Source organism: Streptomyces sp. NPDC037242, assembly GCF_055604165.1.
Genome location: NZ_JBVJUY010000004.1, coordinates 8,473 through 117,482, shown reverse-complemented (window position 1 = coordinate 117,482; position 109,010 = coordinate 8,473). Strand labels below are relative to the sequence as shown.

Annotated in this window: 112 protein-coding genes, 1 tRNA gene and 1 riboswitch (1 of these 114 running past the window's edge); of the genes, 49 read left to right on the top strand and 64 right to left on the bottom strand. The window is 71.9% G+C overall.

What is annotated here, in order from left to right:
• The 3 genes from ACZ7GJ_RS07360 to ACZ7GJ_RS07350 all read left to right on the top strand — a co-directional run.
• Positions 1-1,248, top strand: the 3' portion of a protein-coding gene (locus ACZ7GJ_RS07360) for a PTS transporter subunit EIIC (RefSeq protein WP_470750184.1). Its footprint begins 231 nt before the window's first position; the window shows 1,248 of its 1,479 coding nt (coding positions 232-1,479); the start codon falls outside the window, past its left edge; the stop codon is at positions 1,246-1,248.
• A 94-nt stretch (positions 1,249-1,342) separates the two neighbouring features.
• The gene (locus ACZ7GJ_RS07355) at positions 1,343-1,924 is read left to right on the top strand and encodes a dihydrofolate reductase family protein (protein WP_470750183.1); all 582 of its coding nucleotides are present in this window, start codon (positions 1,343-1,345) and stop codon (positions 1,922-1,924) included.
• A gap of 253 nt (positions 1,925-2,177) precedes the next feature.
• Entirely contained in the window at positions 2,178-2,771 is a 594-nt protein-coding gene (locus ACZ7GJ_RS07350; RefSeq protein WP_470750182.1) for a peptidase inhibitor family I36 protein, read from the top strand.
• A 58-nt stretch (positions 2,772-2,829) separates the two neighbouring features.
• On the opposite strand, the gene ACZ7GJ_RS07345 is transcribed toward ACZ7GJ_RS07350, so the two are convergent.
• The 7 genes from ACZ7GJ_RS07345 to thrC all read right to left on the bottom strand — a co-directional run bounded on the left by ACZ7GJ_RS07345 (position 2,830) and on the right by thrC (position 10,391).
• Positions 2,830-4,281, bottom strand: a complete 1,452-nt coding sequence (locus tag ACZ7GJ_RS07345; RefSeq protein ID WP_470750181.1) for an alanine/glycine:cation symporter family protein — start codon at positions 4,279-4,281, stop codon at positions 2,830-2,832.
• A gap of 120 nt (positions 4,282-4,401) precedes the next feature.
• Positions 4,402-5,142, bottom strand: coding sequence for a LamG domain-containing protein (locus ACZ7GJ_RS07340; protein ID WP_470750180.1), 741 nt, complete (start codon positions 5,140-5,142; stop codon positions 4,402-4,404).
• A gap of 69 nt (positions 5,143-5,211) precedes the next feature.
• A complete protein-coding gene (locus ACZ7GJ_RS07335) occupies positions 5,212-5,823 on the bottom strand; it encodes a phosphoribosylanthranilate isomerase (RefSeq protein WP_470750179.1) in 612 nt (203 codons plus the stop codon).
• Positions 5,824-6,239: 416 nt separating this feature from the next.
• Positions 6,240-7,862, bottom strand: coding sequence for a chaperonin GroEL (groL, locus tag ACZ7GJ_RS07330; protein ID WP_470750178.1), 1,623 nt, complete (start codon positions 7,860-7,862; stop codon positions 6,240-6,242).
• Positions 7,863-8,188: 326 nt separating this feature from the next.
• Positions 8,189-8,395, bottom strand: a complete 207-nt coding sequence (locus tag ACZ7GJ_RS07325; RefSeq protein ID WP_030009783.1) for a cold-shock protein — start codon at positions 8,393-8,395, stop codon at positions 8,189-8,191.
• 409 nt (positions 8,396-8,804) lie between these two features.
• Positions 8,805-9,080, bottom strand: a complete 276-nt coding sequence (locus tag ACZ7GJ_RS07320) for a MoaD/ThiS family protein (protein ID WP_470750177.1) — start codon at positions 9,078-9,080, stop codon at positions 8,805-8,807.
• 36 nt (positions 9,081-9,116) lie between these two features.
• Complete coding sequence (gene thrC / locus ACZ7GJ_RS07315; protein ID WP_470750176.1) at positions 9,117-10,391, bottom strand: threonine synthase; 1,275 nt, start codon at positions 10,389-10,391, stop codon at positions 9,117-9,119.
• A gap of 17 nt (positions 10,392-10,408) precedes the next feature.
• A riboswitch (SAM riboswitch) is annotated at positions 10,409-10,565 on the bottom strand.
• A 186-nt stretch (positions 10,566-10,751) separates the two neighbouring features.
• Here thrC and ACZ7GJ_RS07310 point away from each other — a divergent pair.
• Positions 10,752-11,702 carry a glucosyl-3-phosphoglycerate synthase gene (locus ACZ7GJ_RS07310; RefSeq protein WP_470750337.1) on the top strand — a complete coding sequence of 317 codons (951 nt, stop codon included), beginning with the start codon at positions 10,752-10,754 and terminating at the stop codon, positions 11,700-11,702.
• Positions 11,703-11,765: 63 nt separating this feature from the next.
• On the top strand, positions 11,766-13,127 hold the full coding sequence (locus ACZ7GJ_RS07305; protein ID WP_470750175.1) for an alpha,alpha-trehalose-phosphate synthase (UDP-forming): 1,362 nt from the start codon (positions 11,766-11,768) through the stop codon (positions 13,125-13,127).
• Positions 13,128-13,314: 187 nt separating this feature from the next.
• On the opposite strand, the gene otsB is transcribed toward ACZ7GJ_RS07305, so the two are convergent.
• The 3 genes from otsB to ACZ7GJ_RS07290 all read right to left on the bottom strand — a co-directional run bounded on the left by otsB (position 13,315) and on the right by ACZ7GJ_RS07290 (position 15,831).
• Positions 13,315-14,169 carry a trehalose-phosphatase gene (gene otsB, locus ACZ7GJ_RS07300; RefSeq protein WP_470750174.1) on the bottom strand — a complete coding sequence of 285 codons (855 nt, stop codon included), beginning with the start codon at positions 14,167-14,169 and terminating at the stop codon, positions 13,315-13,317.
• A gap of 74 nt (positions 14,170-14,243) precedes the next feature.
• Positions 14,244-14,480, bottom strand: coding sequence for a DUF3263 domain-containing protein (locus ACZ7GJ_RS07295; protein WP_385221931.1), 237 nt, complete (start codon positions 14,478-14,480; stop codon positions 14,244-14,246).
• 46 nt (positions 14,481-14,526) lie between these two features.
• Positions 14,527-15,831, bottom strand: a complete 1,305-nt coding sequence (locus tag ACZ7GJ_RS07290) for an extracellular solute-binding protein (RefSeq protein WP_470750173.1) — start codon at positions 15,829-15,831, stop codon at positions 14,527-14,529.
• 247 nt (positions 15,832-16,078) lie between these two features.
• Here ACZ7GJ_RS07290 and ACZ7GJ_RS07285 point away from each other — a divergent pair, with 247 nt between their 5' ends.
• From ACZ7GJ_RS07285 to ACZ7GJ_RS07275, 3 genes are all read left to right on the top strand, one after another.
• Positions 16,079-17,020 (top strand): ROK family protein, encoded by a 942-nt coding sequence (locus ACZ7GJ_RS07285; protein WP_470750172.1) that lies wholly within the window; start codon positions 16,079-16,081, stop codon positions 17,018-17,020.
• Positions 17,020-18,171, top strand: coding sequence for an N-acetylglucosamine-6-phosphate deacetylase (gene nagA / locus ACZ7GJ_RS07280; RefSeq protein ID WP_470750171.1), 1,152 nt, complete (start codon positions 17,020-17,022; stop codon positions 18,169-18,171). Before ACZ7GJ_RS07285 ends, nagA begins: the two co-directional genes overlap by 1 nt.
• Positions 18,172-18,328: 157 nt before the next feature.
• Positions 18,329-19,249, top strand: coding sequence for a 1-phosphofructokinase family hexose kinase (locus tag ACZ7GJ_RS07275; RefSeq protein ID WP_470750170.1), 921 nt, complete (start codon positions 18,329-18,331; stop codon positions 19,247-19,249).
• A gap of 6 nt (positions 19,250-19,255) precedes the next feature.
• On the opposite strand, the gene ACZ7GJ_RS07270 is transcribed toward ACZ7GJ_RS07275, so the two are convergent.
• Both ACZ7GJ_RS07270 and cdgB read right to left on the bottom strand, forming a co-directional pair.
• A complete protein-coding gene (locus tag ACZ7GJ_RS07270) occupies positions 19,256-20,299 on the bottom strand; it encodes a CBM35 domain-containing protein (protein WP_470750169.1) in 1,044 nt (347 codons plus the stop codon).
• 68 nt (positions 20,300-20,367) lie between these two features.
• Entirely contained in the window at positions 20,368-22,143 is a 1,776-nt protein-coding gene (gene cdgB, locus ACZ7GJ_RS07265) for a diguanylate cyclase CdgB (RefSeq protein WP_470750168.1), read from the bottom strand.
• Between the two features lie 352 nt (positions 22,144-22,495).
• Between cdgB and ACZ7GJ_RS07260 the strand changes: the two genes are divergently transcribed.
• On the top strand, positions 22,496-22,981 hold the full coding sequence (locus ACZ7GJ_RS07260) for a flavin reductase family protein (protein WP_470750336.1): 486 nt from the start codon (positions 22,496-22,498) through the stop codon (positions 22,979-22,981).
• Between the two features lie 41 nt (positions 22,982-23,022).
• Here the strand turns inward: ACZ7GJ_RS07260 and arfB are convergent, their stop codons facing one another.
• Positions 23,023-23,457 carry an alternative ribosome rescue aminoacyl-tRNA hydrolase ArfB gene (arfB, locus tag ACZ7GJ_RS07255; RefSeq protein WP_470750335.1) on the bottom strand — a complete coding sequence of 145 codons (435 nt, stop codon included), beginning with the start codon at positions 23,455-23,457 and terminating at the stop codon, positions 23,023-23,025.
• Between the two features lie 137 nt (positions 23,458-23,594).
• Between arfB and ACZ7GJ_RS07250 the strand changes: the two genes are divergently transcribed.
• Together ACZ7GJ_RS07250 and ACZ7GJ_RS07245 are read left to right on the top strand one after the other, a co-directional pair.
• Entirely contained in the window at positions 23,595-24,170 is a 576-nt protein-coding gene (locus ACZ7GJ_RS07250) for a TerD family protein (protein ID WP_365925208.1), read from the top strand.
• Between the two features lie 101 nt (positions 24,171-24,271).
• The gene (locus ACZ7GJ_RS07245; protein WP_470750167.1) at positions 24,272-24,799 is read left to right on the top strand and encodes a GNAT family N-acetyltransferase; all 528 of its coding nucleotides are present in this window, start codon (positions 24,272-24,274) and stop codon (positions 24,797-24,799) included.
• A 10-nt stretch (positions 24,800-24,809) separates the two neighbouring features.
• Here the strand turns inward: ACZ7GJ_RS07245 and ACZ7GJ_RS07240 are convergent, their stop codons facing one another.
• The gene (locus tag ACZ7GJ_RS07240; protein ID WP_470750166.1) at positions 24,810-26,255 is read right to left on the bottom strand and encodes a M1 family metallopeptidase; all 1,446 of its coding nucleotides are present in this window, start codon (positions 26,253-26,255) and stop codon (positions 24,810-24,812) included.
• An 80-nt stretch (positions 26,256-26,335) separates the two neighbouring features.
• A complete protein-coding gene (locus ACZ7GJ_RS07235; RefSeq protein WP_470750165.1) occupies positions 26,336-26,899 on the bottom strand; it encodes a GlcG/HbpS family heme-binding protein in 564 nt (187 codons plus the stop codon).
• 350 nt (positions 26,900-27,249) lie between these two features.
• Between ACZ7GJ_RS07235 and ACZ7GJ_RS07230 the strand changes: the two genes are divergently transcribed.
• From ACZ7GJ_RS07230 to ACZ7GJ_RS07215, 4 genes are all read left to right on the top strand, one after another.
• Complete coding sequence (locus ACZ7GJ_RS07230) at positions 27,250-28,374, top strand: sensor histidine kinase (RefSeq protein WP_470750334.1); 1,125 nt, start codon at positions 27,250-27,252, stop codon at positions 28,372-28,374.
• Positions 28,371-28,994, top strand: coding sequence for a response regulator (locus ACZ7GJ_RS07225; protein WP_393819702.1), 624 nt, complete (start codon positions 28,371-28,373; stop codon positions 28,992-28,994). The genes ACZ7GJ_RS07230 and ACZ7GJ_RS07225 overlap by 4 nt, the downstream gene beginning before the upstream one ends.
• A gap of 346 nt (positions 28,995-29,340) precedes the next feature.
• Positions 29,341-30,768 carry a M4 family metallopeptidase gene (locus ACZ7GJ_RS07220; RefSeq protein ID WP_470750164.1) on the top strand — a complete coding sequence of 476 codons (1,428 nt, stop codon included), beginning with the start codon at positions 29,341-29,343 and terminating at the stop codon, positions 30,766-30,768.
• 70 nt (positions 30,769-30,838) lie between these two features.
• Positions 30,839-31,342, top strand: coding sequence for a hypothetical protein (locus tag ACZ7GJ_RS07215; RefSeq protein ID WP_470750163.1), 504 nt, complete (start codon positions 30,839-30,841; stop codon positions 31,340-31,342).
• Positions 31,343-31,422: 80 nt separating this feature from the next.
• On the opposite strand, the gene ACZ7GJ_RS07210 is transcribed toward ACZ7GJ_RS07215, so the two are convergent.
• Positions 31,423-32,097 (bottom strand): pentapeptide repeat-containing protein, encoded by a 675-nt coding sequence (locus tag ACZ7GJ_RS07210; RefSeq protein WP_470750162.1) that lies wholly within the window; start codon positions 32,095-32,097, stop codon positions 31,423-31,425.
• Positions 32,098-32,209: 112 nt separating this feature from the next.
• Here ACZ7GJ_RS07210 and ACZ7GJ_RS07205 point away from each other — a divergent pair, with 112 nt between their 5' ends.
• Positions 32,210-33,202: a zinc-binding dehydrogenase gene (locus ACZ7GJ_RS07205; RefSeq protein WP_470750333.1), complete on the top strand. Its 993-nt coding sequence runs from the start codon at positions 32,210-32,212 to the stop codon at positions 33,200-33,202.
• Positions 33,203-33,211: 9 nt separating this feature from the next.
• Here ACZ7GJ_RS07205 and ACZ7GJ_RS07200 read toward each other — a convergent pair whose 3' ends face one another.
• The 3 genes from ACZ7GJ_RS07200 to ACZ7GJ_RS07190 form a co-directional block, all read right to left on the bottom strand.
• On the bottom strand, positions 33,212-33,685 hold the full coding sequence (locus tag ACZ7GJ_RS07200) for a GNAT family N-acetyltransferase (RefSeq protein WP_470750161.1): 474 nt from the start codon (positions 33,683-33,685) through the stop codon (positions 33,212-33,214).
• Between the two features lie 31 nt (positions 33,686-33,716).
• Positions 33,717-34,628 carry an aminoglycoside phosphotransferase family protein gene (locus tag ACZ7GJ_RS07195; protein WP_470750160.1) on the bottom strand — a complete coding sequence of 304 codons (912 nt, stop codon included), beginning with the start codon at positions 34,626-34,628 and terminating at the stop codon, positions 33,717-33,719.
• A gap of 83 nt (positions 34,629-34,711) precedes the next feature.
• Positions 34,712-35,434, bottom strand: coding sequence for a DsbA family protein (locus ACZ7GJ_RS07190; protein ID WP_470750159.1), 723 nt, complete (start codon positions 35,432-35,434; stop codon positions 34,712-34,714).
• 156 nt (positions 35,435-35,590) lie between these two features.
• On the opposite strand from ACZ7GJ_RS07190, the gene ACZ7GJ_RS07185 reads away from it, so the two are divergent.
• Positions 35,591-36,970: an NAD(P)/FAD-dependent oxidoreductase gene (locus tag ACZ7GJ_RS07185; RefSeq protein ID WP_470750158.1), complete on the top strand. Its 1,380-nt coding sequence runs from the start codon at positions 35,591-35,593 to the stop codon at positions 36,968-36,970.
• 88 nt (positions 36,971-37,058) lie between these two features.
• Here ACZ7GJ_RS07185 and ACZ7GJ_RS07180 read toward each other — a convergent pair.
• Positions 37,059-37,133, bottom strand: a tRNA-Thr gene (locus tag ACZ7GJ_RS07180).
• A 227-nt stretch (positions 37,134-37,360) separates the two neighbouring features.
• On the opposite strand from ACZ7GJ_RS07180, the gene ACZ7GJ_RS07175 reads away from it, so the two are divergent.
• The 3 genes from ACZ7GJ_RS07175 (at position 37,361) to ACZ7GJ_RS07165 (ending at position 39,911) form a co-directional block, all read left to right on the top strand.
• A complete protein-coding gene (locus ACZ7GJ_RS07175) occupies positions 37,361-38,449 on the top strand; it encodes an ABC transporter ATP-binding protein (RefSeq protein WP_365924885.1) in 1,089 nt (362 codons plus the stop codon).
• Between the two features lie 221 nt (positions 38,450-38,670).
• Complete coding sequence (locus tag ACZ7GJ_RS07170) at positions 38,671-39,084, top strand: hypothetical protein (RefSeq protein WP_470750157.1); 414 nt, start codon at positions 38,671-38,673, stop codon at positions 39,082-39,084.
• A gap of 23 nt (positions 39,085-39,107) precedes the next feature.
• Positions 39,108-39,911, top strand: a complete 804-nt coding sequence (locus ACZ7GJ_RS07165; protein WP_470750156.1) for a nucleotidyltransferase family protein — start codon at positions 39,108-39,110, stop codon at positions 39,909-39,911.
• 99 nt (positions 39,912-40,010) lie between these two features.
• On the opposite strand, the gene ACZ7GJ_RS07160 is transcribed toward ACZ7GJ_RS07165, so the two are convergent.
• A complete protein-coding gene (locus ACZ7GJ_RS07160; RefSeq protein ID WP_470750155.1) occupies positions 40,011-41,537 on the bottom strand; it encodes a DoxX family membrane protein in 1,527 nt (508 codons plus the stop codon).
• 219 nt (positions 41,538-41,756) lie between these two features.
• On the opposite strand from ACZ7GJ_RS07160, the gene ACZ7GJ_RS07155 reads away from it, so the two are divergent.
• Together ACZ7GJ_RS07155 and ACZ7GJ_RS07150 are read left to right on the top strand one after the other, a co-directional pair.
• Positions 41,757-43,193, top strand: a complete 1,437-nt coding sequence (locus tag ACZ7GJ_RS07155) for a hypothetical protein (RefSeq protein WP_470750154.1) — start codon at positions 41,757-41,759, stop codon at positions 43,191-43,193.
• A gap of 46 nt (positions 43,194-43,239) precedes the next feature.
• Positions 43,240-43,875 (top strand): NUDIX hydrolase, encoded by a 636-nt coding sequence (locus ACZ7GJ_RS07150; RefSeq protein ID WP_470750153.1) that lies wholly within the window; start codon positions 43,240-43,242, stop codon positions 43,873-43,875.
• Positions 43,876-43,938: 63 nt separating this feature from the next.
• Here the strand turns inward: ACZ7GJ_RS07150 and rlmB are convergent, their stop codons facing one another.
• The 5 genes from rlmB to ACZ7GJ_RS07125 all read right to left on the bottom strand — a co-directional run bounded on the left by rlmB (position 43,939) and on the right by ACZ7GJ_RS07125 (position 48,500).
• The gene (rlmB, locus tag ACZ7GJ_RS07145) at positions 43,939-44,910 is read right to left on the bottom strand and encodes a 23S rRNA (guanosine(2251)-2'-O)-methyltransferase RlmB (RefSeq protein WP_470750152.1); all 972 of its coding nucleotides are present in this window, start codon (positions 44,908-44,910) and stop codon (positions 43,939-43,941) included.
• Positions 44,911-45,012: 102 nt separating this feature from the next.
• The gene (gene cysS / locus ACZ7GJ_RS07140; RefSeq protein ID WP_470750151.1) at positions 45,013-46,413 is read right to left on the bottom strand and encodes a cysteine--tRNA ligase; all 1,401 of its coding nucleotides are present in this window, start codon (positions 46,411-46,413) and stop codon (positions 45,013-45,015) included.
• 82 nt (positions 46,414-46,495) lie between these two features.
• On the bottom strand, positions 46,496-47,011 hold the full coding sequence (gene ispF / locus ACZ7GJ_RS07135; protein ID WP_470750150.1) for a 2-C-methyl-D-erythritol 2,4-cyclodiphosphate synthase: 516 nt from the start codon (positions 47,009-47,011) through the stop codon (positions 46,496-46,498).
• On the bottom strand, positions 47,001-47,747 hold the full coding sequence (gene ispD, locus ACZ7GJ_RS07130) for a 2-C-methyl-D-erythritol 4-phosphate cytidylyltransferase (RefSeq protein ID WP_470750149.1): 747 nt from the start codon (positions 47,745-47,747) through the stop codon (positions 47,001-47,003). The genes ispF and ispD overlap by 11 nt, the downstream gene beginning before the upstream one ends.
• Positions 47,748-48,017: 270 nt before the next feature.
• A complete protein-coding gene (locus ACZ7GJ_RS07125) occupies positions 48,018-48,500 on the bottom strand; it encodes a CarD family transcriptional regulator (protein ID WP_003953493.1) in 483 nt (160 codons plus the stop codon).
• 602 nt (positions 48,501-49,102) lie between these two features.
• Here ACZ7GJ_RS07125 and ACZ7GJ_RS07120 point away from each other — a divergent pair.
• Positions 49,103-49,789, top strand: a complete 687-nt coding sequence (locus tag ACZ7GJ_RS07120) for a DUF461 domain-containing protein (protein WP_470750148.1) — start codon at positions 49,103-49,105, stop codon at positions 49,787-49,789.
• 90 nt (positions 49,790-49,879) lie between these two features.
• On the opposite strand, the gene phoP is transcribed toward ACZ7GJ_RS07120, so the two are convergent.
• A complete protein-coding gene (gene phoP, locus ACZ7GJ_RS07115) occupies positions 49,880-50,551 on the bottom strand; it encodes a two-component system response regulator PhoP (protein ID WP_466527820.1) in 672 nt (223 codons plus the stop codon).
• Between the two features lie 5 nt (positions 50,552-50,556).
• Positions 50,557-51,801: a two-component system sensor histidine kinase PhoR gene (phoR, locus tag ACZ7GJ_RS07110; protein ID WP_470750147.1), complete on the bottom strand. Its 1,245-nt coding sequence runs from the start codon at positions 51,799-51,801 to the stop codon at positions 50,557-50,559.
• Positions 51,802-52,034: 233 nt separating this feature from the next.
• Here phoR and phoU point away from each other — a divergent pair, with 233 nt between their 5' ends.
• Together phoU and ACZ7GJ_RS07100 are read left to right on the top strand one after the other, a co-directional pair.
• Complete coding sequence (phoU, locus tag ACZ7GJ_RS07105) at positions 52,035-52,712, top strand: phosphate signaling complex protein PhoU (RefSeq protein ID WP_365924909.1); 678 nt, start codon at positions 52,035-52,037, stop codon at positions 52,710-52,712.
• A 119-nt stretch (positions 52,713-52,831) separates the two neighbouring features.
• Positions 52,832-52,978: a hypothetical protein gene (locus ACZ7GJ_RS07100; RefSeq protein ID WP_470750146.1), complete on the top strand. Its 147-nt coding sequence runs from the start codon at positions 52,832-52,834 to the stop codon at positions 52,976-52,978.
• A gap of 90 nt (positions 52,979-53,068) precedes the next feature.
• On the opposite strand, the gene ACZ7GJ_RS07095 is transcribed toward ACZ7GJ_RS07100, so the two are convergent.
• Complete coding sequence (locus tag ACZ7GJ_RS07095; protein WP_365924912.1) at positions 53,069-53,827, bottom strand: phosphoglyceromutase; 759 nt, start codon at positions 53,825-53,827, stop codon at positions 53,069-53,071.
• A gap of 151 nt (positions 53,828-53,978) precedes the next feature.
• Between ACZ7GJ_RS07095 and ACZ7GJ_RS07090 the strand changes: the two genes are divergently transcribed.
• A complete protein-coding gene (locus ACZ7GJ_RS07090) occupies positions 53,979-55,247 on the top strand; it encodes an MDR family MFS transporter (protein ID WP_470750145.1) in 1,269 nt (422 codons plus the stop codon).
• Between the two features lie 178 nt (positions 55,248-55,425).
• Here the strand turns inward: ACZ7GJ_RS07090 and ACZ7GJ_RS07085 are convergent, their stop codons facing one another.
• A complete protein-coding gene (locus tag ACZ7GJ_RS07085) occupies positions 55,426-55,923 on the bottom strand; it encodes a type III secretion system chaperone family protein (RefSeq protein WP_470750144.1) in 498 nt (165 codons plus the stop codon).
• Positions 55,916-57,298, bottom strand: coding sequence for a D-inositol-3-phosphate glycosyltransferase (gene mshA, locus ACZ7GJ_RS07080; protein WP_470750143.1), 1,383 nt, complete (start codon positions 57,296-57,298; stop codon positions 55,916-55,918). Before mshA ends, ACZ7GJ_RS07085 begins: the two co-directional genes overlap by 8 nt.
• 198 nt (positions 57,299-57,496) lie before the next feature.
• Between mshA and ACZ7GJ_RS07075 the strand changes: the two genes are divergently transcribed.
• The 3 genes from ACZ7GJ_RS07075 to ACZ7GJ_RS07065 all read left to right on the top strand — a co-directional run bounded on the left by ACZ7GJ_RS07075 (position 57,497) and on the right by ACZ7GJ_RS07065 (position 61,200).
• Complete coding sequence (locus tag ACZ7GJ_RS07075) at positions 57,497-58,306, top strand: class I SAM-dependent methyltransferase (RefSeq protein ID WP_470750142.1); 810 nt, start codon at positions 57,497-57,499, stop codon at positions 58,304-58,306.
• A 258-nt stretch (positions 58,307-58,564) separates the two neighbouring features.
• On the top strand, positions 58,565-59,623 hold the full coding sequence (locus ACZ7GJ_RS07070; RefSeq protein ID WP_470750141.1) for a C40 family peptidase: 1,059 nt from the start codon (positions 58,565-58,567) through the stop codon (positions 59,621-59,623).
• Between the two features lie 269 nt (positions 59,624-59,892).
• Entirely contained in the window at positions 59,893-61,200 is a 1,308-nt protein-coding gene (locus tag ACZ7GJ_RS07065) for a PP2C family protein-serine/threonine phosphatase (RefSeq protein WP_470750140.1), read from the top strand.
• 40 nt (positions 61,201-61,240) lie between these two features.
• Here ACZ7GJ_RS07065 and ACZ7GJ_RS07060 read toward each other — a convergent pair whose 3' ends face one another.
• The 7 genes from ACZ7GJ_RS07060 to ACZ7GJ_RS07030 all read right to left on the bottom strand — a co-directional run bounded on the left by ACZ7GJ_RS07060 (position 61,241) and on the right by ACZ7GJ_RS07030 (position 66,447).
• Entirely contained in the window at positions 61,241-61,579 is a 339-nt protein-coding gene (locus ACZ7GJ_RS07060; RefSeq protein ID WP_470750139.1) for a DUF2516 family protein, read from the bottom strand.
• Positions 61,580-61,695: 116 nt separating this feature from the next.
• Positions 61,696-62,244, bottom strand: a complete 549-nt coding sequence (locus ACZ7GJ_RS07055; protein WP_470750138.1) for a hypothetical protein — start codon at positions 62,242-62,244, stop codon at positions 61,696-61,698.
• A gap of 25 nt (positions 62,245-62,269) precedes the next feature.
• Positions 62,270-62,695: a helix-turn-helix domain-containing protein gene (locus ACZ7GJ_RS07050; RefSeq protein WP_470750137.1), complete on the bottom strand. Its 426-nt coding sequence runs from the start codon at positions 62,693-62,695 to the stop codon at positions 62,270-62,272.
• Positions 62,696-62,746: 51 nt separating this feature from the next.
• The gene (locus tag ACZ7GJ_RS07045; protein WP_470750332.1) at positions 62,747-63,514 is read right to left on the bottom strand and encodes a putative protein N(5)-glutamine methyltransferase; all 768 of its coding nucleotides are present in this window, start codon (positions 63,512-63,514) and stop codon (positions 62,747-62,749) included.
• Between the two features lie 59 nt (positions 63,515-63,573).
• Entirely contained in the window at positions 63,574-64,473 is a 900-nt protein-coding gene (locus tag ACZ7GJ_RS07040) for a sigma-70 family RNA polymerase sigma factor (RefSeq protein ID WP_470750136.1), read from the bottom strand.
• Between the two features lie 89 nt (positions 64,474-64,562).
• Positions 64,563-65,807, bottom strand: coding sequence for a GNAT family N-acetyltransferase (locus ACZ7GJ_RS07035; RefSeq protein ID WP_470750135.1), 1,245 nt, complete (start codon positions 65,805-65,807; stop codon positions 64,563-64,565).
• 67 nt (positions 65,808-65,874) lie between these two features.
• Complete coding sequence (locus tag ACZ7GJ_RS07030; RefSeq protein WP_470750134.1) at positions 65,875-66,447, bottom strand: RsiG family protein; 573 nt, start codon at positions 66,445-66,447, stop codon at positions 65,875-65,877.
• 132 nt (positions 66,448-66,579) lie between these two features.
• Here ACZ7GJ_RS07030 and dtd point away from each other — a divergent pair, with 132 nt between their 5' ends.
• Complete coding sequence (dtd, locus tag ACZ7GJ_RS07025; RefSeq protein WP_470750133.1) at positions 66,580-67,005, top strand: D-aminoacyl-tRNA deacylase; 426 nt, start codon at positions 66,580-66,582, stop codon at positions 67,003-67,005.
• Positions 67,006-67,181: 176 nt separating this feature from the next.
• On the opposite strand, the gene ygfZ is transcribed toward dtd, so the two are convergent.
• The 13 genes from ygfZ to ACZ7GJ_RS06960 form a co-directional block, all read right to left on the bottom strand.
• The gene (ygfZ, locus tag ACZ7GJ_RS07020) at positions 67,182-68,147 is read right to left on the bottom strand and encodes a CAF17-like 4Fe-4S cluster assembly/insertion protein YgfZ (protein WP_470750132.1); all 966 of its coding nucleotides are present in this window, start codon (positions 68,145-68,147) and stop codon (positions 67,182-67,184) included.
• A gap of 18 nt (positions 68,148-68,165) precedes the next feature.
• Positions 68,166-68,651, bottom strand: coding sequence for a Fur family transcriptional regulator (locus ACZ7GJ_RS07015; protein WP_365924941.1), 486 nt, complete (start codon positions 68,649-68,651; stop codon positions 68,166-68,168).
• A 78-nt stretch (positions 68,652-68,729) separates the two neighbouring features.
• The gene (locus ACZ7GJ_RS07010) at positions 68,730-69,302 is read right to left on the bottom strand and encodes a heme-binding beta-barrel domain-containing protein (RefSeq protein WP_470750131.1); all 573 of its coding nucleotides are present in this window, start codon (positions 69,300-69,302) and stop codon (positions 68,730-68,732) included.
• 269 nt (positions 69,303-69,571) lie between these two features.
• Entirely contained in the window at positions 69,572-70,555 is a 984-nt protein-coding gene (locus ACZ7GJ_RS07005) for a hypothetical protein (protein WP_470750130.1), read from the bottom strand.
• On the bottom strand, positions 70,552-71,433 hold the full coding sequence (locus ACZ7GJ_RS07000) for a hypothetical protein (RefSeq protein ID WP_470750129.1): 882 nt from the start codon (positions 71,431-71,433) through the stop codon (positions 70,552-70,554). Before ACZ7GJ_RS07000 ends, ACZ7GJ_RS07005 begins: the two co-directional genes overlap by 4 nt.
• Positions 71,430-72,215 carry a hypothetical protein gene (locus tag ACZ7GJ_RS06995; protein WP_470750128.1) on the bottom strand — a complete coding sequence of 262 codons (786 nt, stop codon included), beginning with the start codon at positions 72,213-72,215 and terminating at the stop codon, positions 71,430-71,432. The genes ACZ7GJ_RS07000 and ACZ7GJ_RS06995 overlap by 4 nt, the downstream gene beginning before the upstream one ends.
• A gap of 151 nt (positions 72,216-72,366) precedes the next feature.
• Positions 72,367-72,630, bottom strand: a complete 264-nt coding sequence (locus ACZ7GJ_RS06990) for a DUF3099 domain-containing protein (RefSeq protein WP_470750127.1) — start codon at positions 72,628-72,630, stop codon at positions 72,367-72,369.
• Positions 72,631-72,757: 127 nt separating this feature from the next.
• The gene (locus ACZ7GJ_RS06985; RefSeq protein ID WP_470750126.1) at positions 72,758-73,048 is read right to left on the bottom strand and encodes a DUF1416 domain-containing protein; all 291 of its coding nucleotides are present in this window, start codon (positions 73,046-73,048) and stop codon (positions 72,758-72,760) included.
• A gap of 54 nt (positions 73,049-73,102) precedes the next feature.
• A complete protein-coding gene (locus ACZ7GJ_RS06980) occupies positions 73,103-73,948 on the bottom strand; it encodes a sulfurtransferase (protein ID WP_365924955.1) in 846 nt (281 codons plus the stop codon).
• A 173-nt stretch (positions 73,949-74,121) separates the two neighbouring features.
• Positions 74,122-74,205: a putative leader peptide gene (locus ACZ7GJ_RS06975; RefSeq protein ID WP_470750331.1), complete on the bottom strand. Its 84-nt coding sequence runs from the start codon at positions 74,203-74,205 to the stop codon at positions 74,122-74,124.
• Positions 74,206-74,370: 165 nt separating this feature from the next.
• Positions 74,371-75,084 (bottom strand): LmeA family phospholipid-binding protein, encoded by a 714-nt coding sequence (locus tag ACZ7GJ_RS06970; protein WP_470750125.1) that lies wholly within the window; start codon positions 75,082-75,084, stop codon positions 74,371-74,373.
• An 83-nt stretch (positions 75,085-75,167) separates the two neighbouring features.
• On the bottom strand, positions 75,168-76,553 hold the full coding sequence (locus ACZ7GJ_RS06965) for a hypothetical protein (RefSeq protein ID WP_470750124.1): 1,386 nt from the start codon (positions 76,551-76,553) through the stop codon (positions 75,168-75,170).
• Positions 76,554-76,563: 10 nt separating this feature from the next.
• Complete coding sequence (locus ACZ7GJ_RS06960; RefSeq protein ID WP_365924962.1) at positions 76,564-76,818, bottom strand: MoaD/ThiS family protein; 255 nt, start codon at positions 76,816-76,818, stop codon at positions 76,564-76,566.
• Positions 76,819-77,265: 447 nt separating this feature from the next.
• Between ACZ7GJ_RS06960 and ACZ7GJ_RS06955 the strand changes: the two genes are divergently transcribed.
• The 5 genes from ACZ7GJ_RS06955 to ACZ7GJ_RS06935 all read left to right on the top strand — a co-directional run bounded on the left by ACZ7GJ_RS06955 (position 77,266) and on the right by ACZ7GJ_RS06935 (position 82,688).
• Positions 77,266-78,081, top strand: a complete 816-nt coding sequence (locus tag ACZ7GJ_RS06955; RefSeq protein WP_365924965.1) for a response regulator transcription factor — start codon at positions 77,266-77,268, stop codon at positions 78,079-78,081.
• Between the two features lie 24 nt (positions 78,082-78,105).
• Positions 78,106-79,128 carry a LacI family DNA-binding transcriptional regulator gene (locus ACZ7GJ_RS06950; RefSeq protein WP_470750123.1) on the top strand — a complete coding sequence of 341 codons (1,023 nt, stop codon included), beginning with the start codon at positions 78,106-78,108 and terminating at the stop codon, positions 79,126-79,128.
• 113 nt (positions 79,129-79,241) lie between these two features.
• A complete protein-coding gene (locus ACZ7GJ_RS06945; RefSeq protein WP_470750122.1) occupies positions 79,242-80,417 on the top strand; it encodes a S1C family serine protease in 1,176 nt (391 codons plus the stop codon).
• 97 nt (positions 80,418-80,514) lie between these two features.
• On the top strand, positions 80,515-81,249 hold the full coding sequence (locus tag ACZ7GJ_RS06940) for a response regulator transcription factor (protein ID WP_470750121.1): 735 nt from the start codon (positions 80,515-80,517) through the stop codon (positions 81,247-81,249).
• Entirely contained in the window at positions 81,246-82,688 is a 1,443-nt protein-coding gene (locus ACZ7GJ_RS06935) for a sensor histidine kinase (RefSeq protein ID WP_470750120.1), read from the top strand. Before ACZ7GJ_RS06940 ends, ACZ7GJ_RS06935 begins: the two co-directional genes overlap by 4 nt.
• On the opposite strand, the gene ACZ7GJ_RS06930 is transcribed toward ACZ7GJ_RS06935, so the two are convergent.
• Together ACZ7GJ_RS06930 and ACZ7GJ_RS06925 are read right to left on the bottom strand one after the other, a co-directional pair.
• Positions 82,668-83,558, bottom strand: a complete 891-nt coding sequence (locus ACZ7GJ_RS06930; RefSeq protein WP_470750119.1) for a phosphatidylinositol-specific phospholipase C — start codon at positions 83,556-83,558, stop codon at positions 82,668-82,670. The genes ACZ7GJ_RS06935 and ACZ7GJ_RS06930 overlap by 21 nt on opposite strands.
• Positions 83,559-83,636: 78 nt before the next feature.
• Positions 83,637-84,206 carry a TetR/AcrR family transcriptional regulator gene (locus tag ACZ7GJ_RS06925; RefSeq protein ID WP_470750118.1) on the bottom strand — a complete coding sequence of 190 codons (570 nt, stop codon included), beginning with the start codon at positions 84,204-84,206 and terminating at the stop codon, positions 83,637-83,639.
• A 121-nt stretch (positions 84,207-84,327) separates the two neighbouring features.
• Here ACZ7GJ_RS06925 and ACZ7GJ_RS06920 point away from each other — a divergent pair, with 121 nt between their 5' ends.
• Positions 84,328-85,110: an alpha/beta fold hydrolase gene (locus ACZ7GJ_RS06920; protein ID WP_470750117.1), complete on the top strand. Its 783-nt coding sequence runs from the start codon at positions 84,328-84,330 to the stop codon at positions 85,108-85,110.
• Positions 85,111-85,185: 75 nt separating this feature from the next.
• Here ACZ7GJ_RS06920 and ACZ7GJ_RS06915 read toward each other — a convergent pair whose 3' ends face one another.
• Positions 85,186-87,000, bottom strand: a complete 1,815-nt coding sequence (locus ACZ7GJ_RS06915) for a bifunctional metallophosphatase/5'-nucleotidase (protein WP_470750116.1) — start codon at positions 86,998-87,000, stop codon at positions 85,186-85,188.
• Positions 87,001-87,176: 176 nt separating this feature from the next.
• Between ACZ7GJ_RS06915 and mshD the strand changes: the two genes are divergently transcribed.
• The 7 genes from mshD (at position 87,177) to pstB (ending at position 95,971) form a co-directional block, all read left to right on the top strand.
• Entirely contained in the window at positions 87,177-88,109 is a 933-nt protein-coding gene (gene mshD / locus ACZ7GJ_RS06910) for a mycothiol synthase (RefSeq protein ID WP_470750115.1), read from the top strand.
• Positions 88,110-88,301: 192 nt separating this feature from the next.
• A complete protein-coding gene (locus ACZ7GJ_RS06905; protein ID WP_470750114.1) occupies positions 88,302-90,578 on the top strand; it encodes an RNA degradosome polyphosphate kinase in 2,277 nt (758 codons plus the stop codon).
• 4 nt (positions 90,579-90,582) lie between these two features.
• A complete protein-coding gene (locus ACZ7GJ_RS06900; RefSeq protein ID WP_470750113.1) occupies positions 90,583-91,527 on the top strand; it encodes a CHAD domain-containing protein in 945 nt (314 codons plus the stop codon).
• Positions 91,528-91,827: 300 nt separating this feature from the next.
• Complete coding sequence (pstS, locus tag ACZ7GJ_RS06895; protein ID WP_470750112.1) at positions 91,828-92,961, top strand: phosphate ABC transporter substrate-binding protein PstS; 1,134 nt, start codon at positions 91,828-91,830, stop codon at positions 92,959-92,961.
• Positions 92,962-93,093: 132 nt separating this feature from the next.
• Positions 93,094-94,083 carry a phosphate ABC transporter permease subunit PstC gene (gene pstC, locus ACZ7GJ_RS06890; protein ID WP_393819303.1) on the top strand — a complete coding sequence of 330 codons (990 nt, stop codon included), beginning with the start codon at positions 93,094-93,096 and terminating at the stop codon, positions 94,081-94,083.
• Entirely contained in the window at positions 94,083-95,165 is a 1,083-nt protein-coding gene (pstA, locus tag ACZ7GJ_RS06885; RefSeq protein WP_470750111.1) for a phosphate ABC transporter permease PstA, read from the top strand. Before pstC ends, pstA begins: the two co-directional genes overlap by 1 nt.
• A 29-nt stretch (positions 95,166-95,194) precedes the next feature.
• Positions 95,195-95,971: a phosphate ABC transporter ATP-binding protein PstB gene (gene pstB, locus ACZ7GJ_RS06880; protein ID WP_470750110.1), complete on the top strand. Its 777-nt coding sequence runs from the start codon at positions 95,195-95,197 to the stop codon at positions 95,969-95,971.
• A gap of 116 nt (positions 95,972-96,087) precedes the next feature.
• Here the strand turns inward: pstB and ACZ7GJ_RS06875 are convergent, their stop codons facing one another.
• On the bottom strand, positions 96,088-97,086 hold the full coding sequence (locus ACZ7GJ_RS06875; RefSeq protein ID WP_470750109.1) for an inorganic phosphate transporter: 999 nt from the start codon (positions 97,084-97,086) through the stop codon (positions 96,088-96,090).
• A gap of 5 nt (positions 97,087-97,091) precedes the next feature.
• Entirely contained in the window at positions 97,092-97,712 is a 621-nt protein-coding gene (locus ACZ7GJ_RS06870; protein WP_365924998.1) for a DUF47 domain-containing protein, read from the bottom strand.
• Positions 97,713-97,916: 204 nt separating this feature from the next.
• Here ACZ7GJ_RS06870 and ACZ7GJ_RS06865 point away from each other — a divergent pair, with 204 nt between their 5' ends.
• A complete protein-coding gene (locus ACZ7GJ_RS06865; RefSeq protein WP_365925000.1) occupies positions 97,917-98,255 on the top strand; it encodes a metal-sensitive transcriptional regulator in 339 nt (112 codons plus the stop codon).
• Between the two features lie 25 nt (positions 98,256-98,280).
• Here the strand turns inward: ACZ7GJ_RS06865 and ACZ7GJ_RS06860 are convergent, their stop codons facing one another.
• Positions 98,281-98,427: a hypothetical protein gene (locus tag ACZ7GJ_RS06860; protein ID WP_365925044.1), complete on the bottom strand. Its 147-nt coding sequence runs from the start codon at positions 98,425-98,427 to the stop codon at positions 98,281-98,283.
• Positions 98,428-98,574: 147 nt separating this feature from the next.
• A complete protein-coding gene (locus ACZ7GJ_RS06855) occupies positions 98,575-99,405 on the bottom strand; it encodes an SCO4651 family lipoprotein (RefSeq protein ID WP_470750108.1) in 831 nt (276 codons plus the stop codon).
• 152 nt (positions 99,406-99,557) lie between these two features.
• Between ACZ7GJ_RS06855 and ACZ7GJ_RS06850 the strand changes: the two genes are divergently transcribed.
• Both ACZ7GJ_RS06850 and ACZ7GJ_RS06845 read left to right on the top strand, forming a co-directional pair.
• A complete protein-coding gene (locus tag ACZ7GJ_RS06850) occupies positions 99,558-99,776 on the top strand; it encodes a hypothetical protein (protein ID WP_470750107.1) in 219 nt (72 codons plus the stop codon).
• Positions 99,777-99,868: 92 nt separating this feature from the next.
• Entirely contained in the window at positions 99,869-100,084 is a 216-nt protein-coding gene (locus ACZ7GJ_RS06845) for a hypothetical protein (protein WP_470750106.1), read from the top strand.
• Between the two features lie 114 nt (positions 100,085-100,198).
• Here the strand turns inward: ACZ7GJ_RS06845 and ACZ7GJ_RS06840 are convergent, their stop codons facing one another.
• The 5 genes from ACZ7GJ_RS06840 to ACZ7GJ_RS06820 form a co-directional block, all read right to left on the bottom strand.
• Positions 100,199-100,918 (bottom strand): phosphatase PAP2 family protein, encoded by a 720-nt coding sequence (locus ACZ7GJ_RS06840; protein ID WP_470750105.1) that lies wholly within the window; start codon positions 100,916-100,918, stop codon positions 100,199-100,201.
• Positions 100,919-101,125: 207 nt separating this feature from the next.
• Positions 101,126-102,106 carry a C40 family peptidase gene (locus tag ACZ7GJ_RS06835; RefSeq protein ID WP_470750104.1) on the bottom strand — a complete coding sequence of 327 codons (981 nt, stop codon included), beginning with the start codon at positions 102,104-102,106 and terminating at the stop codon, positions 101,126-101,128.
• Between the two features lie 128 nt (positions 102,107-102,234).
• A complete protein-coding gene (locus tag ACZ7GJ_RS06830) occupies positions 102,235-103,911 on the bottom strand; it encodes a serine/threonine-protein kinase (protein ID WP_470750103.1) in 1,677 nt (558 codons plus the stop codon).
• Positions 103,912-103,960: 49 nt separating this feature from the next.
• Positions 103,961-104,752, bottom strand: coding sequence for a thioesterase family protein (locus tag ACZ7GJ_RS06825; RefSeq protein ID WP_470750102.1), 792 nt, complete (start codon positions 104,750-104,752; stop codon positions 103,961-103,963).
• Positions 104,753-104,837: 85 nt separating this feature from the next.
• On the bottom strand, positions 104,838-105,446 hold the full coding sequence (locus ACZ7GJ_RS06820; protein WP_470750101.1) for a LysE family translocator: 609 nt from the start codon (positions 105,444-105,446) through the stop codon (positions 104,838-104,840).
• A 63-nt stretch (positions 105,447-105,509) separates the two neighbouring features.
• On the opposite strand from ACZ7GJ_RS06820, the gene ACZ7GJ_RS06815 reads away from it, so the two are divergent.
• Both ACZ7GJ_RS06815 and ACZ7GJ_RS06810 read left to right on the top strand, forming a co-directional pair.
• The gene (locus ACZ7GJ_RS06815; protein ID WP_470750100.1) at positions 105,510-106,067 is read left to right on the top strand and encodes a GNAT family N-acetyltransferase; all 558 of its coding nucleotides are present in this window, start codon (positions 105,510-105,512) and stop codon (positions 106,065-106,067) included.
• A gap of 10 nt (positions 106,068-106,077) precedes the next feature.
• The gene (locus tag ACZ7GJ_RS06810) at positions 106,078-106,908 is read left to right on the top strand and encodes a pentapeptide repeat-containing protein (protein ID WP_470750099.1); all 831 of its coding nucleotides are present in this window, start codon (positions 106,078-106,080) and stop codon (positions 106,906-106,908) included.
• 357 nt (positions 106,909-107,265) lie between these two features.
• Here ACZ7GJ_RS06810 and ACZ7GJ_RS06805 read toward each other — a convergent pair whose 3' ends face one another.
• Positions 107,266-108,420, bottom strand: a complete 1,155-nt coding sequence (locus tag ACZ7GJ_RS06805; RefSeq protein ID WP_470750098.1) for an alpha/beta fold hydrolase — start codon at positions 108,418-108,420, stop codon at positions 107,266-107,268.
• Positions 108,421-108,638: 218 nt separating this feature from the next.
• Between ACZ7GJ_RS06805 and ACZ7GJ_RS06800 the strand changes: the two genes are divergently transcribed.
• Complete coding sequence (locus tag ACZ7GJ_RS06800; RefSeq protein WP_470750097.1) at positions 108,639-108,926, top strand: hypothetical protein; 288 nt, start codon at positions 108,639-108,641, stop codon at positions 108,924-108,926.
• The last annotated feature ends 84 nt before the right edge of the window (positions 108,927-109,010 follow it).

The following is a 109,010-nucleotide window of genomic DNA, read 5'->3' as shown; positions in this document are numbered from 1 at the left end:
GAGTTCGAGGCGCTGGTCGAGGAGGGCCGCTCGGCAGCGCCCGCGCACGCCGTCACCGCGGACGAGCTCAAAGACCGGGGCGCTGCGCTGAAGGAGGCCCAGAAGGAGCGCAACTCCACCCCCTTCAAGCTGTTCCTGCGCCGCATCGCGAACATCTTCGTCCCGCTGATCCCGGCGCTCATCGGCTGCGGCGTCATCGCCGGCCTGAACGGCGTGCTGACCAACATGGGCTGGCTGCCGGCGGTGGTCCCCGCGCTCGCCGCGATGGCCTCCGGCTTCATGTCGCTGATCGCGGTGTTCGTCGGCTACAACACGGCGAAGGAGTTCGGCGGTACGGCGATCCTCGGCGGCGCCGTCGCCGCGATCATCGTCTTCCCGGGCGTCGCGAAGATCACCGCCTTCGGCATGGAGCTGAAGCCCGGCCAGGGGGGCGTACTGGGCGCGCTCGGAGCCGCCCTGCTCGCCGTGTACGTGGAGAAGTGGTGCCGCCGCTGGGTCCCGGAGGCCCTGGACGTCCTGATCACCCCCACCCTCACGGTCCTGGTCTCGGGCCTGGTCACCATCTTCGGCCTCATGTTCATCGCCGGTGAGGCCTCCACCGCCATCGGTACGTTCGCCAACTGGCTCCTCGCCACCGGCGGCGCCTTCGCCGGGCTGATCCTGGGCGGCCTCTTCCTGCCGCTGGTCATGCTCGGCCTGCACCAGGCCCTGATCCCGATCCACACCACCCTCATCGAGCAGTCCGGGTACACGGTCCTGCTCCCCATCCTCGCCATGGCGGGCGCGGGCCAGGTCGGTGCGGCCATCGCGGTCTACTACCGCCTCCCGCGCAACCGCTCCCTGCGCACCACCATCAAGTCCGCGCTCCCGGTGGGCTTCCTCGGCGTCGGCGAACCCCTGATCTACGGCGTCTCGCTGCCGCTGGGCCGTCCCTTCGTCACCGCCTGCGTGGGCGGCGCCGCGGGCGGTGCCTTCGTCGGGCTCTTCAACCAGCTCGGTGTCGCCTTCGGCTCCACGGCCATCGGGCCCTCGGGCTGGGCCCTCTTCCCGCTGCTCGACGGCAAGGCGGGCATGGGCCCCACCATCGCGATCTACGCGGGCGGCCTCGCGGTCGGCTACCTGGTGGGCTTCGTGGCGACGTACTTCTTCGGCTTCACGCGGGAGATGCTGACGGAGCTCAACACCGACCCGGACCCCACGCCGACGACCCCCGCCACCGAGCCCTCGCCGGAACCGGCCCTCGCGTAGCCGGCCACCGGATGTCGAGAACGGGGCGGCCCGTTCGACGTAGAGATGACAGCGCGCCCCGGGGCGCGGGAGACCGGCCGGACAGGACACCGCCATGCGCACCAACGGCAAGCTCATCCACTTCGTGCACCAGTCCCTCGACGGATTCATCGAGGGCCCCGACGGCGAGTTCGACTGGCCGCTGATGGGACCGGAGCTCTCCGCCTACGCCCAGCAGCTGACCGGCGGCGACAAGGTGTTCCTGTACGGACGCGTGGTCTGGGAGATGATGGCGGGCTACTGGCCGCAGGCGGAGCAGCACTCGACGCACGAGCACGACCTGGCCTTCGCCCCGATCTGGCGCGCGGCGCCCAAGATCGTGGTCTCCCGCACCCTGGAGAAGGCCGACTGGAACACCCGGGTGATCGGCGAGAACGTGGTCGGGGAGCTGACCGCGCTCAAGGAGTCCGGCGTGACGTTGCTGCTGTTCGGCGGGTCCGCGCTGGCCTCCCACCTCACCGCGCACGGCCTGATCGACGAGTACCGGATCTTCGTCCACCCCGTGGTCCTGGGCGGCGGCAAGCCGGTGTTCCAGGGCCAGGCCCAGGCCCAGGCCCACCGCTTCGGCCTGGAACTCGTCGAGTCCCGGACCTTCGACTCCCAGGTGGTGCTCCTGCGACACCGACGGACCCGCTGACCCATGCCGCCGGCATGAGCCGATCGGGGCGCCGGCGGCACCTTGGCTCATTGACGCCGTGGACGGCGGGCTTCCTCCGCCCGCGGGACGGGACTTCGCGCCGCGGGCACACCGCGGCCAGGCCCGACGCGCGCGGAGCGGGTCAAGAGGGCCTCTGTCCGGTACGGACCTGGATGGGCCGCGAATCGTGCCATAGCGTGGCGTCGCCCCACAAAAACCGGGGCTTTCGTGACGAGAAGGGAACACGATTCCTATGCGCACGAGCACGAGGTTCGCCGTGGCCCTGGCGGCCGGCACCCTCGCCGTCTTCGGCCTCTCCGGCACCTCCTCCGCCCAGTCCACCCTCGACTCCACCATCGCCACCCAGGCCGACCAGGCCGGTCTGAGCAGCAGCGAAGTGGCCGACCTGCAGAAGCAGATCGACAAGCAGCTGGCCCTGACCCCGGGTGGCAAGCGGATCAGCCTCAACCAGGCCTCTTGGCGCGACGGGAAGGCCGTCATGACCTGGCCGCTGCCCGGAGAGACGAAGGCGCGGGCCGTGAACGAGCCCGCCGCTGCCCTCGGTTCGCCGAACTGCAACTACGCCTGGACCTGCCTCTACCAGCACTCCAACTTCGACGGCCGCCGACTGACGTGGTCGGACTGCAACTTCGAGAACCTCGCCAACTGGGGGTTCAACGACCAGACCTCGTCCTGGCACAACAACCAGACCAGGGGGACGGTGACCACCGTCTACAACTGGACCGGCAGTTCCTGGGAGCAGCTGTGGTCCGCGGCCGCCCCGTCGTCGAGCTCCTACGTCGGCAACTGGGCCAACGACAGGGCGGACGGCCTGTGGGTCTGCTGACCCGCACCCCCACCCGTAGCAGTACCCGCACCCGTAGCAGTACCCGTAACGCGCACCACTAGCCCAGCCCCGCCGGGGCCCGGACCGTCGTACGGACCGGGTCCCAGCACTGGACGCCCCTCAGGTCCGGCATCCGGTCGCGGGTGAACACCGGCTCCAGGCCCGCGCGGCGCTGCCCGAGGTAGTCGTCCAGCAGCCGGAAGGCGATGGCCGACAGCGGCAGGATCGCCAGCAGGTTGACCAGGGCCATGAAGCCCATGAACACGTCGGCCACGTTCCAGACCACCGACACCGAGCCCAGGGAGCCGAGGACGACCGCCGACAGGACCAGCACCCGGTAGCCGGGCAGGACCCACCGCCTGCGGGTGATGAACTGGATGTTCGTCTCGCCGTAGTAGTAGTTCCCGATCATGCTGCTGAAGGCGAGCATGAAGACGACCACCGTCAGGACGTGGCCCGCCCAGCCGCCCAGCGTGTCGCTCAGCGCGGTCTGCGTGAGGTCCGCGCCCTGCCGGCCCGAGAGCTCCGGGTTGGTCACCAGGACGATGAAGGCCGTCATCGTGCAGACGAGCATCGTGTCGAAGAAGACGCCCAGGGACTGTACGAGGCCCTGCTTGACCGGGTGCGAGACCTCGGCCGCCGCGCCCGCGTTCGGAGCCGAGCCGAGGCCGGCCTCGTTGGAGAACATGCCGCGCCGGATGCCCTGCTGGATCGCCGCGCCGACGCCGCCGGCCGCCAGCTCGCGCAGCCCGAAGGCGCCGCCGACGATGTCGGCGAGGACCCGCGGGAACTCCGTGATGTTGAGGAGGACCACCGCCGCGCCCAGCAGCAGGTAGATCACGGCCATCACCGGGACCAGCACGGTCGTCACGGACGAGATCCGCCTGACCCCGCCGAAGACCGCCAGGCCGAGGAGGGCCGCGAGCAGGAGGCCGGTCACCGGGCCGAACCAGGCCGTGTCGGTCTCCGGCAGCGAGCCCGTGGCCACCGCCGAGATGGTGTTGGCCTGCACCGCGTTGAAGACGAGGCCGAAGGTGACGGTGATGGTCACCGCGAAGAGCACGCCGAGCCAGCGTTTACCGAGCGCGCGCTGCATGTAGTACGCCGGACCGCCCCGGTACGCGCCGGTCGCACCCCGCACCTTGTAGAGCTGGGCGAGGGTCGACTCCACGAAGGCGGAGGCCGCGCCGATCAGCGCCATCATCCACATCCAGAAGACGGCGCCCGCGCCGCCCAGGGTGATGGCGGTGGCGACGCCGGCGATGTTGCCGGTGCCGACGCGCGCGGCCGCGGAGATGGTGAAGGCCCCGAAGGACGAGACCTGCTTGCGGCCGTCGGCGCGCGGCGGGGTCTTCTCCTTCACCACCCGGAACATCTCGGGCAGCAGGCGCAGCTGCACTGCCCTGGACCGGACCGTGAAGTACAGGCCGGCACCGACCACCAGCGGTATCAGCAGGTAGGTCCAGAGGTGATCGTTCACGGTGACGATCAGCGAGTCCAGGGTGTCCATGGATCGAAGTCTCCCCGGGGCCGAAGGCCCTCCGACAGGGACCTTGGTCCGCTGGGCGCGGGCCCGAAGGCCCGCCGGACGCGCCTTTCGGCCCCGCCCCCGACCGGCACGCCCCCCGGGCTACCTCCGGTACACCTGGAGCCGTGACACCTCGTACGACATCTCGGTGAGCGCCGGCCCCGGCGCCGGGTGGTACCTCCCGGCCGACACCGACAGGTTGACGATGAGGTACGCGCGCCAGCTGCGGCCCACGCCCCGGCCGTCGCTGTACACGCGGGCGCCGTTGACCCACCAGACGACCGAGCTCCGCCCGAACTCGACCTTCAGGTCGACCCACGCCCCCGGGCGGACCGTGGCGTCGCGGTGGTAACGGTGCGCCTCCCGGACGTGGTTGGACAGTTCCAGCAGGTCGGGGTTGTCGGGGTGGTACTCGAAGACGTCGATCTCCTGGCCGCCGTCCAGCCAGGTCCAGATCGCGGGCCAGGCCCCCTGTTCCACCGGAAGCCGGACGCGGGCCTCCAGCACGTCGCCGGTCCGCACCATGAAGCCCTCGTCGCTGCCCTCGGTGGTGAGCAGCCCGGTGTCCCAGTCGCCGTCGGGGCGGCGCGTCGCCCGGAAGACGCCGCCCCGGCTGTAGGCGGGGTCGGAGACGAGGTGGTCCAGCTTGTTGTCGCCCGGGTTGACCGGGCCGCCGTCGGGATACGCCCAGGAGCGGCCGGCGATCCACTGGGCGGTCGAGGCGAAGTCGGCGGTGAAGACGGGGGCGCGGCGCGGGGTGAACACCGGCACCCCGCCACCGCCCCCGCCTGGAGCGAGGCGGCGCGTCAGGCGCCGCAGCCATCCGAACATGTCCGAGTCCATACGGTTTGAGTGCCCGCAGATCCTCGGGCCACACACCCGTTCTCGCTCAGAGTAATCACATGACTACCTTCAGAGATGTGCACCGCCCCGTGCGGCCTCGATGAAGGCCCGGATCAGTTCGGGGGACTTGACCCCGCGCTCGCGCTCGACGCCGGAGGAGACGTCCACGCCCCACGCCCCGGTCGTCGCGATCGCCTCCCGCACATTGCCCGGGTTCAGCCCGCCGGCGAGCAGCCAGTGCCCCTCGGGCGCGGTGAAGTCCGCCGATCCCCAGTTCCACGGCTTACCGGAGCCCGGGTCGGGCGCGTCGAGCAGCAGCAGGTCCTCCCCGTACTCACCGCAGCGCTTGACGTGCTCGGCGGTGGCCCGCAGCAGCGTGCGCCCCTCGGCCCGCAGCTCCGCGAAGTCCTCGGGCCCCTCCTCGCCGTGGAGTTGCACGCCCCGTACGCCGCTCTCCTCGGCGAACCGCCGCACCTCGGCGACCGACTGCCCGCGGAACACCCCGACGGTCAGCACCCCGCCCGGCACCCGTGCGGCCAGCTCCCGCGCGGTGGCCGCGTCGACCGTACGCGGACTGCCGGGCGCGAAGACGAACCCGACGGCATCGGCCCCGGCCTCCACTGCCACGTCGACGTCCCGCGCGGTCTTCAGGCCACAGATCTTCACGAAGAGATCACTCATGCCCCCAGTCAACCAAAGCCCCCCGCCCGGCGGTGATCCGTCTCGGCACCCGGGCGCGACCACCCCTGCGCCACTAGCCTGGAACGAGCATCACAGCCAGTGCGCAGCACGCCACGCGGAGGACCACGGTGACGATCGTGATCGAAGGGGCCACCCCGATAGAGCAGGCGGCACCGTCCACGTTCGAGACACTCCTGCGCACCGCTCGGAGATCACCTGTTTCTGGGACCCTTCTCCGCACGGGTACCGCTCCCGCAGGACGGTGTCCTTCGGTGAGCCGCTGCCCGTCCCGGAGCCCTTCGGGTTCGAGCTGGACACCACCGGCTTCTAGCGGGACGCGGAAACGCCCGAGGGCGGCACCCCCCGTGTCGGGGAGTGCCGCCCTCGGTCGAGAACAGCCGATCAGCCAGGGCCGATCAGAAGTCCATGTCACCGCCCGGCATGCCGCCCGGCGCGCCGGCGCCGGCCTTCTCGGGCTTGTCGGCGATGACGGCCTCGGTGGTGAGGAAGAGGGCCGCGATCGACGCCGCGTTCTGCAGCGCGGAGCGGGTGACCTTCGCCGGGTCGATGATGCCCTCGGCGATCATGTCGACGTACTCGCCGGTCGCGGCGTTGAGGCCGTGGCCGATCGGGAGGTTGCGCACCTTCTCGACGACGACGCCGCCCTCAAGGCCACCGTTGACGGCGATCTGCTTGAGCGGGGCCTCCAGGGCCAGGCGCACGGCGTTGGCGCCGGTCGCCTCGTCGCCCGTGAGCTCAAGCTTCTCGAAGACCGCGGAGGCCTGGAGCAGGGCCACGCCGCCACCGGCGACGATGCCCTCCTCGACGGCCGCCTTCGCGTTGCGAACGGCGTCCTCGATGCGGTGCTTGCGCTCCTTGAGCTCGACCTCGGTCGCGGCGCCGGCCTTGATGACGGCCACGCCGCCGGCCAGCTTCGCGAGGCGCTCCTGGAGCTTCTCGCGGTCGTAGTCCGAGTCGGAGTTCTCGATCTCGGCGCGGATCTGGTTCACGCGACCGGCGACCTGGTCGCTGTCACCGGCACCGTCGACGATGGTGGTCTCGTCCTTGGTGATGACGACCTTGCGGGCGCGGCCGAGCAGGTCCAGGCCCGCGTTCTCGAGCTTGAGGCCGACCTCCTCGGAGATGACCGTGCCACCGGTGAGGATGGCGATGTCGCCGAGCATGGCCTTGCGGCGGTCGCCGAAGCCCGGGGCCTTGACGGCGACGGACTTGAAGGTGCCGCGGATCTTGTTGACGACCAGGGTCGACAGGGCCTCGCCCTCGACGTCCTCGGCGATGATCAGCAGCGGCTTGCCGGACTGCATGACCTTCTCGAGGAGCGGCAGCAGGTCCTTGACCGAGCCGATCTTCGAGTTGACGATCAGGATGTACGGGTCGTCGAGGGACGACTCCATGCGCTCCATGTCGGTGGCGAAGTACGCCGAGATGTAGCCCTTGTCGAAGCGCATGCCCTCGGTGAGCTCGAGCTCCAGACCGAAGGTCTGCGACTCCTCGACGGTGATGACGCCTTCCTTGCCGACCTTGTCCATGGCCTCGGCGATGAGCTCGCCGATCTGGGTGTCGGCGGCGGAGATGGAGGCCGTGGAAGCGATCTGCTCCTTGGTCTCGACATCCTTCGCCTGCTCCAGCAGGGCGCCGGAGACGGCCTCGACGGCCTTCTCGATGCCGCGCTTGAGGGCCATCGGGTTCGCACCGGCGGCCACGTTGCGCAGGCCCTCGCGGACGAGCGCCTGGGCGAGGACGGTGGCGGTGGTCGTACCGTCGCCGGCGACGTCGTCCGTCTTCTTGGCGACTTCCTTGACCAGCTCGGCGCCGATCTTCTCGTACGGGTCCTCGAGCTCGATCTCCTTGGCGATGGAGACACCATCGTTGGTGATCGTGGGGGCGCCCCACTTCTTCTCAAGGACGACGTTGCGACCCTTGGGGCCAAGGGTGACCTTGACGGCGTCGGCGAGCTGGTTCATGCCTCGCTCGAGACCGCGCCGGGCCTCCTCGTCGAACGCAATGATCTTGGCCATCTGAAGTGGTCCTCCCGGACAGCGGTGGATTGCTCCCGGACCGCGCCCGCGCCCGCGACGGACGGCCTGCGTGCCCGGCGGTTCCTTCCCGCCGGACCCTGCGGGCCTCACCGACCCGGTCCTCGTCTTAGTAGCACTCTCACCTGGAGAGTGCTAACGCCAATGATTAGCACTCGACCCCCCCGAGTGCAAGCGGCTTCGTGCAACGCCCGGCCGGGAGGCAGGCGGCGCAAGGGCTGTCCGGGCAGTACACGCGAGGGACCCACACCCCTTGTCCGGGATGTGGGCCCCTCATGTGTACGCGTGGGCGGTCGATCGCGCCTGGGCTAGCCGAGTGCGAGCTTGACCATGTCCGCCTGCGGACCCTTCTGGCCCTGCGAGATCTCGAACTCGACCCGCTGACCCTCTTCAAGGGTGCGGTACCCGTCCATCTGGATGGCGCTGTAGTGGACGAACACATCCGCACCACCGTCGACCGCGATGAAGCCGTAGCCCTTCTCCGCGTTGAACCACTTGACGGTGCCCTGAGCCATGCCTAACTCCCCTATTACTGGCCCTTGCGCAGGACCGCACTTCGCGGTCCCGGGTCAGAACTTGCGCCGGAACGCCTCGACCGGGGCTGAATGTATCCGCACCGCTGCTGTCTGCAACAGGTCAATCCGACGAGAATTCTGGACACGGGGAAAGATTGAAATAGAGTGAAAAGCTGGCATCTTCCCGGGCAACTCGGACCCGGCATAGCCCCGCAAACACCCCATACGGCACTTGCATGTTGACTCAATGTCAACCCTCACGCGACCCGCTCATATGCGGCGGGCAAGAACAGCGGAGGGGACTTCCCCAACCCTACCGCGCCCAACCAAGCAGAATTGCCCCCTCCGCTTATTAGCGGAGGGGGCAATTCTAGGTTTTACGTGTCAGCCGGGTTCCGGCCGACCGGGATCAGCCGCCCGCGACGGCCGGAATGATCGAGATGCCGGCGCCTTCCGGCGTCGCCGTCTGCAGCCCGCCCTCAAAGCGCACGTCGTCGTCGTTGACGTAGACGTTCACGAAGCGGCGCAGCTTGCCCTGGTCGTCCAGGACGCGCGCGGCGATGCCCGGGTGGCTCTTCTCCAGGGACTCGATGACCTCGGCGAGGGTCGCGCCGTCGGCGGGGACCTCGGCCTTGCCGCCGGTGTAGGTGCGCAGGATGGTGGGGATGCGGACGTTGACGCTCATGGCGCTTCTGCCTTTCCGGTGTGCAGGGAGAGAGGATCAGACCAGGCCGGCGGCGCGGAACGCGTCCAGGCTCGGGCGGATGGTGGCGGTCTGGCCGCTGTCCGCGGCCACCGCCTCCAGGGTCTTGAGGCCGTCGCCGGTGTTCAGGACCACGGTGGTGAGCGCCGGGTCGAGCTGCCCGTTCTCGATGAGCTTCTTCGTCACGCCGACGGTCACGCCGCCCGCGGTCTCGGCGAAGATGCCCTCGGTCTGCGCCAGGATCTTGATGGCCTCGACGACCTGCTCGTCGTTGACGTCCTCGACGTAGCCGCCGGTACGGCGGGCGATGTCCAGGACGTACGGGCCGTCCGCCGGGTTGCCGATGGCCAGCGACTTGGCGATGGTGTTCGGCTTCTGCGGGCGGACCACCTCGTGACCGGCCTTGAAGGCGGTGGACACCGGGGAGCAGCCCTCGGCCTGGGCACCGAAGATCTTGTACGGCTTGTCCTCGACCAGGCCGAGCTTGATCAGCTCCTGGAGGCCCTTGTCGATCTTCGTCAGCTGCGAGCCGGACGCGATCGGGATCACGATCTGGTCGGGCAGCTGCCAGCCGAGCTGCTCGCAGATCTCGTACGCCAGGGTCTTGGAGCCCTCGCCGTAGTACGGGCGCAGGTTGACGTTGACGAAGCCCCAGCCCTCGCCCAGCGGGTCACCGATGAGCTCCGAGCAGAAGCGGTTGACGTCGTCGTAGTTGCCCTCGATGCCGACCAGGTCGCCGCCGTACACACCGGCCATGACGACCTTGCCCTGCTCCAGGTCGTGCGGGATGAACACGCACGAGCGGAATCCGGCCCGGGCGGCCGCGGCGCCGACGGCGCCGGCCAGGTTGCCCGTGGAGGAGCAGGACAGGGTGGTGAAGCCGAAGGCGCGGGCGGCCTCGACGGCGATGGCCACGACGCGGTCCTTGAAGGAGTGCGTCGGGTTGCCGGAGTCGTCCTTGACGTAGAGCTTGCCGGTGACGCCGAGCTCCTTGGCCAGGTTGGCCGCGTCCACGAGCTTGGTGAAGCCGGGGTTCAGGCTCGGCTTGGAGGCCACGTCCGCGGGGACGGGCAGCAGCGGCGCGTAGCGCCAGATGTTCTGGGGGCCGGCCTCGATCGCCGCGCGCAGCGCCTCGGGGTCACCGAGGGGGAGGTCGTAGGCGACTTCCAGCGGTCCGAAACACTCGGCGCAGGCGAAGATCGGACCGAGCTCGAAGCGGGTTCCGCACTCGCGGCAGGAAAGGCCGGTGGCAGGTCCGAGATCGACAGAGGTGGCAACAGTCTGTGCAGCCATGATGGCGAGGCCCTTTCTCCTCATCTTCCCCATGGCGCACTTCGCCATGAGACGGAATTGGCACCTTCCCTAGCCGGGGACCTCGCGGGAGTGCGCAAATACGCATCGCGAGAACCGACTGGAGGGTTGCCGGGGCTTCAACGGGCCGTGTCCCTCTGCCCCTCTGGATGAGCGGTATGGCACCGGCACACGCGTTCCATGGCGCGCCGGTGCGTTTGTACGCGGGGACCCCCGGCATGCGGTGGACCTTCGCGTTGTTCAAGACTGTAACCGAAGGTCCGGGCGGTTGAGACAGCCGTCCGAACCGCGAGATGGATCACATTTCGGTCGAAACCACGGATGAACCAAGGAGTGCAGAAGGTGCTGGAAGAGGTGGAGCGCTGGCTGGCAGACCGCTCCTGGTCCGCCGCCGACCGACCGCTCGACCAGCTGCTTTCCGCCAAGCGGGCAGCGGGGACCACGGTCAGCGTGGTGCTGCCCGCGCTCGACGAGGAGGCGACGGTCGGCGACATCGTCGAGGTGATCCGGCGCGATCTGATCGAGGGACTGCCCGTCCCCCTGGTGGACGAGCTCGTCGTGATCGACTCGGGCTCCACCGACCGCACCGCGGAGGTCGCCGCGAAGGCCGGCGCCCGGGTGGTGCACCGCGACGAGATCCTGCCGCGGATCCCGCCCCTGCACGGCAAGGGCGAGGTGCTGTGGCGCTCGCTGCTGGCCACCACCGGCGACATCGTGTGCTTCGTCGACGCCGACCTGCGCGACTTCTCCGCCGCCTTCGTGTCCGGGATCGTGGGGCCGCTGCTGACCGATCCGGACGTGCAGTTCGTCAAGGCGATGTACGACCGCCCGCTCGGCGACGCCCCCGGCCAGGGCGGGCGGGTCACCGAGCTGGTGGCGCGCCCGCTGCTCAACCTGCACTGGCCGAGACTCGCCGGCTTCGTCCAGCCCCTGGGCGGTGAGTACGCCGTACGCCGCTCCCTGCTGGAGCGGCTGCCCTTCCCCGTGGGGTACGGCGTCGAGCTGGGCCTGCTGGTGGACGCGCTGCACACGGTCGGGCTCGACGCGCTGGCCCAGGTGGACGTGGGGGTGCGCCTGCACCGCCACCAGGACGGCCAGGCGCTGGGCCGGATGGCCGCGGCGATCTACCGCACCGCCCAGCTGCGGCTCTCGCGCGGGCACCTCGTACGGCCGGAGCTGACGCAGTTCGAGCGCGGCCCGGACGGCTTCGTCCCGCACACGTACGCGGTGGACACCGAGGAGCGGCCGCCGATGCGCGACATCGAGGAGTACGCGCGCCGTCGTGTGGCGTAACCGGGGAAAGCGCCCGGGAGGAACTGACGTTTGAGCGGGCACGGGCCGGGCTAGGTTCGCCGCATGGCTTCTCAGGTACTCGTCGCCGCCAACCGCGGCCCGCTCTCGTACGCCCTCGCCGCCGACGGCACGCTCAGTGCCCGGCGCGGCGGGGGCGGACTCGTCTCCGGCCTCTCGGCGGCCCTGGCCGAGCAGCCGGAGGCGCTGTGGATCTGCGCCGCGCTGTCGGACGCGGACCGGGAGGCGGTGCGCAGAGGCGTGGCCGAGCCGGGGGTCCGGATGCTGGACGTCGATCCCGCGGTGTACGACGACGCGTACAACGGCATCGCGAACTCGGTGCTGTGGTTCACCCACCACCACCTCTACGACGTCCCGCGCGAGCCGGTCTTCGACGCGGAGTTCCGGCGGCAGTGGGCGTCGTACGTGCAGTACAACCAGGCCTTCGCCGAGGCTCTGGCGCAGGAGGCGGCGCAGGGGGCCTGCGTGCTGGTGCAGGACTACCACCTGGCGCTGGTGCCGGGTGCGCTGCGCGAGCTGCGGCCGGACCTGCGGATCGGGCACTTCACGCACACGCCGTGGGCGTCGCGGGACTTCCTGGGCATGCTCCCGGACGACGTCCGGGAGCAGTTGCTGCGGGGGATGCTCGGTGCGGACCGGCTGGGGTTCCACACCTCGCAGTGGGCGGACAACTTCCTGAGCTGCTGCCCGCCCGGGCAGCGGACGGAGGTGTCCGCGTACCCGCTGGGCGTGGACGCGGACGAGCTGCGGGCGCTGGCGCACCGGCCGGAGGTGGACGACAAGCTGGCCGGGCTGCGGGCGGAGGTCGGGGACGTGAAGACGATCGTGCGGGTGGACCGGACCGAGCTGTCGAAGAACATCCTGCGCGGCCTGCTGGCGTACCGGGAGCTGCTGACGGTCCGCCCCGAGTGGCGCGGGCGGGTGGTGCACCTGGCCTCCGCGTACCCGTCTCGGCAGGACCTGGCGGTGTACCGGGCGTACACGGAGTCGGTCGCGGAGCTGGCCGCGGAGATCAACGCGGAGTTCGGTACGGCGGACTGGCAGCCGGTGCTGGTGTCGGTGCAGGACGACTTCGCGCGCTCGCTGGCGGCGTACCGGATGGCGGACGTGGCGCTGGTGAACCCGGTGCGGGACGGGATGAACCTGGTGGCGAAGGAGATCCCGGTGGTGTCGGAAGCGGGTTGCGTACTGGTGCTGTCGACCGGGGCGGGGGCGTACGAGGAGCTCCGCGAGGACGCGCTGACGGTGAACCCGTACGACGTGACGCAGACGGCGGAGGCCTTGCACGCGGCGCTGTCCATGCCGGCGGCGGAGCGCGCCGAGCGCACGAAGCGCCTCGCCGCGGCCGCCGTTGGGCTCCCGCCGGGCCAGTGGTTCGCCGTGCAGCTGGCCGACCTCCGCGCCTGACGGCGGCGCCGCGTCCGGGTCCGCGTCCGGGTCCGGGTCCGGATCCGGATCCGCCGGGCGGAACCCGGGCCCCGGGCCCCCGCGGGCTCCGCCCGGACCCGCGCCTCAAACGCCGGCGGGGCTGGATCTGGGGTGAGGCCGCCTTTTGGCGCGCCCGTCGGGCAATCGCAGCGCCGCCCGGCAAGAATCAGCCCCGCCGGGCAACGGCAGCGGCCAGGCTGGACAGGAAGGCGACGACCTCGGCCGGGCCGGAGAGGACGAGGTCGGCGCGGGCGGCCAGCTCCGGGACCTCCGCCGAGCCGCTGCACACCAGCAGCCCCGGCATGCCGTCGGTCCGGAGCTTCTCCACCGCCGAGTACGCCGCGAGGTCGCCCAGGTCGTCGCCGGCGTACAGCACGGCCTCCGCGCCCGTCTCGGCCAGGTACTCCGACAGCGCCACGCCCTTGTCCATGCCCGGCGGCCTCAGCTCCAGGACGGCACGGCCCGGCTCGACCATCAGCCCGTGCCGCGCGGCGAGTTCGGCCAGGGGTTCGCGCAGGGCCTCGAAGGCCGCGGACGGGTCGGCCGCCCGCCGGGTGTGGACCGCGAGCGCCCGGCCCTTCTCCTCGATCCAGGTCCCGCGCCACGCGCCGATCGCATCGAGGAAGCCCGGCAGCTCGGCCCGTACGGCCGCCACCCCGGGGTGCTCGGCCGGCGCGTGCACGATCCCGGACACGGCGTCCCACCGCTCGGCCCCGTAGTGGCCCAGCACCACCAGGTGTTCCAGGCCGGGGACGCCCGCGAAGCCCCCGTAGCGGACCGCGACCCCGGCGGGCCGTCCGGTGACCACGGCCACCGACGCGACCTCGGGGGCCAGCGCGGCGAGTGCGGGGACGGCGCCGGGGTGGGCGCGCGCCTGGTCCGGGTCCGGGACGATCTCGGCGAGTGTGCCGTCGAAGTCGAGGGCGACCACGGAGCGCCGTGGCACCCGGAGCAGGGCTTGGAGTCCCTCGCGTCCGGCAGCGGTGACGGGCATCGGCAGGTCGTGCGGATGGCTCCCCATACGCACGACCCTAACGGCCGAGCGGGGCGACGGCTACGGCGCGGACCACGTCCGCGGCGAGCGCCCCCGACCCGTCATCTCCGGGCCCGCTGGGCCTCGCGGATCCGCCGCAGCCGGTTCACCGTGCCCGGCGCGTGCTCCAGGGCCCGGGGGTCGTCCATCAGCGCGTTGAGCAGCTGGTAGTACCGGACCGGGGCCATCCCCAGCCCTTCCCGTATGGCCCGCTCCTTGGCCCCGGGCCCCGGCCAGGTGCGGCCCTCGTAGGCGAGCACGGCCGCTTCCTCAGCGGTCAGCCGCCCCTCGTCCGTCATACGGCCAGATTAACGCCGCCCGCTGACACCCACGCTTCAGCGGGGGTCAGCGGGGGTCGGCGGCCCGCGCCGCGCCCGCGATGTCCTCCAGGACCTTCGACGGCTGTCCGCCCGGCTGCACGCTCTTGCCGATGTTCTGCTTGACGTCCTCGCTCACGGCCGCCCAGGACTTCTTGCCGACCGGGTACAGCCGTGCGCTGGGCAGTGCCTGGAGGAAGGTCTTGAGCTGCGTCTGCGAGGCGCCGCCGGCGGCGGCGTCCATCGCCCGGTAGCCGCTCGTGGTGACGGGCAGCAGGTCGTACTTGCCGGTGAAGGCCGTCACGTTCTTGGCCTCGTAGAGGTAGTCCAGGAACTTCCCGGACTCCGTGCGGTGTCCGTTCTTGAACGCCATCACCCAGTCGGCGACGCCCATCGTCGAGTGCTCGGTCCCGTCGATGGTCGGCATGGCGGTCATGCCGAACTTCACGCCCTTCTCCCCGGCCTGCTTCAGCAGCGTCGGGTGCCCGTTGAGCATGCCGGCCTCGCCCCGCGTGAAGGCGTCGAAGGCGGCCTGCCGGTCCAGCTTCCCGGGCTCGACGGCGCCGGTCAGGCCCTGCCCGACCAGCTTGTCGCGCAGGAACTCGAAGGTCTTGACGTTCTCCGGGGAGTCGATCGCGTACGACTCCTCGTTGTCGGTGTAGCCGCCGCCTCCCGCGAGCAGCCACATCATCGTCTCGGCCTGTGCCTCCTCGCGGCCCAGCGGCAGCGCGAAGGGGGTCTGCACGCCGGCGGCCTTGAGCTTCTTGGCGGCCGCTTCGAGGTCCGCCCAGCTCTTGGGCTGCCAGCCGGTCTTGGCGTCCTTGGGTATGACGCCGGCGTCCGTCAGCAGCTTCTCGTTGTAGAAGAGCAGCCGGGTGCTGGCGACGAAGGGCAGCCCGTACTGGACGCGCTTGACCTTGCCCGCGTCGGCGAGCGGTGCCAGGAAGTCGGCTTCCGTCTGCACGGAGAGCAGTTCGTCGGCGGTGTACAGCTTGCCGTCGGCGGCGTAGTCGGCGTAGGCGCCGATCTGCGCGATGTCGGGGGCCTTGCCGGCCTTGACCATCTCGGCGACCTTGGCGTCGACCTCCGACCAGGAGTAGACGCTGACCTCGACGTTGATGCCCGGATGCGCCTTCTCGAAGGACTCCGAGAGTTCCTTCCAGTAGGCGGCGGAGGAGTTCTGCGGATTGTCCCCGTAGTCGGCCGCCACGACCCGCAGGGTCACCTCGTTGTCACCGGTGAGGCTCGACAGGGCCCCGCAGCCCGTCAGCGTCACAGCGGTCAGACACAGTGCGGTGCCGGACACGGCCAGGCTCAGGTAACGGCCCTTCACAGTTCTCTTGCCACCCCTTGTTGTACGTACGATCCACGTAAGGTCTACACCACTTTGGCGGCTCCGCCACATCCGGACGGCGCCCCTCCCCTGCCTCTCCCCCGCCTCCCCCCTGCCTCTTCACGCCCTCTCCTCCGCTTCTGCCCAGGGCAGCGCCAGGGCCTTGGCCCCGATTTTGTATGGCGACTCAACAATCCCTCCTCAGTGGACTAGACCTTTCCCCTTCCAGCACGCGAGACTGTCACCCGTGAAACCCGTTGAACACGTCATCGCCCTCGATGTGGGCGGCACTGGGATGAAGGCCGCCCTCGTCGCCGCCGACGGCTCCCTGCTCCACGAGGCGCGCCGCGCCACCGGTCGTGAGCGGGGCGCCGAAGCCGTCGTCGAGACGATCCAGGACTTCGCCGCCGAGCTCCTCGACCTCGGCCGGGAGCGCTACGGAACGGCCGCCTCGGCCGCCGGGGTCGCCGTCCCCGGCATCGTCGACGCCGAGAACGGGATCGCCGTCTACGCGGCGAACCTGGGCTGGCGCGACGTACCGATGCGCGAACTGCTCAGCAGACGCCTGGGCGGAATCCCGGTCGCCCTCGGCCACGACGTGCGCACCGGCGGACTCGCCGAAGGCCGCATCGGCGCGGGCCGCGGCGCCGACCGCTTCCTCTTCGTCCCGCTCGGCACCGGCATCGCCGGCGCCATCGGCATCGCCGGCCGCATCGAGGCGGGCGCCCACGGCTACGCGGGCGAGATCGGCCACATCGTGGTCCGCCCCGGCGGCCCCGCCTGCGGCTGCGGCCAGCGCGGCTGCCTGGAGACCCTCGCCTCCGCCTCCGCCGTCAGCCGCGCCTGGGCGAGCGCCTCCGGCGACCCCGAGGCCGACGCCGCGGACTGCGCCAAGGCCGTCGAGTCCGGCGACGAGCGCGCCCGCGAGGTCTGGCTGACCGCCATCGGCGCACTCGCCGACGGGCTGGTCACCGCGATCACCCTGCTGGACCCGCGCACGCTGATCATCGGTGGCGGGCTCGCCGAGGCCGGGGAAACCTTGTTCACACCACTACGGAAGGCCGTGGAGGAGCGCGTGACGTTCCAGCGGCTGCCCCACATCGTTCCGGCGGCCCTCGGGGACACCGCCGGTTGCCTGGGCGCAGGGCTGCTCGCCTGGGACCTACTCGCCACGGAGGTACCTGCCTGATGTCCGGAAGCGCTCACAGCACCGTCCTGTCCGGCGCCGACGTGGTGCTGCCCACCGGGACCGTGGCGGGCGGCCGCGTCATCGTCGACGGCGACCGCATCGCCGGCAGCGCCCGCGAGGACGCGCGCGTCGTCGATCTCTCCGGGCACTGGATCGTCCCCGGCTTCGTGGACATGCACAACCACGGCGGCGGCGGCGCGTCCTTCACCTCCGGCACCGCCGAGGAGGTCCTCAAGGGCGTACGGACCCACCGCGAGCACGGCACCACCACCCTGGTCGCGTCCACCGTCACCGGCGAACTCGACGAACTGGCCCGCCGCGCCGGACTGCTGGCCGAACTGACCCAGCAGGGCGAGATCGCGGGCATCCACTTCGAGGGGCCGTTCATCAACGCCTGCCGCAAGGGCGCGCACAAGGAGGACCTGCTCCGCGACCCCGACCCGGCCGAGGTCCGCAAGCTGGTCGACGCCTCGCACGGCACCGCCCGGATGTTCACCCTCGCCACCGAGCTGCCGGGTGGCCTGGACTCCGTACGACTGCTGGCGGAGCACGGGGTGATCGCCGCGATCGGGCACACGGACTCCACCTACGACCAGACGCGCCAGGCCATCGACGCGGGCGCGACCGTGGCCACCCACCTCTACAACGCGATGCCGGGCATGGAGCACCGCGCCCCGGGCCCCATCGCGGCGCTGCTGGAGGACGAGCGGGTCACCGTCGAGCTGATCAACGACGGCACGCACCTGCACCCGGCCATGCTGGAGCTGGCCTTCCGCCACGCGGGCGCGCACCGGGTGGCGCTGATCACCGACGCGATGGACGCGGCCGGCTTCGGCGACGGGATCTACCACCTCGGTCCGCTGGAGGTCGAGGTCAAGGAGGGCGTGGCCCGCCTGGTCGAGGGCGGCTCGATCGCCGGCTCCACCCTGACCCTGGACACCGCCTTCAAGCGGTCGGTGACCCTGGACAGGCTCCCCGTCGAGTCCGTGGTCCAGGCGATCTCCGTCAACCCCGCCAAGCTGCTGGGCCTGTACGACCAGGTCGGCTCGCTGGAACCCGGCAAGTACGCGGACCTGGTGGTCCTGGACTCCGCCTTCGACGTCAGGGGCGTCATGCGGCACGGCGAATGGATCGTCAACCCGCTGGGCTGAACACCGGCCTGACGGCGGGTCCGGCAACGTCCGGCAACGTCCGGCAGCAGATCTGACGGCCAAGCGGCTGGACGCACGAGGGCGGTCGGCCCGGAGGACTGGGCCGACCGCCTTTGGTTTGGCATGATCCCGGCAGCAACAGACCCGGGGGTGGCCCATGATCCTGACCGTGACGCTCAACACCGCACTCGACGTCACCTACCGCGTGCCCAGGCTGCACCCGCACGCCTCGCACCGCGTCACCGACGTCGCCGAACGCCCCGGCGGCAAGGGCCTCAACGTCGCCCGGGTACTGGCGGCGCTCGGCCACGAGGTGACGGCGACGGGCTTCGCCGGCGGCCGCACGGGCGCGGTCGTACGCGAGCTGCTCGCCGACTGCCCCGGGGTGTCGGACGCCCTGGTCCCCTGCGCGGGCACCACCCGGCGCACCCTGGCCGTGGTCGACGAGGGCTCGGGCGACACCACGCAGTTCAACGAGCCGGGCCCGCTGATCGGTTCCGCCGAGTGGTCCGCGTTCCTCGCCCGGTACGAGGAACTGGTCGCGGACGCCCGCGCGGTGGCCCTGTGCGGCAGCCTGCCCCCGGGCGTGCCGGTCGGCGCGTACGCCGTCCTCGTACGGGCGGCCCGCGCGGCCGGCGTCCCCGTCCTCCTCGACACCAGCGGCGAGCCCCTGCGCCGCGGGGTCGCCGCCCGCCCGGAGATGATCAAGCCGAACTCCGCCGAGCTGGCCGAGCTGACCGGCTCCCGGGACCCGCTGCCCGCCACCCGCGACGCCCGGCGCCGGGGCGCCCACGCGGTGGTCACCTCGCTCGGCCCGGACGGGCTGCTCGCCGCCACCGCCCAGGGCACCTGGCAGGCCGCCCCGCCGCGCGCCCTGTCCGGCAACCCCACGGGCGCCGGCGACTCCGCGGTCGCGGGCCTGCTCTCGGCCCTCGCCGAGGGCCTGGACTGGCCGGCCCGGCTGGTGCGCGCGGTCGCCCTCTCGGCGGCCACCGTGCACGCCCCGGCGGCGGGAGAGTTCGACCCCCGCACCTACGAGGAGGTACGGGGGTCGGTGAAGGTCACGCCGGTGGGCTGAGCCTGGTCAGCCCTGCTCCAGCCACAGCTGGTCGAGGGCGACCTCGCACTGGTTGCCCGCCTCGCAGGACACCTTGACGTTGTTCGTGCCCTTCTTCAGGGTCACGATCGAGTAGGTGTTGGTCCAGCCCTTGTCCCACTCGCCGGGCTTGGCGTTGCTGAAGTTCTTCATGTTGATCGGGCGGGACTGCACCTCGCCGTTGACGGTCAGCGTGGTGCTGGCGTCCTTGCCCGGCACCCCGTAGATCATCTTCAGCTTGTACGAGCCCGCCTTGGCGACGTCCACGGTCCAGGTGACCGCCGCGCCGGGCTGGTTGAAGTTGCCGACGTACTGGCCGCCCGCGCTCTTCGCCCCCGGCACCACGTTCATCAGGATCGCGCCGCCCGACAGGGCCATGCCGGCGCCCGAGGCGTCGGCCTTCGGCAGCGGCGCCTCCGAGGCCGACGGGGAACCGCTCGGCTGCGGGCTGGCGGAGTTCTGCGGCGGGGCGGACTGGTTCTGCCCGTTCGCGCTGCTGTCGCCCTCGCCCTTGTCCTTGTCGCCGAAGGCCAGGGCCGCGCCGATGCCGATCACGACCGCGCCGACCACCGCGACCGCCGCGATCAGCAGACCCCTGCGGCTGGAACCGCCGCCGCCGTGGCCGCCCCCCGGGGCAACCATCTGCTGGGTGTAGTGCGACGGGGGCTGCGGGGGCTGCTGCTGCGGCGGAACCCCGTAGCCGCCCGCCTGGAGCGCCTCGGGGGCCTGGTACTGCGCCTGGTAGGGGGCGGGCTGCTGCGCGCCGCCGCCCTGCTGCTGGGGAACGGGGCCGCGCTGGCCGCCGTAGGTCCGCTCGCCGACCGTGCGCACCTGGTGGTGCGAGGTGCGGGGGACGCCGGGCTGCGCGCCGGGGTGACCTCCGACCGCGGAGCCGGGGTAGCCGTATCCACCGCCCTGGGCGGGCGGGGTGGCACCGGCGGCCTGGCCGTCCGCGTAGAGGTAGCCGAACGGATCGTCGTCCTCGGGCTGGTTCGCCCCACCGTCCGGGTTGTTGTTCGCGGGCGTCGTCATCGCAGGTCACTCCTTTCGACCCACGGGAGCCTACCCCGAACACGTGCGCCCACGGGCGGCCGATCGCCTCAGCCGGCCCGGCGGTGCGCCTTGGAACGGGACCTTTTCTCGATATACATCCGCTGGTCGGCCGAGCGCAGCACCTCGTCCGCCGACATGCCGCAGCTGGCCCAGCCGATGCCGAAACTGGCCCCCACGCGGACCGCGCGGCCGTCCACCCTGATGGGCGGGATGATCGCGTTGCGCAGCCGGACGGCGAGATCGGCGGCGTCCGCCGCGCCCAGCCCGTCGGCCAGCACGACGAACTCGTCACCACCCAGCCGGGCGACGGTGTCACCGTCCCTGACGCCGGTCGTCAGCCGCCGGGCCACCTCGATCAGGACCGCGTCGCCCGTGTGGTGCCCGAACCGGTCGTTGATCGACTTGAAGCCGTCGAGGTCGCAGAAGAGCACCGCGAGCCCCTTCGTGCCGTCGTCGACGTCCGTCGCGGGGGCCACCGTGTGCACGTGGTGGTCGTACGCCCCCGCCCCGCCGGGGCCCGGCGCCAGCGGGCCGGGGCCGCCGGGCGCGCCGGGGCCTGCGGGGTACTCCAAGGCGTCGGATCCGGCGAAGCGGTCGGGGCCGTCGGGTTGAAAGCCGTGCTCACCGGCACCACCCCCCGCCTCGTACCCGGGCGCGTGCCCGGGCGCGTAGCCGCCCGCGTGGGCGCCCTCGCGGCCCTCGTAGGCCGCGTCCAGCGCCTCCACGGCGGTGGCCCGCACGGACTGCGGGCGGCGGCACAGCCGGGCCCCGAGCCGGGCGCGCAGCTCGGCGCTGTTGGGCAGACCGGTCAGCGAGTCGTGGCTGGCCCGGTGCGCGAGCTGCAGCTCGTGCCGCTTGCGCTCCTCGATGTCCTCGACGTGCGTGAGCAGGAAGCGCGGCCCGTCGGCGGCGTCCGCGACGACGGAGTTGCGCAGCGAGACCCATACATACGTGCCGTCGCGCCGCCCCAGGCGCAGCTCGGCGCGGCCGCCCTCGGCGGAGGTGCGCAGCAGGGTGCCGATGTCCTCGGGGTGGACGAGGTCGGAGAAGGAGTACCGGCGCAGCACGGAGGCGGGGCGGCCCAGCAGCCGGCACAGCGCGTCGTTGGTGCGCAGCAGCCGGCCGTGCTGGTCGCCGCCCATCTCGGCGATGGCCATGCCGCTGGGCGCGTACTCGAAGGCCTGCCGGAACGACTCCTCGCTGGCGCGCAGCGCCTGCTGCTCGCGCTCCAGCCGGACGAGGGCGCGCTGCATGTTTGCGCGGAGCCTGGCGTTGCTGATCGCAATCGCTGCCTGGAAAGCGTACATCTGGAGCGCTTCGCGCCCCCAGGCTCCGGGACGGCGTCCATTGCGCGGTCTGTCCACAGAAATGACACCCAGCAGTTCCCCGCCGGACGCGTACATCGGGGCGTAGAGCCGGTCCTCGGGGTGCCACTCGTCCTGGAAGCGCGGTTCGGGGCCGTCCGTGTGCCACTGGGGGACGTCGTCCTCCATGAGGATCCAGCCCTCGGTGTGCGGGATGAAGCGCAGGCCGTCCCAGTTCTCACCCATCGTCAGACGGCGTTCCCAGGAGTTGCGCGAGCCGACGCGACCGGTGATGAGGGCCTCTGCGGCGGGGTCGCCCGCGAAGGCGGCGACCACCAGATCACCGTCGGGGCGTACGAGGTTGACACAGGCGAGTTCGTAGCCGAGGCCCACGACGATGCCGTCCACGACTGTCTGCAGAGTGTCCGCCAGGCTCCTGGCCGTGTTGAGCTCGGCCACCACCCGGTGCAGCTGCCGCAGGGTCGCAAGACGGACGTACGGCTCCGACTCGGTCTCCATTGCTCGCTCTCCCCGAGACCTCGACAGCAACTCCAGGTTTGTCATCGGCGTTTCGTTGCGGTGTCCCGTCCACTGAATCACAGTGAGCTGTGCGGCAGGTACACAGGGTCAACAAATCTTGCTCTCTGTGACTCAAGTCACATGAGATGACTAACCTTCTGGTGTTTCCGGGAGCAAACGATACGCCTCGGCCTAGGTCGGGGGGTGGGGACACGGCTCGGGCCAGGGCCCGATGTGCGGCGAGGGAGGCCGAGATTAGCGTTTCCCTGTGCCCAAGACGAGCCCCGCAACGACGCTTCCCGCCCCGACCCCGCATCCTGAGGGGGTGAGCAACGACGAGTTCCGGGCCGCCATGTCCCGACTGGCGGCGGGCGTGTGCCTGATCACCGCGCACGAGTCCCCGCTGACGGCCGACGGGCCGCGGGGCGAGGACGTCGGAATGACGGCGACCGCGTTCCTGTCGGTGTCCCTGGAACCGCCGCTGGTCCTGGTGAGCCTGCGCGAGGGCTCCCGGATGGACGACCTGCTCGCCGAGCAGCCGCTGTGGGCCGTGTCGGTCCTCGCCGACCACCAGCTCCAGGTCGCGGGCCGCTTCGCGATGAAGGGCCGCATCAGCGACCGCCTGCTCTTCGCCGACCTCCCCTACGAGCGGGGCGCGATCTCCGGCGCACCGCTGCTGACCGACGCGCTGGCCACCCTGGAATGCCGTACGGAGAACCGCGTCGAGGCGGGCGACCACACCCTGGTCATCGGCCGCGTCCTCGGCGCCGCACTGCCCTCGCCGGACTCCCCGCCCCTGACGTACTTCCGGGGGCGCTACCGGCACCTCGCGCCGTAGGCCGGGTCGGGTCGGGGCGGGTCGGGCCGGGGTGCGTCGGGCTACCAGTCCCGGCCGGTGCGGCCCCGCTTGGTCTCGGCGCGGGCCTTCTTCTCGCGCAGGCGCCGCTCATTGATCCCCCGGGGGATCTTCGTCGCCCGGCGCGCCCTGGGCGGCGGCGCGGTCGCCTCCGCCAGCAGCGAAGCCATCCGCACCAGCGCCATCTCCCGGTTGCGCAGCTGCGACCGGTGCTCGGAGGCCCGTACGGTCACCACCCCGTCCACCAGCTTCGCCGCGAGGCGCTCCAGCGCGCGCTCCTTCCACACCTCCGGCAGCGCCTTCGTCGCGCCGAGGTCGAAGAGCAGCTCCGCGCGCGAGTCGGAGGTGTTGACGTGCTGGCCGCCGGGTCCCGAGGAACGCGAAAAGCGCCAGGCGAGCTCGCCCTCGGGGAGCACGACCGAACCGCGGATGACATAGGGACCAGGCATGCCCCCTATGATCCGTCCCCGCGGGGGCCCCGTCACGCGCATTTCCGGAGCCGATGGAACCTACGGCCCCCTCCCGGCGTTATGGGGTTCAGCGGTAACTTGGCCACATCTCGCGGTCATGCGACTAGGAAGGGACACCAGTCACCATGGCAGTAAGCCTCTCCAAGGGCGGAAACGTCTCGCTCACCAAGGAGGCCCCGGGCCTCACGGCCGTCACCGTCGGCCTCGGCTGGGACGTCCGTACGACGACCGGTGTCGACTTCGACCTCGACGCTTCCGCCATCGCGGTCAATGCCATGGGCAAGGTCGTCTCCGACAGCCACTTCGTCTTCTTCAACAACAAGGCGACCCCCGACCAGACCATCGTCCACACCGGCGACAACCGCACGGGCGAGGGCGCGGGCGACGACGAGGCCATCAACGTCAACCTCGCCGGCCTCCCGGCCGACGTCGACAAGATCGTCTTCCCGGTCTCCATCTACGACGCCGAGACCCGCAGCCAGAACTTCGGCCAGGTCCGCAACGCGTACATCCGCGTCGTGAACCAGGCCGGCGGCGCCGAGATCGCCCGCTACGACCTCTCCGAGGACGCGGCGACCGAGACCGCCATGGTCTTCGGCGAGCTCTACCGCAACGGCGCCGAGTGGAAGTTCCGCGCCGTCGGCCAGGGCTACGCCTCGGGCCTGACGGGCATCGCGCAGGACTTCGGCGTCAACGTCTGATCCGGCACCCGCGTCGGCGCCCGGGCACGACCGGCTGACGACACCGCAGCTGAAGCCCCCTCCCGGCCGTCCGGGGAGGGGGCTTCGCTACCGTTCGGTAGGTGATCCTCGAACAGCTCACCCCCGTGGACGGCGCCCTACCGGGCCCGGTCCTCACCGAAATCGCCGCGCTCTACTCGACCAACCACGCCTTCTTCGAGCTGAGCGGCGACTTCCCCGACCCCGACCGCATCACGGTCGAACAGGTCGCGGCCGCCCTCGCCGACGAGATCGCCCAGGACGGCGCCGAGGTGCTCCTCGCCCGCTCGGCCGGCCGCCTCGTCGGCCTCGCCGCCACCCTCGCGCACCACCCCGACCCGCAGGCCGGCGACCCCGACCCGTGGATCGGCCTGCTGCTCATCGACGCCACCGCGCACCGCGAGGGCTACGGCCGCGCCGTGGCCACCCTGGTCGAGGACCGCTTCCGCGCCGCGGGCCGCACCGGGGTACGGCTCGCCGTACTGGACAACAACCCCAGGGGCCTCGCCTTCTGGCAGGCCCAGGGCTACGTCACCCTGCGCCGGGCCGCCGACCGCGAACGGGGCCGCGCCTGCACGGTGCTGCGCAAGGACCTCCATCCGCCGGCGTAGGCACCGTGCTCTAGGCCTTCGGGCGGTCCTCGCCGTACAGCCACACGTCCCAGATCCGGCTCAGGTCCCGGCCCGTCTTCTCCTGCGCGTACACCGTGAAGTCGGCCGTGTCCACGTTCCCGTGCCGGTGGTCCGCGACCCAGCCGCGCACCAGGGCGAAGAACTTCTCGTCGCCCACCTCCTGGCGGATCCGCTGCAGGACCATCGCACCGCGGTAGTACACGGGCGGATCGGAGATGTGCTCCGGGCCCGGCGGCGCGGCGGGCGGGAAGGCGTCCCAACCGGGGCGGGCGTGGGAGTCGACCGAGGTGTCACCGGCGAGGAAGGCCTCGGCGCGGCGCTGCGCGGTGATGCCGCCGTGGTCCTCGTCCCACAGCCACTCGGCGTAGGTCGCGAAGCCCTCGTTGAGCCACATGTCCTTCCAGGACGCGGGCGACACCGAGTTCCCGAACCACTGGTGCGCGATCTCGTGGACGAGGGTCTCCTCGTCGGGCGCGCCCGGGTAGACGGGTTTGGTCTGCGTCTCCAGCGCGTAGCCGAGGGTCTCCTGGGGCAGCACGATCGCACCGACGGTCGAGAAGGGGTACGGGCCGAAGCGGCGGCCGCCCCACTCCACCACCTCCGGCAGCCGCGCGAGCACCGGCGCCGCGGCCGCCGACTCCTCGGGCGCCACCGCGTTGTAGACGGGCACGCCCGACGCGGTCCGGCCGGTCGTCACCTTGAACTTCCCGACGGCGGCGGTCGCCAGGTAGCTCGCCATCGGCTCGGGGCTGTGCCAGGTGAACTCCGTACGCCCGTCGTCGGTGTCGGAGCGGGAGCGCAACTCGCCGTTGGAGACCGCCTCGTAGCCCTTGGGGACGGTGAGCGTGATGTCGTACGCGGCCTTGTCGCTCGGGTGGTGGTTGCCGGGGAACCAGCTCATCGACCCGACCGGCTCGCCCACCGCGACCGCGAACGCGCCGTCCTGCGAGGTGATCCAGCCCTCCTCGGAGGCGTCCGCGTCGATGATCGCCTTCGGCTTGCCGCCGTAGTCGATCTCCGTACGGAACACCTCGCCCTTCTTCAGGTCCTCGGCCGGGCGCACGGTCAGCTCGTTCCCCGTCCGGTTGAACCGGGCCCCGGCGCCCTGGACCCGTACGCCCTCGACCTTCAGGCCGCTGAGGTCCAGGTTGAAGGAGCTGAGCCCCTGCTCGGCGCGGGCGGTGATGACGGCCGTGGCGTCCAACTGCCCGTCATCGGGGTCGTAGTCGAGGTCCAGCTCGTAGTGCTCGACCTGGTAGCCGCCGTTGCCGGCCTTGGGGAAGTACGGGTCTCGCAGCCCCGACGCGCCCGGCCGGCCCTGCACGGTGCCACCCGTACACGCCGTGGTGAGGGCGAGCAGGGCGGCGAGGGCGGGGCCCGCGAGGCGGGAGAAACTGGAGGGACGGGAGGTACGGGAGAAAGCGCGGCGTTCCACCCTCCCGATCCTAAGCGGGCAGCCTCCGCAGACGGCGGGACCGGCCGCCGGGGGACCCCCGACGACCGGTTCCGGAACTGCTACTTGTCGAGGGCCTCGACACCGGCCTTGGCGTACTTCTCGTCCAGGTCGCCGCTCGGGGCGCCGGCCACGCCGATGCCCGCGACCGGGGCGCCCTTGAGCTGCACCGGGGTGCCGCCGCCCAGGAAGAGGGTGCCGGGGATGTCCTTCAGGTTCGGGGCCTGGGCGAGGCGGCCCACGAGCACCGAGGTCGGGGCGTTCCACGACACGGCCGTGAAGGCCTTGCGCTCCGCCGACTCGTAGGACTGCGGGCCCGCGCCGTCGCCGCGCAGCGTGACGATGGTGTTGCCGTTGCGGTCCACGACCGCGACCGTCACCTTCTGGTTCTCCTTCTCGGCGGCCTGCAGCGCGGCCTGCGCGGCGCGGGTGGCGGCGTCGATGGTCAGGTGCGTCGTGGTGGTGAAGTTCTTGTCGTTGTCCTTCTTCGCCGGGGCGGCCTGCTGTGCGGACGCGGCCTGCCCGGCGGTCGCCGGCGCGGCGGTGGCGCTGACGGCGCCGAAGGTCCCGGCGCCGAGCGCGACGACGAGGGCGGTACCGGTGAGAACGCGGGTGCGGGTCTTCATGTCTGCTGCTCCTGAGTGCGTCGGCCGAGTGGGCCGACTCGTCTTGGGTGGCTCGGCTTGGGTGGCTCGTCCTGTGTGGCTCGCCTGCTGTCCTGCTCTGCTCCAAGCCTGTGGCCGCATCCCCCTCCCACCCGTCCCCGTACCGGCTCGCGACGGCCAGCGCACCGGATGACCCGGGGGTCATCCGATCGGTTGATGCGGGTCCGCTCCACGGGGGTATTGGCTGGTCACGGCCGTGGCAGCAGCCCGGCGACGGCGCAGCGGGCGACAATGGACGCACGCCCCCACCCCAGGAGCCCCCGGTGAGCCACCCCGCGCGAAATCCAGACACCCGGGTGCTGGCAGCGGTCATGCACACCGCGTTCTTCCTGCTCCTCGGTGCTTCCGTGGCCCGCTTCCTGCTCCGCCACCCCGGCGAGCCGCGCACCCCGTGGATCATCGCCCTCAGCATCACCCTGGCGCTGCTGTACGTACTCGGCCCCGCGCTCGGCGCCGCGCCCACCCTGCGGCGGCTCCTGTGGCTCGGCCTGGTGGTCGCCGCCTGGGTGGTGCTGGTCGTGCTCGCGCCCAGCTTCGCCTGGTGCGCCGTACCGCTCTTCTACACGGCCCTGCGGACCCTGCCCCCGCGGGCGGCGATCGTCCTGGTCGCACTGCTCACGGTGTTCGTGGTGGCGGCCCAGCTCAAGCTGTCGAAGGCCTTCGACCCGAACCTCCTCGTGGCCCCGCCCGCGGTCGCCGCGCTCGCCACGGCCGTCTTCGTCCACATGGAACGCCAGGCCCAGGCCCAGCGGGCCCTGATCGACGACCTGATCCGCACCCGCCGGGAGCTGGCCGCCACCGAACGCCGCGAGGGCACCCTCGCCGAGCGCCAGCGGCTGTCCATGGAGATCCACGACACACTCGCCCAGCACCTGTCCAGCCAGCAGATGCTGCTCCAGGCCGCCGACCGCACCTGGGACACCGACCCGGGCACGGCCCGCGCGCACGTCCGCACCGCCACCGACATCGCGGCCCGCGGCCTGGCGGAGGCCCGCCGGCTGGTCCACGACCTGGCACCGCGCGAACTCGCGGGCGGCGCCCGCCTCGCGGACGCCCTGCGCGCGCTCGACGCGGGCCCGGGCATCGAGGTCCGCTTCCATCTGGAGGGCGCCCCGGTCCCGCTCCCGGACCGCGCGGAATCCGCGCTGCTGCGCATCGCCCAGGGCGCGCTGGCCAACGTCCGCGAGCACTCCGGAGCCCGGACGGCGGCCCTCACCCTCAGCTACCTGGGCGACCAGGTGGTGCTGGACATCGCGGACGACGGCCGCGGCTTCCACGAGCCCCGGGCCGCCACCGGGGAGCGCGGCCACGGCCTCCCGGCGATGCGCGCCCGCGTGCGCCAGCTGGGCGGCACCCTGACCATCGAATCCACCGCGGGAGAGGGCACCGTACTCTCGGCCGCGATCCCCCTGGACCCCCTGGAGCCCACCGGATGACGACGATCCTCCTCTGCGACGACCACGTGGTGGTGCGCGCCGGACTGCTGGCCCTGCTCGGCAGCGAACCGGACATCGAGGTCCTCGGCGAGGCCGGCAGCGGCGAGGAGGCGGTCGCCCTGGCCGCCAAACTCCGCCCCGACGTGGTCCTGATGGACCTCCAGCTGGGCGAGGGCATCGACGGCGTGGAGGCCACGCGCCGCATCACGGCGCTACCCGACCCCCCGCACGTGCTGGTCCTGACCACCTACGACACCGACGCGGACATCACCCGGGCCATCGGCGCGGGTGCGACCGGCTACCTGCTGAAGGCGGAGCGCCCCGAGGAGCTCTTCGCCGCGATCCACTCGGCGGCGGCGGGCCGCACCACGCTCTCCGCGCCGGTGGCCAGCCGCGTGATGGCCCACATGCGCGGCACCCGCCCGACCCTGACGGACCGTGAACTCGACATCCTGGGCCAACTGGCCCGCGGCCTCGGCAACCGCGACATCGCCCGCGCGCTGTTCATCAGCGAAGCCACGGTCAAGACCCACCTGGGCCGGATCTACGACAAGCTCGGCGTCGACACCCGCGCGGGCGCAGTGGCGGTGGCCAAGGAGCAACGCCTCCTCCCGTCCTGATCGGCGCACGATCCAGCCCCGCCGGCGTTTGAGGCACCGACCCAGCCCCACCGTCATCAGCGCACGATCCAGCCCCGCCGGCGTTTGAGGCGCGGGGTCCGGGGCGGAGCCCCGGGGAACGGCGGAAGGGTGGGGCGGGGAGCAGCTCCGCGCAGCGGCACCGACACGGCACCACCGGCACAGCCACCGGCACGGGCACCGCACGGCGGGATCCGGACAGCCGTGGCCGTTCTTCGGACAACCCCGCCGGGGTTCCTGTCAGTTCTTGTCGCAGACCTGCCAAACCAGCACCCCCCGGTGCCAGGCTCACTCGCGCCGCCACCCCGGCCACCGCGAAGGAGCCCGCGTGACCCACCCCACCCGCCTCGCCGTACTCCTCGGCACCGCCGCCGCCCTCACCGCCACCGCGGTCACGGCCAACGCAGCCACCCCCGGCCCGGCCACCGCACCGCAAACCCGCCTCGTGGTCCGCGCCACCGCGACCGACCCCGACGGCACCACCCACACCCGCTACGACCGCACGTACGCCGGCCTGCCCGTCCTCGGCGGCGACATCGTCGTCCACCAGCGCCCCGACGGCACCCGCACCACCACCGGCAACGACACCCCCATCACCCTCCCCCTCCCCAAGGCCACGACCGCACCCGGCGGGGCCACCCGCCAGGTCGTCTGGGCCGCCTCGGCCCCCGCCACCCTCGCCTGGGAGACCACCACCCGTACGACCCACCCCGACGGCACTCCGAGCGAGCTCCACACCGTCACGGACGCCCGTACCGGCGACACCCTCGCCACGTACGACACGGTCGCCGCCGGCACCGGCCACAGCCAGCACGCCGGGACCGTCCCGCTCACCACCCACTTCACCGGAAGCCTCTACCAGCTCCGCGACACCACCCGCGGAAACCAGCGCACCCTCGACGCCATGAACCAGCCCGGCGGCGGCACCCTCTTCACCGACCCCGACGACACCTGGGGCAACGGCACCCCCTCCAACCGCCAGACCGCCGGCGTCGACGCGCACTACGCCACCGCTGTGACCTGGGACTTCTACAAGGGAGTGTTCGGCCGCAACGGCATCCGGGGCGACGGCGTGGGCGTCATCTCCCGCGTCCACTACGGCAGCAACTACCCCAACGCCTTCTGGGACGGCACCTGCGGCTGCGCCAACTACGGCGACGACCCCGCCACCGGCAAGACCCTCGCCACCCTCGACATCGTCGGCCACGAACTCACCCACGGCGTGACCGCCAGCACCGCGAACCTCATGCTCACCGGCGAATCCGGCGCCCTCAACGAGGGCACCTCCGACATCCTCGGCACCGCCGCCGAGTTCTCCGCCGAGAACGCCACCGACGTGGGCGACTACCGCATCGGCGAGATGGTCTTCACCGGCGGCCTGCGCACCATGGACCGGCCCAGCCTCGACGGCCACTCCCGCGACTACTGGTCCCGCGACATCGGCGGCATCGACCCCCACGACGCCTCCGGCCCCGCCCGGCACTTCTTCTACCTCCTCGCCGAGGGCAGCGGCCCCAAGGTGATCAACAAGATCTCCTACGACTCCCCCACCTACGACGGCTCCAAGCTGCTCGGCATCGGCCGCGACGCGGCCACCCGCATCTGGTACCGGGCACTGACCCTCTACATGACCTCCACCACCAACTACGCCGGCGCCCGCCGCGCCACCCTCCAGGCCGCAGGCGACCTCTACGGCCCGTCCTCCGTCGAGGCCGGCCGCGTCGCCGCCGCCTGGACCGCCGTCAACGTCCGCTGACCCCGGCGCCCCCGCCCCGCCGGGGTGGGGGCGCGCCCGGCCCGCCCGTACCCGTGACACCATCGGGTACGTGCTCGACATCGGCTACTCCCTCTCCCGGCGCTTCCCGGACCCCCCGCAGACCGACTACCGCTCGGCGGACGTCCGGTCGCTGCGCCACGACCTGTTCTGCGGGGACGTCTACCTCGCCGACACCGACAAGGACCGGGAAGTCTCCACAGCCTGGGGATGGGTGCCCGTACTGGACTTCGCCTGGGCGCTGTGCGACATCGTCGAGCAGCTCGACCAGGACCCCCGCGGCAGCCGCTCCTCGAACCGCCAGTACGCCGAACTCGACTTCACCGAGTCCAGCGACCGCATGCTCTTCGAGCGCCGCTTCGGCTGGGTCGACATCGAGGCCGACTGGATGCCGCCGGAGGAGGACCCGCTGACCTTCAGCCACCGCCTGCTGCGCCGCGAAGCCCGCGACTTCCTGCACGACCTGATCGCCGACCTCGTGGACATGCACGACGGCCTCGCCGACAACCCCGTCATCTGGACCCTCCAGTCCCGCTTCCCCCGGGTCCCGGCCTAGGGGGTGTCCGACGGATGTCCGCGGCGTCGCGACGCCCGCCAGACACCCCCTGGGGCTGTCTGGGGTTACGGCGGCTACGGCTACGCCAGGACCCGGAGTCCCAGCTGCGCCGCCAGGGCCGGGGCGAGGTCGAAGAGCTGGCCCGGGCTGATCACCGCGCCGGACAGCGCCTCCACCCCGCGCGCGATGCCCAGCTCCGCCGCGCCGCGCAGGTCCACCTCCGACATCCGCGCCCCCGAGAACTCCGCGTCCCGCAGCACACAGTCCCGGAACTCCACCCGCTCCAGCACCGCGCCCCCGAAGTCCGGCTCCACCAGCACGCAGCCCTCGAAGACCACGTCCTTGAGCCGCGCCTCGCGCAGGTTCAGGTAGTCGATCTTGCCCCCGCGCACGAGCACCCGCTCCAGCGCCGCCCCGTGCAACTGCACCCCGCCCAGCCGGGCCTCCAGCAGCTCCACGTCCCGCAGCGAAGCCCCCGCCAGGTCGGTCCCGACCCCCCGCACGCCCTCCAGTACCGAGTCCATGAACCGCGCCTTGGCCAGCCCCGCCTCGTCCAGCGCGCAGCGCCGTACCGCGCAGTCCATGAACCGGGCGCCGATCCCCTCCTGTCCCGCCAGGTCCAGGTCCGCGAACTCCAGCCCGTCGTAGTCGCCGTCGGGCTCCAGCACGCCGCCGTCCCACACCTCGAGCACCGGCAGCCGCACCTCCGGCCGCCGAGCCGCCTTCACCGTCTGCTGCCGCCCGTTTCGCACCATTCCCCCATCGTGGCCCACCCCACTGACAGAGCCCCGCATCCCGCACCCTGCCCGCCCTTGACCTCAACCACGCTTCAGGCCGGAGCCTGGCCGCATGGACACCACGAAGAGCATGCGCGCCGTCCGTCTCCACGCCTTCGGCCCCGCCGAAAACCTCGTCCACGAGACCGCCGACACCCCCGTCCCCGGCCCCGGCCAGGTCCGCATCGCCGTCGCCGCCGCCGGCGTCCACCTCCTCGACACCGCACTGCGCCAGGGCATCCAGGGGCCCGCCCCCGCCCTGCCGCAGCTCCCCACCATCCCCGGCCGCGAGGTCGCCGGCACCGTCGACGCCCTCGGCCCCGGCACCGACCCCGCCTGGCTCGGCCGCCCGGTCGTCACCCACCTCGGCTTCGCCCCCGGCGGCTACGCCGAGTACGCCGTCGCCGCCGCCGACCGCCTGCACCCCATACCGCCCGGCCTCGACCCCGCCCAGGCCGTCGCCATGATCGGCACCGGCCGCACCACCCTCGGCATCCTCCAGTTCACCGATCTCGGACCGGACTCCGTGGCCCTCGTCACCGCAGCCGCCGGGGGCATCGGCACGCTGGTCGTCCAGTACGCCAAGAACGCCGGAGCCACCGTCATCGCCCTCGCCGGCGGCCCCGCCAAAGCCGCCCTCGCCACCGCCAACGGCGCCGACCTCGCCCTCGACTACACCCGCCCCGACTGGCCCGAAGCCGTCCGCGCCGCACACCCCCGGGGCGCCACGCACCTCTTCGACTCCGTCGGCGGCACGACCGCCCGCACCGCCCTCGACCTGCTCGCCCCCGGAGCCGACCACGTCGTCTTCGGCTGGTCCGGCGGCCCCGTCCCGCTCACCGAAGCCGACCGCGCCGACCTCACCGCCCGCGGCGTCACCACCATCGACGTCCTCGGCCCCGCCATGCTCCAGCGCGTCGGCGGCCCCGACCCCCTGCGCACCCTCGAAACCCGCGCCCTGGCCGAAGCCGCCGCGGGCCGCCTGCGCCCCGCCCTCCAGCGCTACCCCCTGGCCGAAGCCGCGACCGCCCACCACGCCCTGGAATCCCGAGCCACCACCGGCAAGGTCGTCCTCGAACCCTGAACCCGGCGGCTACGCCGAGGCCAGGGTCTTCAGGGGGGCGTCCGTCAGGCGGTAGACCGTCCACTCGTCCTGCGGGCGGGCGCCCAGGGACTCGTAGAACGCGATCGTCGGGGCGTTCCAGTTCAGCACCGACCACTCCAGCCGCTCGTACCCGCGCTCCACACAGATCCGCGCCAGCTCCGCGAGCAGCGCCTTGCCGTGGCCGCCCCCGCGCACGCCCGGGCGGACGTACAGGTCCTCCAGGTAGATGCCGTGCACCCCGCGCCACGTCGAGAAGTTGAGGAACCACACCGAGAAGCCGACGACCTCCCCCTCCTCGGACTCCGCGATGTGCGCGAACGCCGCGGGCCGCTCCCCGAAGAGCGCCTCCCGCAACTGCTCCTGCGTGGCCCGCGCTTCGTGCGGCACCTTCTCGTACTCGGCCAGCTCGCGGATCATGGACTGGATGGCGGGAACGTCTTCGACGACAGCGCTACGGATCATGCCCCGAGCGTACGACCGCCCGCCCACCCCCTCATCCCAATAGCAGCTGCGCCACCGCGACCTCGCGCTCCGGCAGTTCCTCCTGCCCCTGCTCGCCGTCCTCCAGCTCCCACAGGCAGTTCTGCAGCACCCGCCCCAGCGTCCACGCCCGCGCCCGGTCCCGGTCGCCGTCCAGACCCACCGCCTCCGTCAGCAGGTCGAACCGCCACCGCACCTCGTCCACCGCGAAGTTGTTGACCAGCGCCGGCAGCAGCTCGAACCCCGGATCGCCCGCGAGCGGCTTCGGGTCGATCGCCAGCCACGGCTCCCGCCCGCCCGCCAGCACGTTGTCGAAGTGCAGGTCCCAGTGCAGCAGCCGGTTCCCGGGCTCCCCCGCCACCTCCGCCACCGCCGCCGCGCAGTCCGACAGCAGCCGCCGCTCCCCCTCGTCCGCCAACAGCCCGAGGGCCTGCGGTACGCGCTCCAGCATCCCGGCCGCGATCCCCCCGAGCCCGCGCAGCCCGCCCGGAGCCGGCGCCGACGTCAGCCGGACCAGCAGCTCCCCGATCACCCGCACCGCCGCCCGCGAGTCCCGTACCGCCAGAGCCGACAGGTGCCGGCCCTCGTCCAGCCGCTCCAGCAGCAGCGTCCCCGTCGGCCCGTCGTGCTCCAGCAGCTCCACGCAGCCCCGCCCGCCCCACGCGCGCAGCGCGAGCGGCTCCCCCGCACTCTCCTCGTCCAGCGCCCCCAGCTTCAGCACCGCCGCCGTACCGTCCGCCCGCACCACCGGCAGCACCAGAGCCGTCATCCCGTGCATCACCGGCCCCGTCCGCCGCAGCGCCCACCGCTCCAGGAACTCCTCCGCCCGCGCCGGCAGCGCCGCGATGAACTCCCGCCCGGCAGCGCCGTTGTACTCCAGCTGCGCCCGTACCAGCTCGTCCGGAACGTCCTCGATGTCGATCACGCCCCGAGCCTACGACCGCCCGCCCCGGCACTAGGGGGGTGTCTGGCGGGCGTCGCGACGCCGCGGACATCCGTCAGCCCCCCCTAGGCAGCGCCGACCCCCGCCGCCTTCAGCGTCGCCGTGAACGCCCCCGCGTCGAACATCGAGCCGTCCTTCGCCCCCACCGGGCTCCCGTCCACCAGCACCAGCGGCGTACCCTGCGCCCCGGTCGCCTCGAAGCCCTTCTCGGCCTCGGCGACCCACTCCTCGTACGTCTCCTGCGACACCGCCTTGTCGAAGGCCTCGCCCCGCAACCCCGGCACCCGGTCCGCGATCCTGAGCAGGTGCTCGTCGGTGAACCGGCCCCTCGGCTGACTCGCGAACACCGCCGCGTTGTACTCCGCGAACTTCCCCGCGTCGACCGAGGCCCGCAGCGCGTTGACGGCCTTCACCGAGCCGCTCGCCCCACCCTGGTCCAGGAACGAAGCCAGCAGGTACTCGACCTTCACCCTGCCCTCGCCCGCCAGCTTCAGCAGCGCCTCGCCACCGGCCCCCTCGAACTTCGCGCAGGCGCCGCACCGCGGATCCACCAGCACCTGCGCCGTGTGCGGCGCGTCCGGCTGCCCGACCACGACCTTCGCCCCGTCCACCTTCGCCGGCAGCTTCGCCAGCCGGTCCGCGATCGGGCTGGTCCGCACCTCGGCCGTGGCGTCGGCGGCGGCCGACTTCGCCTCCCCGCCCGCCCCGCAACCGACGACGGCCCCGCCCAGCAGCGCGGCCGCCGCCACCGCCGCGACCGCGTGCCCTGCCCTACGTATGCGCACCATTCCCGAACCTCTCACCCAAAACAGAACAAAATGCCCCGCCCCACCCTAAGGACCGGATCGCCCCGCCCGCATCGGCCATCCGGCCACCCTTCCCACCCCGAAACCCGACACCACGCCGCTGGACACCCCTCCGAAACCGGGTGTAGCAACTCCCCCATGACGATCAACGGCGGCATTTCCTTCTGGTACGCGACGGACAAGACCGCCGACCACCCGCCCCGCGCCCCCCTCACCGGCGACTCCACCGCCGACGTCGTCATCGTCGGCGGCGGCTACACCGGCCTGTGGACGGCCTACTACCTCAAGCGCTCCGCCCCCGACCTCCGCGTCACCGTCCTGGAGCAGAAGTTCTGCGGCTACGGCGCCTCCGGACGCAACGGCGGCTGGCTCTACAACGGCATCGCCGGCCGCGACCGCTACGCCCGCCTCCACGGCCACCAGGCCGCCCAGCGCCTCCAGCGGGCCATGAACGACACGGTCACCGAGGTCATCGACGTAGCGGCCAAGGAGGGCATCGACGCCGACATCCGCCGCGGCGGAGTCCTCGAAGTCGCCCGCACCCCCGCCCAGCTCACCCGCCTCAAGGCCTTCCACGCCGCCGAGCTCGCCTTCGGCGAGAGCGACCGCGAGCTCTACGACGCCCCCACCACCCGCGCCCGCATCGACATCGCCGACGCGGTCGGCTCCAGCTGGACCCCGCACGGCGCCCGCATCCACCCCCTCAAACTGGTCAAGGGTCTGGCGGCCGCCTGCGAGGGCCTCGGCGTGGTCATCCACGAATCCACACCCGTCACCGAGATCGCGCCCCGCCGCGCCGTCACCCCGTACGGGACGGTCCGCGCACCCCACGTCCTGCGCTGCACCGAAGGTTTCACCGCCGCCCTCAAGGGCCAGAAGCGCTCCTGGCTCCCCATGAACTCGTCCATGATCGTGACGGCTCCCCTGCCCGCCTCGACCTGGGCCCAACTGGGCTGGTCGGACGCCGCCACCCTCGGCGACATGGCCCACGCCTACATGTACGCCCAGCGCACCGCGGACGACCGCATCGCCCTCGGCGGCCGCGGGGTCCCGTACCGCTACGGCTCGCGCACCGACAACGACGGCCGCACCCAGCCCGCCACGATCGAGGCCCTGACCGACCTCCTGACCTCCTTCTTCCCGGTCCTCGCCGGTACGGAGATCACCCACGCCTGGTCCGGCGTCCTCGGCGTACCCCGCGACTGGTGCGCCACCGTCACCCTCGACCGCGCCACGGGCCTCGGCTGGGCCGGCGGCTACGTCGGCTCCGGCGTCGCCACCGCCAACCTCGCCGCCCGCACCCTGCGCGACCTGGTCCTCGAAGACACCACGGAGCTGACCGACCTCCCCTGGGTCAACCACCGCGTCCGCCGCTGGGAGCCGGAGCCGCTGCGCTGGCTCGGCGTCCAGGCCCTGTACGCCGCCTACCGCGAGGCCGACCGCCGCGAGGCCGCCACCCACACCCCGACGACGACCCCCCTGGCCCGCCTGGCGGACCGCGTCTCGGGCCGCCACTGACAACGAAGCGGAAGGCTCCGGGTGATCACCCGGAGCCTTCCGCCGCTGCATGGATCCTCATGGCCAACAACCCGCTGACCTGGGACGGAGCCCCCTGTCGGATTCGAACCGACGACCTACGCATTACAAGTGCGTTGCTCTGGCCGGACTGAGCTAAGGAGGCACAACACCACCCGCAAACCCACTGCGCGTGGAGCCGCCATCACTCTACACAGCACGCGATTCCCCGAGCCATCACGTTAAAGGGCACCCCCCTCGGCATTTGCCGTGCCTGCGGGGGCTGACAGACGGCGGCCCGGCGGGTAGCGTCGGGCGGAGTCCGGTTGACTGGACTAGACCTTCCACTCGGATCGTCCGGCACGTTCCTGCCGGTAGAAGGGATTCACCACCATGGCTTCTGTCACTTTCGACAAGGCGACCCGTCTGTACCCCGGCGGCGACAAGCCCGCCGTCGACCAGCTGGAGCTGGAGATCGAGGACGGCGAGTTCCTCGTCCTCGTCGGCCCCTCCGGCTGCGGCAAGTCCACCTCGCTGCGCATGCTCGCCGGCCTGGAGGACGTCAACGGCGGCGCCATCCGCATCGGCGACCGCGACGTCACGCACCTGCCGCCCAAGGACCGGGACATCGCGATGGTGTTCCAGAACTACGCGCTCTACCCGCACATGTCCGTCGCCGACAACATGGGCTTCGCGCTCAAGATCGCCGGCGAGGACAAGGCCACCATCCGCAAGAAGGTGGAGGACGCGGCGAAGATGCTCGACCTCACCCAGTACCTCGACCGCAAGCCCAAGGCCCTCTCCGGCGGCCAGCGCCAGCGCGTCGCCATGGGCCGCGCGATCGTGCGCAAGCCGCAGGTCTTCCTGATGGACGAGCCGCTGTCGAACCTCGACGCCAAGCTCCGCGTGTCCACGCGCACCCAGATCGCCGCGCTCCAGCGCGACCTCGGCATCACCACCGTGTACGTCACCCACGACCAGGTCGAGGCCATGACCATGGGCGACCGCGTGGCCGTGCTCAAGGACGGGCTGCTGCAGCAGGTCGACACCCCGCGCAACATGTACGACCGTCCCGCGAACCTCTTCGTCGCCGGCTTCATCGGCTCCCCGGCCATGAACCTGGTCGAGGTCCCGATCACCGACGGCGGCGTGAAGTTCGGCGACAGCGTGGTCCCGGTGTCGCGCGAGGCGCTGTCGGCCGCCGCCGACGCGGGCGACCGCACCGTGACCGTGGGCGTGCGCCCCGAGCACTTCGACATCGGCGACACGGGCGGTCTGACGATCACCGTGAACGTCGTCGAGGAGCTGGGCGCCGACGGGTACGTCTACGGCTCCGCGGCCTCCGCCGAGGGTTCGCAGGACATCGTGGTCCGCGTGGGCGGCCGCCAGGTGCCCGAGAAGGGCTCGACCCTGCACGTGGTCCCGCGCGCCGGTGAGATCCACGTCTTCTCGACCTCCTCCGGGGCCCGCCTGTCCGGCTGATCCCCGGCGGATCTCCGGCCGGTGCCCGGCCGGTGCCCGAACGACCTCGGGCATCGACGCGAAGGGGCGCTCCCTCAAGGGGCGCCCCTTCGGCGTGAGTTACGCAGATCGGGCCATTCGGCCCCTCTCGTCAACCCTTAATTCGAAAAGCCACGTCGAACCATCCCCCGACCGGGTGACTAAATGTCGCCAAATCTTCACCGAGCGCTACTCTCGCCCTCGTGACCCACACTGCCCGCCGTATCGGCCGTTCCCTCGCCCTGGTCCTGCCCGTCGTCCTGGTCCTGTCCGGGACCCTCGCGGTCACCATGGTCCCCTGGGCGGACAATTCCCCCTCCCAGATCCTGACCGCCTCCGCCGAGGACGTCTCCGTCCCCGCGAAGCCGCGCGCCGCACAGGACGTGGTCCGCGACCAGCTGCTCAGTGAGCTCCAGCGGGGAGAGCAGCCGGGTGACGTCCTCACCCACCTCCAGCAGGAGGTGGACCGGCGGCCGTCGCTCGCCGAGCACTGTGTGGGCATCGCACGGGCCCTGGGCCGGGCGGCAGTTGACGCGTACGGGCCGACGAAGGCCCAGTCCTTCGCCCGTCCGGTGTGCGACACCTCGTACGCCTCGGGTGTCGCCTCCATGGGCTGACCCGCCTCCCTACGCTGGCCGGCATGACCGACGCCGATCCCGCGCCCCCCGCGACCTCCGCAACTCCCGCGCCCTCCGCATCCGGATCCGCCTCCCCCGCAGCCGCGTTCCCGGCCTCCCCCGCCCAGGCAGTCGTCCTGGCGGGGGGCCAGGGTTCGCGGCTGCGGCCGTACACGGACGACCGTCCGAAGCCGATGGTGGAGATCCCGGGTACGGGGACGCCGATCATCGGGCACCAGCTGGCATGGCTGGCCGCCGAGGGGGTGACCGACGCCGTGGTGTCGTGCGGGCACCTCGCGGAGGTGCTCCAGGAGTGGCTGGCGCGGGCCCCGTTGCCGCTGCGCGTGACGACGGTGGTGGAGGGGGAGCCCCTGGGTCGCGGCGGCGGGCTCAAGTACGCCGCGCGGCACCTGCCGTACCCGCAGCGGCCCTGGTTCGCGACGAACGGGGACGTGTGGACGCGCTTCCCGCTGCGCGAGATGGCCGATTTCCATGCGGAGCGGGGCGCGACGGCGACGCTGGCGCTGGCCCGGCCGCGGATTCCGTGGGGGGTGGTGGAGACCGATGAGTACGGGCACGTACTGGACTTCATCGAGGCGCCGCCCTCGCCCTATCTGATCAATGCCGGCGTGTACGTCTTCGGCGCCGAATTCGCGTCCCTGCTCCCGGATTTGGGGGACCACGAGCGTACGACCTTCCCCCGGCTGGCGCGGGAGCGGCGGCTGGCGGGCTTCCCACTGCCCCAGGGGGCCTACTGGCGGGCTATCGACACGGCGAAGGACCTGACCGAGGCCGCACGGGAGTTGGCGGCGCACAGGGCCTCCTGAGGCTTCGGGCGGGAGTCCGCACAGGCCTCCGGATACGCGGACGGGCCCGGCACGCTGGTGGCGTACCGGGCCCGGACGGGAGGGGCGGAAGGCGGGGCTTCAGCCGAGGAGGCCGCCGACCAGGCCGGGCTTCTTCGTCGGCGTGCCCCCGCCGGTGGTGCTCGAAGAGGCGGGCGGCTGCTGGGGGGTGGACTGGCGCGGGGTGCTGCGGGGGCTCTGGCCGCCGCTGGTGCCGCGGGTGGCGGTGGGGGACTCGGCGCCGGTCCCGGCGGTCTCGCGGGAGGTCGAGCCGCTGGTGCTCTTGCCGGTGGCCTTCGCGGCCGGCGAGGAGGCTCCGGCGGAGGGCTGGGCGGCGGGCTTGGAGGCGGGCGGCTGCGAGGGCTGCTGCCGGGCGGGGGTGGGCGGCAGCGGCCGGCCGGGGAGGTAGTTGCTCGGGTCCTGTCCGGGGCCGGGGACGGTGACGACGGTGGTGGAGCGGACGGCGCCGCCGAGGAGCGAGCCGACGAGCAGGGTCAGACCGCAGACGACGGTGGCCATGACGGCCCCGCGGCGCAGGACGCGCCGGCGCAGCCGCCAGATCTCGGAGCGGGGGCCGAGGGTGCGCCAGGCCTCGCCGGCGAGGCGTCCGTCGAGGGAGTAGACGGGGGCCCCGGCGATGATCAGCGGGCTCCAGGCGGCCAGGTAGATGATGTCGGGGGCGTCGTAGGCGGGGACGGTCTTCCAGCTCACGGTCATGAGCAGGGCGGCGGACAGCAGTGCGCCGAAGCAGGCGGCGAAGCGCTGCCAGAGGCCGAGGACGGTCAGGACGCCGACGGCGACCTGGAGGAAGGCGACGGTCAGGCCGGCCCCGACGGGGTGGGCGAGGGCGAAGTCGCGCAGCGGCTCGGCGAGCGCCCAGGGGTGCAGGGTGTGCAGCCAGGTGACCATGGAGCCGCGCTCGCCGCCGTCGAAGTAGACGGGGTCGCACAGCTTGCCCATGCCGGCGTAGATGGAGATGAAGCCGAGGAAGACGCGCAGCGGGAGCAGCACGACGCCGAGGTTCATGCGGCGGCCGGGGTAGTAGGAGGCCTGGCCGCGCGCTTCGGACGCGGCGCGCCGGGACTCCGTACCGGCTCCCCCGCCCCCGCCCGGGTGCGCGGCTTCGTACGGGAGGTCCCGTACGGCGGCCAGGCGGCGGGTCTCGTCGGGGTCGCCGTAGGTCCGCTGGCCGATGACGGTCGGCGTGGCGAGGGTGTCGTCGGCGAGGTCGTGCACGAGGTCGATGCGCGGGATGACCTGCGTGTCCCCGCCGTCGAACTCCTCATGGCCCCTGCTGTTGTCACGTACGGCCTGGAGCAGGCCGCCCGTCGCGGCGGCGTCGCCCGGGGCGGACTTGCCGCTCCAGACGACGGGGCGGCGGCGGCCGGCTCCGGCTCCGGCTCCGACGGCGGCTGCCGCGAGCGCTCCGCCGAGGGCGGGTACGCGCGCGGGGGCGCCTGCGGGCTTGGGACGCGCGCTCGGGCTCGGTGCGAGCCGCACGCGGAAGCTGGCGTGGTTGACGATGACCTGTGCGGGGTCGCACGGCACCTTGACCATGCTCAGCGCGGGCTGGTCGTCGAACCCTGGCGTTCTGGTGTCCACACTCATCTAACCGAGTGATGGGTGTTTAGGACACTGCCTTGACATCAAGGATGTGTCCGAGACCCGTCAAGATCCAGCCATCTCCCCCCGGCAGAAAGGTTGTTCGGGCGGCCTGTCGGTAGCTGATGTGAGAATCAAGGCAGTTGAAGCAAGAGGGGGACACCGGGGATGACCGACCGCGCGCACAACCAGCTCGTCTTTGGCGATCTCACGGACTATCCCGTGATGTCGCAGGCTCTCGACAACCAGTGGCTGCCCGCGGATCTCGCCGGATCCCGGCAGCGGGCGAGCGCACAGGCCGGACCCTCGACCGAGGCCGTGGCGGCCGGGGCGGCGGAGCTGCGGCGCTCGCTGGCGAACAGCGGGACCCTGGTCGTCAACCGGGCGTTCTTGCTCAACAACGAAGCCCTGTACGCGAATTACCTGCCGACGGCCGAACCGACCGAGCGGGCCGCCTTCGCCCAGTTGCTCAACCGTCGGGCGCTGGTGCCGTACCTGTACATGGAGCGGGAGGCCGCGGCCGAATTCAGCTGGGGGCACGACCGGACCGTGAGCTCGGCCTGGCAGCGGATGGTGACGGACGAGTCGGACCCCGGGCTGGTGCGCTTCGACTGGGACGACGAGACCAACCGCGAGCGGGCCGGGCAGGTGGGCAACTTCTTCTCGCGCGAGCTGTCCGGACTGCGGCGGCTGCCGGCGCCGGTGCTGGCCGAGAACCTGGGCATCCCGCTGGAACAGGCGCAGGCCATGCGCGAGGGCATCCTGAAGGACCTGTACTTCTGGGCGGGCGAGCAGGACAACGACCGGGACATCACGCGGCAGGCGGTCTACGAGCGGTTCCTGACCCGGCCGGGCACCCAGCCGCACGAGAACCTGCTGCGCGAGGGCGACCACATCGTGCCCGCGAAGCAGCTGATCGACCTGCTGTACAGCCTGGGCGTGCCGAAGGCGAGCGGGCTGATCTCGCTGACCCCGCCCGACTCGCCCCCGCGTTCGACGCTCCAGGAGCTGCGGGAGGACAGCCGGCCGGCCGCCGACGATCCCGAGAGGATCGGGCTGCTGCTGCGGGACCTGTTCGCCGACGACCTGCACCGGGCGGTGGACGGGCCCAATTCGTACGCCGGGCTGTCGCTGGCCGACATCGTGCGGCTGCGGCGCGAGGAGGAGTGGCGCTCGTACATCGACGCCCTGGACGGGTTCGTCCGCGGCGGGTTCCGGGACGGGCGGCTGCCCTCGCCGGAGGAGTTCGCCGCGCACACGCGGGACGTGGCGCGGTTCCATGCGCGGATGCTGCGTACGGCGCGCAAGACGAGCGCCTCGCGCGGCGGGTTCACCCGGGAGATCAGCACGGTCCTGATCCTGGAGTCGTCCGGGATCGCGCTGCAGGTGGGCGCGGGCGAGGACGTGTCGCTGCTGGCGGGGTCGCTGCAACTGCTGACGGCGGCCGCCGGGGTGCTGACCGTACGCCTGCAGTTCCGGGACAAGGGCCGCAAGGGTTCCGGGCTGCGCGGCGGCCTCGGGCACAGCGTGACCCTGCCGTCGCTGCGGCTCGGCAGCCTGCGCAACGACTGGCAGACCATCCTGCGGGTATATGGCGGCCAGGTGGCGGTGAGCGCCGACACCGGCCGCAGGCGCTCGGCCGACCAGCAGGCGGCCGTGTAGTCCCGGCGTGCCACGGCGGGCGGACTTCGAACCACACGGGGAGAGCATGAGCGGGACGGGCGGAGTCGAGGGGTACGAGCGCCTGCGCGCGCAGCGGCCGGAGCTGTTCCGCAACGACCCGGAGGGGATCGAGATCCTGACCGACCCGGGGGCGGTCGCGGCGGCGGGCGGGGTCCTCTACCAGGACCGGTACCTGACGCTGCTGCGCGACCCGGTGCGGTTCCCGGACGGCCGGGAGGGGACGTACCTGCGGGCGCTGAGCGCGACCGCCGAGCCCGGGTCGGTGGTGCTGCCGCTGCTCGGCGGCCGGGTGGTGCTGATCGAGCACTACCGGCACGCGCCGCGCTCGTGGCAGTGGGAGATCCCGCGCGGCGCCGGCACCCGCGGCCTGACGGGCGAGCGGAACGCCGCGAAGGAGCTGCACGAGGAGGTGGGCGCCGAGGCGCTGGAGCTGATCCCGCTCGGAGTGGTGCACCCGGACAGCGGGATGATCGGGGACAGCGTGCGGCTCTTCGCGGCGCACATCGACTCGGTGGGGGCGCTGGCGACCGGCGAGGGCATCCGCGGGACGCTCGTGGTGACCTTCGCGGAGGCGGAGGCGATGGTCGCGGACGGCCGGATCACCGACGCGTTCACGATGGTCGCGCTGCTGCGGGCCCGGCTGGCGGGCCTGGCGGACTGAGAGCCGGGGCCGGATCGCCGGCGGGGCCCTGGTGGGCGGCCCGCCGGCGTCCGGCTACGGGTGTCAGGTGCGCGGGGCCCCGGCGCGGCGGCGGGCCGCCTCGTAGAGCACGACGCCCGCGGCGACACCGGCGTTCAGCGACTCGGCGCCGCCCGGCATCGGGATGCGGACGAGGTAGTCGCAGTTCTCGCCGACGAGGCGGCCGAGGCCCTTGCCCTCGGAGCCGATGACGATGACGACGGGACCGGCCAGCGCCTCCAGCTCGTGGACCTCGTGCGTGCCCTCGGCGGCGAGGCCGACGATGGTCATGCCTTCCTTCTTGTAGTCCTGGATCGCGCGGGTCAGGTTGGTGACGCGCGAGACCGGGGTACGGGCGGCAGTGCCCGCCGAGGACTTCCAGGCGCCGGCGGTCATGCTGGCGGCGCGGCGCTCGGGGACGACCACGCCGTGGCCGCCGAAGGCGGAGACGGAGCGGATGATCGCGCCCAGGTTGCGCGGGTCGGTGATGCCGTCGAGGGCGACGATGAGGGGGTCCTCGCCGTTGTCGTACGCGGCGGCGGTGAGCTCGTCCGGGAGCGCGTACTCGTACGGCGGGACCTGGAGGACCATGCCCTGGTGGTTGAGCCCGTTCGTCAGCCGGTCGAGCTCGGGGCGCGGGGCTTCCATCAGGTTGATGTTGCCGCGCTCGGCCGCGAGCTGGAGGGCTTCGCGGACGCGCTCGTCGTTGTCGATGAACTGCTGGACGTACAGCGTGGTGGCGGGGACGCCGTCGCGCAGCGCCTCGAAGACCGGGTTGCGGCCGACGACCATCTCGCTGGTGCCCTTGGGGCCGCCGCGGCGCGGGGCCGGGCGGCGCTTGGCGGCCTGGCGGGCCATGGCGTTGGCGATGCGGTTCGCCTTGTGCTTCTTGCGGTCCTCGGCCTTGGGCGTGGGGCCCTTGCCTTCCAGGCCCTTGCGCCGCTGGCCACCGCTGCCGACCGTCGCGCCCTTCTTGTTGGACGTGCGGCGGTTCCTGCGCTGGCTGTTCCCGGCCATGACCTCTACCTGTTTTCGTTTGGTGCTGCGATATGTACGTATGAAGAGTGTGCCGCCCTCAAGGCCGGGCGGCACAGTCGGACTGCTCCGGGTGCCGGGGGCTCAGCGGGGGCCGAGCGTCCAGCGCGGCCCCGACGGGCTGTCCTCGATGACCAGACCCGACTGCTGGAGCTGGTCGCGGATGGCGTCGGCGGTCGCCCAGTCCTTGCGGGCGCGGGCGGACTCGCGCTGCTCCAGGACGAGGCGTACGAGGGTGTCGACGGCGCCGTGGAGGTCCTCGCCGCGGTCGGCCTCGCCGGCCCAGTGGGGGTCGAGGGGGTCGAGTCCGAGGACGCCCAGCATGGCCCGTACCTCCGACAGGCGGGCGATGGCCTCTTCCTTGTCGTCGGCGGCGAGCGCGCTGTTGCCCTGGCGGACGGTGGTGTGGACGATGGCGAGCGCCTGCGGGACGCCGAGGTCGTCGTCCATGGCCTCGGCGAAGGCGGGCGGTACCTCGGCGGCCGGCTCGACGGTCTTGCCGGCCTTCTCGATGACGCGCTGGACGAAGCCCTCGATGCGCGCGAAGGCCGACTCGGCCTCGCGCAGCGACTCCTCGCTGTACTCGATCATCGAGCGGTAGTGCGGGGTGCCGAGGTAGTAGCGCAGGACGATGGGGCGCCACTGCTTGACCATCTCGGAGACGAGGACCGAGTTGCCGAGCGACTTGGACATCTTCTCGCCGGACATGGTGACCCAGGCGTTGTGGAGCCAGTAGTTCGCGAAGTCGTCGCCGAAGGCCTTGGCCTGGACGATCTCGTTCTCGTGGTGCGGGAAGATCAGGTCCAGCCCGCCGCCGTGGATGTCGAAGGCGCTGCCCAGGTACTTGTGGGCCATGGCGGAGCACTCCAGGTGCCAGCCGGGACGGCCGCGGCCCCACGGGGTGTCCCAGTCGGGCTCGCCGGGCTTGGAGGCCTTCCACATGGCGAAGTCGCGCGGGTCGCGCTTGCCGGTGATGCCCTCCTCGGAGGGCTGGCGCAGGTCGTCGATGTTCTGGTTCGACAGCTGGAGGTAGTCCGGGTACGAGCGCACGTCGAAGTAGACGCTGCCGTCGGCCTCGTAGGCGTGGCCGCGCTCGATGAGGGTGCGCATCATCTCGATCATCTCGGGGACGTGACCGGTGGCGCGGGGCTCGTACGTGGGCGGCAGGCAGCCCAGCGCGTTGTAGCCGTCGTTGAAGGCGCGCTCGTTCTCGTAACCGATGGACCACCAGGGGCGGCCCTGTTCGGCGCCCTTCGCGATGATCTTGTCGTCGATGTCCGTGACGTTGCGGATGAAGGTGACGTCCTGGCCGCGGTAGGCGAACCAGCGGCGCAGGATGTCGAAGTTCAGGTACGAGCGGACGTGCCCGATGTGCGGTGCGGCCTGCACGGTGGCGCCACAGAGGTAGATCGAGACACAGCCCGGCGTGAGCGGGACGAAATCGCGGATCTGCCGGGCGCTGGTGTCGTACAGGCGAATAGTCACGGCATCCAGGGTAGTGGGCCTCCGGCAGTGCCCCGCGACCCTTTCGGGACGCGGGGTGCGATTGTTTTCCGAGCGGTTGCGCTCAGGCGGGGTTCGTCCGGTACACCAGGGCGGTGGCGATGGCCGCGAGGCCTTCGGCGCGGCCCGTGAGGCCGAGTCCGTCGGTGGTGGTCCCGGAGACGGAGACGGGGGCGCCCGCGGCCGCGGCGAGCGCCTTCTGCGCCTCCTCGCGCCGCTTGCCGATCTTGGGGCGTACGCCGATCACCTGGATCGCGATGTTGCCGATCTCGAAGCCCTCGGCCCGTACGATCCGGGCGGCCTCGGCCAGCAGGGTGACACCGGCGGCGCCGGACCACTCGGGGCGGGAGGTGCCGAAGTGCGCGCCGAGGTCGCCGACACCGGCGGCGGAGAACAGCGCGTCGCAGGCGGCGTGCGCGGCGACGTCGCCGTCGGAGTGCCCGGCGAGCCCGTCCTCCCCCTCCCACAGCAGCCCGGCGCACCACAGCTCGCGGCCGGTCTCGAAGGCGTGCACGTCGGTGCCGATGCCGACCTGCGGAATCAGCGGGGCCTGCGGCGGAGCGGCGGAGCTAGTACGCATCGGTGGCCCTCCTGCGGGCGAGTACGGCCTCGGCGAGGACCAGGTCGAGCGGGCGGGTGACCTTGAAGGCCTCTTCGTGGCCGGGAACCACCATGACGGTGATGCCGAGCTGTTCCACCATTCCGGCGTCGTCGGTGGCGCCGTCGCCGTTGACGGCGACCTTCTCGTGCGCGCGCACCAGGGTCGCGCGGTCGAAGCCCTGCGGGGTCTGGACGGCGCGCAGCCGGGCCCGCTCGGGCGTGGCGACCACCGGTTCGGGCTCGCCGGGCCTGGCGGGCTCGACCTCCTTGACGGTGTCGGCCAGCGGCAGCCCCGGCACCACGGCCGGGGCGCCGTCGCGTACGGCTTCGACGACGGAGTCGACGGTGTCCACGGGGACGAGCGGGCGGGCCGCGTCGTGGACGAGTACGGAGGTGACGTCCGCCGGGAGGGCGTCCAGGCCGGCGCGCACGGACTCCTGGCGGGTCTCCCCGCCGGGGACGACCAGGATCTCGGTGCGGTCGGGCAGGGCGTGCTCGTCCAAGAGGTGGCGCACCTCGGCGGCCCCGTCGGACGGGGCGACGACGACCACGAGGGACACGGCCCGGGAACGGGCCATGGCGCGGACGGCGTGGATGAGCATGGGGGTGCCGCCCAGGGTGCGCAGGGCCTTGGGGGCGCCGGGACCGAGGCGTACCCCGCGGCCGGCGGCCGGGATCACCGCGGCGGTGCGGTGGAGGCGCGATTCGTCAGACATCAGTAGCTCCGAGCCAGGTTTGTGACTTCGGCCGACATGGGTATGGCCTGAAGGGTGCCGGGTGCGACGCCCTCGCCCCTTCCGTGACGACCGGTCGAGTCGGCTGCCCGGACCCGGCACGCCAGTGGTGGGTGCGAAAAGTGCGGAAAAAGTTTTTGGGTACAGACATGCCGCAGCGCCCGGCAACAGCCCTCTCGTGGAGGAGAGGGCTTGTCATCGGGCACCGCGGCACAACTGCATTTACACCGTGCGACTGAACGGCCTCTCGCGTCAGGACGCGAGCACCTCGTCGAGGAGGGCCTCGGCCTTGTCCTCGTTGGTGTTCTCGGCGAGCGCGAGCTCGCTCACCAGGATCTGGCGCGCCTTCGCGAGCATGCGCTTCTCACCCGCGGACAGCCCGCGCTCACGCTCACGACGCCACAGGTCACGCACCACTTCGGCGACCTTGATGACATCGCCAGAAGCGAGCTTCTCCAGATTTGCCTTGTAGCGCCGGGACCAGTTCGTCGGCTCTTCTGCATACGGTGCACGAAGCACCTCGAAGACCCGGTCCAGCCCGTCCTGGCCGACTACGTCGCGAACGCCGACGAACTCCGCATTGTCCGCAGGCACACGAACCGTCAGGTCGCCCTGGGCGACCTTGAGCACCAAGTAGGTCTTGTCCACGCCTTTGATCTGGCGAGTTTCGATGGCCTCGATCAGCGCGGCCCCGTGATGGGGATAGACCACGGTGTCGCCAACCTTGAACGTCATGTGACAGGTACCCCTTCCGTGGCTATCCAGGGTAACACGAGAACCGACTGTTATGAATGGCGTTTTCGCAGGTCAGGGCACATCTCGGGGCTTGACAACAGCAACACGAACGTGCTGCGGAGGGCTCCGGGAAGGGGGTATTCGCAGGTCGGAGGCGCTGCGCGGACCACCCGAAACGACCGCGCCGCGGCCGGCGGACTGCCGCGCCAACGTGACGTACGTCCCGATTTGCCGGTTTCGAAGCCGGAAAACCGAACTACTCCGTTCGACTGGCGACCACCCGTACGGAGCGGGTTCCGGCCCAATCCTGAATTGATCACGGGGCGGCGTTCGAAGGAATCCGGGAATTGATCACCCGGCGGCCCGCGCACGATATGCGAGCGGCACATGAACGGCACGCGGAATGCAAGATCGGGTAGCCGCGGCACGGCCGCCCGTGTGCTGCGGAGGGTCGGGTGCGGGGGCGGGGCGGCGGCTCGGTAACCTAAGCGCGCTGACACACCCTTAGGGCGGCTTTACCTCGGCCGTTCCAGGGGGCACTCCCAGCGGAAGCTGGGGGAGTCCATCCTTCCGTCCCGTACGTCCAAGGAGTTGCCGCCGCCGTGAGCCGCAGCCTTCGACGCGGTGCCCTCGCCGCCACCGCCGTCGTGTTCTCGATCGCCTCGTTGGCCGCATGCGGTGCGGGCAAGGACGCTCAGACCCTCCAGATCAAGCCGGACAACGCCGCCGTCACCAAGGGCGACATCAAGGTCCAGAACGCGCTCGTGGTCACCCAGGCCAAGCTGGACGCGAAGGGCCCGGCCGCCGTGACGGCGACGCTCTTCAACGCCGGCACCAAGGAGCAGACGCTCGACGCCATCACCCTCCCGGGTGGCAAGGGCAAGGTCGTGCTGAAGCCCGCCGCCGGGGCGAGCAAGGTCATCGTGCCGGCCGGCGGGTCCGTGGTGCTCGGCGGCAAGGGCAACGCCTCCGCCGTGATCGAGTCCGGCCGCGAGGCCGTCGAGGACGGCAACGCGCAGAAGGTCGTCTTCCAGCTGAGCTCCACGGGCGACGTGGAGCTGGAGGCCTTCGTCGTCCCCGCCTCCGGCATGTACTCCGGCTTCGGCCCGACCGAGGCGCCCCCGGCCGCCGGCGCCACCCCGTCGGGCAGCCCCTCGGGCACGCCGTCGGGTTCGCCCTCCGGCTCGCCGTCGGGCACGCCGTCCGGCTCCGCTTCGGGTGCGGGCAGCCACGCCGGGTCCCCCTCGGGCAGCCCGTCCGGCTCGGCCTCCACGGGCACCGGCCACTGAGGCACGCAGCAGCGTAAGAACGTATGAGGAAGGGCCCCCATCCGCACCGCGGGTGGGGGCCCTTCCTCGTGCCGGTCGGGCTGCGGCGGTCTACGGCTCGAACTTGTAGCCGAGGCCGCGGACCGTGACCAGGTAGCGCGGCGCGCCCGGGTCGGGCTCGATCTTGGCGCGCAGGCGCTTGACGTGGACGTCGAGGGTCTTGGTGTCACCGACGTAGTCGGCGCCCCAGACCCGGTCGATCAGCTGCATGCGGGTCAGTACGCGGCCCGCGTTGCGCAGCAGCATCTCCAGCAGGTCGAACTCCTTCAGCGGGAGGTCCACCTTGGCCCCGGCGACGGTGACCACGTGGCGGTCGACGTCCATCCGTACGGGCCCGGCCTCCAGGGCCGCCGGGGTGACCTCCTCCGGCTCGCCGCGGCGGCGCAGGACCGCGCGGATGCGGGCGACCAGCTCCCGCGAGGAGAAGGGCTTCGTGACGTAGTCGTCGGCTCCTATCTCCAGCCCGACGACCTTGTCGATCTCGCTGTCCTTGGCGGTCACCATGATGACGGGGACGTTGGAGCGGCCGCGCAGCTGCCGGCAGACCTCCGTACCGGGCAGACCGGGGAGCATCAGGTCGAGGAGGACGAGGTCGGCGCCGTTGCGCTCGAACTCGTCGAGCCCGTCGGGCCCGGTCGCCGCGATGGCGACCTCGAAGCCCTCCTTGCGGAGCATGTAGGACAGGGCGTCGCTGAAGGATTCCTCATCCTCGACGACGAGCACTCGGGTCACGGAAGGACCTCCGGGGCAGGAATGGCTGGTGCTGTTTCTGTTTCAAGCAGGGGGGCGGAGGGTGCTGAGGCCGTCGCCGGGGCCGGCGCGGCGGCTTCGGGGAGTCGCAGGGTGAACGTGGAGCCCTGACCCTCCGAGCTCCATACCGACACCTCCCCGCCGTGCGAAGCAGCTACGTGCTTCACGATCGCAAGGCCCAGGCCGGTTCCTCCCGTGGCACGGGAGCGGGCCGGATCCACGCGGTAGAAGCGCTCGAAGATGCGCTCGCGGTCCTTTTCCGGGATGCCGATGCCCTGGTCGGTCACGGCGATCTCGATCAAGTCTCCACCCGGCGCGGTGACCCGGCGAGCGGCGATGCCGACGCGGGTACGGGCCGGGCTGTAGTTGACTGCGTTCTCGACCAGGTTTCCGAGGGCGGCGGCGAGCTGTCCCCGGTTGCCCCATACCCGCAGGTCGGCGGTGCCGCCGGCGGCCATGGTGATCTGCTTCGCCGACGCCGTGTGGCGGCAGCGGTCGACGGCCTCCGCGACGAGCGTGTCCACTCGCACGGGCTCGGCGTCCTCCAGGGGGTCGTCGTTCTGCACCCGGGAGAGGTCGATCAGCTCCTGTACGAGGCTGATCAGGCGGGCGGCCTCGATCTGCATGCGGCCGGCGAAGCGGGTGACCGCCTCGGGGTCGTCGGAGGCGTCCATGACGGCCTCCGACAGCAGGGAGATCGCGCCGACCGGGGTCTTCAGCTCGTGGGACACGTTGGCGACGAAGTCGCGCCGTACGGCCTCGATGCGGCGGGCCTCGGTGAGGTCCTCGACCAGGAGGAGCACCAGGCGGGAGCCGAGCGGGGCGACGCGCGCCGAGACCGCGAGGGCCTCGCCGCGGCCGGTGCCGCGCCGGGGCAGGTCCAGCTCGACCTGGCGTATCTCCCCGTCGCGGCGGGTGTCGCGGGCCATGTGGAGCATCGGCTCCACGGCCAGCTTGCCGCCGCGCACCAGGCCGAGGGCGTACGCCGCCGAGCTGGCCTTGACCACCGCGTCGCCCTCGTCGAGCACGACGGCGGAGGAGCGCAGTACGGAGAGGACGGTGTCCACGCCGGGCGGGAGCACCGCATTGATGTCGGGGCGCATGGAGCTCCGGGTGGGGCGGGCCTGGTCGCGCTCGCTCCAGCGGAACGCCAGCATCGCGATGACGCCGGTGCAAAGACCGGCGATCGCTGCAGCTGCGGCGACCGCCGCGTTCACGTCCATGCATCCAGGTTAAGCAGGCGCGACGACACTTCCACAGCCGTTCGGGTGGCACCTCGAACAGTCGTCGCCCAGAGTTCACCCTGGGGACGGGGTTGATTCACTTGGGATGCCGGAGTCGGTCTCGTTCGCGGGTCAACGTGTCAACGTGGGGCAAGAGGCCGCCCCGGCGCCCGGCCCCCGGGCAGTAGCGCAGCAGCGCGGTAGTTGCAGTGGTCAAGAGAGGGACACGAGACATGCGGGACGCGTATCACGAGGAACTGGACTCGATCGGAGAAGGCCTGGTCGAGATGGCCCGGCTCGTCGGATCCGCGATCGGGCGGGCCACGACGTCCATGCTCGACGCCGATCTGAAGCTCGCCGAGAGCGTCATCGCCGCCGACCAGAAGGTCGACGACCTGCAGCACGACCTGGAGGCGCGGGCCATCGCCCTGCTGGCCCGGCAGCAGCCGGTCGCCACGGACCTGCGCATCGTGGTCACCTCGCTGCGCATGAGCGCCGACCTGGAGCGCTCCGGCGACCTCGCGCAGCACGTGGCGAAGCTGGCCCGGCTGCGCTTCCCGGACACGGCGGTGCCGCGCGACCTGCACGCGACCATCCTGGAGATGGGGCAGCTGGCGCAGCGCCTGATGGCGAAGGCCGCCGAGGTCATCATCACGAAGGACGTCGACCTGGCACTCCAGCTGGAGCAGGACGACGACGAGATGGACCAGCTGCACCGCACGCTGTTCCAGCACCTGATGGACGACCGCTGGAAGCACGGCATCGAGACGGCCGTCGACGTGACGCTGCTGGGCCGCTACTACGAGCGCTTCGCGGACCACGCGGTGTCGGTGGCCAAGCGCGTCGTCTACCTGGTGACGGGCGAGCACGCCGACGAGCTCCAGGCGCCGACGCAGGTCGAGGGCGCCTGACGGGCCGCACCGGCGCGTCTGCCCCAATGCGCCGTTGACGCGCCGGTGCGGCTGGGCATGAATGAGGGCGAGGGCGGTCCGTCGTACCGGGTCGTGTACGCCGCCCGCGAGGAGGAACCATGCCCGATTCCCCCGTACCCATCACCCCCGAGCACGAGGCGCAGCAGCCGGAGCCGCTGCGCCTCCCGCTGCTCGCCGCCTGCGGCTGCGGCTCGGGCTGCGGCTGCGGCTGCCAGTCCGGCGCCCCCTGCCAGTGCGGCGGCTGACCCCGCCCGCGCCCGGCCCGACGCACGCGAAGGGCCCCGCCCGATTCCCTCGGCCGGGGCCCTCCGCACGCTACGGCGCGTGTCGAACGGTTACTTCTTGCCCTGGTTCTTGACCGCCTCGATCGCGGCCGCGGCGGCTGTCGGGTCGAGGTAGGTGCCGCCCGGGTTGAGGGGCTTGAAGTCGGCGTCCAGTTCGTAGGCGAGCGGGATGCCGGTGGGGATGTTCAGGCCCGCGATGGCCTCGTCGGAGACGCCGTCCAGGTGCTTGACCAGGGCGCGCAGGGAGTTGCCGTGCGCGGCGACCAGGACCGTGCGGCCGGCCAGCAGGTCCGGGACGATGCCGTCGTACCAGTACGGCAGCATGCGGACGACGACGTCCTTGAGGCACTCCGTGTTGGGGCGCAGCTCCGGCGGGATGGTCGCGTAGCGCGGGTCCTCGGACTGGGAGAACTCCGTGCCGTCCTCGAGCGCCGGCGGCGGGGTGTCGTACGAGCGGCGCCACAGCATGAACTGCTCCTCGCCGAACTCGGCGAGGGTCTGGGCCTTGTCCTTGCCCTGGAGGGCGCCGTAGTGGCGCTCGTTCAGGCGCCAGGAGCGGTGGACCGGGATCCAGTGGCGGTCGGCTGCCTCGAGCGCCATCTGCGCGGTTCGGATCGCGCGCTTCTGGAGCGAGGTGTGCACGACGTCGGGGAGCAGGCCGGCGTCCTTGAGCAGCTCACCGCCGCGGACCGCCTCCTTCTCGCCCTTCTCGTTGAGATTGACGTCCACCCAGCCGGTGAACAGGTTCTTAGCGTTCCACTCGCTCTCGCCGTGACGGAGCAGGATCAGCTTGTACGGTGCGTCGGCCATGCGTACGAGCCTAATGGACGGCCCGGGGCGCTCGCGCGCGGTGTGTACGGCGGCCGATTGACGCCAGGCGTCAATCCAGTGGCCGTGGAGGACGGCGGTCCGTAGGGTCCCAGGAGCCGCAGGGACACTTACATCGCCGGGGGGATTCCGTATGTCCGTTGACGCCTTGAGACGGGCCGCGCAGGAGAGCGTGTCGGGTCTGCCCCGCGCTTTCTGGTGGCTGTGGACGAGCACGCTGATCAACCGGCTCGGGGCCTTCGTCGCCACATTCATGACCTTGTACCTGACCCTGGAGCGGGGCTATTCGGCCTCGTTCGCGGGACTTGTGGTGGCTCTGCACGGGCTCGGCGGTGTGGTGTCCTCGCTCGTCGCGGGCGTGATGACGGACCGGCTGGGGCGGCGGCCCACGCTGATGGCGGCGCAGGCCTCGACGGCCTTCTCGGTGGCGCTGCTGGGGTTCATGCAGGAGCCGGCGGCCATCGCGGCGGTGGCGATGCTGGTCGGCATGACGTCGAACGCCTCGCGCCCGGCCGTGCAGGCGATGATGGCCGACATCGTCCGCCCCGAGGACCGGGTGCGGGCGTTCGCGCTGAACTACTGGGCCATCAACCTCGGCTTCGCGATCTCGGCCGCCGTCGCCGGTTTCGTCGCCGAGTACAGCTACCTGGCCGGTTTCCTGGGCGAGGCGGCGCTGACGCTCGCCTGCGCGGTCCTCGTGTACGTGAAGCTGCCCGAGTCGCGGCCCGAGAAGGGCGACGCGGCCGCCGAGGCGGCCGAGGCGGAGGTCGGGCTGGGCACGGTGCTGCGCGACGGCCGCTACATGGGTGTGGTCGGGCTGTCGTTCCTGATCTCGCTGATCTTCATGCAGGGGTCGTTCGGGCTGCCGCTGGCGATGGGCTCTGCGGGCTTCTCCACCGGGGACTACGGCCTGGTGTCCGCCGTCAACGGCGTGATGATCGTCGTACTCCAGATCCCGGTCACGCGGTTCATCGAGCACCGCGACCCCCAGAAGCTGCTGGTGATCTCCGCGCTGCTGGCGGGGTACGGGTTCGGGCTCACGGCCTTCGCGGGCTCGATCGGGGCGCTCGCGCTCACCGTCTGCGTGTGGACGCTGGCCGAGATCATCAACTCGCCGACCCAGATGGGCCTGGTCGCGCGGCTCTCCCCGCTGCACGGGCGCGGCCGCTACCAGGGGATGTACACGATGTCCTGGGCGGTGGCCTCGCTGATCGCGCCGCTGCTGGCGGGCGGGATGATCGACCGCTACGGGGCCGGGTGGCTGTGGGGGGCGACGGCGGTCCTGGGCACGGTGGCCGGGCTCGGGTACTGGATGCTGATGCGCAACCTGCCGCCCGTGGAGGGTCCGGTGGCCGGGGCGCCCGCCGCGCAAGCCGCGGGCGCCGGAGCCACGGTCCCCTAGGGAGTGTCGTCAAAGTGGCGTCGGCCGCCCGAAGGGCGGGGCCGGCGGGGCCTGGTGCGTGCGCTCGCAAGGCGGAGGGCCGCGAGCCGTGCTGGACGTACTTCCGTGGTCCGACAACGCGGCGAGGTGCCGTGCCGGACACCGCGCCCCGGTGGACCTTGCCGGTCACGGCACCAGGTCAGGCCGTCGGCCGGGTGAGGTGCTTGAAGGCGTCGAGGTTGTAGGTCGGCTCGCCCCGCGACACCCGCCACTCGTACTCGCGGCGGATGGCGCTCGCGAAGCCGAGCTCCAGCAGGGTGTTGAAGGCTCCGTCCGCCGCCTCCAGGACCGTTCCCAGCAGCTGGTCCAGGTCCTGCGGGGTGACCACGGACAGCGGGAGCCGGGCCGTCAGGTAGACGTCGCCGAGGCGGTCCACGGCGTAGGCCATCCCGTACAGCTTGAGGTTGCGCTCCAGCAGCCAGCGGTGGACGCCCGCCTCGTTCTCGTCGGGGTGGCGGATCACGAAGGCGTTGACCGACAGCGAGTGCTTGCCGACCCGCAGCGCGCAGGTGGTGGACAGCTTGCGGGTGCCGGGGAGCTGGACGACGTACGAGCCCGGCCCCGGGCTCTCCCAGCTCAGCTCCGCGCCGGCCAGTGTGGTCTCGATGATCCCGGTGATCTCGGCAGTGTCAGCCATGGTGGGAGCGTACGCGACGCCGATGATCATGCATGGCAGCCGTGTACACGTCCGCCGTGCCGCTCGCGGCGGTGTCCCAGCCGAAGAACTGCGCGTGCCGGGCGGCCTCGGCGCCCATCCGGTCCGCGAGCTGCGGTTCGTCGACGAAGCGGCGCAGCTCGCGGGCGTAGTCGACCGGGTCGTGGCCGGGTACGAGGATGCCCGTCACGCCGTCGTTGACGGCCACGGGCAGCCCGCCCACGGCGGCCGCGAGCACCGGCGTGCCGGTGGCCTGGGCCTCTATGGCGACCAGCCCGAAGGACTCGCTGTACGAGGGCATGACCAGCACGGACGCCGCCCGGAACCAGTCGGCGAGCTGGTCCTGGCGCACCGGCGGGTGGAAGTGCACGAGGTCGGCGATGCCGAGCTTGGCGGCGAGTTTCTGCAGCCCCTCCGGCTTGGCGAGCCCGCTGCCGCTGGGCCCTCCCACCACGGGTACGAACAGACGCGAGCGCAGGGAGGGATCGCGGTCCACCAGCTCGGCGACGGCCCGCAGCAGGATGTCGGGGGCCTTGAGCGGCTGGATGCGCCCGGCGAAGAGCGGGATGACGGCGTCCTGCGGCAGGCCCAGGCGGGCGCGGGCGGCGGCGCGGCCGTCGGCGACGGTGAAGCGGTCGAGGTTCACGCCGGGGTGGACGACGGCCACCTTGGCGGGGTCGGCCTCGTAGTGCCGGACGAGCTCGTCGGCCTCTTCGGCGGTGTTCGCGATGAGCCGGTCGGCGGCGGAGACGATCTGGGTCTCGCCGATGACGCGGGCGGCGGGCTCGGGGGTGTCGCCCTCGGCGAGGGCGGCGTTCTTGACCTTGGCCATGGTGTGCATGGCGTGGACGAGCGGGACGCCCCAGCGCTCGGCGGCGAGCCAGCCGACGTGGCCGGAGAGCCAGTAGTGGGAGTGGACGAGGTCGTAGTAGCCGGGCCGGTGGCCGGCCCAGGCCTGCATCACGCCGTGGGTGAAGGCGCACAGCTGGGCCGGGAGCTCCTCCTTGGCGAGGCCTTCGTACGGGCCCGCGTCCACGTGGCGCACCAGGACGCCGGGGGCCAGCTCGACCGCGGGCGGCAGGCCGCCGGTGGTGGCGCGGGTGAAGATCTCGACCTCGATGTTGATCGCGGCGAGGCGCTTGGCGAGCTCGACGATGTAGACGTTCATGCCGCCGGCGTCGCCGGTGCCGGGCTGGTGCAGCGGTGAGGTGTGCACGCTGAGCATGGCGACGCGGCGCGGCTTGCGGTGGCTGCCGACGGCCGGCAGGCGCAGCCGGGGCGGGTCGTGGCGGGTGGAGCGGGCGGCTGCGATGCGGCCGCTGAGGCTGCCGCCGAGGCGGGACACGTACTGGCTCAAGGGAGCAGTTCCTCTCGCTCGGACGACGGCCGGCTCGACGGGCGCTGGGGTACAGCGGGGCACGGCTGCGGGAGCGCGGTCGGCGCTCTTCTTGGAGTGCAACCCGGATGGCGGTGCCCCGCATTCCGGGAGCGCGCGGTTTCCTGCTCGGTTTGCCGGTTTTTTATCCGACGGGAGCGCTCCGCTTACTCTCGGCTCATGGCCTCCCGCAGTACCCCTCCCCCCGGCCGCCCTGTGGGCACGGTGACGCGTGGGACGACGAACCCGAACCGCCTGCGCCGCATGGACCGCTGGATCGCGGCGGTGCACGGGGCGGCGCTGCGCCGTGCGGACGCGCCGGTGGCGGTGGACCTCGGCTACGGAGCCGCTCCGTGGACGGCGGTCGAACTGCTGGCCCGGCTGCGGGAGGCGGCTCCGCGGGTACGGGTGGTCGGCATCGAGATCGAACCGGCGCGGGTCGCGGGCGCGAAGCCGTACGAGCGGGACGGGCTGACCTTCCGGCACGGCGGCTTCGAGGTCCCGCTGGAGGGCGGGGAGCGGCCTGCGCTGATCCGCGCGGCGAACGTACTGCGCCAGTACGACGAGGAGCAGGTGGCGGCGGTGTGGGAGCGGCTGTGCGCGCGCCTCGCCCCGGGCGGGCTGCTGGTCGAGGGGACCTGCGACGAGATCGGGCGGCGGCACGTATGGGTGGCGCTGGGCCCGGAGGGGCCGCGCACGGTCACCTTCGCCACCCGGCTGGGGTCGCTGGAGCGTCCTTCGGACCTGGCGGAGCGGCTGCCGAAGGCGCTGATCCACCGGAACGTGCCGGGTGAGCCGGTGCACGCGTTCCTGCGGGACTTCGACCGGGCGTGGGCGGCGGCCGCGCCGTACGCCTCGTACGGGGCGCGGCAGCGCTGGATCCGCACGGCGCGGGCCCTGTCCGGCGCGTGGCCGCTGGCGGACGGGCCGGGGCGGTGGCGGCAGGGGGAACTGACGGTGCGCTGGGAGGCGTTGCGCCCGGCGGAGTGAAGGCGGCGTGTCGGGGAACCGGGGGCGCGGACGGGCCGTTGAGACGTCGGGGATGGGCGGGACGGGGCGTTGGAGGGGGCGCCGGCAGGGGTGTTGGGCGGGAGCCCGAGGCAGCCCGCGGGAGAGGGACAAGACCGGGTGGACACCCCCAAGGGTGTCGGAATTCACCGACTCGTGGCACCATCCCGAAGGCAATGACAAGTTACTGACCAATAGTCAGATCTGATGTCGAGTGATGTCGGGGCGTCTGGGGGAACCATGGGGACCGTGAAGCGACGGAGGGGTGCGACCGCTCTCACACTGCTGTGCGCGCTGGCGATACTGAGCGCACCCGGCCTCACGGTCGGGACGGCCTTCGCCGCGCCGACGCCCGATCCGGGCGCGAAGTCCCTGGAGCAGGTCCGCAAGGAGATAGAGGACCTCTTCCGCCAGGCGGGCACCGCCACGGACGCCTACAACCTCGCCGAGAGCGAGACCAGGACCCAGTCCGCCAAGATCGTCGAGATCGCCAACCAGGTCGTGGCCGGCCAGGAGCGGATCGCCGCGCTGAAGAACCGCGCGGGCGCGGCGGCCCGCGCCCAGTACCGCTCGGGCGGCCTGCCGCCGGGCGCGAAGCTGGCGCTGAGCAACAGCCCGACCCAGTTCCTCGACGGGGCGGACCGGCTGCGCCAGGGCGAGAAGGCCACCTCCGACCTGCTCTCCGAACTGAACCGGACCCAGAGCGACTTGCAGCAGTACGCGAAGGACGCCAGCGCGCAGTGGGAGGCGCTGGAGGCGAACCGGATCAAGCAGGAGACCTCCAAGCGGGAGATCGAGCAGAAGATCAAGGCCGCGGAGGAGCTGGAGAGCAAGCTGGAGGCCGAGGAGAAGGCCCGGCTGCTGCAGTTGGAGCAGGAGGCCCAGTACCGGGCCCAGACGGCGTGGCTGTCGACGGGCGTGCTCAAGGACGTCCACGGCCTGGCCACCGACGCGGGCAAGCGGGCGGTCCAGTTCGCCTCGGCGCAGATAGGCAAGCCGTACATCTGGGGCGCCGAGGGGCCCGGCGCCTTCGACTGCTCGGGGCTGACCTCGCAGGCGTGGCTGACGGCGGGCAGGACGATCCCGCGGACCTCGCAGGAGCAGCTGCGGCTGCTGCCGAAGGTCGCGATCAAGGACATGCGGCCCGGTGACCTGATCATCTACTTCGACGACGCGACCCATGTCGGGCTGTATGTCGGCGACGGCGCGATCATCCACGCGCCGCGGCCGGGGCGCAATGTCACCCTTGCGGGCGCGGGCTCCATGCCGATCAAGGCGGTCGTCCGGCCGGACGCGTAGCCGGCGGGGGCGGCGGGGGGCTGCGCGCGGCGCCGCCTCCCCCGACCCACGCGCCCCGAGGCAACCACGGCGGCGCCCCGTACGTCTCGTCAGGCGGGACGAACTGCGGCACCGCCGTGACGTTGGTCATTCGGTTGAGCAGGTTTTCCCCCGCGATAACGGCATATGACGGAGGCCCTGGCCAAGAACGGCATTCCGCTCACCGTGCCCGTACCGCTAGGGTCGCCCGGACGAGCGCACCCCCGGGGGGAGGGAAGGAACCGGAGACGATGCCCGTACCCGTACCGCGGCAGAGGGAATTCCCGGCCACGGAGAGCGGTCAGGCCCTTCCGTACGCCACCGCACCACCTGTCACGGCGGCTGCGACGGCCTCGGCCGCCGCCACGCCCTCCCTCACCCTGCTGGTGATCGAAGACGACCCCGCGGGCGGCCTCACCGTCCCCGAGATCCTCGACGCCGACGGCCACCGCATCCGGCTGCGCACCGCCCGCAACCTCACCGAGGCCGAGCGCCTGCTCACGCCCGACGTGCACTGCGTCCTGCTCGACCTCTCCCTGCCTGCCGGACCCGCCGCGGGCCCGGCCCGCACCGCGGACGCCACCGACCGGCTGGACACCCTGCGCCAGGTGCTCCGCATCGCCCCCCGCCACGCCGTCCTCGTCCTGACCTGCGAGGACGACGCCGAGCGCGCGGCCGAGGCCGTACGCGTCGGCGCCCAGGACTTCCTCTTCCGCGACGAGCTCGACGGCCGCCTGCTCAGCCGCGCCATCCGCTACGCCGTGGAGAGAAAACGGGCGGACACCGCCCAGTACAAGCTCGCAGAATCGAAACTGCGCGCCCAGGAGAACGCCCGCCTGGAACGCGGGCTGCTCCCCAACCCCCTCCTGGAGGGCTCCGACCTCCGCTTCGCCGCCCGCTACCACGCCGGGCGCAGCCGGGCCCTGCTCGGCGGGGACTTCTACGACACCGTCCGCACCCCCGACGGCACGGTCCACGCCATGATCGGCGACGTCTGCGGCCACGGCCCCGACGAGGCCGCCCTGGGCGTGGAGCTCCGCATCGCCTGGCGCGCCCTGACCCTGGCCGGGCTGTGCGGTGACGACCTGCTCGCCACCCTCCAGGAGGTCCTGGAGGTGGAGCGGCCCTGCGAGGAGATCTTCGCGACGCTGTGCACGGTGGACATCGCGCCCGACGGCCGGCGCGCGGGCCTGTGCCTGGCGGGCCACCCGGCGCCGCTGATATCGCGGCCCGGCCGCCCCGCGCGGCTGCTCCCGTACGAGAACAGCGGCCCCGCGCTCGGGCTGCTGCCGCGGGCCCGCTGGCCCCGCCGGCAGGTGGAGCTGGGCGGCACCTGGAGCCTGATGCTCTACACCGACGGGCTGATCGAGGGCCGGATCGGCGAAGGCCGGGAGCGGCTCGGCCAGGACGGCATGGTCGAGATGATCAACCGGCACCTGGACGCCGGTCTCAGCGGCGAGGGCCTCCTGGAGGCCTCGGTCACCGAGGCCCGCCGCCTCAACGGCGGCGAGCTCACGGACGACGTCGCCGTGGTCCTGCTCTCCCGCGCCGGGGGCTGACGCGCGCGGGCGGGGCGCCCCTAGCCGCGGGGGCTACCGGCTACCGCCCGCCGTTGTACGGCCCGTACGGTCCGTCGCTGCTGCTGCCGCCCTTGCGGCGGCCGCCGCCGGACACCTGCTTGAGGGCCGGGCGCACGTCGACGAAGAACACGATGGTGGCCACCAGGCCCGCGATCTGCAGGAAGAGCATCCCGAGGAGGAAGTCCACGAGAACCGTGATGCCGAGGATGACCAGCCAGAACGTCTTGGTCTGCTTCTCGGCGGCCCGGTACGCGTCCTCGCGCGCCAGCAGTGCGAGCACGAAGGCCACGACGGCCAGCGCCAGCATGGCGACCCCGAGCATCGGGAGAACTCGGTTATCGAACCCGTTCATCAACATCGCCTGACCGCCTTCTCGCGCCTGATGCCACTTGTCTCCACGCTACCGGCAGAGCCGCTCTCGCAAACTACAACGGACCGGGCACCCCTCGGGTGCCCGGTCCGCGGTCGCGCTGGTCAGCTCTCGTCGGCCGGCTCGGCAGCGGCCTTCTTGGCCGCGGTCTTGCGGGTGGCGGCCTTCTTCGCCGGGGGCTTCTCCTCGGCGGTCGGCTCGGCGGCGGCCTGCTCGGGCTCCGGCTCGACGGCGACGGCGATGTCGACGATCTCCTCGGAGACCTCGCCGCGCCAGGCCCGCACGGCCTGCTCGCCGTGCTCGGCGACCTTGTCGTAGGTCTCCTTGGCCTTCACGGCGTACTCGGCGGCCACGCCGACACCGCGCAGCGCCAGGTCCTGGGCGGTCTCCCCGAGCTTCTTCGGGTCGATCGAGCCGAGCACCTCGGCGACCCTGGCGGTGACCGCCTCCTGCGCCTCCTTGGCCTTCTCCTGCACGGCCTTCGGGTCGGTGTTGCGCACGGCCTCGATGCGCGCCGGGGCCTCGGCGCGCAGCTGCTCGATGAGCCCGGGCACCTTCTTGGCCTGCTGCGCGGCGAGGTCGGCGGTGCCGGCGACGAAGTAGAGCGGGGTGGGGTCGGTGAGGGTCTTCTTCAGGTCATCGGCGATGGCCATGTGCTTGGTCCTCCCGGATCACGGTTCAGTTCGTGGGCTTAGGGGGCATCGCGTCGCCGGCTCCGGCCGGACCGGCCGGTTCAGCCGCCTCAGCCGCTTCGGCGTCGAGGGCGTTCTCCTTGCGGAACGACTCGTAGATCTGGAGCAGCACCTGCTTCTGCCGCTCGTTGATCGACGGATCGGCGAGGATCGCGGCCCGCGTCTCCACCTCGTCCCGATCCCGCTCGTCCAGGATCCCGGCCTGCACGTACAGCGTCTCCGCGGAGATCCGCAGCGCCTTGGCCAGTTGCTGCAGGATGTCCGCGGACGGCTTGCGCAGTCCGCGCTCGATCTGGCTCAGGTAAGGGTTCGACACCCCCGCCGCGTCGGCCAGTTGCCGCAGCGAGAGCTGAGCCTGCCTGCGCTGCTCGCGCAGGTATTCGCCGAGATTTCCGACGTTGAGCGATGCCATGCCTCGATCCTGCCCGATGACGCTAACTATTGCAAGCAGATGCTTGCAACATCACGCACCCGAGGGACGGGACGCGATGATCACCGTCGCGTAGTACTCCTCCGAGGTGACCGCGCGGACCGTCAGGCCCGCCGACGACAGGGCCGAGGCCGTGACCGGCGACTGGCGGGCGCTCGTCTCGATCAGCAGCCGACCCCCCGGGGCGAGCCAGGGCAGGGCCCCGGCCGCGATGCGCCGGTGCAGGTCGAGGCCGTCCGCGCCGCCGTCCAAGGAGGTTCGCGGCTCGTGGTCACGGGCCTCCGCCGGCAGCAGGGCGATCTCCGCCGTCGGGACGTACGGTGCGTTGACCACCAGGACGTCGACCCGCCCCCGCAGGTCCGCCGGGAGCGGGTCGTACAGGTCGCCCTCCCACACCGCACCCCCGTACGGCGCCACGTTGCGCCGCGCGTACGCCAGCGCCACCGGGTCGATGTCCGCCGCGTGCAGCTCCACACCGCCGCCGCCCGCCGCCGAGGCGGCCACCGCCGCGCCCAGCGCACCGACCCCGCAGCACAGGTCCAGCACCACCGCACCGGGCCGGGCCAGCGCCACCGCCTCCTGCACCAGGAACTCGGTGCGCCGGCGCGGCACGAAGGCCCCCTCCCCCACCGCCATGCGCAGACCGCAGAACTCGGCCCAGCCCACCACGTGTTCCAGCGGTTCCCCCGCCGCCCTGCGGGCCACCAGACCCGCCAGGTGCACTTCGTCGGCGGCGGCGCCCGCGAGCAGCTGCGCCTCCTCCTCCGCGAAGACGCAGCCCGCCGTGCGCAGGGCCGCCATCGTCGCGGTCAAGTCCACCGAAGTCACATCCACTTGCCCAAGACCCCAGTCATCAGTTCTCAGTTCTCCAGAACAGTCACATCGATACGGTCCAGCCGCGCCGGGTCCGCCAGGATGTCGATCGCGACGATACGGCCGCCGCTCACCGTGAACCCCATGACCGCGACCGCCTTGCCGCCCGGCGGGATCGTGACGATGCCCGGAGCCCCGTTGACCAGCGCCCGCCGCGCGTACGGCGCCATCCGCGCGAAGGTGAGCGCCTGCCGGGCCACCGCCCACGCACCGAGCGCCGTCTCTTCCAGGTCCACCCGCAGCACCACGTCCGGGTCCAGCACCGCGATCAGGCCCTCGAAGTCCCCGCCGCGCGAGGCCGCCATGAACGCCCCGACCACCTCGCGCTGGCGCCGCAGGTCCCGGTCCGGCGCCGGCGCGCCGCCCTGCACCCGGCGCCGCGCCCGGCTCGCCAACTGCCGTGCCGCCGCGGGCGTACGCTCCACGATCGGCGCGATCTCGTCGAAGGGCACCCCGAACATGTCGTGCAGTACGAAGGCCAGCCGCTCGGCCGGCGCCAGCTGCTCCAGCACGACGAGCAGCGCGAGCCCCACCGAGTCCGCGAGCAGCACCTCCTGCTCCGGGTCCAGCCCTTCAGGACCGCTCAGCAGCGGCTCCGGGGAGCTGAACACCGGGCTGTCCAGAGACTCCTCGCGGCGCGCCTTGCGGGTGCGCAGCTGGTCCAGGCAGACCCGGGCGACGACGGTGGTCAGCCAGCCGCCCAGGTTCTCCACCTCGCCGGTGTCCGAGCGGTCGAGCCGGAACCACGCCTCCTGCACGGCGTCCTCCGCCTCGCTGAGCGAGCCGAGCATCCGGTAGGCCACCGCCCGAAGGTGCCCGCGCTTCTCCTCGAAGCGCGCCGCCAGGTACGCGGTGTCCGCAGACCGGGTCTCCGCCGTGCTGTTCATCCCGTGCTCCCTCGTCCGTGCCGTCCGTCCGTACCCCCGTACGCAAACCTGACGGTCGGCGGCCCCCGCATGTGACGCGGACCGGCGGCTCAGAAGACGTCCGGGCACCAGGGGCGGCGGGCCGTACGGAAGACGGTGTCCGCGAGCGCCGCCGCCCCCGGCCGCTCCTCGGTGATCCGGCCGAGCGCGGCCAGCCGCAGCGCCGACTCGTCGCCGAGGTACAGCGCCCCGAGCGCGGCCACGTCCAGGCTCAGGTCGGCGGGGTCCGCGGTGACCGCGCACTCCCCCGTCGCGGCGTCCAGCCGGTAGCGGCCGGCGGCCAACCCTGCCGGGTCCGTCACCTCCAGGACGAGGATCCCGGGACAGGCGTACGTCCGGGCGCCCAGCGCGCGTACGACGTCCAGCAGCCGCACCCACAGGAAGTCCGAGACCGTCACGACCCCGGCCGCACGCGGGTCGGGCAGCAGCTGCGCGACGAGGTCGTCGGGGGCGCGGTATCCGGTACGGACCTTCTGCACCCAGTCGATGGAGCACAGGAAGTGCCACAGGGCCCGCTCGGCGGCCGGGGACAGCGCCAGCAGCCCGCTGACGTGGAGGGTGTTCTGCGGGGTCTTCGCGTCGCTCCACCGGTCGTCCGCGGTGTACACGGCCAGGCCCTCCACCTCACCCGCCGCCGTCCGGTACACGGCGTGGAACTTCTCCGTGTACGGGCGGTACGACACCTCCTCCAGCCCGGTCGCCAGGTTCCACCAGCGCTCGTCGCGGTCGATGAAGCCGTGGGCGACCGCGCGCAGCCGCTCGTGCAGCCCCGGACCCACCCGCCGCACCTCGGCCGCGTCCACGAGGTCGATGCGGGCGCCGTCGGCGGGCGCGGACCAGCGCCGGTCGAGTCCGGCGCGCGGTACGTCGATCTCCCACTCCGCGGTGCAGGCCGCGGGCCCGTACCCGTACCGGCCGTAGATCGGGTACTCGGCGGCGATCAGCGTGCTCAGGACGTCACCGCGCGCCTTGGCGGCGGACAGTTCGGCAGCCATCATCCGGCTGAGCAGGCCCTGGCGGCGGTGCGTGGGCGACACGGTCACGTTGGAGATGGCGCTGGCCGGGACCACCGCCCCGCCCGGCACGGTCAGTTGCTGGGCGAAGGAGCGGAAGGACGCGACGCAACGGCCGGTCTCGGAGTCGAACGCGCCCTGGAGACGGGCGAAGTCGGCGGACTTGGCCCGTAGGGTGACGTCCGACTCCGTCACCCGGGCCGCGGTCAGGAAGCCGGTGTTCACGGCGTTCAGCCAGTCGGGGAGCTCTGATTCGGCGATCGGCCGGACTTCAGCGGTCATGACCGGCCACGCTAATCGGGCGGGCCGGGCGCCGTCGCCTGAATTTCCCGCGCGTTCCCGGAAGCCCTCAGGCCAGCAGGTCGTCCACCTGCGCCTCGCCCTCGCGATAGCGCCGGGTGATCTCCGCACTGCACTCGTCCACCGTGCGCTGGAGCTGCTGGCGGCGCCGCGAGACCTGCTGCTCGTAGCGCACGAGGCGGCCCATCGCCTCGTACAGCTCCTCGTCCGTGCGCGCCGCGAGGTCCGACAGCTCCACGTCCGACAGCATCTCGGTCGCCAGCAGCCGGTACTCCTCGCTGTGCGGGGTGCCGAGGGTGACGTGCCGGGCGGAGGCACTGCGGCTGGAGGGGGCGTCGGCGAGGATCTCCGAGAGCCGGTCCACCACCGGCGCCTCGGGGTCCGTACGCCGCGCGAGCTCGGCGCGCAGGATGTCGATGCGGCCCTGGAGCAGTCGGCGTACGTAGCTCAGGTCGGCCTCGTCGCGCTGCGCGTCGCGGCGCAGCGCGCGCAGCTCCGGCAGCCCGAGCGCGGTGGCCGGCGTGGCCGGCGCTTGCGGGTCGCCGGTGCGCTGCGCGGGCGGCCGCAGGGCCGCCGCCGTGTCGGAAGCGGGTACAGGTACGGAGGTACCAGAGATATTCATGTGAACGTGTCCGTCCCCTCGACCGGTGCTGAGGGCACCGCCTGCGTGCATGGTGCCACTCTCCGTGGTGCGGATGCAGTCCCAGTCCACCCGATCGGCCCCGGACGGGTGCACGGCTGGTACACAGGTGGTATGCGAGCAGTGGTGCAGAGAGTGGACGGCGCGAGCGTCGTGGTGGCCGGCGAGACCGTGGGCGAGATCGTCGGCGAGGGGCTGTGCGTGCTGGTGGGGGTGACCCACGACGACACCCCGGAGAAGGCGGCGCAGCTGGCGCGCAAGCTGTGGTCCGTACGGATCCTGGAGGCGGAGAAGTCCTGCAGCGACGTGGGGGCGCCGCTGCTGGTGATCTCCCAGTTCACGCTCTACGGAGACGCGCGGAAGGGCCGGCGGCCCACCTGGAACGCGGCAGCGCCCGGAGAGGTGGCGGAGCCGCTGGTCGACGAGGTCGTGGCGCAGCTGCGAGCGCTGGGCGCGACGGTGGAGACGGGCCGGTTCGGCGCGGACATGCGGGTCTCGCTCACCAACAACGGCCCGTTCTCCATCGTCATCGACATCTAGTGCCGTGGCCGGAAGGGTTCGCCGGGGCGCGGTGTCCGGTGCGGTGCATCGCAAGGCGGAGGGCCGCGAGCCGTACTGGACGTACTTCCGTGGTCCGACAACGCGGCGAGGTGCCGTGCCGGGCGCCGCGACCCGGTGGACCTTGCCGGTCACGGCACTAGCGTCGGGCTGGGGCGCTACGGCGCTACGACGACCTCCTGCGCGGCGGCCGTCTTGCCGACGAGCAGCGACGCGTCCACCGGGACGTTCCGCTTGACCAGCGCGAGCGCGATCGGGCCCAGCTCGTGGTGGCGCACCGCGGTGGTCACGAAGCCGAGCTGGCGCCCCTCCTCCCCGTCGGCAGCGAGCCGTACGGGCGCGCCGTGCGCGGGGAGCAGCACCTCGGAGCCGTCCAGGTGCAGGAAGACCAGGCGGCGCGGGGGCTTGCCGAGGTTGTGGACGCGGGCCACCGTCTCCTGGCCGCGGTAGCAGCCCTTCTGCAGGTGCACGGCGGTGCCGATCCAGCCGAGCTCGTGCGGGATGGTGCGGTGGTCGGTCTCGGCGCCGAGCCGCGGCCGGTGCGCCTCGACGCGCAGGGCCTCGTACGCGAGCAGGCCGGCGGCGGGGCCGTGGGTGGCGGCGAAGGCCTCCAGCTCCCCGCGGGGCAGGAAGACGTCGCGGCCGTACGGGGTCTCCCGTACGACGTGCTTCTCGGCGACCTCGGCGATGGAGCCGGCGGGCAGGTGCACGACGGCGAAGTCGGCGGTCCGGTCGGCGACTTCGACGCGGTAGAAGAACTTCATCGCCTCCAGGTAGGCGATCAGCGCCTCCTGGGTGCCGGGCTCGACGTGCGCCCAGACCGTCTCGCCGTCGTCCACGAGGTAGAGCGCGTGCTCGATGTGGCCGTTCGCGGAGAGGATCAGCGCCTCGGTGGCCTGTCCGGCCGGCAGCTCGGTGAGGTGCTGGGTGAGCAGCAGGTGCAGCCAGCTCAGCCGCTCCGGGCCGGTGACGGTGACGACGCCGCGGTGCGAGAGGTCGACGAAGCCGCGGCCGTCGGCGAGGGCGCGCTGTTCTCCGTACAGCTCTCCGTAGTGGGCGGCGACACCTTCGTCGCGGCCTTCGGCCTGCACGGCACCGGGGAGATGGAGCAAAGGGCTGGTCATGAAACCAAGCCTACGACCCTATTGCGCGTGGCCGTCACGGTGTTTGGCGGCGCACTTCTTGCAGAGTCCGAAGATCGCGAAGTGCTTCATGTCGGTCTCGAAGCCGAAGGTCGCGCGGAGCTTGGCGGTGAACTCGGAGGCGATGTCCACGTCGGCCTCGATGACGTCGCCGCAGTCGCGGCAGACCAGGTGGATGTGGTGGTGCCGGTCGGCGAGGTGGTAGGTGGGCGCGCCGTGGCCGAGGTGGGCGTGCGAGACGAGCTTCAGCTCCTCCAGCAGCTCCAGCGTGCGGTAGACGGTGGAGATGTTGACCCCGGAGGCGGTCTTGCGCACCTCGGCGAGGATCTCGTCCGGGCTGGCGTGCTCCAGGACGTCCACCGCTTCGAGCACGAGCTGGCGCTGGGGGGTCAGGCGGTATCCGCGCCTGCGCAGGTCGGTCTTCCAGTCGGTGTCCGCACTGGTTTCGACGGTCTCGCCGCCTTCGGTGCTCTCGGTGCTGACCACCCGGCCAGTGTAAGCGCGCGAAGGGGACCGCGGGCTGTCCCGCGGTCCCCTTCGTGCACAGCCTGTGGATATGTCCGCTCAGCGGAAGAAGGCGATGCCGTCGTCCGGCATGTCCGGGAGGTTGCGCGCCATCTCGGCGACCTCCTCGGGCGTGACGACCTTCTTCAGCTGCGCCGACATGTACGGGCGCAGCGGCACCTCGGGGGTGGCCTTCTCGCCGACCCACATGAGGTCGCTCTTCACGTAGCCGTAGAGGCGCTTGCCACCGCTGTACGGGCCGGAGGCCGCGGTGCGGGCGACCGCGTCGGTGGCCACGTCGATCTGCGGCTTCTGGTCGGCGAGCTCGCCGTACCAGACCTCGACGACGCCCTGGTCACGGACCATGACGATCTCGACCTTGCGGTCCTTGTCGATGCGCCAGTAGCCCGACTCGGACTCCAGCGGACGCACCTGCTTGCCCTCGGCGTCGAGCACCCAGGTGTGGGAGGTGTACTCCAGGAAGTCCCGGCCGTCGTGGCTGAAGACGACTTCCTGGCCGAAGTTGCACTTCTCCTCGCCCGGGAAGTCGAAGACGCCCGCGCCTTCCCAGGTGCCGAGGAGGAAGGCGAGGGGCACGAGGCCCGGGTTCAGGTCGGACGGGATCTGGATCATGAATGTCTGCTCAGGCGATCTGTGGGAGGGGTTCCGGTATCCGGGGTCGGGGCGGTCAGCGCTGGCCCTGGTACAGCTTCTTCACGGCCAGACCGGTGAAGGCGAGAACGCCGACGCAGACCAGGACCAGCAGGGAGGTGAAGACTGCCTCAAGCACGGTGTGCTCCTCGGAGGTTTCGTTCGGGGGTACGGGCCGGTCCCCAAGCCTACTGGCCTGGGGACCGGTGCACTCTGTGAGGTAGGCCGTACAGTCGGCCGCCGGGCTGCCGTCAGGACAGCAGCTGGTCCTGGAGGATCACCGTCTGGTGGAACGGGACGGCCGCCACCTCGCCCTTGCGGGTCTGCAGGACGACGGCCTGCACGTCGCCGGACTGGATGCAGCCGGCCTTCACCTGGTCGTCGCCGAACGGCACGGGCTCCGAGAAGGCGGTCACGGACCGCAGGTCAGGCGTGTGCTGGGTGGTCTTGGCCTTGCCCCAGACGGGATCGGCCTCCAGCCGGTTGGCGCCGTTCACCTTCATCTTCATGCCGCAGCCCTCGAAGGCGTCGACGAAGCCGGAGGAGTGGAAGCGCAGCAGGTAGATCCGGGTGCGGGTGCCGTCCGGCATGATCCAGCCGCGGGCGGCGATCTGGCGCAGGCCGTCGTCGACGAAGCCCTGCTTCATCTCCGCGCGCGCGTCGGCCGCGTACTCCTCCAGGAAGGTGTCCTGGGACACCATCTGGTCCTTCTCCAGCTTCAGCTCGGGGTCCTGGACGGATCCCTTCGGGGCCGGCAGGAGCAGCTCACCGAGCGTGGCGTAGTGGATGCCGTCCTTGTTGTCCTCGGCGAAGGGCTGTGCGGCGCCGGGGGCCAGGGTGGGCTTGGTGACCGCCGTCGCCGGGAAGGCCCAGCGGCCGTCGTCCTTGGTGGACAGGCCGGGGATGTCGGTGCGCTCGGGCTGGGTGATCCCGTACGCGACGCCCGTGCCGACGGCGCCGAAGGCGAGGACCGCGGCGGTCCAGCGGAGGGCGGCGAACAGCTTGCGGCGGTCCTTGGGCGCCGCCGGGGCCTCGGACGCCTCCGGCGCCACGGCTACGGCTGCCCCCAGAACCTCGGGGCCCTCGGCGGCCACGGGGGCCTCGGACGCTGCGGGGGCGTCGGCCGCCGCGGCTGCCACCGGGGCGGCGGGCACTGCGGGGGCCTCATCGGCGACCGCGGGTGCCTCCGGGGGCTCGGGGGTCGCGGGCGCGGCGGCGGTGTTCTGCTCGGTCACACGGACTCCCCGGGGGACTTCAGGTGGGACAGCTGGTTCTTGAAGAACTGCGTGGAATCGGCGATGGAGAAGGAGAAGGGCTTCGGCCCGTAGGCGCGGAAGTTGACCATCACGTCGCCCTCGACCGCCACGCAGTCGAGCGACTGGATCGGCTCCTTGCCCTTCTCGCCGAGCTCCATCACGGAGCACTTCGCGTCGGGGTAACCGTCGACCTTGGGCGCGTCGCGGCCTTCGCCCATGAACTCGATGAGCTTCTTGCTGACCTCGGCGAACTTGCCCAGCGCCTGCGGGTCGGCCTGCATGATGCGGACCTCCACCACCGTCTGGCCGCCGCTCTTGGCGTAGCTGCGTCCGGCGAGCCCCTTGAGCTTCAGCTCGGCCAGCGCCTCGTCGCGCCGCTTGCGCTCGGTGTTGGACAGGCCCTTGCGGGCGTCCTTGAAGCCCTCGACGGCGCTGTCGCCGGAGACGAAGAAGTTGTTGCCGTCGTCCGCGAGGTCCGGGCCCAGGGAGAAGCCCGCCGGTACCGGCAGCAGCTTGCCCGACAGCTCGTTCGCCGGCACGGCCTCCGGCTTCTCGGGCTGTACGGCGTGCTCGCCCGCGACGGTCCAGTAGCGCGTCGGCGAGGTGCGGTCGGCGTCTGCGATGGCCGCGGAGGCCCAGAAGCCGCCGCCCGCGAGGAGGGCCACGGCCACGCCTCCGGCGACGATCGCGGCCTTCTTGCGGTTCACCGTGCGCGCGGGCGTCACCGGCGCGACCTCGGCGACCGGGACCTCGGCCACCGCGACCTCGGCCACCGCGACCTCGGCCACCGCGACCTCGGCCACCGCGACCTCGGCCGGAGCCTCGACCGCCACGTTCTCGTTCTGCGGCTCGGTCACAGTCGCTCCAGCTGTCGCTTGGCCAGGTCGATGACATCGCTCTCCGCGATCTTGCCGCGGTTGTTGAAGTAGCCGATGTCCAGGACGATGTCGCCGCGGCGGGCGATGGCCCGGGCCCCGCGGATGGGGTAGTAGCCCGGCTCCTCGTCGGCCTTCGAGTCCACCCACACGTGGCCGAGGTCGCCGGCGAGGCCGGGGATGTCCACGCCGGGGTTGCCCGCGTAGCTCTCACGGGGCATGTACAGCGACTGGTCCTTCTGGTAACTCTCCGCGCCGGAGCGGTCGTTGAACTGCAGTAGCCGGACCTCGACGAACACGCGGTCGTCCTCGGACCAGACCGTGGACGCGACCCGTCGGACGCGGTCGCCCACGATGGCTTGCAGGCCGTACTCAGGCTTCTCGAAGAACTCCGCGGCGAAGAAGTCCAGGGGCTCGTAGCCGCTGCTCTCGACCTTGGCCCCGCCCGGGGCCTCGATCAGCAGTTTGGACAGGTCGTCGTCGGTCTTGTGCCAGCGGTTCGCGTTGATCGTCTTGTTCGTCGTGCCGCTGTCGGGCGCGAGCGCCTTGGGGGTGACCACCTTCGCCCGGGCCAGCGGCGGGAGCGGCGTGGGTTCGCGGTCGTACTGGATCGCGTACCCGGTGACCGTCCCCGCGAGGACGCCGAGGACGACTGCGCCCGCGATCAGGAGGGCCGTGCGCCCGCGGCGGCGCGGGCGCGCCGGAGCAGCGTCGGAATTTACGGCCGGAAATTCCGGAGTGTCCGATTCCGAGACGTTCTCCATCTCTTTCCGCTGCTCAGGGATGGTCTGTTCGTGTTCCAAAGAGTCCCCCCACAGGACTGGTGGCGCGGGTCAATTACCCGTGCACACACATGACAGCTTGCTGCGGGGAGATGTTGTACGCACGCTTATTACAGTTTTATATCGCCGGGTTTCATTCCTCGCGGCGGTGCTTTCCGTCGAGTTCGTCCCACCACTCGTCGGATTTCGGATCGCCCGAGGGATCGTCCCACCAGCGGTCGTCCGGGCCCCGGCGGTTGGCGACCATCGCCGCGACCGGCGGTATGACCATCGCGACCACGCACAGGGCGACGGCGGCCTCGACCGACCACAGGCGCACGAAGGACCAGGCGGACACGAAGAGGAACAGGCATCCGCCCATCAGCAGGAAGTAGGCGCGGCGCCGCCGGGCGTACATGCCTCCAGCGTAGGGCCGGACGGCGCGAAGGGCCGCACCCCGTTCCAGTGGCGTCCAACCCCCTGGGGTGCGGCCCTTCGGCCGGTCATGCGGTCGCGCGGCGATACGGTCGCGCGGCGTGCAGCGGTCAGACCGCGATGGCCACGTCCGTCACGCCGCCGGCCTCGGCGACGACGACCTTGCGGTCGGCCTGGCCGCCGGGGACGAGCGCCCGCAGCGTCCAGGAGCCGGTGGCCGCGTAGAAGCGGAACTGGCCGGTCGCCGAGGTGGGGACCTCGGCGGTGAACTCGCCGGTCGAGTCCAGCAGGCGGACGTAGCCGCTCACTCCCTCGCCGTCCTTGGTGACCTGGCCCTGGATCGCGGTCTCACCGGGCTTGAGCGTCGCGAGGTCGGGCCCGCCGATCTGTGCTCCACACATGTTCTCTGTCCTGTCCTAGAGAGGTCGTACCTACGGGGCGTCGCGTGCCCGGAATTACTTGTTGGGGCCGAGCTCGATCGGCACGCCGACCAGCGAGCCGTACTCGGTCCACGAGCCGTCGTAGTTCTTGACGTTCGTCTGGCCGAGGAACTGGTGCAGCACGAGCCAGGTCAGCGCGGAGCGCTCACCGATGCGGCAGTAGGCGATGGTGTCCTTCGACAGGTCGATGCCCTCGGCCTCGTAGAGGGCCTTGAGCTCGTCGTTCGACTTGAAGGTGCCGTCGTCGTTGGCGTTCTTCGACCACGGGATGTTGCGGGCGCTCGGCACGTGGCCGGGGCGCTGCGACTGCTCCTGCGGGAGGTGCGCCGGGGCGAGCAGCTTGCCGGAGAACTCGTCGGGGGAGCGGACGTCGACCAGGTTCAGGGAGCCGATCGCGGCCACGACGTCGTCGCGGAACGCGCGGATCGAGGTGTCCTGGGCCTTGGCCTTGTACTCGGTGGCCGGGCGGTTCGGGACCTCGGTGCCGTCGACCAGGTCGCGGGAGTCGAGCTCCCACTTCTTGCGGCCGCCGTCGAGCAGGCGGACGTCCTGGTGACCGTAGAGCTTGAAGTACCAGAACGCGTACGAGGCGAACCAGTTGTTGTTGCCGCCGTAGAGGACGACGGTGTCGTCGTTGGAGATGCCCTTGGCGGAGAGGAGCTTCTCGAAGCCCTCCTGGTCCACGAAGTCGCGGCGGACCGGGTCCTGGAGGTCCTGCTTCCAGTCGATCCGGACGGCGTTGGTGATGTGGTTCTTGTCGTAGGCGGACGTGTCCTCGTCCACCTCGACGATGACGACGTTGGCGTCGTTCAGGTGGGCCTCAACCCAGTCGGCGTCTACGAGGACGTCGCTGCGGCTCATGGTGTTCTCCTCCGGGGCAGTGTGCGGCGGGGTTGTGCTGGTGGTGCTGGGAACGTGCTTCCGGGTGCGCTCGTGCTCCTGAGCGGGGAGGCGTCAGGGGGCGGGAGGCAGGTGTGGTCACACGGGAAAGCGGAAGGCCGTCGTCCGGCTGTGGAGCGGTATGCGCTCACACGTCACATGGATCGACAGAGCATGGCGGCGACGCGACACAGGTCTACTGCCCGTCGCTTCGTGAGGTCCGCCTGCTGCTGCTTCATAGCCATGGATCGTAGGGACGAATCGGCTGCCCTGTCACCGTCGTGTCATATTCCGAGACAGGATCGTCCGAATATTGGGACGAGGGCACCCCAGGGCCGCCGCCGCGCCGCCCCGGGGGAGCTCCGTACGGCCCGTTCATCTGCGGATCGGACCGCGCCGTCTCACTATCCGGCCACCGACACGTTCGAGCCTCCGATCGTCAGGTGCGCACCCGCCTCGTCCGCGGTCAGCCCGGTCAGCTGCATCCCGGTCGGCAGTCCGTCGTCGATCCGCCGGTCGAAGTCCGTCACCCTGCGGATCGCGGTCTCGATCCCGGGGAGCCCCTCACCCGGCACCGCGTCGGCGCGCACCCGGACGACCTTCGAGCCCTTGCCGTCCTTGCTGTCGGCCAGGGACACCGTCGACACCACGCTGCGGGTGACCTTCTTGCCCAGGAAGTCGATGGTCGCGGTGATCTTCACCTTGTTGGGCGCGCCGCCGTAGGCGATGGTCACGCCGGGCTGCGCCGCCATCAGGCCCTGGTAGTCCACCAGGCCGGAGCCCTCGGCGCGCTTGGCCTTGCCGCCGCTGAAGTCACCGTTCAGCTTCACCCCGTGGAAGGTGACGCGCAGGTTCGACAGGGTGGTCTTGCGGCCCTCCGAGGTGGTCACGGCGAGGTCGGACACCCTCAGGTCGACCCGGTCCAGGTCGTGGGTGAGCGCCTGGGTCAGGAAGGGGAAGCCGTGGATGTCCACGCCGACGCCCGGGAGACCGCCCTGCCTGGTCTGGATCCGTTCGGCCATCTCGTTCTCGGCGTAGCCGACGGCCCAGCGGTCCAGGCCGACGAACAGGCCTCCGAGCAGTATTGCGGCGATCACGACGCCACGTAGGACACGCACGTGCCCACCCCCTACTGATTGGTACGTGCGTCCTAGTGGACCATGCACCCGTGTGAGGAGGCCGTGAGCAGTCCCACGGGGCGTCAGCCCACCACCCGTCCGAGCAGGTAGACGGCGGGGGCGGCCACCGCCAGCGGCAGCGCGACACCGGCCGTCATGTGCACGAACTTCGACGGATAGTCGTACGCCGCCACGCGCAGCCCGATCAGCGCGCACACCCCGGCCCCGAGACCCAGCAGCGCCCCGCCGGCCCCGACCGAGGTCAGCCCGCCGACCGCGATGCCGGCGCCGGCGGCCGCGGCCAGCGAGACGCCGACCGAGGGCACGGTGGGCAGCGGCAGCGCGCGGGCGAAGACGGCGACCGCGACGGCGGCCGCGCCCACGGTGACCGAGGCGGTGTCGGCGGCCAGGTAGCCGGCGCAGACGATGGCCAGCGCGGCGGAGGCCACCGAGGCCATCAGCCCGTACATCCGCTCGTCCGGCTCGGCGTGGCTGCGCAGCTGGAGCACGAGGGTGACCAGCACCCAGGCGCCCAGGGTGCCGATGATGGCGCCGGGACCGTACACGCGGTCGACGGCGAGCACCGCCCCGTCCGCGACGAGGGCTCCGGCGAAGGCGAGGGCGATGCCCTGGCGGGCAGGCCACATGCCGTTGAGACGGAACCAGCCGGCCGCGGTGAGCCCCTGGAGGGCGATCAGCGGCACGAGCAGCGCGAACTGCCCGAAGGCGGCGGCCGCGGCGATCAGCAGCCCGAGGGCGGCGGTCAGTATGGCCGGCTGCGGGCCGGGGTCGATGATCGGCGACCGGCCCTCGGCGCGGGCCTGGGCGGGGTCGACGGCGCGCAGGGTGTTGCCGGCGAGCGTGGGCGGGGAGTACGCGGGCTCCTCCTCGGCCTCCCCCTCGGGCGGCCCGGCCGCGGCGGGGGCGGCCGGGGCGGCCGCCTGGGGCGGGAGGTAGGCGGTGGCCTCGGCCCAGTCCTGCGCGGGGGCGGCCACGGGCGCGGGGGCCGGTACCTCGTCGCGGAACCAGCTGTCGGGGGCCGCGGTCTGCTGGTACTGCGGCTGCGGCGGCTGTACCTGCTGCTCGGGGCCGGGGTACGGAGGCAGGTACGCGGTCTCGCCCCACTCCTGCACGGGAGCGGGCGCGGGCGCGGCGGCCGGGGCCTCGTCGCGGAACCAGCTGTCCGGGGCCGCCGTCTGCTGGTACTGCGGCTGCGGCGGCTGTACCTGCTGCTCGGGGCCGGGGTACGGAGGCAGGTACGCCGTCTCGCCCCACTCCTGCACGGGAGCGGGCGCGGGCGCGGGCGCAGGGGCGGGGGCAGGGGCGGGGGCCGGGACCTCGTCCCGGAACCACCCTTCCGGAGCAACCGGCTGGTGCACGGTGTCCCAGGTGTCGGACTGCCAGGTCTGGGTCCCGTACGGGTCCTGGTACTGCTGCTGCTGTTGCTGCTGTTCCTCGGGAGTGCTCATCGGACCGCGCTCACCCGCCCGCGAACGGCGGGAGCACCTCGACGGTGCCCCCCTCGGTCAGCTCGACGGAGTCGTGCGCCCGCTTGCCCACGGGCTCTTCGTTCACGAGGAAGGAGCAGCGCAGCAGGACCCGGGTCAGCTCCCCGGGGTGGCGTTCCCGCACGGCGTCGAGCGCCTCGGCCAGTGTGCGCGCCGAGTACGGCTCCTCCGCCGTCTTGGCGGCGGCCTTGGCCGCCGCCCAGTAGCGGATGGTTCCGGTTGCCACTGCAGCTCCTATCGTCGTCTCCGCGTCGGCCTCCATGATGAACCCTCGGACCCCCCGGCCCCGCGTGCCTCCATGCGCCCCGGGTGCGCCCGAGCGGCCTCCCGGGGGTCCGCCGATCCGGTGAAACCGGGGCATACGCTGGTCGCGGGGGTGGTGCGAACCACAGAAGAGGCCGTCGCGGAAGCCTCGGCCCCGCGGGCACGGGTGGGCTATTCTGCTGGCGAGAGGATCCGGGCAACGTAGCCCCCGGGTCCTTTTGTGCTTTCAGCACGTTGAACGGACCGAGAACAGTGGTATCCATCCGGACCTCAGGGCGCGGGGACCGGGCGGACACCAGGCAAGCCGTACGAAGCAGTGCCGCGAAAGTCCTCGACGGGACCGAGGAGGAACCGACGTGATGGACCAGCGAACCGTGCAGAACCGCCCGACCTGGGCAGGTGGTCGGGCATGAGCTCCCTCCTGCTGCTGACCAATGCCCTGCAGCCGTCCACCGAGGTGCTGCCCGCCCTCGGCCTGCTGCTGCACAACGTCCGGGTGGCCCCCGCCGAGGGCCCCGCCCTCGTGGACACCCCCGGCGCCGACGTGATCCTCGTGGACGGCCGCCGCGACCTGCCCCAGGTGCGGTCGCTGTGCCAGCTGCTCCGCTCCACGGGGCCGGGCTGTCCGCTGATCCTCGTCGTGACCGAGGGCGGCCTCGCGGCCGTCACCGCCGACTGGGGCATCGACGACGTCCTCCTCGACACCGCGGGTCCCGCTGAGGTCGAGGCGCGGCTGCGGCTCGCCACCGGCCGCCAGCAGCTGGGTTCCGACGACTCCCCGATGGAGATCCGCAACGGCGACCTCTCGGTGGACGAGGCCACGTACTCGGCGAAGCTCAAGGGCCGGGTCCTCGACCTCACCTTCAAGGAGTTCGAGCTCCTCAAGTACCTCGCACAGCACCCGGGCCGGGTCTTCACGCGCGCCCAGCTGCTCCAGGAGGTATGGGGCTACGACTACTTCGGCGGCACCCGCACGGTGGACGTCCACGTACGGCGGCTGCGCGCCAAGCTCGGCCCCGAGCACGAGTCCCTGATCGGCACCGTGCGCAACGTGGGCTACCGCTTCGTGACCCCCGAGAAGGTCGAGCGGGCCGCCGCGGAGGCGGCGGCACAGGCGGCCGCCAAGGCCACGGCCCAGGCGGCTGCGCAGGCCGCGGCGGCCACCACCCGGATGGAGGAATCCCCTGTGGGAATCCCTACCTCTGGACGCCCTGCCCAGAGGTAGGTCACCCCGCGTAGACTGCCGCGCGTGGCCAAGGTGACGCGGGATGACGTGGCACGACTGGCGGGTACCTCTACCGCCGTCGTGAGCTACGTGATCAACAACGGACCCCGGCCGGTTGCCCCGGCCACGCGCGAGCGTGTCCTCGCCGCGATCAAGGAGCTGGGCTACCGCCCGGACCGGGTCGCACAGGCGATGGCGTCGCGGCGCACCGACCTCATAGGCATGATCGTCCCGGACGCCCGGCAGCCGTTCTTCGCGGAGATGGCGCACGCGGTCGAACAGGCCGCCGCCGACCGCGGGAAGATGGTCCTGGTCGGCAACTCCGACTACCGCACCGAGCGCGAGGTCCACTACCTGCGGGCCTTCCTCGGGATGCGGGTCTCGGGCCTGATCCTGGTCAGCCAGGGCATGAGCGAGCAGGCCGCCAGCGAGATCGAGGCCTGGGACGCCCGCGTGGTGCTGCTGCACGAGCGCCCCGAGGCGATCGACGACGTGGCGGTGGTCACGGACGACATCGGCGGCGCCCAGCTCGCCACCCGGCACCTGCTGGAGCACGGGCACGAGTACGTCGCCTGCATCGGCGGCATCGAGAACACCCCGTCGGTCGGCGACCCGGTCGCCGACCACGTCGAGGGCTGGCGCCGGGCCATGCTGGAGGCCGGCCGCTCGATCGAGGGCCGGCTCATCGAGGCCCCGTACAACCGCTACGACGCGTACACGGTCGCCCTGGAGGTCCTGGCGCGGCCCGACCGGCCGACGGCCGTCTTCTGCGCCACGGACGACCAGGCGATCGGCGTGCTGCGCGCCGCGCGGGAGCTGCGCATCGACGTGCCCGGGGAGCTGGCGGTGGCCGGCTTCGACGACGTGAAGGAGGCGGCCCTCACGGACCCGCCCCTGACGACCGTGGCCTCGGACCGCCCGGCGATGGCCCGCGCGGCGGTGGACCTCGTCCTGGACGACGGCCTGCGCGTGGCCGGCTCGCGCCGGGAGCGCCTGAAGCAGTTCCCCTCCGCGCTGGTCATCCGGCGCTCCTGCGGCTGCCGCTAGCCTCCGGCGGGCCCGGGTCCCGGGCCGGCCCTTATATCGGGCATACACGGTTCTGTCGGGCTTCTCAGCCCAGACTCAGGAAGCTCTCATGAACGGCGCCCAGAGTCATAGACATGACCGAGAGCTTCCGCCGCGAAGGCGAGTACCCCGAAAACCGCCCGACCCAGGACGCCGCCGGGGCCTACCCGCCGCCGCCCGTCTACCCGCCCGCCGCGCCGGGGTGGCACGAGGCGCACCGGCCCCCGGTCATCCAGGGCGAGACCGTCCCCGCCGCCCCCGACGCCACCGCCCCCTACGCCACCGCCCCCGGCTCCGGCGGCTGGGGCGGCTGGGGCTCGCACAGCCCGGCCCACGCCGCCCCCGCGCCCCGCGCCAAGAAGCCCGTCGCGCTCCTCGCCGCCGTCGCCCTGGCGGCGGCCGTGGTCGGCGGCGGCACCGCGGCCGCCGTCCAGCAGCTGATCGGCACCACCACCGGCTCCGGCACCGGCGTCAACGGCACGAACGTCTCCCAGTCGAGCAACGGCACCGTCTCCGGCGTCGCCGAGAACGTCAGCCCCTCCGTCGTCCGGATCGACACCCGCACCGGCTCGGGCCAGGGCACCGGCTCCGGCATCGTCGTGACCGCCGACGGCGAGATCGTCACCAACAACCACGTCATCGACGGCGCCACCGAGATCCAGGTGACGATGAGCGACGGCAAGAAGTACTCCGCCAAGGTCGTCGGCACCGACCCCGACAAGGACCTGGCGCTCATCAAGCTCCAGGGCGCCAGCGGCCTCAAGCCCGCCAAGCTCGGCGACTCCGGCGGCCTCAAGGTCGGCGACCAGGTCGTCGCCATCGGCTCCCCCGACCGCCTCACCGGCACCGTCACCAGCGGCATCGTCTCCGCGCTCGACCGCGAGGTGAACGTCCCCAAGTCCGAGCAGCGCCAGAGCCCGCAGCGCGGCCAGGGCGGCGGCTGGCCGTTCTCGTACGACGGCCAGCAGTTCAACGGCAACACCGGCTCGAACACCACCTCGTACAAGGCCATCCAGACGGACGCCTCCCTGAACCCCGGCAACTCCGGCGGCGCCCTGGTCAACATGAACGGCGAGATCGTGGGCATGCCCTCGGCGATCTACTCGCCCTCCAGCGACAGTTCCACCGCCGGCAGCGTCGGCCTCGGCTTCGCCATCCCGGTCAACACGATCAAGGCCGACCTGCCCTCCCTGCGCAACGGCGGCACCGGCAGCTCGGGCTCGGGCGGCGGCGGCCAGACCGGCACCAACGGCTTCGGCACCTCGTTCTGACGCGGGCCCGCACCACGCCCGTGCGACGCTGGGGGAAGACCTCCGCGGGACGGATCCCGCACTTCCGCCGGCCACGACCACCCTGGGGGACCCACCCATGAATCCCGCCGAAGGCGATGCGCGCATCCTCGTCGTGGACGACGAGCCGGCCGTACGCGAGGCCCTGCGCCGCAGCCTCGCCTTCGAGGGCTACGGCACACAGACCGCCGTCGACGGCCTCGACGCCCTCGACAAGGCGGCCTCCTACGCCCCCGACCTGATCGTCCTGGACATCCAGATGCCCCGGATGGACGGTCTGACGGCCGCGCGCCGGCTGCGCTCGACGGGCAGCACCACCCCGATCCTGATGCTCACCGCCCGCGACACCGTCGGCGACCGCGTCACCGGCCTCGACGCGGGCGCCGACGACTACCTCGTCAAGCCGTTCGAGCTGGACGAGCTCTTCGCCCGCGTCCGCGCGCTGCTGCGCCGCAGCTCCTACGCCGCCCCCTCCGGCGCCGCCCACGGCGACGGCGAGGACGTGCTGACCTTCGGCGACCTGCGGATGGACCACACCACCCGCGAGGTCACCCGCGCCGGACGCCCGGTGGAGCTGACCCGCACCGAGTTCACCCTGCTGGAGATGTTCCTGGCGCACCCCCGGCAGGTCCTGACGCGCGAGCAGATCCTCAAGACCGTCTGGGGCTTCGACTTCGAGCCCAGCTCCAACTCCCTCGACGTGTACGTGATGTACCTGCGCCGCAAGACCGAGGCCGGGGGCGAGCCCCGGCTGGTGCACACCGTGCGCGGGGTGGGCTACGTACTGCGCCAGGGCGAGAGCGGCCCCGAGTGAGCCCCACCGCCAGATTCCGCGCCCTGCCGCTGCGCTCCCGTCTCGCGCTGCTGGTCACGGTCGCGGTGGCGCTGGCCGTCGCCGCCGTGGCGGCGGTGTCCTGGGTGATGGTGCGGGCCCAGCTCAACGACCAGCTGAACCAGTCCCTCAAGGCCACGAACCCGACCGCCCAGGTGCTGCGCACGCTGCGCGAGGGCTGTTCGACGCGCCCCGGCCAGCAGGTGCAGCCGGAGATCGCCGGGCAGCTGAACGCGACCGTGCAGATCATCGCGGCCGACGGCAGCCACTGCACGGTGAGCGGGCTCACCGACCTGCCCGCCACGGAGACCGACAAGGAGGTCGCCGCGGGCAGGCGCGACAAGGTCCTCTACGACGCGACGACCTCCGGCGGCGTCGAGATGCGCGTCTACACCTTCCCCGCGCAGGCGCAGCCCGGCTCCCCCGTCTTCGCGATCTCGGTGGCCAAGCCGCTGGCCGACGTCACCAAGCCGCTGTCCACCCTCGCCTGGGTGCTCCTGCTGGTCTCCGGCATCGGAGTCGTCGGCGCGGGCGCCGCCGGGCTGTGGGTGGCCCGTACGGGGCTGCGCCCGGTCGACGAGCTCACCGGCGCCGTCGAGCACATCGCCCGTACCGAGGACCTCACCGTCCGGATCCCCGACGAGGGTGACGACGAGATCGCCCGCCTGTCGCGGTCCTTCAACTCCATGACGGCCGCGCTCGCCTCCTCCCAGGAGCGCCAGGCCCAGCTGATCGCGGACGCCGGGCACGAGCTGCGCACCCCGCTCACCTCGCTGCGCACCAACATCGAGCTGCTCGCGCGCAGCGAGGAGACCGGCCGGGCCATCCCGCCGGAGGACCGCCGGGAGCTGCTGGCCTCGGTCAAGGCGCAGATGACGGAACTGGCCTCGCTGATCGGCGACTTGCAGGAGCTGTCCCGGCCGGACGCCGGGGCGGGCAGCCCGCTCCAGGTGGTGGCCCTGCACGAGATCGCCGCGGCGGCGCTGACCCGCGCCCGGCTGCGCGGTCCCGAGCTGGCCTTCAGCTCCGACCTGGCGCCCTGGTACGTACGGGGCGAGGCCGCGGGCCTGGAGCGTGCGGTGGTCAACGTCCTGGACAACGCGGTGAAGTTCAGCCCGCCCGGCGGCGCCGTCGAGGTGTCGCTGCGGGCGGGCGAGCTGACCGTACGGGACCACGGCCCGGGCATCCCGGCCGAGGACCTCCCGCACGTCTTCGAGCGGTTCTGGCGCTCCCCGTCGGCCCGCGCCCTGCCCGGCAGCGGCCTGGGCCTGTCCATCGTGGCCCGTACGGTGCACCGCGCGGGCGGCACCGCCGAGCTGCGCGCGGCGCCCGCCGGCGGGCCGGGGACGGAGGCGGTCCTGCGCATCCCGGGCGCGCCGACGCCGCCGCCGACCGAGGTGTCAGTTGTGCCGGATCAGTGAGGCGACCAGGCCGGAGCGGGTGTTGGGGAAGTCCATCGGGACGATCCCGAGCCCGGTCCGGCCGGCCATCTCCCCGCCGTCGACGAAGGCGTGCACCTGCGGGCCCAGTCGGTCGGAGTTCCAGCGCGGCGGCATGTACGCCGAGGTGCTGGTGTAGTTCATGAAGAGCTTGCCCGGCTGCTGCACGGCGCGGCGGAACTGGTTCTCTATCCTGCCGCGCTTGGCGAAGGGCTCGGCGTTCCAGTCGTCCTGGATGTCGAAGACGTTGCCGTCGCCGTAGCGCAGGCCCGGCAGCCCGCCGTTGTCGGCGAGGAGGACCACCTTGCCGCGGGCCTGCCCCAGGGTGGGCAGCGCGTCGGCGATGCGGAAGAGGGAGCGCCAGCCCCTGTTGTCGAGGTAGTCGTCGAAGACGGCGCGGAAGGTCGCGTCGCTGTCCTCGGAGTACTCCTGCTTGAGCCGCATCAGGACGGTCTCCCGCGGGTGGGCGGCGAGGAAGGCGGCGCAGGCCACGAGCACGTCGCCGAACATCAGGTTCTGGTAGAAGGCCCCGTGGTGGATGGCGAAGGAGCCGCCCGTCACCCGGCAGCGGACGTCGAGGAAGCGGATCCCGGAGTCGAGCTGTTCGGCGATCGAGGTGTTCTGGCAGGCGACGTAGAGCCCGCCCTGGCGGGCGCCGGAGTCGTGCGTGCCGGGGATGGTCATCCGCTGCAGGGCGGTGGAGTCCCCGAGGCCGCTCATCCAGTCCTGGGTGCCGAGGGCCGTGGCCGCGGCGGGTGGAGCGCCGAGTGCGAGGGCGGCGCCCGCGGCCAGTGCTCCGGCCAGAAACGTCCGCCGGTCCAGTCCCGCGCCGATACCCGTGCCCATGCCCATGCCCGCCCCTTTTGCCGACCCAGTGGTGGGACCGGATTATGGCGTGCGGAACCTGGCTTTACTACCTGTCGGTAGGGGTCAGCTTTCGAGCAACTCCACCATGGTGCGCAGCCCTTGGGTGAGCTCCCGCCCGTTCGGCGCCTGCTCGGGGTCGGTCAGCGACTGCACCATCACCCCGGTCAGCAGCGCGATGTGCAGCGAGCCGAGGGCCCGTACGTCCTCCTCCGCGACCGCGTCCTCGGGCACCCCGCGCAGCTGCGCGGCCACCATCCGCCGGGAGGTGCGCTGGCCCTCGGCCAGGGCCGCGAGGAGCTCGGGCGAGGACTGGGCGTGCACGAAGGCCTCGACGTTGGCGAGCCACAGCCAGCGCATCTCGCCGAAGTCCCGGATCTTGCGGTCCCAGGTGTCGGAGTACCGCGCCTCGGCGGTGTCCCCCTGCCCGGTGAGCCGGCCCGAGCCCGCCGCCCACTCGTCCATGGCGGCGAAGAGCGCCTGGTTGAGCAGTACCTCGCGGGACCCGAAGTGGTAGCCGATCGCCGCCATGCTCACCTGCGAGGCGGTGGCGATGTCGCGCACCGTCGTGCGCAGGTAGCCCTTCTCCTCCAGGCAGCGGCGCGCTCCGGCCAGCAGGTCCTCGCGATTTCCCATGCCGGGATCGTATCCGTGCAAGGTTTTGGGCAAGCGCGCTACACAGACGTATTGCGCGCTTGCCCAAATCCTGGCAGGCTTCAGCCATCGGAGAGATCCACGGGAACCGGAAGGAACGGCCATGCGCCAGGAGCTGAAGATCGACGACCGCACCCTCTCCTACGTGGACTTCGGCGGCGCCGGCCGCCCGCTGCTCGCCCTGCACGGAGGCATGTCCGAGGGACTCGCCTTCACCGGGCTCGCCGAGGCCCTCGGCCCGGACTGGCGGGTCATCGCCCCCGACCAGCGCGGCCACGGCGACTCCGACCGGGCCCCCGACTACGGCCGCGCGGGATACGTCGCCGACGCCGTCGCCCTGCTCGACCACCTCGGCATCGACGCCCCGGTGGCCCTCCTCGGCTACTCCCTCGGCGGGCTCAACGCCTGCCACCTGGCCGCCGCCCACCCCCACCGGGTCGGTGCGCTCATCAACGTGGATGCCACCGTGGAGGTCCACCCCGAGGAGAACGAGTGGTTCTCCTTCCTGCGCGCCATGCGCTACACCGCGCCCACCACCGAGGAACTGCTGGCCGCCGCCGGACCGGTGGGCGCCGCCTTCGTCGCGGCCGCACTGCGCCCGCTCCCCGACGCGGCGGGCTGGCGCCTGCCGTTCCACCCGCAGGACGTGCTCGACGGGATCGAGGCCTGCCGCGGCGACCACTGGGACACCTGGCTCGCGAGCGACTGCCCGGCGCTGCTCGTCCACGGCACCCGCAGCCAGGCGCTCACGCAGGAGGTGGCCGACGCGATGGTCTCCCGGCGCCCGGGAACCTCGTACGCGCCCCTTGAGGGCGACCACTTCGTGCCGTTCCAGGACCCGCAGGGGCTCTACAAGGCCGTCGCACAGTTCCTGGCCACCCTCTGAGCACGGCGACCGGAACGCCGAAGGGGCGGCGGGCCGACGACCGGCCCACCGCCCCTCACAGGGATACCGCTGCTACTACTTGATGATCGTGATCCGGTCCGCCGCCGGCGGGGCGATCGGGTTCTGCGGCGTCGACTTCGCCAGGAGCGCGTTGAAGCAGTCCAGGTCGGCCGCACCGTTCAGCTTGTTCTTGTGCTCCTTCAGGACGGTGAAACCGTCACCGCCGCCCGCGAGGAACTCGTTCATCGCGACCCGGTAGGTCTTGGCGGGGTCGATCGGCGCACCGTTCAGCTTCACCGAGTCCACGACGATGCGGTCCGCGCCCGCCTTCGTCATGTCCAGGGTGTAGGTGAAGCCCTTCGACACCTGGAGGATCTTCGGGTTCACCCCGTTGACCGGGCCGGTGACCTGCTGCTGGAGCGCGGTGACCAGCTGCGCGCCGGTCAGGTCCACGACGTTCATCATGTTGTTGAACGGCTGGACCGTGTAGGACTCGCCGTACGTCACGACTCCGTCGCCCTCGGCGCCCGCGGCCTTGTAGGCCAGGTCGGCACGGATGCCGCCCGGGTTCATGATGGCCAGCTGCGCGCCGCCCTTGTCTGCCGGGGCGAGCGCCTCCAGCTGCGCGTCGGCGATCAGGTCACCGAGCGGCTTCTCCGGCGACTCCGAGCCGCGGCCCGGGATGTCCGCCGAGATGTAGCCCATGGTGCGGTTGGCGACCGGCGCCGCCAGGGCCTTCCAGCGGTCGATCAGCTCGGTCATGTCCGGGGCCTTGGGCTGGTCCCGGCCCACGACCTTGTTGACCGGCTTGGGCGAGCTGACCGGCGTACGGACGATGTCCTTGGTCTGCCGGTCGTACGTCAGCGTGGTGTCCGTGAACAGCCGGCCGTAGGAGGCGGCGGAGGTCACCATGCGCGGGTTGCCCGCCGGGTCCGGGATGTTGCAGGCGTACGCCTGGTGCGTGTGGCCGGTCACCAGGGCGTCGACCTTCGCGTCCACGTTCTTGGCGATGTCCACGATGGCACCGGAGATGCCGGCGCCCGCGCCCGGGACGTCGCAGTCGTAGTTGTACGCGCCGCTCGCGGGCAGGCCGCCCTCGTGGATCAGCGCGACGATCGACTTCACGCCCTGCTTGTTCAGCTCGGCCGCGTACTTGTTGATCGTCTCGATCTCGTCGCCGAACTTCAGGCCCTTGACGCCCTCGGCGGTGACGACGTCCGGCGTGCCCTCAAGGGTGACGCCGATGAAGCCGATCTTCACGCCCCCCTTCTGCCAGACGAAGGTCGGGTTCAGCATCGGACGCTTGGTCTTCTCGTCCGTGACGTTCGCGGCCAGGTACTTGAACTGGGCGCCCGTGAAGTCCTTGCCGTACTCGAAGCAGCCCTCGACCGGGTGGCAGCCGCCGTACGCCATGCGGCGCAGCTCGGTCTTGCCCTCGTCGAACTCGTGGTTGCCCACGCTGCTGACGTCCAGCTTGAGCTTGTTCAGCGCCTCGACGGTCGGCTCGTCGTGGAAGAGCCCGGACAGCATCGGGCTGCCGCCGATCATGTCACCGGCTGCGGCGGTGACGGAGTACTCGTGGCCCTTGCGGGCCTCGCGCAGGCCGGTGGCGAGGTACTCGACCCCGCCGGCGGGTATGGCTTTGGTGGTGCCGTCGGCCTGACGTTCGCTCACCGTGCCGGAGGAGCCCTGCGGGGGCTCCAGCGTGCCGTGGAAGTCGTTGAACGACAGCATCTGCACGTCGACGGTCCGGCTGTTGGCGGCACCGCCACCACTCGCGGCCCCGGCCGGCAGTGCGGCGGCGACCATCGCCCCGGCCCCGGCCGTGACGGCGAGGGCGGTGAGGGTCAACCGGCGGGCTCGGCGGTGCCGTTGTGGCGTCGCTGACATTTAATCCCCTTTGTGGACAGCGATACTGCTTGGGAGGTCCGCCGAAGCCTATTGTCAACGCGCGTAGCACGACAGGGGGTACCGGGTATCGAGCTGGTTACATGCAGAAGGCGGATCACCGCCGGGACCCCGGGCCGCGCTCCCGCCCGCGCCCCCCGCGGTCGTAGGCTCGGCCTATGACTGACGACGCAGCAGCGGCCCTGGAGCCGGGACGGCAGATTGAGACCCTCGACGAGCTGACGGAGGAACAGGCCGACGCCGTGCTCGCCCTCATCGAGGACGCGGCGCGTACGGACGGCACCACCGCCGTGTCCGAGCAGGGCCGCCTCCAGCTGCGCGGCGGCCCGCGCGAGGGCATCCGGCACTTCCTCCTCACCGAGAAGGGGCGGCTCGCCGGCTACGGGCAGCTGGAGGACACCGACGCGGTGGAGGCCCCGGCCGCCGAGCTCGTCGTACACCCCGCGATGCGCGGCCGCGGCCACGGCCGGGCCCTGGGCAGCGCCCTGCTGGCCGCCTCCGGCAAGCGGATCCGGGTGTGGGCGCACGGCGGCAAGTCGGCCGCCCGCCACCTCGCCCAGGTGCTCGGCCTGACCCTCTTCCGCGAGCTGCGCCAGCTGCGCCGCCCGCTCGGTGCGGACGCCCCCGCCCTGCCGGCGGCGACCCTGCCGGCGGGTGTGACCGTACGCACCTTCGTACCCGGCAGCGACGACGCGGCCTGGCTCGCGGCCAACGCCGACGCCTTCGCCCACCACCCCGAGCAGGGCTCGCTGACGCAGCGGGACCTCAACGACCGGATCGCGCAGCCCTGGTTCGACGCGAAGGGCTTCTTCCTCGCGGAGAAGGGCGGCGAGCTCGTCGGCTTCCACTGGACGAAGATCCACCGCGAGCAGCAGCTCGGCGAGGTCTACGTCGTCGGCGTCCGCCCCGGGGCCCAGGGCGGCGGCCTCGGCAAGGCCCTCACCGCGATCGGCCTGCGCCACCTGGCCGACGCCGGCCTGCCCACGGCGATGCTCTACGTGGACGCCGACAACCCGGCGGCCCTCGCCGTCTACGAAGGCCTCGGCTTCACCACCCACGAGGTCGACCTGATGTACCGCACGGAGAGCTGAGCGGAGCCGGCGCCGGGTCGCCTCCGGGCGACCCGGAAACGGCTCGGCCGCCCAGGCTGACCCTGGAAGCCACACGCCATTAACCGGGCATTAAGACGCGCTTGCGACTCTCCCCGCATGCAGCCCCGACTCCGTCTGACGGCCGACACTTCCGACGCGCCTGTCCTGCCGCGTGCGCGGAACAATGGAGTCATGAGCCACAAGCCCAGCGCAGGCCCCACCGAGGTCCCCTCCCAGCACCCGTCCCACAGCTCCGCGGCCTCCGCGGAAGCCGTCGCCTCGCGCGCGGTCTCCGGAGCGCACGCGCGCCTGGGCTCCATAGCGGCGCACCGGCCCCACGTGGACCTCGAACCCGATCTCGACGCGGATCTGGACGCCTACGACGACAAGGACGGCGGAGAGCTGCCCCCCGGGCGCTTCCTCGACCGGGAGCGCAGCTGGCTCGCCTTCAACGAGCGGGTGCTGGAGCTCGCCGAGGACCCGACGACCCCGCTGCTGGAGCGCGCGAACTTCCTGGCGATCTTCGCGAGCAACCTCGACGAGTTCTTCATGGTCCGCGTCGCCGGCCTCAAGCGGCGCATCGCGACGGGCGTCGCCACCCGTTCGGCCTCAGGCCTCCAGCCCCGTGAGGTGCTGGACCTCATCTGGACCCGCTCGCGCGAGCTCATGGCCCGCCACGCCGCCTGCTTCCAGCAGGACATCTCCTCCGCGCTGGCCGAGGAGGGCATCCACCTGATCCGCTGGCCCGACCTCAGCGAGAAGGAGCAGGCCCGCCTCTTCACCCTGTTCCGCAACCAGATCTTCCCGGTGCTCACCCCGCTGGCCGTGGACCCCGCGCACCCCTTCCCGTACATCTCGGGCCTCTCGCTGAACCTCGCGGTCGTCGTGCGCAACCCCGTCAGCGGCCACCGCCACTTCGCCCGCGTCAAGGTCCCGCCGCTCCTCTCCCGCTTCCTGGAGGCCTCCCCGCAGCGCTACGTCCCGCTGGAGGACGTCATCGCCGCGCACCTGGAGGAGCTGTTCCCGGGCATGGAGGTGCTCGCGCACCACATGTTCCGCGTGACCCGCAACGAGGACCTGGAGGTCGAGGAGGACGACGCCGAGAACCTCCTCCAGGCCCTGGAGAAGGAGCTCATGCGGCGCCGCTTCGGGCCGCCGGTGCGCCTGGAGGTCGAGGAGGCCATCGACCCCGGCATCCTGGACCTCCTCGTACAGGAGCTGAACATCTCCGCCGCCGAGGTCTACCCGCTGCCCGGACCGCTGGACCTGACCGGGCTCTTCGGTATCGCCTCGCTGGACCGGCCCGAGCTGAAGTACCCGAAGTTCATCGCCGGCACCCACCGCGACCTCGCCGAGGTCGAGTCCGCCTCCGCGCCCGACATCTTCGCCGCGCTGCGCGAGCGGGACGTGCTGCTGCACCACCCGTACGACTCCTTCTCCACCTCGGTGCAGGCCTTCCTGGAGCAGGCCGCCGCCGACCCGGACGTCCTCGCGATCAAGCAGACGCTGTACCGCACCTCCGGCGACTCCCCGATCGTCGACGCCCTGATCGACGCCGCCGAGTCCGGCAAGCAGGTCCTCGTACTCGTCGAGATCAAGGCCCGCTTCGACGAGCAGGCCAACATCAAGTGGGCGCGCAAGCTGGAGGAGTCCGGCTGCCACGTCGTCTACGGGCTCGTCGGCCTCAAGACCCACTGCAAGCTCTCCCTCGTGGTCCGCCAGGAGGGGGAGCAGCTGCGCCGCTACTCGCACGTCGGCACCGGCAACTACCACCCCAAGACCGCCCGGCTCTACGAGGACCTCGGCCTGCTCACCGCCGACCCGCAGGTCGGCGCGGACCTCTCCGACCTGTTCAACCGGCTGTCCGGCTACTCGCGCCGCGAGACCTACCGCCGGCTGCTCGTCGCCCCGCGCTCGCTGCGCGACGGCCTGGTCTCGCGGATCGACAAGGAGGCCGAGCACCACCGGGCCGGCCGCCCCGCGTACGTGCGCCTGAAGATGAACTCGATCGTCGACGAGGCCCTCATCGACTCGCTCTACCAGGCCTCCCGGGCGGGCGTCCCGATCGACATCTGGGTCCGCGGCATCTGCGCCGTGCGCCCCGGCGTCCCGGGGCTCTCGGAGAACATCCGGGTCCGCTCGATCCTCGGCCGCTTCCTGGAGCACTCGCGGCTCTTCGCCTTCGGCAACGGCGGCGAACCCGAGGTGTACATCGGCAGCGCCGACATGATGCACCGCAACCTCGACCGCCGTATCGAGGCACTGGTCAGGGTCGCCGACCCGGCCCACCGCGCGGCACTGGACCGGCTTCTGGCAACCGGCATGTCCGACGCCACCTCCTCCTGGCACCTGGGACCGGACGGCGAATGGACCCGGCACAGCACGGACAGCGAGGGCCAGCCGCTGCGGCACGTTCAGGAGATGCTCATAGACGCCCGGAGGCGCCGGCGTGGCTCAGCCAAACCATGACCTGATGGCGGGTACAGCGGGTACGGCAGGTACCGCGGGCGAGGTGCTCGGCGCGTACCTGCGGGCCCAGGCCACCGCTTTCCTGCGCGGGCTGCGCCTGCACGAGGAGAGCGGGGCCGACGCCGCGGAGGGCAGCGACGCGGCGCGCAGCCTGCGGGGGGCCGCGCGCCGGATCAGCGGTTCCCTGGCCACGTTCCGGGTGGTGACCGAGTCCGCCTGGGCCGACGCGCTGCGCACCGAGCTGGTGTGGCTGTCCTCGACGCTGGCCGACGAGCACGCGTACGCCGCCCGCCTCACCCGGCTGATGGACGCCCTGCACCGGCTGTCGGGCTCCCCGGAGTTCCCGGCCCCGCGCGGCGCGGCGGCGGCCGGGTCGCTCACCGTGGGCTCGGCCCGGGCGGGCGCCCTGCTGGAGCGCCAGCTGACCCTGGCCCGGACCCGCGCGCACTCCGCGACCCTCCAGGCGCTGGGCTCCTCGCGGTTCCACGCGGTGGCCGACGCGGTGGCGGTGCTGGCTTCTGAGGTGCCGCTGGACCCCGTCGCGGCCCGCGGGCGGGTGGGCGAGGTCCTGGTCCCGCTGGCGGCGGTGGCCGAAACCCGCCTGACGGCGGCGGTGGAGGTACTGCCCCCCGCCCCGGAGGCGCACCCGTACAACCCGGACCACGACGGCCCCTGGAACGAGGTGCGCCGCCTGCTGCGGGTCCACCGCTACGCGCGCGAGACGCTGGGCGAGGACGTGGCCCGGCTGGCGGTCGCGGGCGAGGCCCTGGACCGCCACCGCGACGCGGCCGAGGCGGCGGCCGCCTCGGCGACGGCCGCGCGCACGCCGCGGATCGCCCCGGCGACGGCGTACGCATTGGGCGTCCTGCACGCCGACCAGCGCCACGAGGTGGAGGCCGCCCGGTTCACCTTCCACGACCTGTGGCAGCCGGCGCCCGCCGTTTCCTGAGGGAGGCGCGGGGCAGGAGTGCGGGTGCGGGCGTCCGCGCGGTCACGCAACGGTAACGGGTGGATAACGCCCACCGACGCCCAGGTGTCGCTCCGGCCTCCCACACCATGCCGTCCGCCATGGTTCACCATCCGTTCACCCGGCCCGGTCGGCCGCTTCACCTGATCTGCCTAATTTCGGTGGTGCACGGTGAGAGTCGCGAACGAGAAGAGCGGCCGGCCGGGCAAACCGACGTAGTCCTCTTCGCACGCCGCCCCGATACAGAAAGCGGCCGGCGGCTTCTGGAAGGAACACCCGAAAGTGAAGCTTCAGCGCAAGAACATGCTTCGTGCCTCCGCCCTCGGTGCGCTTGTCGTGTCCGGCGCCCTGGTCCTCACGGCGTGCGGCTCGGACGACAACACCAAGGACAACGGCGCTTCCGGCAAGCCGTCGGCCCCGGTGAGCGACATCAAGTGCGACGACGCCAAGGGCAAGCTCCTGGCTTCGGGCTCCTCCGCGCAGAAGAACGCGGTCGAGCTGTGGGTGAAGAACTACATGGCCGCCTGCTCCGGCGTCGAGGTCAACTACAAGTCCTCCTCCTCCGGTGAGGGCATCGTCGCCTTCAACCAGGGCACCGTCGGTTTCGCCGGCTCCGACTCGGCGCTGAAGCCGGAGCAGGTCGAGGAGTCGAAGAAGATCTGCACCGGTGGCCAGGGCGTCAACCTGCCGATGGTCGGCGGCCCGGTCGCCCTCGGCTTCAACATCGCCGGCGTGGACAAGCTGAACCTCGACGCCGCCACGATCGCCAACATCTTCAACGACAAGATCAAGAAGTGGGACGACGAGGCGATCAAGAAGCTGAACCCCGGCGTCACGCTTCCCTCCACCGCCATCCAGGCCTTCCACCGCTCCGACGACTCGGGCACCACCGAGAACGTCACCAAGTACCTCAAGGCCACCGCCGCCGACGCCTGGCCGTACGAGGCCGCGAAGAAGTGGGCCGCCCCGGGCGGCCAGGCCGCCTCCGGCTCCGCCGGTGTCGCCGCCCAGGTCAAGCAGGTCGACGGTGCGATCGGCTACTTCGAGCTCTCCTTCGCCAGCTCGCAGAGCATCAAGACGGTCGACCTGAACACGGGCGCCGCCGCCCCGGTCAAGGCCACCGGTGAGAACGCCTCCAAGGCCATCGCCGCCGCCAAGGTCGCCGGCACGGGCTCCGACCTGGCGCTGAAGCTCGACTACACCACCAAGGCCGAGGGCGCCTACCCGCTCGTCCTGGTGACGTACGAGGTCGTCTGCGACAAGGGCAACAAGGCCGAGACGCTCCCGACCGTGAAGTCCTTCCTGAACTACGCGGCCTCGGACGCGGGCCAGAAGGTCCTCCTGGAGAACGGCTACGCGCCGATCCCCGCCGAGATCAACGCCAAGGTCCGCGAGGTCATCAAGAACCTCGGCTAAATCCTGACCCCTGGGGTGGCCGGCCCCTCCCGTCCGAGACGGCCGGCCACCCCCAGGGACCCTCCCCCTCCACCCGGGGGAATCCGGTGCACCGCCGCCCGGGGGCCCGCCCCCATCCAGACCGGAAAGAACATGGCTTCCACCACACCCACCCAGATAGACACGGCTCCGCCTGTCTCCAAGAGCGGAAGGTCCACCGGCCGCGCCGGTGACAAGATCTTCGCGGGGCTCTCCAAGGGCTCCGGCATCCTGCTCCTGGTGATCATGGCGTCGATCGCCGCCTTCCTCACCTACCGCGCCTCGATCGCCCTGTCGAAGAACGAGGGGAACTTCCTCACCACCTTCGACTGGAACGCGTCGGCCAACCCGCCCGTCTTCGGCATCGCCGTCCTGCTCTTCGGCACCGTCGTCAGCTCGATCATCGCGATGGCCATCGCGGTTCCGATCGCCGTCGGCATCGCCCTGTTCATCTCGCACTACGCGCCGCGCAAGCTGGCCGCACCCCTCGCCTACGTGGTCGACCTGCTGGCCGCCGTGCCGTCGATCATCTACGGCATCTGGGGCGCCCTCTTCCTCGTCCCGCAGCTGAACGGCCTGAACCTCTGGCTGGACGAGTACCTGGGCTGGACCTACGTCTTCGAGAAGACCCAGGTCGGCGTCGCCCGCTCGCTCTTCACCGTCGGCATCCTGCTCGCGATCATGATCCTGCCGATCGTGACCAGCGTCAGCCGCGAGGTCTTCCTCCAGGTCCCGCGCATGAACGAGGAGGCCGCCCTGGCCCTCGGCGCGACCCGCTGGGAGGTCATCCGGATGGCCGTGCTGCCCTTCGGCCGCTCCGGCGTCATCTCCGCCTCGATGCTCGGCCTCGGCCGCGCGCTCGGCGAGACCATGGCCGTCGCGACCGTCCTCTCCCCGAGCTTCCTGATCTCGTTCCACGTCCTCAACCCGGGCGGCGGCACCTTCGCGCAGAACATCGCCGCGAAGTTCGACGAGGCCAACGAGTTCGGCCGGGACGCACTGATCGCCTCCGGTCTCGTGCTCTTCCTGCTCACCCTGCTCGTCAACGGCGCCGCGCGCCTGATCATCGCTCGCCGCAAGGACTTCTCGGGGGCGAACGCCTGATGAGCCACGCACTCCAGGACCAGCGCCCCAGCCGCGCCACCAGGTCCGTAGCCCCCGCCAGCCTCACCCGGGGCGGCCTGCCGCGCTGGGCCCCCGCCGCCATCGCGGTCCTCTCGACCGCCCTCGGCTGCGGCATCGGCGCCGTCTTCGGCCTCGACAGCAAGGTGCAGTGGGGTCTGATCGCCGCCCTCCTGTTCGTCGCCGTGACGTACACCTCCAGCGCGGTGATCGAGAACCGCCGCCAGGCCAAGGACCGCGTCGCGACCTCCGTCGTATGGGTCTGCTTCGTCCTCGCGGTCGTCCCGCTGCTCTCGCTGATGTGGACCACGGTCAGCCGCGGCTTCAAGCTCCTCGACGGCAACTTCCTCAGCCACTCCATGAACGGCGTGACCAGCTTCGACCAGGGCGGCGGCGTCTACCACGCGCTGCTCGGCACCATCGAGCAGGTCGGCCTGGCCACCGTGATCGCGGCCCCCATCGGCCTGCTGACCGCCGTCTACCTGGTCGAGTACGGCAAGGGCACGCTCGCCAAGGCCGTGACGTTCTTCGTGGACGTCATGACCGGCATCCCCTCCATCGTCGCGGGTCTGTTCATCCTGACGACCTGGAACCTGATGCTCGGCTTCGGCCCCTCCGGCTTCGCCGGCGCGATGGCCCTGTCGATCCTGATGATGCCCGTCGTGGTCCGCTCCACCGAGGAGATGCTCAAGCTCGTCCCGAACGAGCTGCGCGAGGCCGCCCTGGCCCTCGGTGTGCCGAAATGGCGCGTGATCCTCAAGGTCGTGCTGCCCACGGCCATCGGCGGAATCTCCACCGGTGTCATGCTGGCAGTGGCCCGCATCGCCGGTGAGACCGCGCCGATCATGCTGCTGGTCTTCGGCTCCCAGCTGATCAACGGAAACCCCTTCGAAGGTGCTCAGTCCTCGCTCCCCCTCTACATCTGGGAGCAGTACAAGGTCGGCAGTGAAGCCTCCTACGACCGGGCATGGGCCGCAGCGCTCGTCCTGATCGCCTTCGTCATGATCCTCAATCTGGTGGCCCGCGGCATCGCCCGCTGGAAGGCCCCGAAGACCGGTCGCTGACGCGACTCCTGAAAGCGAAGTGACCCCTCATGGCAAAGCGAATCGACGTCAGCGGACTGTCCGCCTTCTACGGCAGCCACAAGGCCATCGATGACATCTCGATGACCGTGGAGCCGCGCTCCGTGACCGCCTTCATCGGCCCGTCCGGCTGCGGCAAGTCCACCTTCCTGCGCACCCTGAACCGCATGCACGAGGTCACCCCCGGGGGCCGCGTCGAGGGCAAGGTGCTCCTGGACGACGAGAACCTGTACGGCCCCGGCGTGGACCCGGTCGCGGTCCGCCGCACGGTCGGCATGGTCTTCCAGCGCCCGAACCCCTTCCCCACCATGTCGATCTTCGACAACGTGGCGGCGGGCCTGCGGCTGAACGGCTCCTTCAAGAAGGCCGAGCTCCAGGACATCGTGGAGAAGTCCCTCCAGGGCGCCAACCTCTGGAACGAGGTCAAGGACCGCCTGAACAAGCCCGGCTCCGGCCTCTCCGGCGGCCAGCAGCAGCGCCTGTGCATCGCCCGCGCCATCGCGGTCGAGCCGCAGGTCCTCCTGATGGACGAGCCCTGCTCGGCCCTCGACCCGATCTCCACCCTCGCGATCGAGGACCTGATCGGCGAGCTCAAGGAGCGCTTCACGATCGTCATCGTGACGCACAACATGCAGCAGGCGGCCCGCGTCTCGGACCGCACCGCCTTCTTCAACCTGTCGGCGGTCGGCCAGCCGGGCAAGCTCATAGAGATCGACGACACGGACCGGATCTTCTCGAACCCGTCCGTCCAGGCGACCGAGGACTACATCTCCGGCCGCTTCGGCTAAACCGGGATGTTCTGAACGTCCTGCGGTGCTGCATGGCGGTGCCACCGCAAGGCGAAAGAAAGAGGGCCGGCTCCCCCTGGGTGGGGGGAGCCGGCCCGCTTTCGTTTCCCGGCGCGCTACACGAACGCGAGGTTCACGATCCAGAAGCTGACCGCGGCGACCAGGGCCGCGGCCGGCATGGTGATGAACCAGCCCAGGATGATGTTCTTGGCGACGCCCCAGCGGACCGCGTTCACCCGCTTGGTCGCACCCACACCCATGATCGCCGAGGTGATCACGTGGGTGGTGGAGATCGGCGCGTGGAAGAGGAACGCCGAGCCGAACATGATCGAGGCGCCGGTGGTCTCCGCCGCGAAGCCCTGCGGCGGGTCCAGCTCGATGATCTTCCGGCCGAGGGTCCGCATGATGCGCCAGCCGCCCGCGTACGTGCCCAGCGACAGCATCACGGCGCACACGACCTTGACCCAGATCGGGATCGCCTCGTCGGCGCCCTGCACGTCGGCGATGACCAGCGCCATCACGACGATGCCCATCGTCTTCTGCGCGTCCTGGAGGCCGTGGCCCAGGGCCATGGCCGCCGCCGACACCGTCTGCGCGATACGGAAGCCGCGCTTGGCCTTGTGCGGGTTGGCCCGGCGGAAGATCCACAGGATGGCGACCATCACCAGGTAACCGGCCACCAGACCGACGACCGGCGAGACGAACATCGGGATGACGACCTTCTCGACCACGCCGTCCCACAGGACGTCGATGCCGCCGGCCAGCGCCGCGCCCACCATGCCGCCGAACAGGGCGTGCGAGGAGGACGAGGGCAGGCCGAAGTACCAGGTGATCAGGTTCCACACGATCGCGCCGACCAGCGCCGCGAAGAGGATCCACATGCCCCGGTTCCCGTGGGGCGTCTCGATCAGGCCCTTGCTGACCGTCTTGGCGACCCCGCTGCCCAGGAAGGCACCGGCGAGGTTCATCACCGCGGCCATCGCGAGCGCGGCCCGCGGGGTCAGCGCCCGCGTCGAGACCGACGTAGCGATCGCGTTCGCGGAGTCGTGGAAACCGTTCGTATAGGTAAAGCCGAGCGCGACACCGATGGTCACGACCAGAGCGAAGGTGTCCACGAGGTTCAGGACTCCTTGACCGCGATGGTCTCCACCGTGTTCGCAACGTGCTCGAACGCGTCGGCCGCCTCTTCGAGCACGTCGACGATCTGCTTGAGCTTCAGCACCTCAATGGCGTCGTACTTGCCGTTGAAGAGCTGGGCGAGCAGCTTGCGGTGGATCTGGTCGGCCTGGTTCTCCAGACGGTTGACCTCGATCCAGTACTCGGTGAGGTTGTCCATCGTCCGCAGGTGCGGCATGGCCTCTGCGGTCAGCTCGGCCGCGCGCGCCAGCACCTCGATCTGCTGCTCGACGCCCTTGGGGAGCTCCTCCACGTTGTAGAGGACGACCAGGTCGACCGCCTCCTCCATGAAGTCCATGATGTCGTCGAGGCACGAGGCGAGGTTGTAGATGTCCTCGCGGTCGAACGGCGTGATGAAGGAGGAGTTGAGCTGGTGGAAGATCGCGTGGGTGGCGTCGTCCCCCGCGTGCTCCGCCGCCCGCATCCGCTCCGCGATCTCGGCCCGGGCGGAGGAGTCCGCTCCGAGCAGTTCCATCAGGAGCTTGGAGCCCGTGACGATGTTGTCCGCGGATGCGGCGAACATGTCGTAGAAGCTCGTCTCCCTGGGGGTCAGACGAAATCGCACGTGAGGTCCTCGGGGTGCATTGGATTCGGTCAGGCTGATGCTAGGCGCATCCCCCGGCCACGGCTAACCGGCGGTTCCCCAGTGTCCTCCATCAGGCAGAGTGGGGACGTCGGCCCCCTGCCCCTGCGGCCGCGGGCCGGTACCCTATACCCACGAGGGGTATGTATCGCCATGCATCCCCCGTTCCGGACCACGGGAGGACGCATGACCACCATCGAGGCGGAGGGCTCCGGAGCCGAAACCGGCACGGAAGCGCCGGCGGTGCACGGCTACCACCACCAGAAGGACGAGCACCTCAAGCGGCTGCGCCGCATCGAGGGCCAGATCAGGGGCCTGCAGCGGCTCGTCGACGAGGACGTCTACTGCATCGACATACTCACCCAGGTCTCGGCGAGCACGAAGGCGCTCCAGTCCTTCGCGCTCCAGCTGCTGGAGGAGCACCTGCGGCACTGCGTCGCCGACGCGGCGGTCAAGGGCGGGGCGGAGATCGACGCCAAGGTCGAGGAAGCCACGAAGGCCATCGCGCGCCTGCTGCGCACCTGACGTCCGGCTGGGGCCTCCCGGCCTCCTAGAGGCCGAGCAGGACCTCGTCGATCCGGTCCAGGCTGAGCCGGTCCTCCTCCGCCGCGGAGGCCGCGATGATCAGCTCACCGCACAGTTCGATCTCGGCGAGCGCCACGTGGTCCTGCACCGTCGTACCGCCTGCGGGAGTCACGCGTGTCACCTCTATCTGCCGCCATCGGTCGTCGGCGCTCGTCGTCTCAGCGTAGGGAGGGCGGGGCGCGGTGCGCATGACACGGAAGGACCATTTCCGGCTACCGGCCCATGGCCCGATCGCGCCGCCCCCGCAGGGCCCGGCCGGCTAGTCGGCGATCTTCCCGGCGTAAATGTCCCCGCTTGCCGGCAATACGACCGTCACCGGGGTCCCGAAGCCGTAGAGCAGCGTGGTCGATGACACATCGATCACGCCATCGTTGACGTAGGTGAAGCGGTGGCGGACCTTGCGCAGCCGACCCTGCTCGTCGAGGTACGCGTCGAAGGGCACGTTGTCCTTGCTGAACCCTTTCGCCGCCGCCTCCAGGGCGCCCCGCACGCCAGGCGAGGCGCTGCGCGCGGCCCGCGCGATGTCGGTGGTGCCCCGGTAGTGCCGCACCTTGGTGCCGGCCACCTCGGTCTCCCCGACGTACGTCACCTCCTGCGCGCCCCGGAGCAGCTCGGCCGCGGTGAGCGGGTCGGTGGCCCCGCCCGTGACGAGGTTCCCGTCCGCGAGGGTCGTCGTGTCGACCCGGACCCACTTGTCGTCGGGGACGCCGGCGCCGCGGTTCTTCATGTACAGCGCGCCGGGCACCAGCAGTTCGGTGATGGGCCGGTGCTCGGCCTTGCCCTTCACGTCGGCCGGGAGCATGACCAGGAGCTGGCCCATCCGGTTCTTGAAGTCCACCCCGCCCTCGCCCCGGATCGTGACCCGGGTGCCGCCGGTGGCCATCTCCATCGCCGTACGGGCCCGGGCGCTGCCGGTCTCCGCCAGCGCGTCCGCAGCGCCCCGGACCGCTGCGGCCGGGTCCGCGGGGGGCCGGTCGTCGCTGTCCGGGCCGCCGCACCCGCTCATCGCGGCCACGGCCAGGGCCGCGCCGACGGTGAGCGCCGCGCCACCCGCACGCCCGCGCCGCCGCCTGTGCTGGTGCACCACCATCGCCTGCCAACCCCCAACGCGTGACCGCTGTTTGCCCGAGGCCCCACCCGCTCCGCTTAACGAGATCCGGGGTTTCCCGTCACGGGGCCGGGCTCTTGGACAGTGCCCTCGGCGGCGTTACGGGGCGGGGCCGGCCCGGGTACCGTGGAGGCGTGGAACCGCACACCGAAGCGACCCTGGTCCCTCCACTCGGCTCCGTGCCGCTGCCCCGCGACCCCGCGGGGCAGGCGCAACCGCCCTCCGGCCACAGCACGAGCACCGCTGATCGCGGCTCGTTCTGCGTGGCCGTCTGCACCTGCGGCTGGAAGGGCCCGGCGCGGCGCTCGCGCGACCTGGCCCGCAAGGACGCCGCCCGCCACACGGTGGGGTAGGCCGGGGCAGCCCGCCGCCCCGGTCGCGGCGCGCGTCGCCCGTTCGGACGGCCCCGCTGGCCGCCCCGGCCGGGAGCGGATGCCCTTGACTCATGCCCCGACTCGCACCCCGACTCGCCGCCCTGATGTGGGCGCTGCTCATCTCCTTCGCGTCCGCCGCCGCGGCCTGGGCCAGGCCGGTGGGCAGTGCGGACGGGCCGGGCGACGTGGCCCTGGCCATCGGGGTCACCTCCGCCGCGGCCGTGGCCACCGGGCTGTGGCTGCGCTCGCGCTACCGCCGCGGCGGGGACGAAGGCGGCGACCCGTGACCCCGCGCCCCCGCCCGGCGGCGGTGCGGCTGTGCTTCGGGGTGGCGGGGCTGTGCCTGCTGGCGGCCGTACTGCTGTCCGTATGGGAGTCGTACGGACAGAGCTGAACCCGTATCAGGCGGCCAGGTCGCTCTCGTGCCCACGCACGGGCGGCGAGGTCTGCGCCTGCGCGAGGTCCACCGGCAGCGGCACCGCGCGGCCCCGGGCCCGTACGAGCACGCCCAGGCGCCGGGCGCGGGCCACGCGGCGCACCACCGGGGTCAGCAGCGCCATCGCGAGCGGGGCGAGCAGCAGCACGACGGCGGTGCCGAGGGCGAGGCCGCCGATGACGTCGGTCGGGTAGTGGACGCCCATGTAGACGCGGCACAGGCCCTCCAGCACGGCCAGGCCGATGCCGAGGTAGCCGAGCTTGCGGTTGGCGATGAACAGGCCGACGCCCAGGGCCATGGCGAGGGTGGCGTGGTCGCTGACGAAGGAGAACTCGCTGCGGCCGAAGGCCAGTCCGGGTTCGAGCACCTCGACCCCGGCGTGCTGCCGGAACGGCCGCGGGCGCCCGACGAACTCGCGCAGCGGGATGTTGACGAGCAGGGCGGCGGCCGCGCCCAGCGGGGCCCACACGAGCGCGGCGAAGGACTCGACGGCGGTGGCCTCGTCCTGCCGGCGGGCACCGCGCCAGCACCACAGGACCAGGAGCACCAGGGCCGCGAGGAACCCGTACTCCCCGATGGCTCCGACGGCCCGGTCGACGGCGCTCGGGGCGTGCCGGGACAGTCCGTTGATCTCGTACAGCAGGCTTACATCCAGGTTCGGCCCACCAGTTGTGAGTCCAGCCATGGTGATGCGGCCCCTTGCCCTTGCCTTGGTTCTCGTCCGGGCGCACCACGGTGTGCGCCTCTTCGCCCCCGGTGATCAGCCCTGCTGTCCATGGAACGCCCGTTCTGGCGGCTACGTTCCACTCTCCACCGAATGATCACCCCAACGTTATCGAAGAGTGACTCATCGTCGCAGCCCAGGGCCTTTGCCTCACGGAGAGTTGCCACCTCAGGCGCGCTTCGGCAGCGCCTCCGCCCCGTCCTTGGTCACGCGGGTCGCGCCGAAGTAGTCGGGCGTGTCGATCTTGTCGAAGCGGATCACGGCCCCGGTGTAGGGCGCGTTGACCATGTACCCGCCGCCGACGTAGAGCCCGACGTGCCGGATGTCCCGAGAGTTCGTCAGATCGTCGGAGAAGAACACGAGATCACCGGGCAGCAGATCCGCCCGCGAGGGATGCGGCCCGGCGTTGTACTGATCGTTCGCCACGCGCGGCAACTCGATCCCGACGCTCTCGTACGCCGCCTTGGTCAACCCGGAACAGTCGAACCGCCCACCCTGATCGGCAGTCCCGTTCCCACCCCACAGATACAGCGTCCCGAGCTGCTTCTGCGCGAAGTAAATAGCCCCGGCCGCCTGCTGCGAAGGCGCCACCCGCCCGACGGGGGCCTCGAAGCTCTTGGCGAGGGTCGTGATGGTCTTCACGTAGCCCTGGGTCTCGCGGAACGGCGGTACGCCCTGGTGCTGGACGACCGCTCCCGGACCCGCGTTGTAGGCCGCGAGCATGTTGTGGACCGGGTCTCCGGGCACCTTGCTCACATAGCGCGCCAGCTCGCAGTCGTACGAAGCGGCCGAGGGGATGGCGTCGTTCGGATCCCAGATGTCACGGTCGCCGTCGCCGTCCCCGTCGATCCCGTGCGTGGCCCAGGTACCCGGGATGAACTGCGCGATGCCCCGCGCGTCCGCCGGACTGACGATGTCGGGGTCCCAGCCGCTCTCCGAGTAGAGCTGCGCCGCGAGCAGGGCCGGCGTGAGCGTCGGGCAGAGGTTGCCCCACTTCTGCACGAGCGACTGGTACTTCCCGGGTACGGCCCCCTTGGCGAGCCCCAGCCGCCCTCCGGCACCACCCGCCAGACCGGCGGCCGCCGAGTACGTACCGACCACGAGGAGGGCGACGAAGCACAGGCACGCCCCGAAACCGATCCCACCCATCACCCAGACTCTGCGCACCCGGCAACCCTCCCCCATCGAGCGGCCTTTCCCAGGGCATTCGCCACCCGTGTCGAATCATCCCTTCTGTCGGCCGTCCCGGTCAGCCCTTACGGCCGATCCCTTCCGCCTCAGCTGATGAATCCCGTACAGAACACGCTCTTGTGTTCCGTGTCGGAAGTGGCATGCCGGAACACCACCGTCCAGCCGCCGGGCTCCTGGGCGAGCGGCGGCGCCTTGACCTTCTTGCCGTTCAGCTCCATGGAGAAGTCGTCCGGGTAGGTCAGGTTCTTCCACTCCGTCGCGACGCCCTCGTAGATGTTGCGGGCCCTGGCCACGAAGCCGAGCTGGCGGTTGTCCGTCACCGTGGTGGACCGGCCGCTCTCGTCGATCTCGTGCTGCGGCTTGACGACGACCGCCACGTAGTACGCGGGCATGTCCGGCGGGGCGTACTTCATCCGGTAGCTGATCTGGACGGTGCCCGGCTTCACTTGATGCGTGTAGTCGTTCTCCGCCGTCGTCACAGCGATCTGAAAATCCGACTTAGCGCGCTCTTCCTCGGGTTCCTTGCAGGTGTCCTTGGTGGGGTCGAAGTCGTCGATGTTCGGCCCGGTCTGCTTGATGAACACGGGCGGCCCGGCGGGGGACTGCGCGGAGGGGGACTGCGCCACCGGGCTCCCCGACGGCCCGCCGCCGCCCGGCGTCTGCGCGGCCGGGCTCCGGCCACCGGCGCGGTCGTCCTCGCTGCCCTCGCCACCCTTGCCTCCCAACGGGAGCTTCCACACGGCCACCGTCCCCACCACCGCCAGGGCCACCGCGGCGGCCACCCACAGCACCGTCCGCCGCCGGCGCGGGGCAGCGGCCGCGCTCTGCGGCCGCGCCGCGCTCCCGGGCCGGGTCGGCGTGTAGGCGTACGGCACGCCGGGTCCCTGTGTACGCATCTCGTGCACGGGCACGGCCTCGCCCAACACGCCCAGCCCGACGTACACCGGATCGTCGATCAGCGCGTCCCGCACCCCGCAGCGCCGGATGACCTCGGCCGGATCCGGCCGCTGCGCCGGGTCCTTCGCGACGCACGCCTCGATCAGCGCCGCCAGCCCCGGCTCCACCCCCGACACGTCGATCGGCTCGTGCACCGCCCGATAGCCCACCGTCGCAGCCGCGCCGACGCCGAACGGCGGCCGCCCGGTCGCCGCGTACGCGAGCGTCGCGCCGAGCGCGAAGACGTCGGCGCCGGCCCCGGCCTCGGCGCCCAGCAGCACTTCCGGCGCCGTGAACCCAGGAGTGCCCGGCGCCTGACCGTCCTGGGTGAGGGCCGTCTCGCCCACACCGCGCGCGATCCCGAAGTCGATCAGCTGCGGCCCCTGCGCCCCCAGGATGACGTTCTGCGGCTTGAGGTCCCGGTGGGTCACCCCGTACGCGTGGACGCTCGCCAGCCCCTCCGCCAGCGCCGCGAACAGCCGCCGGCAGGTGTCCGCGGGCAACGCGCCCCGCTCGGCCACGGCGTGACTGAGCGTCGGGCCCGCCACGTACTCGGTGGCGATCCAGTACGGCGGCGCCGCCAGCGAGGCGTCGATCAGGTTCGCCGTGTACGCCGACCGCACCGCGCGTACCGTCTCCGCCTCCCGGCGGAACCGCGCCAGCGCCTCCGGGTGGCCCGTGATCTCGTCCCGGATCACCTTGACGGCCACCAGCCGCCCACCCGGCGAACGCCCCAGGTACACCTGGCCCATGCCGCCGGCGCCCAGCCGGGCCAGCAGCGCCTGCGCCCCGATGTGGGCGGGATCGGTGTCTCTCAGGGCCTCCATCCGCCCGAGGGTGTCACACCGACTTCCGCTCCAGGAAGCCGGGTTGGGATCACCTCGGGGCCACGAACAGGCTCTGCGCGCTCCGTCCGATCGGGCCCTTCTCGTCGTGGAGCCGGGCGTCCGCGAGGCCGATACCGGCCGCGTCCACGCTCGTACGGGCCTCCACGCAGGCCCATTCGCCGACGGGGTGGCGGTGCAGGTGGACGGTGAGGTCGCCGTTGATGAAGACGTAGCGCCCGAAGTCCATGACCGCGCTGATGCCGTTGCCGGAGTCGGCGGCGATCAGCACCCGGTCCAGGGCCCGGACCTCCTCGCCCGCGATGAGCGGGACCTTCATCCGCATCCAGCAGGTGCCGGGCCCGGGCTCGACGAACGCGCCCTCGGTGAAGCGGGTCTCCATGGCGGAGTGGTAGCCGGTCTCCCACGGCACCGGGAAGAACGGGGTCACCCCCACCTCCCCCGGCGGCGGCAGCATCGGCCCGGGCGCCACCGCCGGTACGGCCTCGGCCGCGACCCGGATGCGCAGGGCCCGCGCCAGCATCACGGGCGCGCCGCCCGCGGGGCCGAGGGCGGCCTCGACCACCTCGGTGCTGCGCCCGGCCCGCAGCACGCTGGTGGTGAGCTCCAGCATGCCGATCGGTACCGGGCGCAGGATCTCGTACGTGATCCGGGCGATCCGCATGTCCTCGCGCGCACCCGGCCGCTCCTCGACGGCGCGCCCGAGCAGCGCGGCCGGCGGCCCTGCGTGCTGCGAGCCGGGGTCCCACGGCCCGCGCGTGTACTCGGTGGCCTGGAACCGGCCCGTGTCGATCCGCTCGTAGAACGCCTCGGGAGTGCCCATGCCCCGCACGCTACCGACTGGTAACCGGGCTTGCCAGCCCTTCGGCACTTGACGCGGTACCCGCGCAGCGGCCCTGCGGCCCGGCTCAGCGGGCGAACCCCAGCCCCACCCCGAGCCCCACCAGCACCGAGCCGATGGCCCGGTTCAGCGCCTTCTGGGCCTTCAGCATCCGCTCGCGCAGGCGCGAGTTGGAGAAGAAGAGCGCCACCGCCGCGAACCAGCCCAGGTGCGCCGCCGACATGAACAGCCCGTAGCCGGCCTGCTGCCACATCCCGGTGTCCGGGTTCACGACCTGCGTGAAGGTGGACACGACGAACAGCGTGGTCTTCGGGTTCAGGACGTTGGTCAGGAAACCGGAGCGCATCGCTCCGAGCGGAGTCAGCTGCGGCTTCGAATCCAGGTCCACGGTCACCTCGGCGCGCGCCCGGAAGGTGCGGATGCCGATCCACACCAGGTACGCGGCTCCGGCCAGCTTGATCGCCGTGAACAGCGCGGTGGAGGAGGCGATCAGCAGACCGACCCCGAGCATCGTGTACGAGACGTGGACCAGCACTCCGGCCGCGACCCCGGCGGCCGCGAACAGCCCGGTGGGGCGGCCGTAGAGGTAGCTGTTGCGGACCACCATGGCGAAATCGGCGCCGGGGCTGATGACGGCGAGGAGGGTGATGACGGCGACTGCGATCACTTCTGTCATGGGGCGATGCTCACCGGACCCCGGCATTCGATCAAGGCCGTTCGCTCTGCGGATACTTGAGCCATGACCATGACGACGCCGCCGCCGAACGAGCCCACCGCCCCGAGCCCGGCCCATGCCTCGACCGAGGCCCTGACCCTGCGCCCCTTCCACCCCGGCGACCGGGCGCGGCTGCGCAGCTGGATCACCACCGAGGCCGAACTCGTCACCTGGGCCGGCAACGGCTTCCGCTGGCCCCTCGACGACGCCCAGCTCGACGCCTACGCCGCGGAGCCCGGCCGCCACATCTGGACCGCGGTCCGCGGCAAGGACCCCGAGGGCGCGGCAGTCCCCGTCGGGCACATCACCCTCAACGGCACCCGCCTGGGCCGCGTGGTGATCGCCCCCGAGGCCCGCGGGCAGGGCCTGGGCGAGGCCCTGCTCACCCTCGTGATCCGACGCGCCTTCGGCGAGCTCGGCCTCCCGGAGATCGGGCTCGGCGTCTGGGCCCACAACACCGCCGCGCTCCACCTGTACGAGAAGCTCGGCTTCCGCACCGAGGAGGTACTGCCCGGCGTGGAGGAGGTCGACGGCGTCCCGTGGACCGCGGTCCAGATGCGACTCGAAGCCCCCGAGCGGTGACAATGGACCCGTGCCATCGAATGCTGCCCCGAACCCCACCCCCGCCCCCGCCCTGCGAGCGGACTGCGCCAACTGCTTCGCGCTCTGCTGCGTCGCCCTGCCCTTCGCCAAGTCCACCGACTTCGCCGTGAACAAGGCCGCCGGAACCCCCTGCTCGAACCTCCAGCAGGACTTCCGCTGCGGCATCCACACCCGGCTCCGCGACAAGGGCTTCCAGGGCTGCACCGTCTTCGACTGCTTCGGCGCGGGCCAGCAGGTGTCACAGGTCACATTCGGCGGCCGCGACTGGCGCACCCACCCCGGCACCGCCCGCCAGATGTTCGACGTCTTCCCCGTGATGCGGCAGCTGCACGAGCTGCTCTTCTACGTCACCGAGGCGCTCACCCTCCCCGACGCCCGCCCCGTGCACGCGGAGCTGCGCCTGGCCCTGGCCGAGACCGAGGCCATGACCCGCGCCGACGCCGAGACCCTCGCCCCGTTCGACGTGGGCGCGCTGCGCCAGGGAATCAACGCCCTGCTCCTGAAGACGAGCGAGCTCGTACGGGCCAAGGTGCCGGGCCGCACGAAGAACCACCGCGGCGCCGACCTGATGGGCGCCCGCCTCTCCGGCGCGGACCTGCGCGGGGCGAACCTCCGCGGGGCCTACCTGATCGCGGCCGACCTCAGCCGGGCCGACCTGCGTACGGCCGACCTGATCGGCGCGGACTTCCGCGACGCCAACCTGCGCGACGCCGACCTGCGCGGCGCCATCTTCCTCACCCAGCCCCAACTAAATGCCGCCCAGGGCACCCCCTCCACCCGCATCCCCCCCACCCTCACCCGCCCCACCCACTGGACCTGACCCACCCGCAGCCCGCAGCCCGCTCCCCGCGCCCAGCGGGCTCGGGTCAGCCGCCCACACCACCCCGGCGCCAGGCGCCCGATCCCCCCTGCCAGTACCGCCGCCTTCCGGCCCACGCCCACCTCACCCTCGGCCTGCCTGGAGCCCCCGGGCCACCACCGCGGCCCTCCTCGGCGCGGCCGGCGCACTCCGCCAACGCCCCACCCGGGCCGCCGCAGCGGCTCCGGGGCATTTCCAGCCCCGCCGGCGTTGGAGGCGCGGGGCCTGGGGCGGAGCCCCAGCAGCGGCGCCGCACACACCCACGCACCCGCAGCGCCCCCACCGCGCCCCGGCAACGCCACCGGCACGGCCGGCCCCTCACACCCGGGCCAGAAACTCCCGTACCGCCGCGCCGAAGCCCTCCGGGTCGCCCTCGTGCACCCCGTGCCCCGCCGGCAGTTCCACCAGCCGCACCCCCGGCCGCCGTAGCGTCATCTCCCGCGCGTGCTCCGCCGACAGCACCCCGCTGCGGTCCCCCCGGACCAGCAGCGTCGGCCGCCGCACCGCCAGCCAGTCCGCCCAGTGGTCACCGTTGAGCCCGCGCTGCGACTCCACCATGTCCTCCGGCACGAACGCCGTACCCCACCCGTCGGGATACTCGCGCAGCGACCCCGCCAGGAACGGCGCCGAGCTGCCCGTCCCCGCCAGCAGCGCCTCCCGGCTCGCGGCCCGCCGCGGCCACCCCACCGCGAAGGACAGGTCGCCCTCGACCACCGCGCCTATGTCCTCGACCACCACCGCCCGCACCAGCTCCGGCCGCCGCGCCGCGAGCTGGTACGCATTGACCCCGCCCAGCGAATGCCCCAGCACCACCGCCGGCCCCAGCCCCAGGTGCTCCAGTAGGGCCGCGGCGTCCGCGACGTACCCGTCCCGCGAGTACTCCGCGGCCCGGTCGGACTCCCCGTGCCCCCGCTGGTCGAGCGTGATCACCCGCCACCGCGGCCCCACCTCCCGGGCCAGCCGCCCGAAGGTCGCCCCGTCCTGGAAGTGCCCGTGCAGCGCGAGCAGCGGCGCCCCGGGCCCGCCGAAGTCCGTATAGGCCAGCCGGCGCCCGTCGGAGGTCTCCACGACCCCCGGCAACGGCCCCAGCTTGTCGATCACCCGCTGCCGCAGCAGCTGGTACTCCTCCCACCGCCTCGGCAGCCGCCCTCCCGGCCGCTTCCCCATCGGCCGCCCCGGCGTGACCACCTGCCCGCGCCGGAACTGCTCCCGGGTCAGGTCGATCCGTATCCCGCCGGGCATGACGTTCCAGCAGTGGAAGCCCTGCTGCTCCCCGTCCAGCCAGACCTCACCGCACATCAACTCGCCGCCGACTATGTCCTGGACGACCAGAGACGTGATGTCGCAGTGCCCCCAGGCCGGATTGTCGGCCGTCCAGGGCGCCCGCTCGACGTCATCGGGCGAGCAGGTCTCGGCCGACCATCCGGCCCGGACGGCCGCCTCGATGTCTGCCAGAGTCCACGGAATCGTCATGTCCAAAAGCCTGCCGCACCCCACTGACAACCCCACTGACAACCCTGCTGCCAACGGCACCGGACGGCCCACCCAGCGCTCGCCGGACATTTGTGCGCCCCTCGCGCACCCACCCGCCCCCCGATCGGACGTTACGGTCCGCCGTTGAGCCAATACGGTGAGCCACGCAACCGGAAGATGATCGTCATCAACCGGGCCCACCTGGAGGTTTCCCCACCATGCGACGTCTGACCAGAACCCTCGGCACCCTCGCGGCCGCCGCCACCCTCGCCCTGGGCCTCGGCGGCTCCGCGCACGCGTCCTCGGGAGAACTGGTCATCAACGACCGCGCGATCGGCGAACCCTACGGCTGCGTCTTCCACAACGGCCCGGCCGTCGTCACCAACCACACCGACAACCCGGTCCTCGTCACCAGCGGCCCCTGGTGCAGCGGCCTGGTCATCGGCGCCATCCACCCCGGCCGGACCGTCTTCGCACCGTTCCGCTCGAACCCCTACGTCCCGTAGCCCGGCCGGGGGGGGGGGGGGGGGGGGGGGGGAAAAAGGAAAAGAGAGAAGGAAAAGACCAACACACCAAACCCACCACACCAA

Excerpts from the sequence above, each read along its gene's own strand:
- ACZ7GJ_RS07340 (WP_470750180.1), bottom strand. The coding sequence starts at position 5,142 with ATGGACTCGGACATGTTCGGATGGCTGCGGCGCCTGACGCGCCGCCTC.
- ACZ7GJ_RS06930 (WP_470750119.1), bottom strand. The coding sequence starts at position 83,558 with ATGGGCATGGGCACGGGTATCGGCGCGGGACTGGACCGGCGGACGTTT.
- ACZ7GJ_RS07085 (WP_470750144.1), bottom strand. The coding sequence starts at position 55,923 with ATGGCTGACACTGCCGAGATCACCGGGATCATCGAGACCACACTGGCC.
- ACZ7GJ_RS06955 (WP_365924965.1), top strand. The coding sequence starts at position 77,266 with ATGAGCTCCCTCCTGCTGCTGACCAATGCCCTGCAGCCGTCCACCGAG.
- ispD (WP_470750149.1), bottom strand. The coding sequence starts at position 47,747 with ATGTCTGACGAATCGCGCCTCCACCGCACCGCCGCGGTGATCCCGGCC.
- ACZ7GJ_RS07275 (WP_470750170.1), top strand. The coding sequence starts at position 18,329 with ATGATCCTGACCGTGACGCTCAACACCGCACTCGACGTCACCTACCGC.
- ACZ7GJ_RS06995 (WP_470750128.1), bottom strand. The coding sequence starts at position 72,215 with ATGGAGAACGTCTCGGAATCGGACACTCCGGAATTTCCGGCCGTAAAT.
- ACZ7GJ_RS07200 (WP_470750161.1), bottom strand. The coding sequence starts at position 33,685 with ATGATCCGTAGCGCTGTCGTCGAAGACGTTCCCGCCATCCAGTCCATG.
- ACZ7GJ_RS07335 (WP_470750179.1), bottom strand. The coding sequence starts at position 5,823 with ATGAGTGATCTCTTCGTGAAGATCTGTGGCCTGAAGACCGCGCGGGAC.
- ACZ7GJ_RS07355 (WP_470750183.1), top strand. The coding sequence starts at position 1,343 with ATGCGCACCAACGGCAAGCTCATCCACTTCGTGCACCAGTCCCTCGAC.
- rlmB (WP_470750152.1), bottom strand. The coding sequence starts at position 44,910 with ATGGCCGGGAACAGCCAGCGCAGGAACCGCCGCACGTCCAACAAGAAG.
- ACZ7GJ_RS06980 (WP_365924955.1), bottom strand. The coding sequence starts at position 73,948 with ATGAGCCGCAGCGACGTCCTCGTAGACGCCGACTGGGTTGAGGCCCAC.
- ACZ7GJ_RS07095 (WP_365924912.1), bottom strand. The coding sequence starts at position 53,827 with ATGGCCGACGCACCGTACAAGCTGATCCTGCTCCGTCACGGCGAGAGC.
- dtd (WP_470750133.1), top strand. The coding sequence starts at position 66,580 with ATGCGAGCAGTGGTGCAGAGAGTGGACGGCGCGAGCGTCGTGGTGGCC.
- ACZ7GJ_RS07295 (WP_385221931.1), bottom strand. The coding sequence starts at position 14,480 with ATGACGGACGAGGGGCGGCTGACCGCTGAGGAAGCGGCCGTGCTCGCC.
- pstB (WP_470750110.1), top strand. The coding sequence starts at position 95,195 with ATGGCAAAGCGAATCGACGTCAGCGGACTGTCCGCCTTCTACGGCAGC.
- otsB (WP_470750174.1), bottom strand. The coding sequence starts at position 14,169 with ATGGGGAGCCATCCGCACGACCTGCCGATGCCCGTCACCGCTGCCGGA.
- ACZ7GJ_RS06945 (WP_470750122.1), top strand. The coding sequence starts at position 79,242 with ATGACCGAGAGCTTCCGCCGCGAAGGCGAGTACCCCGAAAACCGCCCG.
- ACZ7GJ_RS07160 (WP_470750155.1), bottom strand. The coding sequence starts at position 41,537 with ATGAGTGTGGACACCAGAACGCCAGGGTTCGACGACCAGCCCGCGCTG.
- pstC (WP_393819303.1), top strand. The coding sequence starts at position 93,094 with ATGGCTTCCACCACACCCACCCAGATAGACACGGCTCCGCCTGTCTCC.
- phoU (WP_365924909.1), top strand. The coding sequence starts at position 52,035 with ATGCGGGACGCGTATCACGAGGAACTGGACTCGATCGGAGAAGGCCTG.
- ACZ7GJ_RS07205 (WP_470750333.1), top strand. The coding sequence starts at position 32,210 with ATGCGCGCCGTCCGTCTCCACGCCTTCGGCCCCGCCGAAAACCTCGTC.
- ACZ7GJ_RS07270 (WP_470750169.1), bottom strand. The coding sequence starts at position 20,299 with ATGACGACGCCCGCGAACAACAACCCGGACGGTGGGGCGAACCAGCCC.
- ACZ7GJ_RS07100 (WP_470750146.1), top strand. The coding sequence starts at position 52,832 with ATGCCCGATTCCCCCGTACCCATCACCCCCGAGCACGAGGCGCAGCAG.
- ACZ7GJ_RS06925 (WP_470750118.1), bottom strand. The coding sequence starts at position 84,206 with ATGGGAAATCGCGAGGACCTGCTGGCCGGAGCGCGCCGCTGCCTGGAG.
- ACZ7GJ_RS06840 (WP_470750105.1), bottom strand. The coding sequence starts at position 100,918 with ATGGCTGGACTCACAACTGGTGGGCCGAACCTGGATGTAAGCCTGCTG.
- ACZ7GJ_RS06920 (WP_470750117.1), top strand. The coding sequence starts at position 84,328 with ATGCGCCAGGAGCTGAAGATCGACGACCGCACCCTCTCCTACGTGGAC.
- ispF (WP_470750150.1), bottom strand. The coding sequence starts at position 47,011 with ATGCGTACTAGCTCCGCCGCTCCGCCGCAGGCCCCGCTGATTCCGCAG.
- ACZ7GJ_RS07030 (WP_470750134.1), bottom strand. The coding sequence starts at position 66,447 with ATGAATATCTCTGGTACCTCCGTACCTGTACCCGCTTCCGACACGGCG.
- ACZ7GJ_RS07065 (WP_470750140.1), top strand. The coding sequence starts at position 59,893 with ATGCCCGTACCCGTACCGCGGCAGAGGGAATTCCCGGCCACGGAGAGC.
- groL (WP_470750178.1), bottom strand. The coding sequence starts at position 7,862 with ATGGCCAAGATCATTGCGTTCGACGAGGAGGCCCGGCGCGGTCTCGAG.
- ACZ7GJ_RS06835 (WP_470750104.1), bottom strand. The coding sequence starts at position 102,106 with ATGGGTGGGATCGGTTTCGGGGCGTGCCTGTGCTTCGTCGCCCTCCTC.
- ACZ7GJ_RS06815 (WP_470750100.1), top strand. The coding sequence starts at position 105,510 with ATGACCATGACGACGCCGCCGCCGAACGAGCCCACCGCCCCGAGCCCG.
- ACZ7GJ_RS07125 (WP_003953493.1), bottom strand. The coding sequence starts at position 48,500 with ATGACGTTCAAGGTTGGCGACACCGTGGTCTATCCCCATCACGGGGCC.
- ACZ7GJ_RS06965 (WP_470750124.1), bottom strand. The coding sequence starts at position 76,553 with ATGAGCACTCCCGAGGAACAGCAGCAACAGCAGCAGCAGTACCAGGAC.
- ACZ7GJ_RS07150 (WP_470750153.1), top strand. The coding sequence starts at position 43,240 with ATGAGCGGGACGGGCGGAGTCGAGGGGTACGAGCGCCTGCGCGCGCAG.
- ACZ7GJ_RS07230 (WP_470750334.1), top strand. The coding sequence starts at position 27,250 with ATGCACACCGCGTTCTTCCTGCTCCTCGGTGCTTCCGTGGCCCGCTTC.
- ACZ7GJ_RS07185 (WP_470750158.1), top strand. The coding sequence starts at position 35,591 with ATGACGATCAACGGCGGCATTTCCTTCTGGTACGCGACGGACAAGACC.
- ACZ7GJ_RS06985 (WP_470750126.1), bottom strand. The coding sequence starts at position 73,048 with ATGTGTGGAGCACAGATCGGCGGGCCCGACCTCGCGACGCTCAAGCCC.
- phoR (WP_470750147.1), bottom strand. The coding sequence starts at position 51,801 with ATGGACGTGAACGCGGCGGTCGCCGCAGCTGCAGCGATCGCCGGTCTT.
- ygfZ (WP_470750132.1), bottom strand. The coding sequence starts at position 68,147 with ATGACCAGCCCTTTGCTCCATCTCCCCGGTGCCGTGCAGGCCGAAGGC.
- ACZ7GJ_RS07090 (WP_470750145.1), top strand. The coding sequence starts at position 53,979 with ATGTCCGTTGACGCCTTGAGACGGGCCGCGCAGGAGAGCGTGTCGGGT.
- ACZ7GJ_RS06800 (WP_470750097.1), top strand. The coding sequence starts at position 108,639 with ATGCGACGTCTGACCAGAACCCTCGGCACCCTCGCGGCCGCCGCCACC.
- pstA (WP_470750111.1), top strand. The coding sequence starts at position 94,083 with ATGAGCCACGCACTCCAGGACCAGCGCCCCAGCCGCGCCACCAGGTCC.
- ACZ7GJ_RS06940 (WP_470750121.1), top strand. The coding sequence starts at position 80,515 with ATGAATCCCGCCGAAGGCGATGCGCGCATCCTCGTCGTGGACGACGAG.
- ACZ7GJ_RS07250 (WP_365925208.1), top strand. The coding sequence starts at position 23,595 with ATGGCAGTAAGCCTCTCCAAGGGCGGAAACGTCTCGCTCACCAAGGAG.
- ACZ7GJ_RS07040 (WP_470750136.1), bottom strand. The coding sequence starts at position 64,473 with ATGAACAGCACGGCGGAGACCCGGTCTGCGGACACCGCGTACCTGGCG.
- ACZ7GJ_RS06900 (WP_470750113.1), top strand. The coding sequence starts at position 90,583 with ATGGCGGGTACAGCGGGTACGGCAGGTACCGCGGGCGAGGTGCTCGGC.
- ACZ7GJ_RS07175 (WP_365924885.1), top strand. The coding sequence starts at position 37,361 with ATGGCTTCTGTCACTTTCGACAAGGCGACCCGTCTGTACCCCGGCGGC.
- ACZ7GJ_RS06905 (WP_470750114.1), top strand. The coding sequence starts at position 88,302 with ATGAGCCACAAGCCCAGCGCAGGCCCCACCGAGGTCCCCTCCCAGCAC.
- ACZ7GJ_RS07325 (WP_030009783.1), bottom strand. The coding sequence starts at position 8,395 with ATGGCTCAGGGCACCGTCAAGTGGTTCAACGCGGAGAAGGGCTACGGC.
- ACZ7GJ_RS07060 (WP_470750139.1), bottom strand. The coding sequence starts at position 61,579 with ATGTTGATGAACGGGTTCGATAACCGAGTTCTCCCGATGCTCGGGGTC.
- ACZ7GJ_RS06845 (WP_470750106.1), top strand. The coding sequence starts at position 99,869 with ATGCCCCGACTCGCACCCCGACTCGCCGCCCTGATGTGGGCGCTGCTC.
- ACZ7GJ_RS07055 (WP_470750138.1), bottom strand. The coding sequence starts at position 62,244 with ATGGCCATCGCCGATGACCTGAAGAAGACCCTCACCGACCCCACCCCG.
- nagA (WP_470750171.1), top strand. The coding sequence starts at position 17,020 with ATGTCCGGAAGCGCTCACAGCACCGTCCTGTCCGGCGCCGACGTGGTG.
- ACZ7GJ_RS07260 (WP_470750336.1), top strand. The coding sequence starts at position 22,496 with ATGTCCCGACTGGCGGCGGGCGTGTGCCTGATCACCGCGCACGAGTCC.
- ACZ7GJ_RS07210 (WP_470750162.1), bottom strand. The coding sequence starts at position 32,097 with ATGGTGCGAAACGGGCGGCAGCAGACGGTGAAGGCGGCTCGGCGGCCG.
- ACZ7GJ_RS06820 (WP_470750101.1), bottom strand. The coding sequence starts at position 105,446 with ATGACAGAAGTGATCGCAGTCGCCGTCATCACCCTCCTCGCCGTCATC.
- ACZ7GJ_RS07345 (WP_470750181.1), bottom strand. The coding sequence starts at position 4,281 with ATGGACACCCTGGACTCGCTGATCGTCACCGTGAACGATCACCTCTGG.
- ACZ7GJ_RS06805 (WP_470750098.1), bottom strand. The coding sequence starts at position 108,420 with ATGACGATTCCGTGGACTCTGGCAGACATCGAGGCGGCCGTCCGGGCC.
- ACZ7GJ_RS07045 (WP_470750332.1), bottom strand. The coding sequence starts at position 63,514 with ATGGCGGCCCTGCGCACGGCGGGCTGCGTCTTCGCGGAGGAGGAGGCG.
- ACZ7GJ_RS06915 (WP_470750116.1), bottom strand. The coding sequence starts at position 87,000 with ATGTCAGCGACGCCACAACGGCACCGCCGAGCCCGCCGGTTGACCCTC.
- ACZ7GJ_RS07350 (WP_470750182.1), top strand. The coding sequence starts at position 2,178 with ATGCGCACGAGCACGAGGTTCGCCGTGGCCCTGGCGGCCGGCACCCTC.
- ACZ7GJ_RS07190 (WP_470750159.1), bottom strand. The coding sequence starts at position 35,434 with ATGGTGCGCATACGTAGGGCAGGGCACGCGGTCGCGGCGGTGGCGGCG.
- ACZ7GJ_RS07235 (WP_470750165.1), bottom strand. The coding sequence starts at position 26,899 with ATGAAGACCCGCACCCGCGTTCTCACCGGTACCGCCCTCGTCGTCGCG.
- ACZ7GJ_RS07225 (WP_393819702.1), top strand. The coding sequence starts at position 28,371 with ATGACGACGATCCTCCTCTGCGACGACCACGTGGTGGTGCGCGCCGGA.
- ACZ7GJ_RS07155 (WP_470750154.1), top strand. The coding sequence starts at position 41,757 with ATGTCGCAGGCTCTCGACAACCAGTGGCTGCCCGCGGATCTCGCCGGA.
- ACZ7GJ_RS07035 (WP_470750135.1), bottom strand. The coding sequence starts at position 65,807 with ATGACCGCTGAAGTCCGGCCGATCGCCGAATCAGAGCTCCCCGACTGG.
- ACZ7GJ_RS07010 (WP_470750131.1), bottom strand. The coding sequence starts at position 69,302 with ATGATCCAGATCCCGTCCGACCTGAACCCGGGCCTCGTGCCCCTCGCC.
- mshD (WP_470750115.1), top strand. The coding sequence starts at position 87,177 with ATGACTGACGACGCAGCAGCGGCCCTGGAGCCGGGACGGCAGATTGAG.
- ACZ7GJ_RS06855 (WP_470750108.1), bottom strand. The coding sequence starts at position 99,405 with ATGGTGGTGCACCAGCACAGGCGGCGGCGCGGGCGTGCGGGTGGCGCG.
- ACZ7GJ_RS07320 (WP_470750177.1), bottom strand. The coding sequence starts at position 9,080 with ATGAGCGTCAACGTCCGCATCCCCACCATCCTGCGCACCTACACCGGC.
- ACZ7GJ_RS06975 (WP_470750331.1), bottom strand. The coding sequence starts at position 74,205 with ATGAAGCAGCAGCAGGCGGACCTCACGAAGCGACGGGCAGTAGACCTG.
- ACZ7GJ_RS07070 (WP_470750141.1), top strand. The coding sequence starts at position 58,565 with ATGGGGACCGTGAAGCGACGGAGGGGTGCGACCGCTCTCACACTGCTG.
- ACZ7GJ_RS06865 (WP_365925000.1), top strand. The coding sequence starts at position 97,917 with ATGACCACCATCGAGGCGGAGGGCTCCGGAGCCGAAACCGGCACGGAA.
- cdgB (WP_470750168.1), bottom strand. The coding sequence starts at position 22,143 with ATGGAGACCGAGTCGGAGCCGTACGTCCGTCTTGCGACCCTGCGGCAG.
- ACZ7GJ_RS06830 (WP_470750103.1), bottom strand. The coding sequence starts at position 103,911 with ATGGAGGCCCTGAGAGACACCGATCCCGCCCACATCGGGGCGCAGGCG.
- ACZ7GJ_RS07165 (WP_470750156.1), top strand. The coding sequence starts at position 39,108 with ATGACCGACGCCGATCCCGCGCCCCCCGCGACCTCCGCAACTCCCGCG.
- thrC (WP_470750176.1), bottom strand. The coding sequence starts at position 10,391 with ATGGCTGCACAGACTGTTGCCACCTCTGTCGATCTCGGACCTGCCACC.
- ACZ7GJ_RS06825 (WP_470750102.1), bottom strand. The coding sequence starts at position 104,752 with ATGGGCACTCCCGAGGCGTTCTACGAGCGGATCGACACGGGCCGGTTC.
- ACZ7GJ_RS07075 (WP_470750142.1), top strand. The coding sequence starts at position 57,497 with ATGGCCTCCCGCAGTACCCCTCCCCCCGGCCGCCCTGTGGGCACGGTG.
- ACZ7GJ_RS07050 (WP_470750137.1), bottom strand. The coding sequence starts at position 62,695 with ATGGCATCGCTCAACGTCGGAAATCTCGGCGAATACCTGCGCGAGCAG.
- ACZ7GJ_RS07305 (WP_470750175.1), top strand. The coding sequence starts at position 11,766 with ATGGCTTCTCAGGTACTCGTCGCCGCCAACCGCGGCCCGCTCTCGTAC.
- ACZ7GJ_RS06990 (WP_470750127.1), bottom strand. The coding sequence starts at position 72,630 with ATGTACGCCCGGCGGCGCCGCGCCTACTTCCTGCTGATGGGCGGATGC.